Origin of the sequence: Micromonospora sp. L32, from assembly GCF_052068055.1 — a bacterium.
In the GTDB taxonomy this organism is placed as follows: domain Bacteria; phylum Actinomycetota; class Actinomycetes; order Mycobacteriales; family Micromonosporaceae; genus Micromonospora; species Micromonospora purpureochromogenes.
Genome location: NZ_JBQHDD010000013.1, coordinates 1 through 115,343 on the forward strand (window position 1 = coordinate 1; position 115,343 = coordinate 115,343).

Below are 115,343 nucleotides of genomic sequence, written 5' to 3' on the forward strand. Positions count from 1 at the left end.
GGGCCGGCGAAGACGCCACCGGCGAAGGCCAGACCAGCGATACCCAGAACGCTCTTCCGCAGAATGGTGGTGTTCATCAGAGTGGCTCCATTCGGGGGTTGGCGACGTGTCCAAGGGGGGTCGGACACGCGCAAGCACCACGACAAGGCGCTCAAAGATCAGGGGAAAGTCTCGTCCCGGCTGGCTTCGCGAGCGGGGGCTCACGGCGCCGGGTCCATGTGTAACGACCGGCGGCCCACCATCATTCCGGGGGCCCGGCATCCCGGGCGGCCCCATGTATCGGGCCGGGCCAGCGGGGTGCTGCTGCGATCGTCCAGGTGATGTAACGACCCCGGCCCGGCCACCATTCCACCGCCAGGGTGCCCCCGGTCACCGGATGCCTCGTCACTCGCCGACCCAGAACGGACATCCCGGGCGCACCGAGTAACCCCCGAACCGGACATCCCGCGCTGCGTGCCTGCAACCACGTCTCGCCGCGCGGTTTGCGGCGTGTCGCGGTGACGGGGGCGCGGGACAGCCCGACACGCCGCAAACCGTGCCCGAGAGCGCGAGGCCCCGGCCGGCCTTCGACATGACGCAGGGAGAGTGACGCCGGACACATACGAAACGATCCGGTTCCGTATCGAAACTCGCGCCCGTACGCTCAGGCTGGTTACGAGTCTGACTCGTATCGTAATTCACGGTACGGGCACGCCGGGGGGAGAACCGGACACATGGAACCGCACGAGAACACCGGACATCCGAGGCGGTGGGGGATCCTCGGGGTGCTGGTGATCAGCCTGCTCGTCGTCGTCCTCGACAACACCATCCTCAACGTCGCACTGCGCACCCTCGCCGACCCGGTGCACGGCCTCGGCGCCAGCCAGGGCGAGCTGGAGTGGTCGATCAACTCCTACACGCTGGTCTTCGCCGGGCTGCTGTTCACCTTCGGCGTGCTCGGTGACCGCTTCGGCCGCCGCCGCTTCCTGCTGATCGGGCTGGTGCTGTTCGGCCTGGCCTCGCTGCTGTCGGCGTACGCGCAGGATCCCGGCCAGCTGATCGCGGCCCGCGCCCTGATGGGCGTCGGCGGCGCGGCGATCATGCCGGTGACCCTGTCGATCATCTCCAACGTCTTCGACCCGCGTGAGCGGGGCCGGGCGATCGGCATCTGGGCCGGCGCGGTCGGCCTCGCCGTGGCGATCGGCCCGATCCTGGGCGGCGCCCTGCTGGAGCACTACTGGTGGGGCTCGGTCTTCCTGATCAACGTGCCGGTGGTGGCGGCCGGCGTGGTCCTGGTGGCGCTGCTGGTGCCGGAGTCCCGCGACCCCCGGCCGGGCCGGGTGGACCTGCTCGGCGTGCTGCTGTCGGTGGTGGGTCTGGTCGCGCTGACCTACGGCATCATCGACGGCGGCGAGCACGGCTTCGACCGGCCGGTGGTCTGGGCGTCCATCGTCGGCGGCCTGGCGGTGCTGGTCTGGTTCGTCGCCCACGAGCGGCGCAGTGAGCACCCGTCGCTGGACGTCCGGCTGTTCCGGGTGCCACGCTTCGCCGCGCCGGTGGCCATCGTCGGCCTGATCTTCTTCGCCGCGATGGGCGTCATGTTCTTCAGCTCGTTCTACCTCCAGCTGGTCCGTGGCTACAGCCCGCTGCAGACCGGCCTGCTCTTCCTGCCCTTCGCCGGCGCCCAGCTGATCTTCGCGCCGCGCAGCGCCGCCATGGTCCGCCAGTACGGCGGCAAGGCGGTCGCGGTGGTCGGGCTGGTGCTGACCGTGCTGGCGCTCGGCGCGTTCGCCTTCATCGACGCGAGCACGCCGATCTGGGTGGTGCTGGTGTTCTTCTTCCTCCAGGGCGCCGGGATGGCCAACATCATGCCGCCGGCCACCGAGTCGATCATGTCGGCGCTGCCCCGGGAGAAGGCGGGCGTGGGCTCGGCGGTCAGCAACACGGTGCGGCAGGTCGCCGGGGCGCTGGGCGTGGCCGTGCTCGGCTCGGTGCTCTCCGCGGTCTACCGGGAGGACATCGCCTCGGCGGTCGACGGGCTTCCCGCCCCGGCCCGCGAGGCGGCCAACGAGTCCATCTCCGGTGCGTACGCGGCGGCGGGACAGCTCGGGCCGGCGGCGCCGAAGCTGATCGCGGCGGCCAACGACTCGTTCGTCGCGGCCATGCACTGGGCGGCGGCGCTGTCCGCGGTGGTGGCCGCCCTCGGCATCCTCATCGTGCTGCGGTGGATGCCGGGCCGGGCCGCGGGAGCGCCCGCCGCCGCGCAAGTGGTGGGCGAACCGGAGTTGGCCGGAACGGCATAGGTTCGGGGATAATGTCCGACATGACTTCCACCGCTGATGCTCCGCGGTCGCCCGGGCGACCGCGGAGCGTCCGCGCGGACGAGGCCATCATCGAGGCCACCCTCGATCTGCTCGCCGAGGGCAGCACCATCGAGGCGCTGTCGATCGAGGCGATCGCCAGCCGCGCCGGGGTCGGCAAGGCCACCATCTACCGGCGCTGGCCGGGCAAGGACGCGCTGCTGCTCGACGCGCTGCGCCGGCTCAAGGGGGTCCTGCCGCAGCCGGTCGGGCACTCCGTCCGCGACGACCTGGTGCTGATTGTCGGCGCGGTCGGGCACAACATCGACCCGCGCGCCGCGAAGATCATGCCCTGTCTGGTGCCCGAGGTGAACCGCAGCCCGGACCACTTCCAGCTCTACCAGAACATCATCGAGCCGCGCCGGCAGCTGATGCGCGAGGTGCTGCGGCGCGGGATCCGCACCGGCGAGCTCCGCGCCGACCTCGACGTCGAGGTGACGATGGCGCTGCTCACCGGGCCGATGCTGATCCAGCGGATGCTGCGCTGGCATCCCGAACTGGACGACCTGATCCTGCCCCAGAAGGTCGTCGACACGGTGCTGGAGGGCATCCGGGCCCGCTGACCGCTCAGCCGTCGGCGAGCAGCGGGACCAGGTCGGTGAGGGCCGGGAAGCGCGGCCCCCGCTGCTCCGCCCCGATCGTTCGGGCGGCGGCGAACGCCCAGGCCAGCGCCGTGTCCCGGGCTGGCCCGTCGAGCCGCCGGGCCAGGTCGGTCAGCAGCCGGGTCCGGGCCACGGGGTCGCGCAGGCCGGCGGCCGTGGTGAGCGCCGCCTCGGTCGCCTCGGCGGCGTCGGCGGCGGAGAGGTACGCGGCCAGCCCGGCCAGCCCGACCGCCCGGGTGGACGGGTCCCCGATCTCCGACACCGCCCGGTACGCCCGCCGCCGCTGCGCCTCGTCCAGGTGCGGGACCAGTCCGCCCAGCGCCTCGGCCCGGTGCGCGGGCTCATAGCCCAGCGCGAGGCGTAGCGCCTGCTCGCGCCGCTCCGCGTCGACGTACGGGGCGAGGGCGGCGAGGGCGCCCTGCGGGTAGTCGTCCTCCCCGGCCAGCGCCGCCGCCCACAGCCGGGCCAGCTGCGCCGGGGTGGCGTGCGGGCCCAGCGCTCCGAGCGGGTTGAACCAGCCGTACACCGGGCTCGCCACCAGCGCGTCGACCGCCGCGGCCACCGCCGTCGCGCGCAGTTCCGCCGGCAGCGCCGGCACCAGTTCGGCCAGCGCGACGGCGCGGGTCCGGTCGTCCCGGATCGCGTGGGCCGCCGCGACGGCGGCGGGCAACCGGGCCGGCGACAGCAGCGGGAGCAGCCCGCCGAGGGCGGCGGCGGCTCCGTCCGGGTAGGGCGACGACGCCACCGCCGCCAGCGCCGCGTCCATCTGGTCCGGCGTGAGCAGCGGCAGCACCGCCGGCCAGTCGAGCCGGCCGCCCTGGGCCCCGGCGTCGAGCGCGGCGTCGACAGCGGCGCGGCGCCGCTCACCCGCCAGTGCCGTGGCCAGCCCGGTCAGCGCCGTGGCCCGCCACGTCGGGTCACCGACGCCCCGCGCGGCCGCCACGGCCGTCGCGAGCTGCTCGTCGTCCAGGTGGGGCGCCAGCCCGGCCAGCGACCGGGCCAGGCTGGGCTCGTGCTCGTCCCCGAGCGCGGTGGCCAGCACCGCGGCCCGCCGCGCGGGCAGCTGGTGCGCGGGCAGCAGGTGCAGGTGCCACCCCGGACCTTGCTCGGCGGCGGCGATCGCGTAGAGCTCGGCCCGCCCGGTGGCGTCCAGCCAGGGCGCCAGGTCGCCGACGGTGGGCAGGATCAGCGACGGGTGTGCCCGGCGCGCGGCGGCCAACGCGAACGCGGCCGCCCGGGGCCGCCGCTCGTCCGGCAGCCGGGGCAGCAGCGCGGTCACCGTGCAGGCCTGCCGCGACGCCCGGTCCAGGTGGGGCACCGCCGCCAGCGCCCGCTCCGCCTGACCGGCGTCGAGCCGGGCGGCGACGGCGACCAGCAGGTCCGCCTGCCGATCCCGGTCGGGCAGGGCCAGGGCGGCGATGAGGGCGCGCTCGACCTGCGCGTCGGTGAGCCGGTCGGCCACCTCCTCAAGACCGGGTAGACCGGGCAGGTCGAGCACCGTGGCCGCCACGTCGGCGACCGTCGGGGCCCGCCGCGAGGACGGCAGGGAAACCGGGTCCACCGCGCGCAGCACCGCGGCGAGCTCCGCCAGGGCCGCCCGGAACGCCGCGTACTCGTCGCTGCGGTCGTACTCGTCCTGCACGTCCGGGTGGTCGGCCAACCGGCACACCCGGTCGGCGGCCGTGGCGAGCCGCCGGAACGGCTCCTGGTCGGGGTCGGTCACGACGCGATCATGCCCCATGATCATCCGCCGCGCCGCCCCGTCGGGCCCCGCCCCGGATCAGCTCGCGGGCGTGCGCAGCCGGTGCAGGCGCAGCGCCAACTGCACCTCCAGCGCCCGCTCCGGCTTCTGCCAGTCCGCGCCCAGCAGCTGCCCGACCCGCTCCAGGCGCTGCGTCACCGTGTTGACGTGCACGTGCAGCTGCTCGGCCGCGCGGGCCAGGCTGCCGCCCACCCCGAAGTACGCCTCCAGCGTGCGCACCAGCGCGGTGCCGCGCCGCGCGTCGTAGTCCAGCACCGGCCCCACCGTGGCGGTCAGGAACCGGGCGACGTCCCGCTCGCCCTGGTCGCCGACCGTGCCGAGGAGCAGCCCGACGAAGCCCAGTTCGGCGGTGCTCGCCCCCTCGCCGGCCCGGCCCAGCGCGCCCAGCGCGGTGAGGCAGCGGTCCGCCTCGGTGAACGTGGCGGCCAGCGCAGTCGGCCCGCACGCCGGGCCGCTCGCCCCGGCGGTCACCGGGCGGCCGGTCACCCGGGACAGGTCCCGGGCCACCGACCGGGCGCTGCCACCGGCGTCCCGGCCGGGCAGCATCAGCACCACCCGCCCGTCGCGGGCCGCCGCCAGGCCACCGCGGGTCGAGGCGTACGTGGTGGCCCAGGAGAGCACCCGCAACCGGGCCGAGCCGGTCGCGGCGATCGCGTCGTCGCCGACCGCCACCAGCACGTGCGGGGCGTCCAGGTCGATCCCGAGCCGACGGGCCCGGCTGCGCAGCGCGTCGGTGTCCCGCAGCGGCCGGGCGATCAGGTCGTCGAGCAGCTCGCCGCGCACCCGCCCCTCGGCCTCGGCGACCGTACGCCGGAACAGCAGCAGCAGCGCGGTCACCAGCGCGGCCCGCTCCAGGATGCGCTGGTCGGCGTCGACCAGGTCGTCGTCCGGGCGCAGCACCAGCGCGCCCAGGTTCTCCGCGCCGGCGACCACGGCGGCGTACCAGAGCGGGCCCCGGCGCACGCTGCGCCCCTCGGTACGCGACGCGGCCACCGCCTCGACCATGTCCGCCCGGTCCGGCTCCTCGATCTCGCCGACCCGGGCCAGCAGCCGTCCCTCGGCGTCCAGCGCCAGCAGCGCGCCGCCCAGCACCTCGGTGACCGCCGCCGCGACGTCCTCCACCCCACCGCCGCGGAGCACCAGCGCGGTCATCCGGTCGTGGGCGGCGGCGGCCCGCTCCACCGAGCTGCTGTGCGCCCGGATGGTGGTGTTGGCCGCGGACAGTTCCTCCAGCGCCGAGCGGGTCTCGGCGAGCAGCCGCGCGGTGTCGATCGCCACCGCGGCGTGCGCGGCCAGCGACACCAGCAGGGCCACCTCCTCGCGGACGAACGGGCGGGCCGAGCGGTTCGCGGCGTAGAGCACGCCGATCGAGGTCGAGCCGAGCCGCAGCGGCACCCCGAGGATGGCCACCAGCCCCTCCTCGCCCACCCCGGCGTCGATCTCGCCGGTGTGGTGGAAGCGGTCGTCCTCCGGATAGTTCGCCGTGACGTAGGGGGCGCCGGACTGGGCCACCAGGCCGCCGAGGCCGGCGCCCATCGGGAGCCGCAGCCGCTGGAACCGGGCCGAGACCGAGCCGTCGGTGACCCGCATGTAGGTGTCGCCGCGCTCGTCGTCGTTGAGGGTCATGTAGGCGACGTCGGCGCCGAGCAGGTGCCGGGCCCGGTGCACGATGGCCCGCAGCACGTCGTCCAGGTCGCGCAGCCCGGCCAGGTCGCTGACGGTGTCGTACAGGCCGGAGAGTTCGGTCTCCCGGCGGCGGCGGCGTTCCAGCAGCGCGCGGACGCGCAGCGCCACCGTCTTGGCCTGTTCGAGTTCGGCCAGCCGGTCGGCGGGCAGCCCGGCGGCCCGGGCGGCGACCAGCGGGCCCTCGAACTCGACCGCAGCCGCCTCCCGGGCGAGCAGCTCCAGGAACTCGACCGGCGACGACATGACGCTCATTGTGCGCGGTGCCACTAGTTCGCCGTCCAGCCCCCGTCGAGGGCGATGGAGGCGCCGGTGATGAAGGCCGCCGGCGGCGAGCAGAGGTACGCCAGCAGCTCGGCGACCTCATCCGGCTCGATCAGCCGCTTGATCGCGGCCCGGGCCAGCATGATCTTCTCGATCACCTCGTCCTCGCCGATGCCGTGGCTGGCCGCCTGGTCGGCGATCTGGCTCTCCACCAGCGGGGTACGGACGTACGCCGGGTTGATGCAGTTGGCTGTCACGCCGTGCGCCGCGCCCTCCAGGGCCACGACCTTCGACAGCCCCTCCAGGGCGTGCTTGGCCGACACGTACGCCGCCTTGTACGGCGAGGCGCGCAGCCCGTGCACCGAGGAGATGTTGACGATCCGGCCCCAGCCCCGGGCGTACATGTGCGGCAGCGCCCGCCGGATGATCTGGAACGGCGCCTCCACCATCACCCGGTGCAGGTGGGAGAAGCGTTCGGTGGGGAAGTCCTGCACGGGCGCGACGTGCTGGAGCCCGGCGTTGTTGACCACGATGTCGACGTCGGCGTCGAGCCGGTCCACCGCCGCCAGGTCCGACAGGTCGACCCCCTCGGCGCGGGCGCCGGCCTCGGCGGCCACCACCTTGGCCGCCTCGAGGTTGCGGTCCACCACCAGCACCTTCGCGCCGGCCTCCGCCAGGCGCAGCGCGCAGGCCCGCCCGATGCCACTGCCACCACCGGTCACCAGGGCGCTACGACCGGAAAGGTCGACGTGTACGACGTGGGGGACCGCCACGGGTTCTGCCGTCATGGCGCAAGAAGTTACGAGCTGTGTGGCCGGCGGCACATGGGGCGGCGACACATACTCGACCGTCGGTCTGTGTGGGCGCGCCGGCACCGGCCCGGGAACGGGCGACCCGGCCCCGTCGCGTAGCGGAACTGTCGGCGGTGGGTGGCACCCTCGCCTGCGAGTGACAGCATCGAGCCGGCCACCCCTCGGCCGGCTCGGCGGACGGGAGGTGGAGATGGCGGGGCACGTGCCACCGGGCGGCCCCGACGAGGGCCCGACGGACCAGCCGGCCTTCCGGGCGACGCTGATCCGTTGGCCGGGCGCGGGCGGGTGGGTCTTCGCCCCGGTGCCCGACGCCCACGCGCCGGACGCCGCCGGCCCGTTCGGCCGGGTGCCGGTGACCGCCACCGTGGACGGCCGCACCTGGTCGACCAGCGTCTGGCGGGACCGGGCGGCCGGCTGGCTGCTGGCCGTGCCGGCGCGGATCCGCGCCGGCAAGGACGACGGCGACGTCGTCACCGTCGCCGTCGAGGTCGACCACGCCCGGACGTAGCGGCGTGGTCCGGGCCACCGCGACGCGCCGGTACGGCCGGCGTGTCCCCCGGGATGCCGGGCCGGGCCGACCAGTAGGGTGTCGAACACACGTACTGCTGGCGGCTGGGGGAGGAGGCGGCGTGCGCGTGCTCGGCGTCGACCCGGGGCTGACCCGGTGCGGAGTCGGCGTGGTCGAGGGCGTGCCGGGACGGCCCTGCAGCCTGGTCGCCTACTACGTCGTCTACACCGACCCGGCCGACGAACTGGCGCTGCGCCTGCTGCACCTGGACCGGTCGCTGACCGACCTGGTCGCCGAGCACCGGCCGGACGCCGTCGCCGTCGAACGGGTCTTCAGCCAGCACAACGTCCGCACCGTGATGGGCACCGCCCAGGCCAGCGGGATCGCCGTGCTCGCCGGGGCGCGCGCCGGACTGCCGGTGCAGACGTACACCCCGAGCGAGGTGAAGGCGGCCGTGACCGGTTCCGGTCAGGCCGACAAGCGGCAGATGACCACGATGGTCACTCGGCTGCTGCGGCTGCCCGAGCCGCCGAAACCGGCCGACGCGGCCGACGCCCTGGCCCTGGCCATCTGTCACGTGTGGCGCGGCGGCACCCGGTCGAAGCTGGCCGCCGCCGCCGACCGGGCACGACGAGGAGGAGCGCGATGATCGCCAGCGTGCGCGGCACGGTGACCGCGACCGGTCCGGACCACGCGGTGGTGGAGGTGGGCGGGATCGGCCTGGCGGTGCAGTGCGCCCCGGGCACGCTCGCCGACCTGCGCGTCGGCCAGCCGGCCCGACTCGCCACCAGCCTGGTCGTCCGGGAGGACTCGCTCACCCTCTACGGCTTCCCCGACGACGACGCCAAGCAGCTGTTCGAGCTGCTCCAGACGGCCAGCGGGGTGGGTCCGCGGCTGGCCCAGGCGGTGCTCGCCGTGCACACCCCGGACGCGGTCCGCAAGGCCATCGCCAACGCCGACACCGCCGCGCTGACCCGGGTGCCGGGCATTGGCAAGAAGGGTGCCGAACGCCTGGTCCTGGAGCTGCGCGACCGGATCGGCCCGGTGCCGGTCGGCGCCGACGGCGCGGCCGGGGTCACCGGCGGGGCCTGGCCCGAGCAGGTCCGCCAGGCGCTGGTCGGGCTGGGCTGGACGGCGGGGCAGGCCGACCAGGCGGTGGCGGCGGTGGCGGAGAGCGTCGACGGGGACACCCCGCCGGTGCCGGTCCTGCTGAAGCAGGCGATCCGACTGCTGGGCCGCACCCGATGAGCGCGCCCACCGCGCCGGCCCAGCGACCGGAGGTGGCCCGGTGACCGGCGACGGCCTGGTCTCGGCGTACGTCAACGACGCCGAACTGGACGCGGAGGCCAGCGTCCGGCCGAAGCGGCTCGCGGAGTTCATTGCCCAGCACCGGGTCCGCGACCAGCTCGACCTGCTGCTGCAGGGCGCGATGCGGCGCGGCTCCCCGCCGGACCACATCCTCCTGTCGGGGCCGCCTGGCCTCGGGAAGCCCGTGTCGGTCGACGCCCTGGTACTGCTCGAGGACGGTTCGCGGCGGCGGCTGGGGGACATCGCCGTGGGGGACCGCGTCATCACCCGCACCGGGGAAGGCGCGGTGGTGACCGCGGTCCACGAGCAGGGCGAGCTGGATTCGGTCCGGATCCGGACGGCCACCGGGCGCGAGGTGGTCGCCGCGCCGGACCACCCGTTCTGGACGCCGGACGGGTGGGTCAAGGCGGGGGACCTGACGGAGCGGGACTACGTCGCCAACGTCCTGTGTCCGGAGCTCGTCGCAGACGGCACCGAGGACGTCGACGAGTTCAAACTCGCCGGTTACCTCGTCGGGGACGGGTGCACGACCAACCAGGTGACCTTCACCGGTGGCGACGAGGCCGTGCTCGCCGACTTCCGGTCGACGTGTGACCGGCTCGGATACAGCCACGTCACGAGGCCCAACAGCGCCCGGAGTTCGCTCATCAGGATCTCCGGACTCCGACCGTGGCTGGCCGAGCACGGGCTCCTCGACAAGAACGCCTGGCAGAAGCGCGTGCCCGACTTCGTCTTCCGCGGTGACAGCTGGCAGGTCGGGGCTTTCCTGGGCGCGTACTTCGCCTGCGACGGCACGGTCAGCCGGCGCGGGCGCGACCGTTACGACCTCGTTGTCGAGTACTACAGCGTCTCGCGGGGGCTGCTCGCGGACGTGCAGCATCTCCTGCTGCGGTTGGGCATCCAGTCCCGGCTCAAGCTCAAGCGTGGTCGCTATCAGGGCCGGCCCCACGAGTCGTGGCGACTCAGCATCACCAGCCAGGACGACGTGGCGCGGTTCGTGCAGCGGGTCACGGTGATCGGCGAGCGGGGCATGCGGCTCGCCGAGTGGGCGCCACGTCGCGACCGCTTCGAAGAGCGGCTGGCGGCCGACCGGGTGGTCTCGGTCGAGCAGGCGGGCCTGCACGAGTGCCGGTGTCTGACGGTCGACGGCGACCACACCTTCACGGTGAACGACTTCGTCGTGCACAACACGACACTCGCCAATATCGTCGCCGCCGAGCTGGGCGCCGGCATCCGGGTGACCAGCGGCCCGGCCATCGAGCGGTCCGGCGACCTGGCGGCCATCCTGACCAGCCTCGCCGAGGGCGACGTGCTCTTCATCGACGAGATCCACCGGATCGCCAAGCCGGCGGAGGAGCTGCTCTACAGCGCGATGGAGGACTTCCGGGTCGACGTGGTGGTGGGCAAGGGGCCCGGCGCCACCGCGATCCCGCTGGACGTCGAGCCGTTCACCCTGGTCGGCGCGACCACCCGCTCGGGTCTGCTGACCGGGCCGATGCGGGACCGGTTCGGCTTCGTCGCGCACCTGGACTTCTACGCTCCGGCCGACCTGGAGGCGCTGCTGCACCGTTCGGCGCGGATTCTCGGCGTGCCGATCACCGACGACGGGGCGACCGAGATCGCCGGCCGCTCCCGGGGCACCCCCCGGATCGCCAACCGGCTGCTGCGCCGGGTGCGGGACTTCGCCGAGGTCCGGGCCGAGGGCGTGGTCAACCTGGAGACCGCCCGGGCCGCCCTGACCGTGTACGACGTGGACGCCCTCGGCCTGGACCGGCTGGACCGGGCGGTGCTGACCGCGCTGGTGGATTCGTTCCGGGGCGGCCCGGTCGGGCTCTCCACCCTCGCGGTGGCGGTGGGGGAGCAGCCGGACACGGTCGAGGAGGTCTGTGAGCCGTTCCTGGTCCGGGCCGGTCTGCTCGCCCGGACGCCCCGCGGGCGGGTGGCTACCGAGGCGGCCTGGCACCATCTGGGCCGTACGCCGCCAAATGGTACATTTGGTGCTGAGGCCCCTTCCGTGCCCGATCTGTTCTCCGCCGCACCGGATCAGCCGTGATGTGAACGTGATCTGTACCGCATTCGGCGTTCTCAGGTGCAGGGATTAGACTCGCCGCGGTCTGTACAGGACGTGAGAATCCGCCTCCGCTCCGGCACCCCTCGTGCCGGTTCGGAGGCCAATGGGAAGGTCACACACCGTGGTTTACGCAGCAGCGGGCGGGGGAGCCGGCGGTCTCACGCCGATCCTCATGATCGCCCTGCTCTTCGGCGTCATGTACTTCATGATGATCCGCCCGCAGCAGAAGCGGCGGCGCGAAGCCGAGGCCATGCAGTCCGCGCTGGCCCCGGGTGACGAGGTCGTCACCATCGGCGGGCTCTACGGCACGGTCACCGGTGTCAGCGACGACACCGTGCTCCTCGAGGTCGCCCCCGGCGTCCAGACCCGCTACGCCCGGCCGGCCATCGCCCGGGTGGTCAACCAGGCCGAGCGCGTCGAGTCGACCGAGCCGGTCACCGAGGAAGCGGCGGACGCCGTCAAGGAGTGAAACGTCCCGCCCGCCCTCCTGAACGGAGCGGCGGGTGGACCGTGACAACTGAACAGGTGGGTCGACGCCCGACGCCGGCACGCGCCCCCGACCGACGCCCCCGCGTCGGTGGCGGTACGTCGTGCCGATCGCCGGGTGCCGACCCTGCAGAGCACGTCGGCCCGGACCCCCGGCCCGACGTTCGCCGCCCGCACCGGCGGCGCGACCGTTACAGGGAGACAGGACAGCCGTGGCACCACCTCAGGGACAGATGCGCCCCGGGCGGCAGCTTGCCGTACTCGGGTTCATCTTCGTCGTCCTCTATCTTTTGGTGTTCTTCTCGGGCGGCGCCAAGGGCGGCTGGCAGGACCGGCTGGAGCCCCGGCTCGGCCTGGACCTGATCGGCGGCACCCGGCTGACGCTCGAGGCCACCAACAGCATCGACGGCAAGCCCCCGACCTCCGAGAACCTCGAAGAGGCGCGGCAGATCATCGAGAGCCGGGTCAACGCCTACGGCGTGGCCGAGGCCGAGGTGGTCACCGAGGGCAACCGGAACATTGTCATCTCCCTGCCCGGTCAGAACCGCGAGCTGACCGACGTCGGCACCGCGGCGGAGCTGCGCTTCCGCAAGGTGCTCAAGGCCGCGGACGGCAGCGGCGCGGCCACCGCCCCGACGGCGGCCCCGACCCCCGCCCCCTCCGGCACCGCCTCGCCGGCGCCCTCGGGCAGCGCGTCGCCGGCGCCGTCGGGCAGTGCGTCGCCGAAGGTCACCTCCTCGCCGACCGCCGGTGGCCAGGGCGGCGGCGCCCCCGCGCCGAGCGCCAGCGCCACCCCCTCCGCCCCGGCCTCGCCGAGCGCCCCGGCTGCCTCGCCGAGCGCCAGCGCCGCCCCGGTGCCGCAGAGCATCCAGGAGCAGCGCAACGCCGTCGAGAAGAAGGTGGGACCGGCGGCCTGGGCCGCCGCGAGCGCCCTGCAGGCCCCGGCCGACCTCACCGCCGACCCGTCCCTGGCGGAGAAGCTCAAGCCGTTCGGCGCGCTCTCCCCGCGGGAGATCGCGGTGCTGACGCCGCAGATGCAGTTCAACGTCCCGACCATCACCTGCGCCCAGCTGGACAAGCGGCCGGCCGCGTCGATCACGGACGAGAAGCAGCAGGCGGTCGCCTGTGAGGACGGCGCGGCCAAGTACCTGCTCGACGTGGCGAAGGTGGTCGGCACCGACGTCGACGACGCCAACGCCGTGCTCGACGAGGCCAGCGCCTGGGTGGTCAGCCTGAACTTCACCGGCGGCGGCCAGGACAAGTGGACCGAGCTGACCCGCGAGGCGTTCAACAACACCGGTGGCGCCTGCGACCAGACCGCGCTCGGCCAGGACGGCAAGTGCCGGGTGGCGGTCGTGCTGGACAACGAGATCGTCTCCTCGCCCGAGATCCAGGGCGTGCTGACCGGTGACTCGCAGATCACCGGCAACTTCACCAGCACCGAGGCCAACAAGCTGGCCAGCCAGCTCCGTTACGGCGCGCTGCCGGTGACCTTCGAGCCGCAGGAGCAGCAGAACGTCACCGCCACCCTGGGCGACAGCCACCTGCGCGCGGGCCTGCTCGCCGCGGGTATCGGCATGCTGCTGGTCATCGTCTACTCGTTCTTCTACTACCGGCTGCTCGGCTCGGTGATCTTCCTGAGCCTGGTGCTCTCGGCGGCGCTGGTCTTCGGCGCGCTGGTGGTGCTCGGCCGGCAGATCGGCTTCACCCTCACCCTCGCCGGCATCGCCGGCATGATCGTCTCCCTCGGTGTGGCGGCGGACTCCTTCGTCATCTACTTCGAGCGGCTCAAGGACGAGATCCGGGAGGGGCGCAGCCCGCGCAGCGCGGTGCCGCGGGCCTGGATCCGGGCCCGCCGGACGATCATCTCGGCGAACGCGATCACGCTGATGTCCGCCGTGGTGCTCTACGTCGTCTCGGTCGGCACGGTGAAGGGCTTCGCCTTCGCCCTCGGCCTGGCGACGGTGCTGGACCTGATCGTGGTCTTCCTCTTCCGGCACCCGATCATGACGATGTTCGCCCGTACCCGGGCGTTCCTGTCCCCGCGGGTCAGCGGTCTCGGCCGGGCCCTGCCGGCCCGGTCGGCCGAGCAGGACTCGCCCCGCACCCCGCGCGTCAAGGAGGCCTGAGATGGCTAAGAGTGGTCTCGCGAGCCGGCTCTACCGCGGTGAGGCCGGGCTCGACATCGTCGGCCGGCGCAAGCTGTGGTTCGCCGTGGCCGGTGCGCTGGTGCTGATCGCGGTGCTCAGCTTCGCGGTGCGCGGGTTCAGCCTCGGCATCGAGTTCGCCGGCGGCAACTCGTTCCAGGTGCCGGCCAGCGTCGGCACGCTGGAGCAGGCCGAGGAGAAGGTCGGCGCCGCGCTCGCGGCCGAGGGCGGCGACGCCGAGGTGGTGACCGCGCAGAAGGTCGGCAGCACCAGCGGCGAGTACTACGAGCTGCGTACCTCGCAGCTCACCCCGCAGCAGGCCACCGAGGTCAAGGCCGAGATGGCCCGGGAGTTCGGGATCAACGCCGACCAGATCAGCGGCAACCAGGTCAGCGAGGCGTGGGGCGAGCAGGTCACCTCGCGCGCCCTGCTCGGTCTGATCATCTTCGTCGCGGTGGTGGCGATCTACCTGATCCTGCGCTTCGAGTGGCGGATGGCGGTCGCCGCGATCGTCTCGCTGTTCATGAATCTCTTCCTCACCGCCGGCATCTACTCGCTGGTCGGCTTCGAGGTCACCCCGTCGACCATCATCGGCTTCCTCACGATCCTGGGCTTCGCGCTCTACGACGTGGTGGTGGTCTTCGACAAGGTGCAGGAGAACACCCGCGGCATCACCGCGAACAACAACCAGACGTACGGCGAGGCGGCCAACCTGGCGCTCAACCAGAGCCTGATGCGGTCGCTGAACACCTCGGTGGTCGCCCTGCTCCCCGTCGGTGGCCTGCTCTTCATCGGTGCCGGTCTGCTCGGCGCGGGCACCCTGAAGGACCTCGGCCTGGTGCTCTTCGTCGGTATGGCGGTGGCGTTCCTGACCTCGATCCTGCTGGCCACCCCGCTGCTGGTGCTGCTGAAGAACTACGACCCGCGGATCCAGGCGCACAACAAGCGGGTGCTGGCCCGGCGGGGTGCGATCGCCCGGGGCGAGCTGGCCCCGAAGGGCGCGCCCCGCGCGGCCGAGGGCGCCGACGAGTCGATCGACTCCGACGCGGCGGCCCTGGCCGGCACGGCGCCGAAGGTGGGCGCCCGTCCCGCCGGCAAGCGCCCGACCGGCGCCCGGGGCGGCCGTCCCAGCGGGGGCGGCGGCAACCGGCCGGGTGGCGCCAAGCGGCGCTGACCGGGCGGGGACACCCGGTAGGAATCGACCCGACGGCGTCCTTCATGCTGTGCGAGCGGCATGGAGGACGCCGTCGTCGTTGGAGGGAGCACCGTGACGGAGACCCACAGCACCGGGGTACGGGGGGACAGCGGCCCGCAGGTCGCCCGGCTGGTGGCCAGCCGGGTGCTGGACGTGCCGGACTTCCCCAAGCCCGGCGTCATGTTCAAGGACCTGATGCCGCTCTTCGCCGACGGTGCGGTGTTCCGCGAGGTGATCGACGGGATCGTCGAGTACCACGGGCGTGACTCGTTCGACATCGTGGTCGGCATCGAGGCCCGCGGCTTCGTGATCGCCGCCGCCATCGCGTACGCCACCGGGGTGGGCGTGGTGCCGGTGCGCAAGGCCGGCAAGCTGCCCCGTGCCGCGTACGCCGCCTCGTACGCGCTGGAGTACGGCGAGGCGACCCTGGAGGTGCACCAGGACGCCTTCACCGCCGGGCACCGGGTGCTGGTGGTCGACGACGTGCTGGCCACCGGTGGCACCGCCGAGGCCACCCTCGACCTGGTCGAGCGGGCCGGCGGCACGGTGGCCGGTTTCACCGTTCTGCTGGAGCTGGGCTTCCTGGAGGGCCGCAAGAAGCTCGCCGGGCGCCCGGTCCATGCCCTGCTGACCGTTTGACCCCCATGCGGTCGGACGGACGCGGTGCGGACCGTCCGGCGGAGCGGCACCGCACCCACCGTGCGGGTAGCATTGCCCTTTGCTGACCGGGCGGTTCCCCGTCCGGCGGCGAAGGACCAGACCGGCCGGAGCCACGGTCGGTGTTTTCCGGCGAGCGGTGAGGAGGCCGGTGTCCCACGATGTCGTCCCTCCGGTGGAGGGCACGGTGCACCCGACAGGCGACGCTGACGGCTCGGTGACCGACCGGAAGAGCAACCCGCCGGCCCGTGTGACGGGTGCCGTCGACGGCGCCGTTGCCGAGGCCGTCGACGCCGGCGCGCCCGTGGCGCCGCTGCCGACCGTCGGCGAAGCTTCGCCGACCGGAGGTTTCGCCCTCTCCAACGCGCCGACCGGCCGTCGGGTGCGGGCCCGGCTGGCCCGGTTCAACGCGCCCTGGCAGAGTTCGCAGGTCAGCGAGGTGCTGGAGCCGCTGATCTCCACCCACCGGGAGAACCATCCCAAGGCCGACGCGCGGCTGCTGCAGCGCGCCTTCGACACCGCTGCCCGCTGGCACTCCGGTCAGTACCGCAAGTCCGGCGACCCGTACATCACCCACCCGCTGGCCGTGGCCACCATCCTGGGCAACCTGGGCATGGACACCACCACCCTGGTCGCCGCGCTGCTGCACGACACGATCGAGGACACCGAGTACACCCTCGACCAGATGCGCGCGGACTTCGGCCCGGAGGTCACCCTGCTGGTCGACGGGGTGACCAAGCTCGACAAGGTCAAGCTCGGCGACGCGGCCAAGGCGGAGACCATCCGCAAGATGGTCGTGGCGATGGCCAAGGACCCGCGGGTCCTGGTGATCAAGCTGGCCGACCGGCTGCACAACATGCGCACCCTGACCTTCCTGCCCCGCCCCAAGCAGGAGCAGAAGGCCAAGGAGACGCTGGAGATCCTCGCCCCGCTGGCGCACCGCCTCGGTATGAACACGATCAAGTGGGAGCTGGAGGACCTCGCCTTCGGCACGCTGTTCCCGAAGCGGTACGAGGAGATCAACCGCCTGATCGGGGAGCACCAGCCGCAGCGCGAGGCGCTGCTGCGCCAGGTGACCCAGAAGGTGCAGACCGACCTGAAGGCCGCCAAGATCAAGGCGGAGACCACCGGCCGGCCGAAGCACCTCTACTCGATCTACCAGAAGATGATCGTGCGGGGTCGCGACTTCAACGACATCTACGACCTGGTGGGTGTGCGGATCCTGGTCGACACGGTGCGGGACTGCTACGCGGCGCTGGGGGTCATCCACGCCAACTGGCAGCCGGTGCCGGGCCGGTTCAAGGACTACATCGCCATGCCCAAGTTCAACATGTACCAGTCGTTGCACACGACGGTCATCGGGCCCACCGGCAAGCCGGTGGAGATGCAGATCCGCACCTACGCGATGCACCGCACCGCCGAGTTCGGCATCGCCGCGCACTGGAAGTACAAGGAGCACAAGGGCACCCAGATCGTCGGCCCGCCGGCGCACATCGACGAGATGACCTGGCTGCGCCAGCTGCTGGACTGGCAGCGGGAGGCGGCGGACCCGAGCGAGTTCCTCGACGCCCTGCGCTTCGACCTGTCCAGCCAGGAGGTGTACGTCTTCACCCCGAAGGGTGACGTCATCCCGCTGCCGACCGGCTCGACGCCGGTGGACTTCGCGTACGCGGTGCACACCGAGGTCGGGCACAAGTGCATCGGGGCGCGGGTCAACGGCAAGCTGGTGCCGCTGGAGTCGACGCTGTCCAACGGCGACGTGATCGAGATCTTCACCTCGAAGTCCGATACGGCCGGCCCGACGCAGGACTGGCTGGGCTTCGTCAAGAGCCCCCGGGCCCGCACCAAGATCCGCCAGTACTTCAACAAGGAGCGGCGCGAGGAGGCGATCGAGGCCGGCAAGGACGCGATCGTCAAGGCGATGCGCAAGCAGGGCATGCCGTTGCAGCGGATGCTCACCTCGGACGCGCTGATGGCGATCGCCCGGGACCTGCACCTGGCCGACGTCGCCTCGCTCTACGCGGCGGTCGGCGACAGCCAGGTCTCCGCCCAGTCGGTGGTGCAGAAGCTGATGGCCACCTACGGGGGCGAGGAGGGCGCGGCGGAGGACATCGCCGAGACCGCCGTCGCCACCCGGCCGCCGCGCAGCCGGCAGAGCAGCGCGGACCCGGGCGTCGTGGTCCGGGGCGTCAGCGACGTCTGGATCAAGCTGGCCCGCTGCTGCACCCCGGTGCCGCCGGACGCGGTCTTCGGCTTCGTCACCCGCTCCGGCGGGGTGAGCGTGCACCGCGACGACTGCGCCAACGCCGAGGACCTGCGGGCGCAGAGCGAGCGGGTGGTCGAGGTCAGCTGGAAGCTCACCTCCGCCTCGACGTTCCTGGTCGCCATCCAGGTCGAGGCGCTGGACCGGCACAAGCTGCTCGCCGACGTCACCCGGGTGCTCTCCGACGAGCGGGTCAACATCCTCTCCGCCACCGTCACCACCACCCGCGACCGGGTGGCGGTGAGCCGGTTCAGCTTCGAGATGGCCGACCCGAAGCACCTGGGCCACCTGCTGGCCGCGGTGCGCAAGGTCGACGGCGTCTTCGACGCGTACCGGGTCACCTCGGGGGCCTGAGGCAGCAACGACAAGCGCCCGCCGGCTCGGCCGGCGGGCGCTTCGTCGTACGGGTGGGTCAGCCCTGGATGTCGCTCATCGCCAGCTTGGTGATGACGACCTCCTTCTTGGGGTGGCCGCCGCCGGCCTGCTGGGCGAAGGCCTTGTCGTCGCCGGCCGCCGCGACCTGCTTGACCAGGTCCATGCCGCCGGTGACGGTGCCGAGCACCGTGTAGTTCGGGTCGAGCTGCGAGTCGCCGTAGACGATGAAGAACTGGCTGCCGGTGCTGCCCGGCTGGCCCGAGTTGGCCATCGCGATGACGCCGTCCGGGTAGGCGGGGCGCTTGTCGGTCGGCAGGTTCTCCTCGGCCAGGTTGTACGCCGGGCCGCCGGTGCCGTCGGTCTCCCGCCAGCCCTTGCCGGTCGCGCTCGGGTCGCCGCACTGGAGCACCTTGATGCCCTCGGTGACCAGCCGGTGGCACTTGCTGTTGTCGAAGAAGCCCTTGCTGGCCAGGTGGGTGAAGCTGCCCGCGGTGCAGGGCACCGCCGCGCGGTCGATCTTGGCGGTGATCGGGCCCAGGTTGGTGTCGATCGTCATCGTCTGGGTGCCGGTGTTCTTCTGCTGGGCCGGCGGCAGTCCGACGTCCTTGATCTGCGGGGTCCGACCCTCCTTCGGCGCCTCGGTGTACGCGCACTGCGCGAAGCCCGGGGCGCCCGCGGTGTCCTGCTTCGTGTCGTCGTCACCGCCGAGGGTCGTCGCCAGCCAGACGCTGCCGGCGACCACGAGCAGCAGGACCGCAGCGGCCCCGACGATCGCCTGCGTCTGCCGGCGCTTGCGGGCCCTGGCCGCGCGCTCGGCCATCTCCCGCTCGAGCCGGGCCCGCGCCGCCGCGCGCTGCCGCTCTCTCGTGGACGTCACGGTCACTCCTCCTGGACTATGTGGCGCGGTCGCCGCCGCGTACGGGTGGTGTGGTCCGGCTCAGCCGGCGCTGGGGCTGGCCGACGGGGCGCCGGAAGCCGGGCTCGTCGGGGCCGCCGCCGTGCTCGGCTCGCCGACCGTGAGCTTCTGGAGCAGCACGTCGGTCTTCGGCTTGACCTTGGCCCCGGTCCCATTGTCCACGGTCGGCAGGGCGCCGATCTTCTCGATCACGTCGAGCCCGCCGGTGACCCGGCCGATGACCGGGTAGGTCGGCTTGGCCGGGTTGAAGTCCTTGAAGAAGACGAGGAACTGGCTGCCGTTGTTGCCCGGCGGGTTACCGACCATGGCGATCGTGCCCTTCGGATACGCCGGCGGCTGGCCGGGGGCCGGGCTGGCCGAGGGGCTCGCCTCGGGCACGGTGGGGACGTTCTCGTCGTAGAACGAGTACGTCGGGCCGCCCAGGCCGGTGCCGCTGGGGTCGCCGCAGCGCAGCGCCCCCTCGGTGGTGATCTCGTGGCACGTGGTGTTGTCGTAGAACGACCGGGTCGCCAGGTGGGCGATGCTCGCCCCGGCGCACGGCGCGCCGGCGAGGTCGAGCTCGGCCGTGATCGGGCCGCCCTGGTTGGTGTTGATCGTCATCGGCCGGCTGCCCGAGGTGGGCAGGCCGGTGGTGGCCGGGGTGCCGACGTCCTTGAGGTTGGTGTTCGCGGCGGCGTCCTGCGGCGTCCAGAGGCAGACGTCCTGGGCGGCCTGCTGCTTCGGGTCGCGGTCGAAGGCGCCCAGCGCCCAGGCGGAGCCGACCACGATCAGCGCCAGCACGACCGCGACGCCCACGCCGGCCTGGATCTGCCGGCGCCGCCGGGTCGCGGCGGCCCGCCGGGCCAGCTGCCGGTCGAGCTTCTCCCGTGCCAGCTTGCGCTGCCGGTCCCTGCTGGAAGCCACTCGTGCTCCCCTTCCTCTGCCCTGGTCGTCACCGGCGGTCGGGCCGCTCGCGTCCCCGTGAAGCAGGTGCGCCACGCCACACGCCCGCCAGAGTGTACGGGTAGCCGCTGGGAAAGTGGTGTACGAGGTCGGGGCTGGGTTTATCGGAGTGCGTCACTGTGCCGGACGGGGTGTGCGGGACGGGTGGGTCACGGATATCGGTTCGCCGTGGCGGCTAGGCTGCGGAGGGAACGACGTACCGACGGAAGGGGAGCGGACGTGCTCGTGGCCGGCTTTCCCGCGGACGCCTTCGGCACCAACTGCTACGTGGTGGCGACCGCTCCGGGGGAGCAGTGCGTGGTGGTCGACCCCGGCATCGGGGTGCTCGACCGGCTCGACGCCGTGCTCGCCGAACACCGTCTGCACCCGGCCGCGGTGCTGCTCACCCACGGCCACCTCGACCACACCTTCTCGGTGGCGCCGGTCTGCGGCGCGCGTGGCATCCCCGCGTACGTCCACCCGGACGACCGGGAACTGCTCGCCGACCCGGCCAAGGGGCTCTCCGCGGACCTCGCCCAGCTCTTCGGCGGCCGGCTGCCGTACACCGAGCCGGACGACGTGGCTGAGCTGACCGACGGCGCGACGCTGGCGCTGGCCGGGTTGGAGATCACCGTCGACCACGCGCCCGGCCATACCGGCGGGTCGGTGCTGTTCCGGCTGCCCGGCGCCGGCTCGCCCTGGGAGGCCGAGCAGATCTGCCTCTCCGGTGACGTGCTCTTCGCCGGCTCGATCGGCCGCACCGACCTGCCGGGCGGCAGCATGCCCCGGATGCTGACCAGCCTGCGGGAGAAGGTCCTTCCGCTGGCGGACGACACGGTTGTCCTGCCCGGCCACGGCCCCGCGACCACCATCGGCCGCGAGCGCGCGACCAACCCGTACCTCGCCGAGGTGGCGGGGGACGGCGCCGCGCGCCCGGCCGCACCCGCCCGCGGCCTGTAGCCGCGCCCACGACCTCCCCGCGCCGCCGCGCGGGACGCAAGGAGTACGCCATGAGCAAGCCCACGCCCATCTCCGGCTTCCCGGAGTGGACGCCCGGCCAGCGGATGATCGAGCAGTTCGTGCTCGACCGGATCCGCGCCACCTTCGAGCTGTACGGCTTCGCGCCGCTGGAGACCCGCTCGGTCGAGCCGCTGGACCAGTTGCTGCGCAAGGGGGAGACCTCCAAGGAGGTCTACGTGCTGCGCCGGTTGCAGGCCGACACCGACGGCCCCACCGGCGACGACGCGCTCGGCCTGCACTTCGACCTGACCGTGCCGTTCGCCCGGTACGTGCTGGAGAACGCCGGCAAGCTGCAGTTCCCGTTCCGCCGCTACCAGATCCAGAAGGTGTGGCGGGGCGAGCGCCCGCAGGAGGGCCGCTACCGCGAGTTCCTCCAGGCCGACATCGACATCGTCGACCGGGACACCCTGCCCGCGCACCACGAGGCGGAGATGCCGCTGGTCATCGGCGACGCGCTGCGCTCGCTGCCGATCCCGCCGGTGCGCATCCAGGTCAACAACCGCAAGATCTGCGAGGGCTTCTACCGGGGTGTCGGGCTGACCGACCCGGAGGCGGCGCTGCGCGCGGTCGACAAGCTCGACAAGATCGGGCCGGCCCGGGTCGCCGAGCTGCTGGCCGAGACGGCCGGGGCGAGCGAGGCGCAGGCCAAGGCGTGCCTGGCGCTGGCCGAGATCTCCGCGCCGGACGCCTCGTTCGCCGACGCGGTGCGCGCCCTCGGGGTGAGCGACCCGCTGCTCGACGAGGGGATCGAGGAGCTGGTCGCGGTGGTGGAGACCGCCGCCGCGCACTCGCCGGGGCTCTGCGTGGCCGACCTGCGCATCGCCCGCGGCCTCGACTACTACACCGGCACCGTCTACGAGACGCAGATGATCGGCTACGAGCGGTTCGGTTCGATCTGCTCCGGCGGTCGCTACGACAACCTGGCCAGCTCCGGGGCGGTCCGGTTCCCCGGGGTGGGCATCTCGATCGGGGTGACCCGGCTGCTCGGGCTGCTCTTCGGCGCCGACGCGCTCTCGGTCTCCCGGGCCGTGCCGACCTGCGTCCTGGTCGCGGTCACCAGCGAGGACGCGCGGCCGGCCAGCAACCGGGTCGCCGAGGCGCTGCGCTCCCGCGGGGTGCCGACCGAGGTGTCGCCGAGCGCGGCGAAGTTCGGCAAGCAGATCCGGTACGCCGAGCGGCGCGGCATCCCGTACGTCTGGTTCCCGGGCGCGGAGGGGGCGTCGGACGAGGTGAAGGACATCCGGTCCGGCGAGCAGATCCCCGCTGCGGCGGGGGAGTGGACGCCGCCCCGGGAGGACCTCAAACCGCTGGTCAGCTGAGGTACTACTCGCGCGTAGGCTCGCGGGGCCCTACGGTAGCGTAAGTTACGCCACCGTAGGGAGATCCGCATGAGCACCGCCCCGCTGAGTCAGACCGCCCTGCTCCTCGAACTCGAAGCCGTGGTGGAGAAGAACCTCGACCGCCACCTGTCGATCGCCAAGGAGTGGTTCCCGCACGAGTACGTCCCGTGGAGCGAGGGACGCACGTTCGACGGGCCGCTCGGCGGCGAGCCATGGTCGGAGTCGGACTCGACGATTCCCGACGTGGCCCGCACCGCGCTGATCGTCAACCTGCTGACCGAGGACAACCTGCCCTCGTACCACCACGAGATCGCCAGCCTCTTCGGCCGGGACGGGGCGTGGGGCACCTGGGTGCACCGGTGGACCGCCGAGGAGGGTCGGCACGGCACCGCCATCCGGGACTACCTGACGGTGACCCGGGCGGTGGACCCGGTCGCCCTGGAACGGGCCCGGATGACCCACATGTCGGCCGGCTACGAGAACGTGCACGGCGACGAGGTGCTGCACTCGCTGGCGTACGTGTCGTTCCAGGAGCTGGCCACCCGCATCTCGCACCGCAACACCGGCCGGGTCACCGGCGACCCGGCCTGCGAGGCGTTGCTGGCCCGGGTGGCCGCCGACGAGAACCTGCACATGGTCTTCTACCGCAACCTGCTCGGCGCGGCCTTCGAACTGGCCCCGAGCCAGGCGATGCGCGCGGTCGCCGACGTGGTGGCCGACTTCCAGATGCCCGGCGTCGGCATCGAGGGCTTCGCCCGCAAGTCGGTGGCGATCGCCCTGGCCGGCATCTACGACCTGCGCCAGCACCGCGACGACGTGGTGCAGCCGGTGCTGCGCCAGTGGGACGTCTTCAACGTCACCGGCCTGGACGCCGACGGCGAGGCCGCCCGCGACCAGATCGCCGGTCACCTCGACGACCTGGAGCGGGCCGCGTCCCGCTTCGAGGAGAAGCGCGCCGCCCGCGAGGCCCGCCTCGCCACCCGCGCCTGACGCCCCCCGCCCCCCCGGCCCCCCCGCCCCGCCCACGTCACCCGCCTCGCCGTGGCCGCTCTTTCAGAGAAAGCGTGGCCATGGCGGGCAAATAGCCACGCTTTCTCTGAAAGTGCCCGCTCGGCGCGGGTGGTGGGTGGGTGGTCAGGCGGGGGTGTCGAGGGGAAAGAGCAGGCAGCTCGACGTGGCGTGGGCGATGAGGCGGCCCCGGGCGTCGGTCAGGCGGGCCTCGGCCAGGGCGGTGCGCCTGCCCCGTTGCAGGACGGTGCCCTCGCACCGCAGCATGCCGCTGGCGACGGTCACCGGGCGCAGGAACTTCACGTTCAGGTCCAGCGAGGTGTAGCCGACGCCGGCGGGCAGCGTGGTGTGCACTGCGCACGCGGCGGCGGTGTCCAGCAGGGTGGAGATGACCCCGCCGTGCACGGTGCCGAGCGGGTTGTAGTGGAACTCCTGCGGGACCAGCTCGACCGCGACCCGGCCCTCGTCGGCCTCCATCCGGGCCATGTCGATCAGGTGCATGATCGGCGGCGCGGCGAGCTCGCCGGCGATCATCGCGCGGAGCAGCTCCAGGCCGCTGCGGCGGCCCACGTGCGCGGCGCCGGCCACCGGGTCGGACCAGGAGAAGGTACGGCTGCGCGCCGGGTCCTGCGTCTGAGTCATGGACTCAGCCTGGCAGCGCGTTGCTGAGTCTGTCAATCAGACCTAGCCTGGTGGACATGAGACCCGCGGCACTGGACTGGTCGGTGGAGAACTGCACCATCGCCCGGGCGATGGCGATCCTCGGCGAACGGTGGACCCTGGTGGTGCTCCGCGAGGTCTTCAACGGCGTCCGTCGCTTCGACGACATGCGCGTCCGTACCGGCATCCCCCGGCAGGTGCTGACCACCCGGCTGGCCACCCTGGTCGAGCAGGGCGTGCTGCGTCGCGAGCCGTACCGGGAGCCGGGCAGCCGGCTGCGCCACGAGTACCGGCTGACCGAGAAGGGCCTCGACCTGTGGCCGGTGCTGGTGGCGGTGCTCGGCTGGGGGGACCGTTACCTGGCCGACCCGGAGGGCCCCCCGCTCGGCGTCGGGCACCGCGACTGCGGGGCGGAGGTCCGGGTCGAGCTGCACTGCGCCGAGGGGCACGAGGTGGCCGACCCGCGCGATGTGCTGCCCCGGCCGGGCCCGGGCGCCCGCCGCCGCGTCGACTGACCCGGCGCCGGGCGGCGTCCCTTCGGGCCCGCCTCGGGCTCGCGTCGGGCCCGCGTCGGGCGCGCCTCGGCGCGCGGACGGCCGGGCCGCCCGCGCGCCGCGACACCGGTGCTACCAGCCGAAGCCGTTGGCGTACGAGACGCTGGCCAGCACCGCCTGGCCGCTGGTGTTGGGGTGGAAGTAGTCCCAGGTGGAGACCTGGCTCAGCGCGAACGGGTAGTTGAACACCGCGTTGTCGTCGAAGTCGCAGTTCGGGCCGTACGCGGCGCAGGCCTGGGCGAGCTGGGTGTTGAAGTCGACCACCCGCTGCCGGACCCGGGTCCGGCGGTCGACGTCGGCCTGTGCGGTGGAGGTCGGGTTGGCCAGCATCGACTGGCAGATGCCGAAGGCCGACCAGGCGGTCCGGGCGCTGCCGCTGCCCTTGCCGACCTGCCAGAGCCGCTGGATGTCCGGGATGCTGATCAGCAGGACCCTGGCGTTGGGCAGCCCCGCCTTGAGCCGGGCGAGCGCGCTGTCGATGTTGGCCCGGTAGGTGGCCACCGGGGTCATCGTCGACTCAGAGCTGGTGCAGGCGTCGTTGGCGCCGATCAGCATCGTGACGTACCCGACGCCCTGGCTGACCGCGGTGCCGGCCTGGCCGTACATGTCGGCGGACTTGGCGCCGCTGCGGGCGTCGTTGAGGTTGCGGCCCTGGATGTTCGGGTTGACCGCGCGGATACGCAGGTAGTGGCTGTTCACCGTGGAGTTGTCGCCGGTGCTGAACGACCGTGAGGTGCAGTCGACGTACCAGCCGCAGGCGTTGAAGCCGCGGGTGATGGAGTCGCCGAGGCTGGCCATCGCGCTGGGCGGCGGGCCGGGATCGGCGACGGCGGGGGTAGCGGCGAGCAGGACGAGGGCGGTGGCGCCGGCGAGAGCCGCCAGCGCGCGTCGGGCGAGGGTCATGGTGGCCTCCGGATCACGGGTGCCGGCGTGCTGCGGTGGCCAGATCGTATAGACGACTTTCTGTGTCCACAATGTTGCTTCGGCGTTACAACGGGCGGCGGGGTGAATTCGGGCAAAGCCCTGTCTTGCGCACGATCTTAAATATGTGAATACTTCAGTCACTCGGCCGGTTTCCCCAGGTCGGCCGGGTTGTCCCCGGGCGCGTCGACGTGACGCGACCCGTCACCCCCTCCCGGAGGTTGTTACATGCGACCCACGAGGTCATCGCTCCGCCACGTCGCCGCCGTCGCCATGGCCGGCACCCTGGTCACCGGCGCGCTGCTCGGCGCCCCCGCGCAGGCGGCACCCGCCTCGCCCGCCTCCCCCGACGCCGCGGCCGGTCTGGCCGACCGCCTCGGCGACCGCGCCGCCGGCACGTACGCCGACGCCAGCGGCAAGATGGTCGTCGCCGTCACCGACGCCGCCGCCGCCCGTCAGGTCCGCGCGGCCGGCGCCACCCCGAAGCTCGTCACCCGGGGCGCCGCCACCCTGCAGGCCGCCACCGCCGAACTGGAGCGGTCCGCGAAGATCCCGGGCACCGCCTGGTGGACCGACCCCGCCACCAACCAGGTCGTGGTCTCGGTCGACAGCACCGTCACCGGCGCCAAGCTGGACAAGGTCAAGGCGGCCGCCGCCCGCACCGGTGGCGCGGTCCGGATCGAGGCCGAGGCCGGCGTGCTGAGCACCCGGATCTCCGGCGGCAACGCGATCTACGCCGGCGGCGGCGGGCGCTGCTCGCTCGGCTTCAACGTGCGCAACAGCGCCGGCACCCAGTTCTTCATCACCGCCGGTCACTGCACGAACATCTCGGCCAGCTGGTACAGCAACTCTGCGCAGACCACCTACCTGGGCGCGCGGACCGGCACCAGCTTCCCCGGCAACGACTACGGGATCGTGCAGTACAACAGCAGCGTCTCCCGCCCGGGTAACGTCTACCTCTACAACGGCAGCTACCAGGACATCACCGCCGCCGGCAACGCGTTCGTCGGCCAGAGCGTCCGGCGCAGCGGCAGCACCACCGGCCTGCGCAGCGGCTCGGTGACCGCCCTCAACGCCACGGTCAACTACGCCGAGGGCAGCGTCTCCGGCCTGATCCGTACCAACGTGTGCGCCGAGCCGGGCGACAGCGGCGGCTCGCTCTTCGCCGGCAGCACCGCGCTGGGCCTCACCTCCGGCGGCAGCGGCAACTGCTCCTCCGGCGGCACCACCTACTTCCAGCCGGTCCCCGAGGTGCTGAGCCGCTACGGCGTCAGCGTCTACTGATCGACCCCTCGGGAGCGGGCCGCCGGGCGACCGGCGGCCCGCTTCGCGTACCGGCCGCCGGGCTCAGCGCGGTGCGGGTGCGCCACCTGCCGTCCGCCGGGTGAGCGCCAGCACCACCAGCAGCGGGCAGAGCGCCTCCGCTCCGGCGGCCACCCGCTCGGCCAGCCCGATCCGGGCGCCGCCGGTGGTCAGCTCCACCACGAACCAGCCGACCAGGGCCAGCAGCAGTGCTGCGGCGGCCGTACCCCGGCGGGCGGTCAGGGCGGTGGCGCCGGCGGGCGCGCGGCGCCGGTGCGCGGCGAGAGCCGGCCAGAGCGCGAGCGCGCCGAACGCCACCGCCGCGCCGAGGCCGTGCGCGGTGGACGACCCCTGCTGCGCCGGCAGCGGAAAGGTCGCCACGGCGAGGGTGGCGAGCCCGCCGAGGGCGAGCAGCAGCCGGCCGGCGGGACGCAGCGGCCGCAGCCCGGCCGCGGTCAGGCAGTGGCACAACCCCAGCCCCAGCAGGCCGACCGTCATGACCCAGCGATCCGTGGCGTCCCGGGCCGCCAGCGCGCTGATGGTGCCGGCGACCTGGTCGAAGCCGCCGGGCTGGCGCGCCGCCGCCAGGGTCCAGCCGCCGACCAGCAGGACCGGGGCGGCGGCGGAGGAGAGCAGGGCCCAACGGGGTACGACGCGCACCCGGCACACCGTACGCGGGCCGCACCGCGACCGCCGGTGCCGCCGGTGGTGGCAACCGCGCCCGGTGGCATCGGGGGACCGGGCCGCCTGACAGAATGCGGAGGGCAAGAGGTGTACCGCAGATGAGGAGACGCAAGTCGTGATCCGTACCCATGACGCCGGCAGCCTGCGCGCGACGGACGCCGGCACCACGGTGACGCTCGCCGGGTGGGTGGCCCGCCGGCGCGACCACGGCGGTGTCATCTTCGTCGACCTGCGGGACAGCTCCGGCGTGGTCCAGGTGGTGTTCCGCGAGGAGGATGCGCACGCGCTGCGCAACGAGTTCTGCGTCCGGGTCACCGGCGAGGTGACCCGCCGGCCCGAGGGCAACGAGAACCCGGAGCTGCCCACCGGCGAGATCGAGGTGACCGCCGCCGAGCTGGAGGTGCTCTCCGAGGCGGCCCCGCTGCCGCTGCCGGTCGACGACCAGGTCGAGGCCGGCGACGACATCCGGCTCAAGTACCGCTACCTGGACCTGCGGCGCAGCGGCCCGGCGAACGCGATGCGGCTGCGCTCGCGCGCCAACCAGCTCGCCCGGGGTGTGCTGCACGAGCGGGACTTCCTGGAGATCGAGACCCCCACGCTGACCCGGTCCACCCCCGAGGGTGCCCGCGACTTCCTGGTGCCGGTCCGGCTCCAGCCCGGCAGCTGGTACGCGCTGCCGCAGTCGCCGCAGCTGTTCAAGCAGCTGCTGATGGTCGGCGGCATGGAGCGGTACTACCAGATCGCCCGCTGCTACCGCGACGAGGACTTCCGCGCCGACCGGCAGCCGGAGTTCACCCAGCTCGACATCGAGATGTCCTTCGTCACCGAGGACGACGTGATCGACCTCGGCGAGGCGATCGTGTCGGCGCTCTGGAAGGACCTGGCCGGGCACGAGATCTCCCGGCCGATCCCGCGGATCACCTGGCACGACGCGATGGCCCGGTACGGCTCCGACAAGCCGGACCTGCGCTACGGCGTCGAGCTGACCGAGCTGACCGACTACCTGCGCGGCACCGAGTTCCGGGTCTTCGCCGGCGCCATCGACGCCGGCGGGTACGTCGGCGCGGTGGTGATGCCGGGCGGCGCCGCGCAGAGCCGCAAGGAGCTGGACGGCTGGCAGGACTGGGCCAAGGCGCGCGGCGCGCGGGGCCTGGCGTACGTGGTGCTCGACGCCGAGACCGGCGAGGCGCGCGGCCCGGTGGCGAAGAACCTCTCCGCCGAGCACCTGGGCGGGCTCGCCGACGCGGTCGGCGCCAAGCCGGGCGACGCGGTCTTCTTCGCGGCCAGCGCCAACACCCGCGAGGCGCAGGAGCTGCTCGGCGCGGCCCGGATCGAGATCGCCAAGCGGGCCGGCCTGATCGACGAGAGCGCCTGGGCGTTCTGCTGGGTGGTCGACGCGCCGATGTTCGAGCGCACTGACGAGGGCGGCTGGACGGCCGTGCACCACCCGTTCACCTCCCCGAACGCCGACTGGGTGGACCGCTTCGAGGAGGCGCCGGACCGGGCGCTGGCCTACGCGTACGACATCGTCTGCAACGGCAACGAGATCGGTGGCGGCTCGATCCGTATCCACCGGGGCGACGTGCAGAAGCGGGTCTTCGACCTGCTCGGCATCACCCCGGAGGAGGCGCAGGACAAGTTCGGCTTCCTGCTGGAGGCGTTCAAGTACGGCGCCCCGCCGCACGGCGGCATCGCGTTCGGCTGGGACCGGGTCTGCATGCTGCTCGCCGGCGCGGACTCCATCCGCGAGGTCATCGCCTTCCCGAAGACCCGGGGCGGCTTCGACCCGCTGACCGGCGCGCCGACGCCGATCACCGCCCAGCAGCGCACCGAGGCCGGCATCGACGCCAAGCCCAAGGCGCCGACGGGCGTGCACGCCGGCACCGCCGGCCCGGCCGCCCCGGTGGCCGACCCGGTCTGACCCGACCCCCGTCACCGAGAGGTCCGCGCCATGATGGCGTGGACCTCTCGGTCGTTTCGCCGCCGCCGCCAGCGGGCGACGGTCGGCGGGGCCGGGGAGACGGGGGACGCGATGACGCTGCTCGTGGTGGGAGCCGGTGGCTTCCTGGGCGGGGAGATCTGCCGGCGCGCGGTCGCGGCGGGCCGGCCGGTGGTGGGGACCTGGCACGCCAACCCGGTCGCGCTGCCCGGCCTGGCGACCCGGCAGCTCGACGTGACCGACCGGGAGGCGGTGCGCCGGCTGGTGGCGGCGGTCCGGCCGACCGCCGTGGTCGGCACCCCCTACCGGTACGACGACTGGGCGGTCACCGCCGACGGCGCGGCGCACATCGCGTCCGCGGCGGCCGAGGTGGGGGCGCGGCTGGTGCACCTGTCCAGCGACGCGCTGCACGCCGGGCGCCCGACGCCCTACCTGGACGACGACCCGCCCACCCCGATCCACCCGTACGGAGCGGCGAAGGCGGCGGCGGAGACCGCTGTGCGGGCGATCGACCCGAGCGCCGTGCTGGTGCGGACCTCGCTGATCGTGGGGGAGGGGAGCAAGCAGATCCAGCTCTGCCGGGACGCGCTCGCCGGCCGGGCCACCCTCTTCACCGACGAGCTGCGCTGCCCGGTCGACGTCACCGACCTGGCCGACGCCGTCCTCGAACTGGTCGACGGCGATCACGCCGGCCCGCTCAACGTCGCCGGTCCGGAAGCGGTCAGCCGGGCCGGGCTCGGGCTGCTGGTGGCCCGCCGCCTCGGGCTGGACCCGGCCGGGATGAAGACCAGCACGGGCGCGGCCGCCGGGCTGGTCCGCCCCACCGACGTACGGCTGGACAGCTCGCGCGCCGCCGCGCTGCTGCGCACCCGGCTGCGCGGCGTCACCGAACTCCTCGCGGCCTGACCCCGACCCGCTCCCATCCCGCTCACGCACACTTTCTCTGCATAACTATTGTGCAGAGAAAATATGCACAGGTATTGTGCAGTCATGGGGAACGACGAGAACGCCGCGGCACCGCGTGAGGTCCGGCTCGACCACCGGCAGGTCCGGGTGCTGGCGCACCCGCTGCGGATGCGACTGCTCGGCGCGCTGCGCACGAAGGGGCCCGCCACCGCCACGGCGCTGGCCGAGCTGCTCGACACCAACACCGGCGCGACCAGCTACCACCTGCGCCAGCTCGCCGAGGTCGGCCTGGTCGCCGAGGACCCCGACCGGGGCAGCGGGCGGCAGCGCTGGTGGCAGGCCGCGCACGACGTCACCAGCTGGGAGCCGACCGACTTCGACGACGACCCGGACGCCCGGGCGGCCATCCAGTGGATCCACGGCGACCAGGTACGCCTGCTGGTCGAGCGGGCCGAGCAGTGGCTGGCCGTCGAGCACGAGTGGTCGCCGGCCTGGCGGGACGCCTTCGGCATGGGCGACATCTTCATGGTCATCCCGCCGGACCGGATGGAGGCGCTGAAGGCCGAGGTGTGGCAGGTCATGCAGCGGTACCACGACGAGGCGGACCCGGCCGCGCCGGGCGCCGAGCCGGTGCACCTCTTCCTCGCCGGCTACCCGATGCTGGAGGGCCGGCGGTGAGCGTCCTGTCCGTACGCCAGGTCCGGTTCCGCTACCTCACCCTCTACGGCCTGCGCTGGCTGCCCACCGGTCTGATGATCCCGGTGATGATCCTGCTGATGCAGGAGCGCGGCCTGTCGCTGTCCGAGATCGGCCTGGTCTCCATCGCGCAGGGGCTGGTGGTGCTCGCGCTGGAACTGCCCACCGGCGGCCTGGCCGACGCCCTCGGCCGTAAGCCCGTCCTGGTCGCCGCCTGGACGCTGAGCCTGGTCTCGCTCGGGCTCTTCGCGGTGGCCGACTCCTTCGCGCTGTTCTTCCTGGTCTGGGCCTTGCAGGGCGTCTACCGGGCGCTCGACAGCGGCCCCCTGGAGTCCTGGTACGTCGACGCCACCCTCGCCGCCGACCCGAAGGCCGAGTACGAGGCCGGCCTCGGCTTCGCCGGCACCGTCGCCGGCGTGACCATCGCGGCCGGGGCGCTGCTCAGCGGCGGCCTGATCGCCCTCGGCCCGGTCGGGCCGGTCAGCGCCCTCACCGTGCCGGTCCTGGTCGCCATCGCCCTCCAGGCGGTGGCCCTGGCGGCCCTGCTGCTCCTGCTGGTCGAGACCGGCCCGGCCAAGGGCGCCGGCGCGCTGCGCGCCTCCATGGTCGAGGCGCCCCGGATGGTGGGCCAGGCCTTCGGCCTGCTGCGCCGCTCCCGGGTGCTGCTCGCCCTGGTCGCCGTCGAGCTGTTCTGGGGCTTCGGCATGGTGACGTTCGAGTCGCTGCTGCCGGTCCGCCTCGCCGAGGTGGTCGGAAATCCCGAGCGCGCCGCGGCGCTGCTCGGGCCGGCCAGTTCGGCGGCGTGGCTCGCCTCGGCGGCGGGCGCGGCGCTGACCCCGCTGCTGCTGCGCTGGCTGGGCGCCGCGCCGAGCGCCGCGCTGCTGCGGATCGTCCAGGGCGTGACCGTGGTCGGGATGGGGCTGTTCGCCGGCCCGGTCGGCGTGCTGGTCGCCTACCTGGCCTGCTACACCGTGCACGGCGCCTCGAACCCACTGCACACGGGCCTGCTGCACCGGCAGGTCGACGGGCCGTACCGGACCAGCGTGATCTCGCTGAACTCGATGGTCGGGCAGCCCGGCTTCGCCATCGGCGCGGTACTGCTCACCTTCCTCGCCGACACCCGCAGCGTCACCACGGCCATGGTGGTGGGTGGCGTGGTGCTGGCCGTGGCCGCCCCGCTCTACCTGCCGGCCTGGCGTGCCGGGCGCACGGCAGCCGCGACGACGGACTCCGGCCCGGCCGGGTCGATGGCCGAGTCGACGGCCGGGTCGAGCGGGGTCGGTCCCACCGCCGAGCCCGCTGTGGTCGGGCCGACCGCCGATTTCGGCCCGGTGGCCGGCGGTGGGGCACCGGTCCCGGCGGCCGGATCCGGGGGCGGGGAGGCGGCGCCCGTCCGCTGACAGGTCGCCGCGCCAGCCGCGGTCGCGGCGGACCTCCGTCCGAGCCTGATACCTCAGAGGCATCTTGATACCGCTGAGGTATCAGGCCGATCGGGGCGGTCGCCTCCAGCGCGGACCGGGGCGGCCGTCTCCAGTGCCGACCGGAGCGGCGGGCCGCCGGCGCGCCGGTTCAGGCCAGGTGCACCGAGCTGCGGGCGAGGGTGCCGGTGAAGCCGAGCCGCCGGTAGAGCCGGATCGCCCCCACGTTGTCGGTGTAGACGCCGAGCGCCACGTGGTCGTAGCGGGCGGCCAGCGCCCGGGTCATCCCGGCGGTCAGGGCCGCGCCGAGGCCCCGGCCCCGCCGGTCCGGCGCCACGGTCAGCCCGGCCAGGAAGCCGACGTCGCCCCGGCTGCGGTCCGCGCCGCAGGCGACGAGCCGGTCGCCGTCGCGGATGCCGTACCAGTCGACGATGCGCGGGTCGCCGGGGCGCGAGGTGGTGCTGGGGAAGGATGCCTCGATCAGCCCGCTCAGTGCCGGGTGGTCGGCCTCGCCGAGGCGTACCACCCGGTCCTCCTCGGGCTGGCGCGGCGGGGCGGTGGTGGTCCAGAGGAAGTCCCACTCGTCGTGCCGGGCCACGGTCATCCGACCGGCGAGGGCTTCCGGGCTGGTCCGGGGCAGGTGCAGCCACTGCCCGGCACCGACCGCGCCGGTCGCGACGAGGTCGGTGAAGACCTCCACCGCCGGCCCCGGCGCCCCGATCGCGCCGCCCGCCGGGCCCGGCCCGGACGACAGCAGCCAGACCACCGCGCCGTCGCGCCGCCAGCCGCGGGGCTCCGCGCCCCGCCACAGCGCGTGCCGTGCGTACGGGTGGTGGTCGGTGGCGGCGAGGAGGGCCGCGCGGCCCGCCAACTCCTGGTCGGCCATGATCACTCGCCCAGCCTAGACCGCGGCCCGGCGCAGCTCGTTCCACGGTGGAGATTGACGAGCCGACCGATTGGGTACATCCCGCCCCGACCTACTGGGAACCCCCACCGGAGGACAACGATGCTCGCCATTCTCGCCGCGATCGTATTCGGCTTCGCGCTGCTGATCGACCTGCTGGACACCAACTTCGGCGCCCCCGACCTCTTCAATGTGCACACCCTGCTGATGCTGGGCCTGCTGCTGCTCTCCCTCTACCTCGCCGGGGTGGGCCGCGGCCCGGGCGGTGGCGGCGGCGGCCGCTGGTACCGCGGTCGGCGGCCGGGTCGCGGCTGACCGCAACGGATCAGGACGGGCTCGGCCCGCGGCGCGATTCCGGCGCAGCGGACCGAGCCCGGTACTGTCTTCGTGATGGACTCCGACGCCCTCTTCTCCCTCGGTGAACCCGCCGCGGCGCCCAGCGCCCCCGCGGGTCCGAGCGGTGTCGACGGCTTCACGGCGGTCGGGGAGGATTCGCCCCTGCCCGTCCGGATGCGTCCCGCCAGCATCGACGAGCTGGTCGGGCAGGACCACCTGCTCGCGCCCGGTGCGCCGCTGCGCCAGCTGGTCGGCGGCGGGGCCCCGATGTCGGTCATCCTCTGGGGGCCGCCGGGCAGCGGCAAGACCACCATCGCGCACCTGGTGGCCCGGGCCACCGACCGCCGGTTCGTCGCCATGTCGGCGCTCTCCGCCGGGGTCAAGGACGTCCGGGCGGTCATCGAGACCGCCCGCCGGCAGCGCCGCGCCGGCGGACCGCAGACCGTGCTCTTCATCGACGAGGTGCACCGGTTCAGCAAGACCCAGCAGGACTCCCTGCTCGCCGCGGTGGAGGACCGGACGGTCACCCTGCTCGCGGCGACCACGGAGAATCCGTACTTCTCGGTCATCTCCCCGCTGCTGTCGCGCTGCGTGCTGCTCACCCTCCAGCCGCTGGACGACGCGGCCGTGCGCGGCCTGCTGCGCCGCGCGGTCGCCGACCAGCGCGGCCTGGGCGGCGCGCTCACCCTCGACACCGAGGCCGAGGACCACCTGGTACGCCTCGCCGGCGGCGACGTCCGCAAGGCGCTGACCGCGCTGGAGGCCGCAGCGGCCTCGGCGGTGGCCACCGGCACCGACCGGATCGACCTGGCCACCACCGAGCAGGCGGTCGACGTGGCGGCGGTCCGCTACGACCGGGACGGCGACGCCCACTACGACGTGACCAGCGCCCTCATCAAGAGCATGCGCGGCTCGGACGTGGACGCGGCGCTGCACTGGCTGGCCCGGATGCTGGTCGCCGGCGAGGACGCCCGGTTCATCGCCCGCCGGTTGGTGATCTTCGCCAGCGAGGACGTCGGGATGGCCGATCCGACCGCGCTGGGCGTGGCCACCGCCGCCGCCCACGCCGTGGAGTACGTCGGCCTGCCCGAGGCCCAGCTCAACCTGGCCCAGGCGGTGATCCACCTGGCCACCGCCCCGAAGTCGAACTCGGCCACCACCGCCATCGGCGCGGCCATCGCCGACGTGCGCGCCGGCCGGGGCGGCCCGGTGCCGCGCGGACTGCGCGACGCCCACTACGCCGGCGCGCGGGGGCTCGGGCACGGCACGGGATACCGCTACCCGCACGACGACCAGCGCGGAGTGGTCACTCAGCAGTACGCTCCCGACGATCTCGTCGGGACCGACTACTACCGGCCCAGCGGGCACGGTGCGGAGCGGTCGGTGGCCGCCCGGCTGCCGCTGCTGCGCCGGATCGTCCGGGGGCTGTCCGCCCCGGCGCCGCGCCCCGACGAACCGACGCCGGTGGCGGTCAACGGCCGCCACCCGTCGGGTACGGGGCACGCCGGTGGGGCGGATGAAGACGGCGACGCCGTCGTCGGGGAGGGTCAGCAGTGACATCGCGTGGTGGGGAGCGACCGGAGGACGGTCCCGACGAGCGGCGTGACTCCCGCGCCAAGGGACGCCGCTGGGGCCGGGGCCGGGCCGAGGAGCCGCCGCCGGAGCCGGCCGGCGAGGAGTTCGGCTGGATCGACGACCTGCGTAGCGCCAAGCAGCAGCGGGGCGAGCTCGGCCCGGACGGTGAGCCACCCCGCCCGACGCCGCCCGCGCCCGCCGGCGGCCGTGGCCCGGCCACGCCGCCCGCCGGTCCCCGGCCGGGGCCGGTCGTACCCAGCCCGGACGGCCCGCCGCCCGCCCGCGGGCCGCGGGCCGACGCGCCACCGCCCGGCCGTGCCGCCGCGCCGCGCCCTGACGCGCCGCCACCTGGCCGGGCCGCCGGCCCGCGCGCCGACGCGTCTGCCGCACCCGCCGCCCCGCGTCCCGGGCCCGCCGGGCCGCGCCCGGACGGCGGGCCGGTCCGTCCCGGCCCGGTCGTCGGTCCGGGCCCGGACGGCCCCCGCCCGCCGCGCGCCGACGGCCCGCCCGCAGCGCGCGCGGGCGTTCCGCAGGCCACCCCGCCGGTACGCGGCGGCTGGCCCGCCGCTCCCGAACAGCGTCCCCGCCCCGGCGAGGGTGCCTGGCCCGGCCCGGCGGCCACGGCGCGCCCCGGCCAGCGGGGGCCCGAGCGACCCCAGCCGGACGCCGCCGGCGCCCCCGTCTCCGGTGCCGGTGGCGGCGCGGCGGCCCGCGCCCAGGCGCCCCGGGCCGCCGGTGCCGGGCAGTCGCCGTCCGGCTGGCCGGCCCCCGGCCCCGAGGCGTCGGCACCCGCCCCCCGAGCCGCAGGCCCCGCCTCCGGACGCCGCACCGTGCCCCGCGAGGGCGCCCGCCGCCCGGCCGACGCCACCGACCCGGCTCGTCGCGGGCCGGCCTTCCCGCCGGACCCGGCCTACCCGAACCCGGTCAGCGGCGGCCCGCGTCCCGACCAGACGCCGGTGAGCGGTGGGCCCCGTCCCCCGACGCCGGTCAGCGGCCCACCCCGCCCGGACCCGGCGGCCCCCGAGCCGCGTGGCCGGGGTCGCCGCGCCGCGGCGGAGCCGACCGGCGGCGAGGACCCCGGTGCCGCCGCGCGCCGAGGCGGCCGGGGCGCGGCCCCGGAGCGGGCCACCGGTCGACGCCGCGCCGCCGAACCGGACCCGTCCGTGCCGATGACCGGCAACGCCCCACCCGTGCCGCCGACCGCTCCCGTCTCGGGCGCCGGCGCCACCCCGCCCGGCCCTGTGCCCGCCGGACGGGACTCCGACGGCCGACGCCGGCCGCGCGCCGACGAACCCGGCACCGGACGTCGGGCCACCCCGCCCGGCGGTACGCCCCGCGGCGACCGGCCGGAACGGCCGGCGGACTGGCTGCGCCAGGCGGGCCGGACCTCGCACACCGATCCGGCGCTGCCGACCCTCGACCGCTCGACCCCGGCCGGCCGTACCGCCGTGCCCCCGGGCACGCCGGCTCCCGGCCGTCGTGGTGGCCCGGCCCCGGCGGGTCGGGCCCGCCCCGGTGCCGAGCCACCCGCCCCGCCCCGTGAGGGCGTACCCGGTCAGCCGGGTCCGGCGCGGGGAGCGGCCCGGCCGGACGGAGCGCACCCCGGCGGCCCCACCTCCGCCCGGGGTCCGCGTGCCGACGGTCCGCACCCGACGGCGGGTCCGCGTGCCGACGGTCCGCACCCCACCGGGGGTGCCCGGGCCGAGGGCGCCGCACCCGTCCGGGGCCCTCGTGGCGACGGCCCGCAGCCCGGCCGGGGGGCGCGTCCCGCCGGCCCGGAGGCCGCTGCCCGGGGGGCCGCCCCCATCCAGGGCGGGCGCCCCGGCGCGTCCCCGGCCGGCACCGGCGCGGTGTCCGGCCCCCGTCCCGCCGTCCCCGAGCAGCAGCCCGGGGCGCGCCCCGGAGGGCCGGCCCGCGCGGCGGTGCGCCCGGACGGCGCCGGTCCAGGCGTCGCCCGACCGCCGGGCGACGACCCGCGTCGGGGCGGTGCCCAGTCCGAGGGCGGGCCGCGTGCCGGGGCCCCGGGCCAGCCGGCGGTGGCCCGCGCGGCCGCACCGGCCCTGCGCCCCGACGAGCACCCCGACCGGGCCACCGGGCCGCAGCGGCAGCCCGCTCGGCCGGAGCCCGGCGGCACCGGGTCCGCCGCGCCACGCCCGGGCGAGCCGGTGGGCGTCGCCCGCGCGGCGGCGGTGGTGCCGCCGGCCGGGCCGCGACCGGCCACCGAAGCGGTCGGCGGTCCGGGCCGGCCCGACGAGGAGGAGCCCGCCAGCGGGCTGCAGGGCGCCCGCTCCGAGCTGCGCCGGCAGATGCGCGAGCGGCGCCGGCTCCGGCTGGGCATCCTGGTGCTGGTCAGCGTGGTGCTGCTCGGCGCGATCCCGCTCTACTTCGGCATCAGTACGCTCAGCCGCGATCCGGTCTTCGACACCCTCGACGAGCTCGACGTGCCCGGCTGGGCGGCGGCGCAGACGGTCGACAACGTCAGCGGCAGCCGCTGGTGCCTGCAGGACTGCCGGCTGCGGGAACGCACCATGGAGTCGGAGCGCGCGCCGGAGGAGACCGCCGGGGTGTACGAGGCGGCGCTGCGCCGGGACGGCTGGGAGCCCTGGCAGGTCAGCCGCTGCCCGGAGCAGAAGGAGAAGGGCCGGTACACCTGCTGGCGTCGCGACGAGCTCACCCTCGACCTGTGGGTACGCGAACCGACCTGCGCGGCGCCGCCGGCCGCCGGGGCGTCGACGGTCCCGCCGTCCACCGAGGCGTCGCCCGCTGCGGGGACGTGTGCCGGCTCGTTGGTGTCGGTGAAGGTCCGCAACGCGATCGACGACGAACGGACCCGGCCGCAGCCGAGCACGGACCCGTCGCTGACCGGTGAGGATCCCTTCCCGACGTTCACCGAGGATCCGCTCGAGGACCTGACACGCTCACCGTCCTGAGCCGGTTTTCATCACGGACGGTAGGGTCTGGGGCTGGCGTGCCCGCCCGCTCCCGCCGGCCCCTCGTGGGCGCGGAGCGACGGCGGGCCCGGAGACGGTCGCGCGTTCCGGACGTTCGTTCCGGAACTCTGCTTGAGGAGGACATGCGTGGATGGTGGACAGATCGCTGCGCTGATCGCGGCCGGCGCGTTCCTGATGCTGGTGCTCGTCCTGGCGGTGCCGATCCTGCGCCTGCGGCACACCGTGGACGCCACGACCCGGATGATCAACGACATCAACGAGCAGACCACCCCGCTGCTGAGGGACGTGAACACCACGGTGAAGAACGTCAACACCGCCCTCGAGCAGGTGCAGACCTCGCTGGACGGGGTGAACCTCCAGCTCGCCAAGGTCGACACCATGACCAGCCACGCGCAGAACGTCACCGCCAACGTGGCGAACCTGGCGACCGTCGTCTCCGCCGCCGCGGCCAACCCGCTGGTCAAGGTGGCCGCCTTCGGGTACGGCGTACGCCGGGCCGCCTCGGCCCGCCGGCACGCGGAGACCGAGCGTGAGGTGCGCGACACCATCAAGCAGCAGCGCCGTGCCGCGCGGCGCGGCAACCGCTGAGCCGGTGGGCGACGAGCCGGAGGGATGAGAGCATGAGGCGACTGTTCTGGCTGGGCATCGGCCTGGCCGTGGGCGTGGTGGTGGTCCGCAAGGCGACCCGCACCGCGCAGGCGTACACCCCGGCCGGAATCGCGAGCGGGCTGTCCGAATCCGCTGGCAGCCTGGTCGAGTCGCTGCGTAGCTTCGTGGAGGACGTACGGATCGGGATGGCCGAGCGCGAGCAGGAGATCCACGAGGCGTTCGCCCGGGGCGAGGCGTTCGACGACCAGTTCGCCGAGCTGCGGGAGGACCCGCGCATCGGCGACCGAGAAATCTTTCCGGAGGAACACCAGCGATGAAGACGGCGGAGATCAAGCGGCGGTACCTCGCCCACTTCGAGGCGAACGGCCACACCGTGGTGCCGTCCGCTCCGCTGCCCGCCATCAGCGACCCGAACCTGCTGTTCGTCAACGCCGGCATGGTGCAGTTCGTCCCCTACTTCCTCGGGCAGCAGACCCCGTCGTACCGGCGGGCGGTCAGCGTGCAGAAGTGCATCCGCACCCCGGACATCGACGAGGTCGGCAAGACCAGCCGGCACGGCACGTTCTTCCAGATGAACGGCAACTTCTCCTTCGGTGACTACTTCAAGGACGGGGCGATCCCGCTCGCCTGGGAGCTGGTCACCAAGCCGGTCGCCGAGGGCGGCTACGGGCTGGACCCGGAGCGGATCTGGCCGACGGTCTACCTCGACGACGACGAGGCGTTCCAGATCTGGCGCTCGGTGGGTGTGCCGGCCGAACGGATCGTCCGGCGGGGCAAGGCCGACAACTTCTGGTCGATGGGCATTCCCGGCCCCTGCGGCCCCTGCTCGGAGCTGTTCTACGACCGCGGTCCCGAGTACGGCCGCGAGGGCGGCCCGGCGGTCGACGAGGACCGCTACATGGAGTTCTGGAACCTCGTCTTCATGCAGTACGAGCGGGGCCCGGGCACCGGCAAGGAGAACTTCCCGATCCTCGGCGACCTGCCGGCGAAGAACATCGACACCGGCATGGGCCTGGAGCGGATGGCCTCCATCCTCCAGGGCGTCGACAACCTCTACGAGATCGACGAGGTCCGGCCGATCCTCGACCGGGCGGCCGAGCTGACTGGCAAGCGGTACGGCGCCCAGTCCGGGCACGTGGCCAGCGAGTCGCACCCCGACGACGTGCGCCTGCGGGTGGTCGCCGACCACGTGCGGACCGCGCTGATGCTGATCGGCGACGGGGTGACCCCGAGCAACGAGGGTCGCGGCTACGTGCTGCGGCGGATCATGCGCCGGGCGATCCGGGCGGTGCGCCTGCTGGGCTACCAGGACCGGGCGCTGCCCGAGCTGCTGCCGGTGGCCCGGGACTGCATGTCCCCGTCGTACCCGGAGCTGGCGGAAGAGTTCGACCGGATCTCCCAGTACGCGTACGCCGAGGAGGACGCCTTCCTGGCCACGCTGCGCGCCGGCACCACGATCCTGGACACCGCCATCGCCGAGACGAAGTCGGCCGGCAAGCCGGCCCTCTCCGGCGACAAGGCGTTCCAGCTGCACGACACCTACGGGTTCCCGATCGACCTGACCCTGGAGATCGCCGGCGAGCAGGGCCTGCAGGTGGACGCCGAGGGCTTCCGCCGGCTGATGGCCGACCAGCGCAACCGGGCCAAGGCCGACGCGCAGGCCCGCAAGACCGGGCACACCGACGTGTCGGCGTACCGGTCGGTGCTGGACGCGGGCGGGGCGGTCGAGTTCACCGGCTACACCGAGCTGAACCGGGAGTCCCGGGTCCGCGCGGTGCTCGCCGACGGTGCCCAGGTGGGCGCGGCGGTCGAGGGCGACACCATCGAGCTGGTGCTGGACACCACCCCGTTCTACGCCGAGGGCGGTGGCCAGCAGCCGGACCAGGGCCTGATCACCGTGGGTGGCGGCCAGGTCGAGGTCTTCGACGTGCAGCAGCCGGTGCCGGGGCTGATCGTGCACCGGGCCAGGGTGCTGCGCGGCGAGGTGCGCGCCGGGGAGACCGGGTATGCGGAGATCGACGTGAGCCGGCGGCGGGCGATCTCCCGCTCGCACACCGCGACCCACCTGGTGCACCAGACGATGCGCAACTTCCTCGGCGAGTCGGCGACCCAGGCGGGTTCGCTGAACGCGCCGGGCCGGCTGCGGTTCGACTTCAACACCCCGACCGGGGTGGCGCCGAGCGTGCTGCACGACGTGGAGCAGCAGGTCAACGAGGTGCTCCAGGCGGACCTGGAGGTGCACGCCTTCATCACCACGCAGGAGGAGGCGCGCCGGATCGGCGCGATGGCGCTCTTCGGCGAGAAGTACGGCGAGCGGGTCCGGGTCGTCGAGGTCGGCGACTACGCCCGGGAGCTGTGCGGCGGCACCCATGTGGCCCGCTCGGCGCAGCTCGGCCTCGTCAAGATCCTCTCCGAGGCGTCGGTGGGCTCGGGCGTGCGCCGGATCGAGGCGCTGGTCGGCATGGACGCGTTCGGCTTCCTGGCCCGCGAGCACCTGCTGGTCTCCCGGCTGGCGGAGCTGTTCCGGGTGCCCGGCGACCAGGTGGCCGACCGGGTCGAGCAGACCGTGACGCAGCTGCGCGACGCCGAGAAGGAGCTGGACAAGCTCCGGGCCCAGCTGGTGCTGGGCGGCGCCGCGGCGCTCGCCGGGCAGGCGAAGGACGTCCGGGGCGTGGCGTACGTCGGCACCGAGGCGCCGGAGGGCGCGGCCGGCAACGACGTGCGGACCCTGGCCCAGGAGATCCGCGGCAAGATCGATCCGGCCCGGCCGGCGGTGGTGGCCGTGGCGGCCCGCGCCAACGGCAAGGCGTCCCTCGTGGTGGCCGTGAACGCGGCGGCCCGGGGTCGCGGGCTCGCGGCCAACGACCTGGTCAAGGCGGCGTTCTCCGGCCGCGGCGGGGGCAGCCCGGACGTCGCCCAGGGTGGCGGCCTGCCGGCGGCGGAAGCGCCGAACCTGCTGCTCACGGTCGAGAAGGCGATCGCCGAGGCGTGATCACGCACCGTGGAACCCAGGGCGGACCGAACCGGTCCGCCCTGGCCCGTTCCGCCGGGGAAGTGCTCCGCCGTGGGTGAGTTGACCCGGGGCGTCCGGCTCGGCGTGGACGTGGGGCAGGTCCGGGTCGGGGTCGCCCGGTCGGACCCGCACGGCATCCTGGCCACCCCGCTGGTCACCCTCGCCCGGGACCTGACGGCGGCGCCCGACGCGGTGCCCAGCGACATGGCGCAACTGGCGCAGCTGGTCGCCGAGCACGAGGCGGTGGAGGTGGTACTCGGCCTTCCGGTCAACCTCGCCGGTAAGCTCGGTCCGGCGGCGCACCACGTGACGGCGTACGCGGACCGTTTGGCCGATGTAATAGCGCCGGTTCCGGTGACGCTCACCGACGAGAGGATGTCGACCGTCGTCGCGTCTCGTAGGCTGGCGGAGCGAGGCGTCCGGGGAAAGCGCCAACGCGCGGTGGTGGACCAGGCCGCCGCGGTCGAGATCCTGCAGAGCTGGCTGGAAGCGCAGCGGAGGCGGACGGAATGATCGACGATCTGGACCTCGGGTTCGACGAGCCTGAGAGGGGTGAGAAGGGCCGGCACCGACGCGGCTTCGTCGAGCGACGCAAAGGCAGGTCCGGCGGCCGGGGGAAGACCATCTTCGCCCTGCTGATGGCGCTCGTCCTGTTGGGTGGCATCGGCGGCGGCGCCTTCTACGGCTTCGACCGGGTCCAGAACTACTTCGTCACCCCCGACTACGACGGCGCCGGCACCGGCGAGGCGATGGTCGAGGTGAAGCAGGGCGCGCTGATCGCCGAGATCGGCGACACCCTCGTTGCCGCCGACGTGGTGAAGAGCACCAAGGCCTTCATCGAGGCGGCCGAGGCGAACGCGCTCAGCAAGAACATCCAGCCCGGCCTGTACAAGGTGCGCAAGCAGATGAGCGCGGAGAAGGCGCTCGCGATGCTGCTCGACCGGAAGAACAAGGTCACCAACCAGGTGACCATCCCGGAGGGGCGTACCGCCAAGGACACGTACAAGCTGCTCTCCGACAAGACCAAGATCCCGGTCAAGGATTTCGAGGCCGCCGCCAAGGACCCGGAGGCGCTCGGCGTGCCGGACTGGTGGTTCGTCCGCAAGGACGGCAAGAAGGTCACCAAGTCGATCGAGGGCTTCCTCTACCCGGACACCTATGAGATCGCGCCGAAGGCGACCGCCGAGGGCGTGCTCAAGGACATGGTCGACAACTTCCTCAGCGTCACCGGTGAGATGAAGTTCGCCGAGCAGGTGCAGGAGAAGCGGGGCGGGATCAGCCCGTACGAGGCGCTGATCGTCGCCTCGATGGCGCAGGCGGAGGCGGGCAACGCCGACGACCTCGGCAAGATCGCCCGGGTCGCGTACAACCGTGCCTACACGGGCAAGTTTCCGTGCAGCTGCCTGGAGTTCGACGTGTCGGTGAACTACTACTGGCAGCTCACCGGCAAGAAGACCAAGGCGTCGAAGGACATGACCACCGCGGAGATCCGCGACCCGAAGAACCCGTACAGCACCCACGCCCACCCCGGCCTGACCCCGACCCCGATCAACAATCCGGGCAAGCAGGCGTTGCAGGGGGCGATGGACCCGCCGGAGGGCGGCTGGCTCTTCTTCGTCGCCATCGACCACAAGGGGCACTCCGCCTTCGCCTCGACCAACGCCGAGCACGAGCGCAACATCGCGAAGGCGAAGGAGAACGGCGTCCTCTGAGCGGCGAGGTGGTGAGCGGGGGAGTGACGTGACGGTGCACAGAGCCGCGGTGCTCGGCAAGCCGATCGCGCACTCGCTCTCCCCGGTGATCCACAACGCCGGCTACGCCGCCGCCGGGCTCACCGGGTGGTCGTACACCCGGGTGGAGTGCGTGGCCGCGGAGCTGCCGGCCCTGGTCGCCGGCCTCGGCCCGGAGTGGGCCGGGTTGTCGGTGACCATGCCCGGCAAGGAGGCGGCGCTCGCGGTGGCCGACGCCGTCTCGCCGGTCGCCGCCGCCGTCGGCGCCGCCAACACCCTGGTACGCCGTCCCGACGGCTCCTGGTACGCCGACAACACCGACGTCAGCGGCATGGTCGAGGTGCTGACCTCCGCCGGGGTGGCCCCGGGCGGCACGGTGACCGTGCTCGGCGCCGGCGGCACCGCCCGCGCGGCGCTGGCCGCGGCGGCCCGGCTCGGCGCGGCCTCGGTGACCGTGGTGGCCCGCCGGGCGGCGGCGGTCGACGAGCTGCGACCGGTCGCCGGCGCGGTGGGGGTGGCCCTGACCGGCGCCGGCTGGGCGGATGCCGCCGCGCACGCCGGGGCCGACGTGGTCGTCTCCACCGTGCCGAAGGGGGTCGCCGACCCGCTGGCCGGCGAGATCCACTGGCGGCCCTCGACGGTGCTGTTCGATGCCCTCTACGATCCCTGGCCGACCCCGCTGGCCGCGTCGGCGCTCGCCGCCGGCGCCCGGGTGGTCTCCGGGCTGGACCTGCTGCTGGCCCAGGCGGTCGGCCAGTTCGAGCAGTTCACCGGCGTGCCCGCCCCCCGGGCGGCGATGGCCCGGGCGCTGGCCGCGCACCGGACCGGGCTTTCTTAGCTGCCGGTTAATTCGGCGCGGCAACCGGATGTCCGACGGACGACGAGCGGCAGGCGTCGATACGCTGCTGCCGGTAATCGTCGCCCACACGGGGAGTGTCCCTTGAGCCGGCACGGACTCCACCGCGCAGCGTCCCGCCTCGGCGCGCGCCGCAAGGCCGTCGTCCTGGGTGTCCTCGGCGCCGGCATGGTCGCCGGCGTGGTGGCCACGATGATGCCGCTGGTGGCGGCGGAGGTGCCCCCGCTCGTCGTGGCCGCGGCGGCGGACACCACCGCCACCCAGGTCCCGCAGGACGGCGACAACGGCGTCAAGACCACCCTGGCCAGCTGCCCCCGGCTCTGCGACGGCAACCGCACCGGCGAGCGGGACGCGCTGGTCGAGTTCGCGGTGCGCGACCTGCCGGCCGACGCGGTCGACGTCCGCGCCACCCTGCGGGTGTACGCCTGGCAGCCGTTCTCCTCCCGGGTGCACGCCCACCGGGCCTTCGGCTCCGCCGCCGGCACCGGCGCCTGGTCGCTGCGGCCGGAGCTCGGGCCGGCGCTGTCCAGCGTCGAGCGGGTCGGCCAGGGCTTCAACGAGTGGGACGTGTCCGGCTCGGTCGCCGGCAACGGCCGGTTCGTCTTCGCCCTGACCCAGGAGACCTGGAACACCCGGATCTACTGGGCCTCCCGGGAGAACGTCAAGGTGGCCATCCGGCCGCAGCTGGTGCTGCGCTACGGACGCGGCGGCCGGCCCGCGCCGACCCGGACGACCGCGGCATCCAGCCCGATCGCCACCACCGCCGCCCCGACGCCGTCGCCGAGCCGTACCGCGTCGCCCAGCCCGAGCCGGACCGCCCCGACCCCGCCGCCGAGCACCAGCGCGCCCGCCCCGTCGCCGACCGCCCGGCCGGGCGACCAGGTGCCCGGCTGGCGGCTGGTCTGGTCCGACGAGTTCGACGGCGCCGGCGTCGACCGGTCGAAGTGGAACCTCCGCGACGACGAGGGACGCGACATCGACCGGGGCTGCAACGTGGACGACCCGGACAACACCTTCGTCGCCGGCGGCGTGCTGACCCTGCGCGCCCAGCGGGAGACCGCGGTGTGCAGCTCGCAGACCCGCGAGTACACGCAGAGCTACCTGGACACCATCGGTCGGGCGTCGTTCCGGTACGGCCGGTTCGAGGTGCGCGCCCAGTCGCCCAACGGGCCCACCGACTCGAAGGGCCTGTGGCCGGCGTTCTGGCTGCGCCCGGACGACGGCGGCCGGGGCGAGATCGACGTGGTGGAGCTGCCCGGCGGCGGCGCGTTCTACCAGGCCGCCACCTTCGGCATCTTCTACGACTACACCCCGGTCAAGCAGGACCAGCGGTACCCGTTCCCGACCGGCTACCCGGGCGACGGCTTCCACACGTACACCACCGAGTGGGAGCCGGACGCGATCCGCTGGTACGTCGACGGCCGGCTGGTCTGGCAGCGCGACCGGGCGACCACGCCCTGGTTCGACGAGGTCTTCCACAAGCCGTACAACCTGCGGTTGAACTTCCAGGTGGGCGGCTGGCTGGGCGACCCGGACGCGGCGACCCGCTTCCCGGCCGACTTCCGGGTCGACCACGTCCGCGTCTGGCAGCGCTGAGCGCGGCCACCGGCACCACGCCGCCCGGCGGTGCTCCGGCCCGTCGGCCGGTTCGTTGCCCCCGGGCCCTATCGTGTCCGCCAGCGCGGACCGGTGGCAGGTCCGGGCGGACGGGAGACGGCATGGCGGCGCACCGGGCGGACGATCCCCGCGAACGCTCCGACGGCATCGGCTGGGTGACCCGGGCGATCTTCGGTGACCCCCGGCTGTGGCTGGACGTCTCCGCCGCCCCACCCCCGCCGGGTCACCGCGTCGCCGCCCGCTACGCGGTGGTGCCGTCGGTGGCGCGGGCGAAGTTCCTGCTGCCGCTGGCCTCCCGGCGGGTCGGGGCCGCGTCGACGCTGGCGTACAACGCGCTGCGGCCGCGCCGGGTACGGGCCAACCGGCTCGCCGTCGGCGTGCTGGCCGGGCTCGGCGCCACCGGGCTGGCCCGGATGCCGGTGCTGACGGTCGCCGTGCCGGACGGGGTCGAGGAGACCGAGCTGCTGCTGGCCGCGCACCTGGGCCGGCTGGCCGGCAGCCGGCTGCACGCGGCGATCGGCATCCGGCCGCCCGACCCGCACCACAAGCCGACCCTGCAACTCTTCGACGACCGGGGCGCGGCCCGCGGGTACGCGAAGATCGGCTGGAACGACGCGACCCGGGCGATGGTGGCGGCGGAGGCGGTCGCGCTGCGCGAGCTGCCCCGCGACGGCGGCGACTTCCCGGACGTGCCCCGGGTGCTGCGCGAGCTGCGCTGGGGCGACCTGGCGGTGACCCTGGTCGAGCCGATGCCCGCCCGGGTCCGCCGGCTGTCGCACCCGGAGCGTCCCGAGGTGGCCGCGATGCTGGCGGTGGCCCGCCGGGGTGGCCCGGCGGCCGCGCCCCGCCCGCTGCGCGGTTCGCCGTTCCTGGCCGACCTCGGCGCGCGCGCCGAACGGGCCGGCGGTCCGGTCGTCGACGCGGTCGCCGCGCTCGTCGCCCGCGACGGCGACACCACGCTGGAGTTCGGCCACTGGCACGGCGACTGGGTGCCCTGGAACCTCGGCCGCCACGGCGGCCGGTTGGTCGCCTGGGACTGGGAGAACAGCGGAGCGCACCGCCCGGTCGGGTTCGACCTGGCCCACCAGGGGTTCCAGAGCGCGCTGTCGCTGGGCGGCCGGCCGGTGCCGGAGGCGGCCGGCGAGATGGTCGCGGTGCTCCAGCGGCACGGCGAGGCGTTCGGGCTGGACGCGACCCGCCGGCGGCTCGTCGCCGACGCGTACCTCGTCGAGCTGTGGCTGCGTACGGCGGAGCTGGCCGCCGGGGGTGGCGGCTGGAGCGACCGGCTGCACCCCGCGCTGCTGCACGTCCTCGCCGAGCGGCTGTCCGACGGGACCGGCTGATCGGGGCGCGACTGTCGGGGAGGCGACCGGCAAACCCGGGAAAAAGCCGCGTGAGCGATCTGCTCACTACCGCTCATCGGAACCGGTCCTCTAGGGTGTCAACACTCGATCACCATCTGCCGGCGACGGCGTGGTCGATCCTGCCCGGCGTGGGGGCGCCGCCGGGCTCCGTGTGGGGGCGGCCGGCGGTGGGCCGGCGTGGCAGGGGGACGGATGGCAACGGCAGGTGACGTCGGGCGCGGGGCCGCCCGGCGGACGGTGGTCGGCGGGTCTACCGGCCGACGGAACGGCGGCGACCGACGATGACCCTCATCTACGCGCTGGGGCTGTTGGCGGTGCTGGTGCCCGCGGTGCTGACGCCGGTGGCGGCGACCCGCTGGGCGCCGGCGGTCCGTGACGGTCGGGCGGCGCACCGGCTGCGGGTGGCGGTGGCCGGGCTGACCGCCGCGTTCGGCCGGAGCGGGGCCGCGCTGGTCGTGCTGCTCGCCGGCTGCGCCGCGGTGGTGGCGATCTGCTGGCCGCTGGGGGAGGCGCTGGCCCGCCTCGAACCGCACGTCGACCATCCGGTCTTCGACTACGTGCACGCCCGACGGGTCGACACCTGGGCGGAGTTGAACTCCTTCTACACCGCGCTCGGTGACCGGTATCCGTTGAAGTGGGTCACCGGCGTGGCGACGCTGGTCTTCGTCGTCCTGTGGCGGCGCCGCCGGTGGTGGGTTCCGCTGGTCGTACTGCCCCTGCAGTTCATCGTCGAGCAGTACGTCCAGGCCATTCTGGCGACGATGGTCGACCGGGGCCACCCCCCGACCGACCTGGGCACCTACCCGTCGGGCGGGTGCGCGCGGATCATGATGACCTTCGGCACCATCGCCGTGCTGGCGATGTTGACCTGGCGCCTGCCGCGCGGCGTCCGGGTGGCCCTGGTGACCCTGGTGGTGACGCTGGTCAGCCTTGAGGGCTACACGCGCATCTACGCCGAGAAGCACTGGCTGACCGACGTGCTCGGCGGCTGGATCTTCGCCACCCTGCTGTTCGCGGTGACGGCGCTGGCGCTGCTCGTGGCGGAGGGTCGGGTCCGGCCGCCGGCACCGTCCGGCGTGACCACCTCGGCGACCCCCGAACCCGCGATGACCGCCACCTGAGCACGAGCCCCGACGCCGCATCCCTTGCGGCGGCCGGAACGCCCGTCCCACCACTCCTCACCACGGAAGCTGGCACCGACGTGACCACCCTTCTCGTCGCCTCCACCGGTGGACACCTCGCCGAGCTGCACGACCTGGCCCCCCGACTCGGTGTGCAGGACGACTGCGTCTGGGCCACCTTCGACTCGCCGCAGAGCCGGTCGCTGCTCGACGGCCAGGAGGTCATCCACGTCCCGCCGGCCACCACCCGGGACGCGGTGGGCGCGCTGCGTGACCTCCTCGCGGCCCGCCGGGTGTTCGGCGGCGGACGGTTCCGGCAGGTGATCAGCACCGGCGCCAGCGTCGCCATGTCGTTCTTCCTGCCCGCCGTCCGCCACGGCCTGGCCTGCCACTACATCGAGAGCGCCACCCGCACCGAGGGGCCCTCGCTCACCGGACGGATGGTCGCCCGGGTGCCCCGCACCCGGCTCTACACCCAGTACCCGGGCTGGGCCGCCGGCCGGTGGACCTACGGCGGCTCCATCTTCGACGGATACCTCGCCACCCGGCGGGCGACGCCCCGGCCGGTGTCGCGGATCGTGGTCGCCCTCGGCACCCACGACCGGTTCGGGTTCCCCCGGTTGCTGCGTCGCCTGGTCGACGTCCTCCCGCCGGAGGCGGAGGTCCTCTGGCAGGTCGGCTCGACGGTCGTCCCGAGGATGCCCGCCGGCGCCCGCCGCCAGGTGCCGTACGCCGAGATGCAGCAGGCCATGCGGGAGGCGGACGTCGTCGTCACGCACGCCGGGGTCGGCTCGGCGCTGGCCGCGATGCGGGCCGGGCACCGTGCCGTCTACGTGCCCCGCCGCCGCCGGCACGGCGAGCACGTCGACGACCACCAGGTCGCGATGGCCCGCGAACTGGACCGCCGGGGGTTGGTGCTGGCCCGGGAGGCCGACGAGATCACCGTCGACGACCTGGCCGAGGCGGCATCGTGGACGGTCGGCGCGAGCGGCGCGCCGGCACCGTTCCGGTGGACGACGTGACGCCCGGCCCGGTTGGCACGTCCACCGGTCGAGACGCGATCCTCGTCCACGGTGGGCGGTGCCGCCGCGACCCGGACGGCGGGACCGGACCGAGCCGCCGTCGGAGCGGACCGGTCGGTTGATGGTGCGACAAATCGGAACGCAGCAAGCTACGCAGGATCTCACTTCATCATTGGGGGCGCCCGTGCTTCTCAGAACGTCGTCTCGATCGCGCCGGGTGCCGGCGCTGCGGCGGTGGCTCGCCGCGCTCGCCGCGCCGGTGCTGGCCGTCGGCCTGCTGGCGGCGCCCGCCCGGGCGGACGGCCTTCCGCCGGTGCCCATGACCCTCACCTCGGCGAACCCGGCCGACAACATCCCGCACGCGCAGAACGGCGACGTGAAGGCCTTCGCCGAGATCGGCACCACCGTCTACGTCGGTGGCTCGTTCACCTCGATCAAGGCGGCCGGCGACGCGAGCTGGACGGCCCGCAGCTACCTGTTCGCGTACGACCGGGTGAGCGGGGCGCTGAAGGCGGGCTTCGCGCCGGCGCTGGACGGCGCGGTGCACGCGCTGGCGGCCAGCCCGGACGGCAAGCTCATCGTCGGCGGCGCGTTCGGCACGGTCAACGGCGTGGCCCGCAAGAACCTGGTCGAGCTGGACCCGACCACCGGCGCCACCGTCGCCTCCTGGGTCGGCCGCAGCGACGGCGGGCTCGTCCGGCGCACCGTCGTGCTGGGCAACAAGCTCTACATCGCCGGGGCCTTCCACTGGGTCAACGGCACCCAGCACTCGCTGCTGGCCCGGCTGGACGCCACCACCGGCGCCATCGACCCGACCTTCCAGATCGACGCCAGCGTCGCGCGCAGCAGCGCCGAGCTGGTCTGGGGCCTCGCCGTCGCGCCCGACGGCGGGACGCTGGTCGCGGTGGGCAACTTCACCCAGGTCAACGGGCAGGCGCGCAACCAGGTCGTGGTCGTCGAGAACCTGACCGGTACGCCGGCCGTCGCCAACTGGAGCACCCAGCGGTACGTGGCGCAGTGCGGCGCGGGCTTCCCGTTCTATGCCCGCGACGTCGACTTCTCCGACGACGGCAGCTACTTCGTGATCGCCGCGGACGGCGGCCGGGCCGACGGGGCGTACTGCGACACGATTGCCCGGTTCGAGACCGCCACCCGGGGCGCGGCCATCGACGGCACCTGGGTGGACGACACCGGCCACGACTCGGTGACCTCGATCGAGGCGGCCGACAACGTGGTCTACGTCGGCGGTCACTTCCGGTGGCTGAACAACGCCAACGGTGACGACTCCGCGGGCGCGGGCGCCATCAACCGGTACGGCCTGGGGGCGCTCGACCCGAGCAACGGCATGCCGCTGGTGTGGAACCCGACCCGCTCGGGCGCGCCGGCCGGCACCACCGACTGGGGCCCGATCCTGTGGGAGTTGTGGCGCGGCAGCAACGGTCTGCTCGCCGGCTTCGACAACGACGGCCTCGGCAACGAGTACCACGGCCGGATGGGGCTGTTCCCGCTGGCCGGTGGCCGGACGGTCCCGGCGGTCAACGCGCCGTCGGCCGCCTCGGGCTACCTCTACGTCGGCACCGCCAACGGCCAGGCCACCAAGGTGCCGTTCGACGGCACCACGCTGGGCACCCCGGTGGCCAGCAGCCAGCCGAACCTCACCGCGGCGGGCGCGGCGTTCTCCGTCGGCAACAAGCTCTACTGGTCCAAGACCGACGCGACCGCGCCGAACGGCAGCTACCTGGACGTGTCGATCTTCTCGGGCGGCTCGGTGGGCGTGCCCTGGATCAGCAGCGGCTACAACAACTGGTTCAAGGCCGCCACCATGAGCGGGGCGTTCTACCTCGACGGCCGGATGTACTACACCAAGGCCGGCACGAACAGGTTGTTCTACCGCTACCTGGAGCCGGACGGCTACATCGTCGGCTGCACCGAGTTCACGCTGCCCAGCCTGAACCTCGCCTGGGGCAACGTCCGGGGCATGGCCTGGGTGACCGGCAAGATCGTGTACGGCAACGCCGACGGCTCGCTGCGGGCTGTCCCGTTCGACGAGACGGCCGTCGACGGCACCGCCTCGGTCCAGCTCGCGCCCGCCTCGGCCGGCGTGAACTGGTCCAGCCGGACGCTGTTCTTCGCCACCTCCTGACCCGATCCGGGTTCCGGGCGGTCCGCCGGTGTCCCCGTGACACCGGCGGACCGCCCGTACCGCAGGGGGCCGGTCGGCTGTCGACCGCGGGTGAACGGTCGGCGACAATGAGACGACCCACCGGCCCCGGCGCGGTCGTCACCCGGCCGGTGCCGGCCACCCCTTCCTCATCGCGCAAGGACCTGACCTGATGGACGTGACCGACGTCGCTTCCGCCCGGCAACGCCCGGTCGGCCTCGTCGAGCTGGCCCGCATCCCGCTGCGGCGGTGGCGGATCGTGCTCGCCTCCGCGGCGCTGGTGCTGGCGGCCGTGCTGGCCTACCTGTTCGTGCTGCCCGCCACCTACACCGGGACCACGGCCGTGGTGGTCCGGCCGGTGGTGACCGACCCGTTCTCGGTGCCGTCCGGCGGCGCCGACCGCGCGGTGAACATGACGGCCGAGAGCGGGATCGCCACCAGCAACGACGTCATCGACAAGGTCGCCGGCATCACCGGGCGGGACACCAAGGAGGTGGCCGACGCCCTGGAGGTGGAGACCCCGGTCGGTGGGCAGGTGATGCGCTTCAGCTACGCCGGGCACAGCGAGCGCGAGGCGGTGGACGGCGCGAACGGCGCCGCCGAGTCGTACCTGGAACTGCGCAAGGGCATGTACGAGAACCAGCGCGCCGCGGTGCTCAAGTCGTACGACGACACGATCGACCTGGTCACCGCCCAGCGCACGACGACGCAGCGGTCGCTGCCGGCCAACCAGAGCTCCAGCAACCCGTCCCCGCGCACCAGCGCCCTGCTGGACCAGCTGCGGGCGCTCAACGACCAGCTCGCCACCCTCGCCGAGCAGCGGTCCAAGGTGGCCTCCGCCGACCTGAGCCCCGGCTCGGTGACCAGCGCCGCCCGTACCCCGGTGCCCTCCAGCCGGGACGCGGCGCCGCTGCTCCTGGTCGCCGGCCTGCTCGGCGGGCTGCTCCTCGGCGGGCTGGTGGCCTTCGTCCGGGAGTCCCTGGACCGCCGGGTGCGCACCGCCGCCGAGGCCGCCGCGACGATCGGCGCGCCGTTGCTCGGCACGGTGCGGTGCCGCCGGGGCGGCCAGCCGGACGAGTCGGACCTGCGCTACCTCGTGCTGGCCCTGGGTCGCTGGGTCGACGGGCCGCAGCGGACCCCGCTGGTGGTGCTCTCCTCGGCGACCGACGAGGGCCGCGAGCAGGTCACCGCCGGGCTCGCCGCGGTGCTGGCCGCCGCCGGCCACGACGTACGCCTCGGTGTCACGCCGGAGAGCCTGGACCGGATCCGCCCGCTGATGCTGGACGCGCAGCGCCGCAACCCGCCGGTGGAGCCGGCCCGCTCCCGCCCGCTGCCCCGTCCCCGCCCGGTGCCCGCCACCACCCCGGCGATGACGGCCGCCGGGCCGGAGGACACCGCCGTGATCCCGGCGGTCCGCAAGCCCCGACCGTTCCCCACCCCCGCCGAGGCGAAGAACGGCGCGGTGTACCGCTCCACCACCACGCCGGAGGACAAGACGGAGATCATCCCGACCGCCCGGCCGGCTGCCGACGGCGCGGCGACCGACGGGCAGGAGCTGCGGATCGGCACCGGCAAGGTCCGCCTCGTCGACCTGGACGGCACCTCCTCGGAGGGGCTCACCGTGCTGGACGCGCCGCCCGCGCTGCACGACGAGCGCGGGGTCCGGGCCGCGCGGGAGGGCCGGGCGCTGCTGGTCGCGGCCCGGGACCGGACCCGGACGGGTCAGCTGACCCAGCTGGTGGACCGGCTGCGCGCCGTCGGGGTGGAGCCGGTCGGGTTCGTGCTGACGGGAGACGGCCGTGACTGACCGCGACCAGCCGGGCGCCGCGACGGCGTACCCCCCGGTGACCGTGGTGGTGGCCACCCGGGACCGGCCTGGGCTGCTGGAGCGGGCCGTGCGGGCGGTGCTCGACCAGGACTACCCGGGGCCGGTCGAGTGCCTGGTGGTGTACGACCACACCGAGATCCGCCCGCTCGACCTGGCCGTACCGGCCGGGCGCACCCTGCGGTACGTCGCCAACACGCACCGGCGCGGGCTGCCCGGCGGCCGTAACACCGGCGCGGACGAGGCGACCAGCGACCTCATCGCGTTCTGCGACGACGACGACTTCTGGCTGCCGGCCAAGCTCGCCTGGCAGGTGGAGCTGCTGGCGGCCCGCCCCGACGCCGCCGCCGCGAGCTGCGGCATCCGGCTGGAGGGCCCGGGCATCGCCAAGGAGCGGCGCCTGGACCGGGCCGAGGTCGGCCTGCCCGACTTCGTCGAGGACCGGGTGATGGAGGTGCACTCCAGCACCATCCTGGTCCGGCGGTCCACCTGGGACGCGGTCGGCCCGGTCGACGAGGAGCTGCCGGGCGGCTACGGCGAGGACTACGAGTGGCTGCTGCGGGTGGCCGCGCACGGGCCGGTGGTGATCGTGCCGGAGGTGCTGGTGGTGGTGGACTGGCACGGCGGGTCGTTCTTCTTCGGCCGCTGGGCCATGATCGTCGAGGCCACCCGCTACCTGCTGGACAAGCACCCGGAGCTGGCCGGCAGCCGGACCGGCCTGGCCCGGCTGCACGGCCAGATCGCCTTCGCGCTCGCCTCCGGGCGGCGGCGCCGGGAGGCGCTGCGCGAGCTGGGCCGGGTGGTCCGGCTCAACCCCCGCGAGAAGCGGGTGCTGGTGACCGTGCCGGTGGTGCTCGGCCTGCTCTCCGGGGAGCGGGTGCTCCGGCTGGCCCAGCGCCGGGGCCGGGGTGTCTGACCGGCGGCCCGGGGCGACCGCGCCGCCGCTGCCCGTCTGGCCGCTGACGGCCATGTTCGCCCTGATGCCGCTCTGGTGGGCGCTGGGCGCGTTCTACCTCGGCTGGTCGGTCTTCGGGGTGGTGCTGCTCGCCCTGCTGGTCACCCGCGGCCGGGTCGCGCTGCCCCCCGGCAGCGCTGCCTGGCTGGTCTTCCTCACCCTGGTGCTGCTCAGCGCCACCCGGCTGGACCGGGCCACCGCCTACCTCACCTTCGGGCTGCGCTTCGGCTTCCTGGCGACCGCGCTGGTGGTCTGCGTGTACGTGCACACCCTGGTCCGCGACGGCACCCGGTGGGACCGGGTGCTGCGCCCGCTGGGCTGGTACTGGCTGGGCGTGGTGGCGCTGGGTTGGCTGGCCGTGCTGATGCCTACCTTCGCCCTGACCACCCCGGTGGAGATGGCCCTGCCGCAGAGCATCTCGGGGGAGCGGTTCATCCAGGCGCTGACCCACGTACGGGCCAACGAGTTCAACCCGCAGTCGCGCACGCCGATCTACCGCACCGCGGCGCCGTATCCGTACACCAACAACTGGGGTACCGCGTACGCGTTGCTGGTGCCCTGCGTGCTGGCGTACCTGACCTCGGTGCGTACCGGGCGGTTCCGGGTGGCGCTGTGGGTGTCGCTGCCGCTGTCGGTGGTGCCGGCGTTCCTGACGCTCAACCGGGGCATGTTCCTCGGCCTCGGCGCCGGCCTGCTCTACCTGGGCCTGCGCGCCCTGGTCCGGGGCAACGCCCGGCTGATCGTCTCGATCGGCGGGCTGGTGGTGCTGGTCTGGGTGGTCAGCCTGGTCGTGCCGGTGCAGGAGATGATCGACGCCCGGGTCAGCAGCACCGACACCAACGTCGACCGGATGGACCTCTACGTGCGGACCTGGCAGGCGGTGGAGCGCTCGCCGCTGCTCGGGTACGGCGCGCCCAAGAGCGTGGACACCACCCTCGCCGAGGAGCCGCTGGGCACCCAGGGCCTCATCTGGCAGATCCTCTACAGCCACGGCATCCCGGCGCTGGTGGTCTTCCTCGGCTGGCTGGTGCTGGTGGCCCGGCGGCTGGCCGCCGCGGTCTCGCCGGCCGGGCACTGGCTGAGCACCGTCCCGGTGATCGCGCTGGTGGTCATCCCGGTATACGCCTACATCGACCCGAACCTGTCGGTGATCTTCTTCGCGGTCGGGGCCGGGTTGGCGGCGGTCGGCGGGCCGGTCAACCGGGCGCCGACCGGCCCGTCCACCATGGCCCAACCGGTGCCGCTGGCGCCCTGGCGTACCCGGGGGATCGGCCGGGCCACGGTGCCGGCGCCGCCGGTGCCCCCGCCCGCGCCGCCGCCGGCGACCGGGGTGGCCGCCGTCCCGCTGCGCATGCCGCAACCGCCGGCCCCGCCGGCCGTGCCTCCCGCGACCGTCCCGGCCCCGAGCGCCGCGCCGGTCGTGCCGGCGCCGCGATCCGCGCCGGCCACGCCGCCTGCGTCGATCCCGGCCCCGAATGCCACGCCGGTCGTGCCGGCACCGCGATCCGCGACCGCCCCACCTCCGTCGGCCGCCCCGCCGGCAACGACGGCGGCGGAGGTCACGGCCGGCGTGCCCGCGCCCCGGGCCGCGGCCACCCCGCCCCCTGCGCCCGCTGCGCCGGCCCCGACCGTGCCGGCGGCGGCCGAGGCGGCCCGGCCGCCGGCGTCCGAGCCGGACCGGCCGGTCGCGGACGCGCCACGCCAGGGAGGGACGGCATGACCGATCCGGGTACGCGGCCGACCGGCGCGGCCGCCACGGCCGTCGCGGACGCCGGTGGGTCGGCCGGTGAGCGGGAGGTACGCCGCAGCACGCGCAGCGGGATGGTCGGGCTGGCCGGCGCGGCGGTCAACGGCCTGCTGGGCTTCGTGCTGACCGTGGTGATCGTCCGTGGGTTGGGGCCGGCCGGGTCCGGCGCGATGTTCACCGCGATCGGCGTGGTGGCGATCATGGGTGTGCTCTGTTGCGCCGGCGCCGACACCGCGCTGGTCTGGGCCCTGCCCCGGCGCCGGACGGGTCGCGACGGTGACGCCGCCCGGCTGCTGCCCGTAGCCCTGCTTCCCGCGCTGTTGTTCACGGTGGTCGTGGCGATGGCCGGCGTGGCCCTCTCCGGGGCGCTCGCGCCGGTGCTGTTCGACCCGGGCACGCATGCGGGGGCCGGCCTGCTCCGGCTGGCCTTCGCCGGCCTGCCGTTCGTGGTGGCGACCACGGTGCTGCTGGCCGCCGTGCGGGCGGTGCGACCGGTCGCCGCCCTGGTGGCGGTGCAGTACGTCTTCGTGCCGGCGGCCCGCCCGGCCCTGGTTTCGGCGGCGCTGCTCGCCGGCGCGGGGGTGACGGTGGCCTTCGCCGGCTGGCTCGCCCCGATCGCCGTGGCCGTGCTGGTCTGCGCGGCGCTGCTGGCCCGGCCGCTGGGCCTGGGGGCCGGCGCCGCGCTGCGCCCGGTCGGCGCGGACTGGCGGACGCTGTGGGGCTTCGCGCTGCCCCGGGCCGCCTCGGCGACCATCGACGCCAGCAGCATGTGGCTGACGGTGCTGCTCACCGCCGCGCTCGCCGACCAGGCCGAGGCCGGCATCATCGGCGCGGTCGGCCGCTACGCCCTCGCGGGCCTGCTCATCATGCAGGGCCTGCGGGTGGCCGTGGCGCCCCAGCTGTCCCGGCTGCTCGGGCAGGGGCGCACCGGGGAGGCGGCCCTGGTCTACCGGCGGATCACCGCGGTGATCATCGCGCTCTCCTGGCCCGCCTACCTGCTGCTGGCGGTCTTCGCGCCCGGTTTCCTGCGGCTGTTCGGCGCGGAGTTCACCGCCGGCGCCGCCGCCATGGTCGTGCTCGCCGGGGCGATGATGGTCAACTCCGGGACCGGGATCGTGCAGACCCTGCTGCTGATGAGCGGCAGCAGCGGGCGGCACCTGCTGGCCGCCGCCACCGGGCTGCTGCTCAACGTGGCGCTGGCCGTGCTGCTGATCCCGCCGCACGGAGCGCTCGGCGCGGCGGTGGCCTGGACGGTCGGCATCGTGGCGGAGAACGTCATCGCGACGGTGGCCGCCCGCCGGGTGGTCGGCGAGCCGCTGATCACCCGCTCGGTGCTGCGCGCCGCGGCCGCCGCCGGCACCGCCACCGCCGTGCTGGCCACGGCCGGCGCGACCGTCGCCGGCCGGGGCGTGGCCGGGCTGTTCCTCACCCTCGGGGTCGCGGTGCTGCTCGGCGCCGCGCTGCTGCTGCACCCGGGGGTACGCCGACGGGCGCGGGCGACGGCGCCGACCCTGCTCGGCCGTGGGCCGAGCTGACGAGGAGGACGAGATGACGATGCGGGACAGGGTCAAGGCGCTGGTGCCCGCCCCGGTGCGGGCCGGGGTGCGCACCTCGCTGGTCCGCTACGGGGAGCGCACCAGCGACCGGCGTCCGCTGCCGGACTTCCTCATCATCGGCACCAAACGCGGCGGCACCACCTCGCTCTGGCGCTACCTGCTGGAGCATCCGCTGGTGCCCCGGCTCTTCCCGGCCTGGAACACCAAGACCTCGCACTACTTCGAGGACACCTTCGCCCGGGGCGAGACGTGGTACCGCTCGCACTTTCCGACCCAGCGGCAGCGGTGGGCGCTGGAACGCCGGCACGGCGGCCCGACCCGGGTGGGGGAGGCCGCGCCGCTCTACATGTTCCACCCGCAGGCGCCGGGGCGGGTGGCGGACCTGATCCCCGCCGTGAAGCTGATCGTGCTGCTGCGCGACCCGGTGGAGCGGGCGTACTCGCACTGGAAGGAGCGGCGGACCGAGGGAGTGGAGCCGCTGGACTTCGCCGAGGCGCTGGCCCGGGAGGAGGAGCGGACGGCGGGGGAGCGGGAGATGCTGATCGCCGACCCGACGTACGTCAGCACCGCCTACGACTGGTACACCTACCGGGCCCGGGGCCGCTACCTGGAGCACCTGGAGCCGTGGCTCGACCGCTTCGACCGCGGGCAGTTGCTGATCCTGCCCAGCGAGAAGCTGTACCGCGAGCCCGCCGCCACCTACGCCCGGGTGCTGGACTTCCTCGGCCTGCCGGCCCACCAGCTCGACCGGTACGAGGTCTTCAACGACCGGCGCAGCAGCGCGATGGACCGGTCGGTCCGCGACGAGCTGACCCGGTACTACGCGCCGTACAACGAGGCCCTGGCCAGCCGGCTGGGCATGACCTTCGACTGGGGGAGCTGACCGTGGCGAGCGGGACCCGGACCAACGACGACAACCCGACGGCACGCCGCCGGAGTTCCCTGAACGCGCTGCGCTTCCGCCTGGTCGACTCCCCGGACTCGTACGGCGCGAAGCGCCGGGCGAAGCGGGCGCTCTGGCTGTCGGAGACGTTCCCCGACCTCGCCCAGATGTCCGTGCTCGACCTCGGCGGCCGGGTCGACAGCTGGTCGACGGTGCCGGTACGCCCGAAGCACGTGCACGTGGTCAACCTGGAGCCGCTGCCGGCGGAGCTGCCCGACTGGGTGGAGGCCGACCACGCCGACGCCTGCGAGCTGCCCCCGGCCATCCTGAGCCGCCGCTACGACCTGGTGTTCAGCAACAGCGTGCTGGAGCACGTGGGCGGGCACGAGCGGCGCCGCCGGATGGCCGAGGCGATCCGGACGCTCGCTCCCCGGCACTGGGTGCAGACCCCGTACCGGTACTTCCCGGTGGAGCCGCACTGGGTGGCGCCCGGCATGCAGTTCCTGCCGGTGCCGGCCCGGGTGGCGGTGGCCCGCAAGTGGCCGCTGGCCTACACCCCGGGCAAGTCCTGGGACCAGGCCATGAAGCAGGTGCTCACCACCGAGCTGATCGGTCGGGCCGAGATGCGCTACCTCTTCCCCGACTCGACCATCCGGGCCGAGCGGATGCTCGGCCTGACCAAGTCGATCATCGCGGTCCGGACGGTCTGACGGGCCACCGGTGACCCGCCCGGCGGACGTCCGCGTCCGCAGGGCGGGACGCGCCGGGCGGCACGTCGGGGCGGCGACCGACCGTGACAGACTGAGCGCTGTGTTGCGCTGGCTGACTGCAGGTGAATCCCACGGACCCGCCCTCGTCGCGATGCTCGAGGGGGTGCCCGCCGGGATCGAGGTGACCACCCGGGAGATCTCCGACGAGCTGGCCCGGCGCCGGCTCGGCTACGGCCGGGGCGCCCGGATGTCGTTCGAGCGGGACGAGGTCGAGGTCATCGGCGGCCTGCGGCACGGCGTCACCCTGGGCAGCCCGGTCGCCATCCGGGTCGGCAACTCCGAGTGGCCGAAGTGGCAGACCGTGATGGCCGCCGACCCGGTCGACCCCGACGAGCTGGCCCGGCAGGCCCGCAACGCCCCGCTGACCCGCCCCCGGCCCGGCCACGCCGACCTGGCCGGCATGCAGAAGTACGGCCACACCGACGCGCGGCCCATCCTGGAGCGGGCCAGCGCGCGGGAGACCGCCGCGCGGGTGGCCGTCGGCACGGTGGCGAAGGCGCTGGTGAAGCAGGCCCTCGGCATCGAGATCGTCTCGCACGTGGTGGAGCTCGGCCCGGTCGCCGCCAAGCCGGGCCTGCGGCCCCGGCCGGAGGACGCCGAACGGATCGACGCCGACCCGCTGCGCTGCCTGGACCCGGCGGCGAGCGCCCGGATGGTCGCCGAGGTCGACGCCGCGAAGAAGGCCGCCGACACCCTCGGCGGCGTGGTCGAGGTGCTGGCGTACGGGGTGCCGCCGGGCCTGGGCAGCCACGTGCAGTGGGACCGCAAGCTCGACGCCCGGCTGGCCACCGCGCTGATGTCCATCCAGGCCATCAAGGGCGTGGAGATCGGCGACGGCTGGCAGCAGGCCCGCTCCCGCGGCTCCGAGGCGCACGACGAGATCATGCCCACCGCCACCGGCGTCCGCCGGGTCACCGACCGGGCCGGCGGCCTGGAGGGCGGCATCACCACCGGTGAGCCGCTGCGGGTGAAGGCCGCGATGAAGCCGATCTCCTCGCTGAACCGGGCGCTGGCCACGGTCGACGTGACCACCGGCGAGCCGGCCACCGCCATCAACCAGCGCTCCGACGTCTGTGCCGTGCCGGCCGCCGCCGTGGTCGCCGAGGCGATGGTGGCGCTGGTGCTGGCCGAGGCGGCCACCGAGAAGTTCGGCGGCGACTCGGTGGCGGAGATCCGCCGCAACCTCGCCGGGTACCTCGACGCGCTGGTGATCCGGTGACCGGCCGGGCGGCGGCGGGACGGAGCGTGCTCCGGTGACGAAGCCGGTCTGCGTGCTGGTCGGGGCGCCTGGCTCCGGCAAGACCACCGTCGGCGTGGAGCTGGCGGCGCTGCTCGGGGTCGACTTCCGGGACACCGACGCCGACATCGAGCGCCTGGCCGGCAAGCCGATCCCGGAGATCTTCATCGACGAGGGGGAGGCGCACTTCCGTACCCTCGAACGGGCGGCGGTGGCGGCGGCGCTGGCCTCGCACGGCGGGGTGCTCGCCCTCGGCGGCGGCGCGGTCCTCGCCGAGGAGAACCGCGCCGCGCTGGTCGGGCACACCGTGGTGCACCTGTCGGTGGAGCTGCCCGACGCGGTGAAGCGGGTCGGGCTCGGCGCCGGCCGGCCGCTGCTCGCGATCAACCCGCGGGCCACCCTCAAGCACCTGATGGACCAGCGCCGCCCGCTCTACGCCGAGGTGGCGACCGCGACCGTGGTGACCGACGGGCGTACCCCGCCGGAGCTGGCCGCGGAGATCGTCGCCCTGCTCAAGCCCTGACCCGGCCGGCGGTCAGCTCCGGGCGATGGTGTCGAGCAGGTCGGCGAGGGCCTTCGGCTCGCTCAGCATCGGCCAGTGGCCGGTCGGCAGCCCGTGCAGCTCGGCGCCGGTCAGACCGGCGAAGAACGGGTGGCCCTCGGCGATCATCGCGGCGGCCACCTCCACCGGGAAGGTGCACGCCACCAGCGCGGTCGGCACCGGCCGCCCCCCGGTGCGCCGCACCGGGTCGGTCGCCGCGCCCAGCGGGTGCCCGGTGGACCGGCGCCGCAGCAGCGCCAGCGCGCCGTCGTCCAGGCCGGCCAGGTTCTGCGGGTCCTTGGCCGGCTCCCAGGCCGGCGGCGGCAGCAGGTGCCCGTCGCCGATCCGCGCGCGCAGCCGCTCCTGCTCCTCCGGCGGGTTGACGTCGAACTGGGACATGCCGTCGGGCAGCGGCCCGCTCTCCACGTAGACCACCCGGGCGATCCGGTCCGGCATCCGGTCGGCCGCCTGGGTCACCGGCATTCCGCCGCCGGAGTGCCCGACCAGCACCACGTCGCGCAGTTCCTCCGCCTCGATGAGCGCGGTGAGGTCGTTGGTGTGCGTCTCCAGGCCCACCTCCGGGCCGGCCAGGTGGGCCCGGTCGGCCACCCCGGTCAGCGTCACCGCGTACACGTCGTGGCCGCGCCCGCGCAGGTCGGCGGTCACCTCCCGCCACGCCCAGCCGCCCAGCCAGAACCCCGGCACCAGCACGAACGTCGCCATCTCGGATCTCCCTCGTCTCGATGTCCACGGACACCGTAAGCTGGAATCCGGACAGTTTCCGCCCGGTATTGCGAGGTGGCCCGTGTCACATCCCGCCGGTCGGGTGCTCGCGATGCTCGAACTGCTCCAGAGCCACCACCGGCTCACCGGCGTCGAGCTGGCCGACCGGCTGCGGGTCGACGAGCGCACCGTGCGCCGGTACGCCGCCACCCTGGTCGACCTCGGCATCCCGGTCACCGCCGAGCGGGGCCGGTACGGCGGCTACCGGCTGCGCCCCGGCTACAAGCTGCCGCCGTTGATGCTCACCGACGACGAGGCGGTCGCGGTGCTGCTCGGCCTGGTCGCGGCGGAACGGCTGGGGCTGGGCACCGAGGAGCCGGCGACCGCCACCGCCCTGGCCAAGGTCCGGCGGGTGCTGCCGGCTCCCCTCGCGGAGCGGCTCGCCGCCGTCCAGGACCACCTCGGCTTCACGCTGCGCCGCACCGACCCGGCGCTCCGCCCGGCCACCGGCACGCTGCTCACCCTCGGCGCGGCGGCTCGGCAGCGGCGGCGGGTGACGCTGGACTACCGCTCCTGGCGGGGTGACCCGTCGCGGCGGCAGCTTGACCCGTACGGGCTGGTCTTCCACGCCGGCCGCTGGTACGTCACCGGTTACGACCATCTCCGCGACGAGGTACGCACCTTCCGGCTGGACCGGATCGGCGCGGTCAGCACCGGCCCGGAGACCTTCGCCGTGCCGGACGACTTCGACCCGGTGGCGCAGGTGACCCGTTCGTTGGCCGGCGTGCCGTACGCGCACTCGGTCGAGGTGCTGCTGGAGACCGACCTGGTCGCCGCCCGACGCCGCATTCCGCCCAGCGTCGGCGAGCTCGCCGAGGTCGCCGACGGGGTGCTGCTGCGGACCCGCGCCGAGCACCTCGACGGGATGGCGCAGCTGCTCGCCGGGCTCGGCTGGCCGTTCACCGTGCTCCGCCCGGACGCGCTGCGCGACGCCGTCCGCGCCCACGCGACCCGACTCGCCGGCTGGGCTGACCGGCCCGGCGAGGCCCCACCGTCCGACTGACGAACCAGACCCCGGCGAAGCCCGCGCCTGGCCGGGACCGGTAGCACCGGCAGGACCGGCGGCGGCCGGGACCGACGGCGGCCCCGGCCGGGACCGGCGGACGGGGTCCCGGTTCAGGCGGGCGCCGGCGGCGGCTCGGACCGGGCGCGCCGGGCCACCGGCCGCCAGGTGACCAGCAGGGCGAGGGCGAGCAGGATCTCGGCCAGGTCGCCGCCGTAGTACATCAGCGTCGCCGCCGTCCGCAGCTGCGCCACCGGCGCGGCCGCGTCGACCAGGCCGGCGTACATGAGCTGGGCCAGGGTGGCGTGCGCGGCCACCGACAGCCCCAGCACGACCAGCCGCAGCGGCACCCCGGGGCGGTGCGGCCCCGGGTCGGGGCCGGCGATCGCCCAGGTGAAGAGGTACCCGCTGGCCAGGAAGTGCAGCAGCACCAGGTCGTGCAGCCCCGGGTGGGCCAGGGTGGCCCGGTAGAGCGGGGTCAGGTGCAGCAGGTAGAGCCCGCCGGCGGTGAGCAGCAGGCCGGTGACCGGGTGGGCGGCCACCCGCGGGACCGGGTGGCGCAGCACCCGCAGCGCCGCCCGCCCGACGTCGCGGCGCACCGTGCGCAGCGCGAGGGTGCCGGGCGCGCCGAGCACCAGCCCGAGCGGCGCCAGCATCCCGACCAGCAGGTGCCGCCACATGTGCCCGACCAGGTCGTGGCCGGGCAGCACCGCGGCCACCGCGAGCAACGCGGCGCCCGCACCGAAGCTCGCGGTACGCCAGTGGCTCCAGCCACCGCGCCCCGGGTCCCGCTGGCGCAGCGCCGCGGCCAGGTAGACCCAGAAGACCAGCAGCGGTACGAGCAGCAGCGGGCCGACCCCGTCGCCGTGCTGCCCGGTCATCGCCGGTCGGCGCAGGTGTCCAGCGTGCCGGCGCGGCGCTGCACCGCCCAGCCCACGGCGATCAGCGCCGCGCCGAACAGCAGGAAGCCGACGTCCCAGGCCGTCTGGTGGGGGCCGCCGTGCACGTGGTGGATGCCCAGCAGGTGGTGGTCGACGAGCCCCTCGACCAGGTTGAACAGGCCCCAGCCCACCAGCGCCCAGCCCCACAGCGCCGGGGAGCGCCAGAGCCGGCCGCGGGACCGGGTCACCCGGGCGTAGAGCAGGGCCAGCCCGGTGAGGACCGCCACCCAGGTGACCACGTGGAAGATGCCGTCCCAGAGGGTGTTCATCTGCAGGCCGGAAACCGTGTCCACCGGGTACGCCCGGATCCCGACGTTGTCGGTGTCGGTGCTGCTGAGCAGGTGGTGCCACTGGAGCACCTGGTGCAGGACGATGCCGTCGGCGAAACCGCCGAGCCCGACGCCGAGGATGGTGGCGGGCAGCCGGATGTCGGCGCCGTCGATGGTCGTGGTGGCCATGGGGAACCTCCGCCGTCGTGGGTCCGGTCCGCTTCGCCCTACCCCCGGCCCTTACGAGCCGAACGTACCCGGTGGCCGGCAATGTCGCTTGCCACCAGGTGGACGAGCGCCGTCGCGGCGGTGCCGGCTGCACTAGGCTCCCCTGCGATGGACGAGGTGACCCGGATTCCGGTCGGCGGCGAGCGGCCGTACGACGTGCTCGTGGGACGCGACCTGCTCGATCCGCCGCCGCGGCTGCTGCCCGGCGCCGAGCGGGTCGCGCTGCTGTTCGCGCCGCCGCTCAAGGACCTGGCCGACACGCTGGCCGAGCGGCTGCGCGCGGTCGGGGTGACCCCGCTGCCGATCGAGGTGCCCGACGCCGAGGCGGGCAAGCGGATCGAGGTGGCCGCCGACTGCTGGGAGCGGCTCGGCGCGGCCGGGTTCACCCGTACCGATGCGGTGGTCGGGGTGGGCGGGGGCGCGGTGACCGACCTGGCCGGCTTCGTCGCCGCCTGCTGGCTGCGCGGAGTGCGGTGGGTGCCGGTGGCGACCTCCCTGCTCGGCATGGTGGATGCCGCGGTCGGTGGCAAGACCGGCGTGAACACCGCCGCCGGCAAGAACCTGGTCGGCGCGTTCCACCCACCGGCCGGCGTGCTCTGCGACCTGGCGACGCTGGACAGCCTGCCCCCGGCCGACCTGGCCGCCGGGATGGCCGAGGTGGTCAAGTGCGGCTTCATCGCCGACCCGGTGATCCTCGACCTGGTCGAGCGGGACCCGGCCGCCGCCGTCGACCCGACCGGCCCGGTGGCCCGCGAGCTGATCGAGCGGGCGATCCGGGTGAAGGCCGACGTGGTCTCCGGCGACCTGCGCGAGTCCGGGCTGCGCGAGGTGCTCAACTACGGCCACACCCTGGCGCACGCGATCGAGAAGGTGGAGGGCTACCGCTGGCGGCACGGGCACGCCGTAGCGGTGGGCACCGTCTTCGCCGGCGCCCTGGCTCGGCTGGCCGGCCGGCTCGACGCCGCCACCGCCGAACGGCACCGCACGGTGATGGCCGCGCTCGGCCTGCCCACCAGCTACCCGGCCGACGCCTGGCCCGACCTGCTGGCCGCGATGCGGGTGGACAAGAAGGCCCGGGGCAGCACCCTGCGCTTCGTGGTGCTCGACGCCCTGGCCCGGCCGGCGATCCTGGAAGGGCCGGACGACGAGCTGCTGCACGCCGCCTACCGGGAGATCGCCTCGTGAGGGTGTACGTGCTGAACGGGCCGAACCTGGGCCGGCTCGGCACCCGGCAGGTCGACGTGTACGGCGTGACCAGCTACGCCGACCTGGTGACGCTCTGTGTGGACACCGGCCGCGAGTTGGGGCTGGACGTGGTCGTCCGGCAGACCGACGCCGAGCACGAGCTGCTGGGCTGGCTGCACCAGGCGGCCGACGAGCAGGCGGCGGTGGTGCTCAACCCGGCCGCCTGGTCGCACTACTCGATCGCCGTCCGGGACGCCTGCGCGATGCTTCACGGGCCGCTGGTGGAGGTGCACATCTCCAACATCCACGCCCGGGAGGAGTTCCGGCACCACTCCGTGGTCTCCGCCGTGGCGACCGGGGTGATCTGCGGCCTGGGCGTCGACGGCTACCGCCTCGCCCTGCGCCACCTGGCCACCCGCCTCGGCGCGACCGGCTGAACGGTCGCCCGACCGGCCGACCGTCCCCTGCAACCGGCGCCGCCCGCCGCCGTCGCGGCGCCGCTCGCCACCCTCGCGGCCGCACCCACCCTCGCGCCCCGGGCGCCGGGCACCGGGCGCCGGGCCACAGCGTGACCGGCGGCACGATCGCCGGCGACGGCCGGGCACGCCGCGCGTGGCGTGGTGTCTTCGACGATCACCGTCAGTGGTGGGCGAGTCATGCAACGCTCGGTGATGTGCGGCTCCCCGCCGCCGACCTTCCCTGACGCCTTTGCTCTGCTGCCCTCCCGGCGACACCGGACGTGAGCTGCTCAGATGGATCGTGGCGCGACCGGGCCCCTGCTTGGACGCGGACACTCTGGGTGACTGTCGCCTCCGGGGCAGCAGAGCAAAGGAGGGGGTGGGGGTGTCCGGGGGTGGGCCTGCCGGTGACGCACGGTGGTCAGGAGGGCGGCGTCGGTCGGGCTGGGAACGGGCCGGCCGGAGGCGGAGTCGCCGGTTGGACACAACTAGTAGACTTGCCAGGTCTGTCCGCCAATTGATGATCAAGGCAGGAAATGGCATCCACCAACGACCTCAAGAACGGCCTGGTACTCAACCTCGACGGGGAGCTCTGGGCCGTCGTCGAGTTCCAGCACGTCAAGCCCGGTAAGGGTGGGGCGTTCGTCCGCACGACGCTGAAGAACGTGCTGTCCGGCAAGGTCGTCGACAAGACCTTCAACGCGGGCACCAAGGTCGAGACCGCGACCGTCGACAAGCGCACCATGCAGTACCTGTACGCCGACGGCGAGGACTACGTCTTCATGGATCTGGAGACGTTCGACCAGATCACCGTCCCCGGCGGCACCGTCGGCGAGGCGGCCAACTACCTCCTCCCCGAGGCCGAGGCGACCGTCGCCACCCACGAGGGTGTCCCGCTCTACATCGAGCTGCCGACCTCGGTCGTGCTCGAGGTCACCTACACCGAGCCGGGTCTGCAGGGCGACCGGTCGACCGGCGGCAACAAGCCGGCCACCGTCGAGACCGGCGCGACCGTGCCGGTGCCGCTCTTCATCACCACCGGCGAGAAGATCAAGGTCGACACCCGCGACGGCCGTTACCTCGGCCGAGCCTGATGGCCGAGGGTCCCAAACAGCAGATGCCGTCGCGCCGCAAGGCGCGCAAGCGGGCGCTGGACGTGCTCTACGAGGCCGACCTGCGTGACCGGCCCCCGGTCGAGGTGCTGGCCGGCTACGTCGAGCGGATCGAGAAGCCCCGGCCGGAGCACCTGGGCTACGCGGTCGGCCTGGTCGAGGGGGTCGCCGCCCACCTCGACCGGATCGACGAGGTGATCGCCAGCTACGCCGAGGGGTGGACGCTGGAACGGATGCCGGTGGTCGACCGCAACCTCGCCCGCATCGCGGTCTACGAGCTGCTCTACGTCGACGAGATCGACGACGCGGTGGCGATCAGCGAGGCGGTGGAGCTGGCCCGGCAGATGTCGACCGACGACTCGCCGCGCTTCCTCAACGGCATCCTCGGCCGGATCGCCGAGTACGCCACCCGCTGATCCGACGCGCCGGCGCTCCGCCGCCGACCGCACCCGATCACCAGTTCGCAGCAGGGGCCCGTGCCGTCCGGCACGGGCCCCTGCTGCGAACAGTGGATCAGGACGCGAAGAACGCCCGCGGGTCGGCGACCAGCACACCGTGCTCGGTGAGCCGCTCGATCAGGCCCGACGGCGAGGCGTCGTACACGATGGCGAGGGCGCGCAGGTCGTCGGCGCGGATGGAGAGCACCCGGCCGTTGTAGTCGCCACGCTGCTGCTGGATGGCGCGGGCGTACCGGGCGACGTAGGCGAGGTCCTCGGAGGCCTCGTCGTAGAGCCGCTCCAGGTCCAGGACGATCTTGCTGGTGGGCTCGTGCCGCACCCCGCTGCCGTCGGGCAGCAGCTCCGAGACGGGAACGCGGTAGAAGTCGGCCAGCTCCGCCAGGCGGGACACGGTGACGGCCCGGTCGCCGCGCTCGTACGAGCCGACCACCACGGCCTTCCACCGCCCGTTCGACTTCTCCTCCACACCCTGCAGGGACAGGCCCTGCTGCTGGCGGATGGAGCGCAGGCGGGCGCCCAGCGACTTGGCGTATTCAGAGGGCATTCGGACACTCCCAGTGCTGCTTTGGGGTTCTCCCAGCGATCGCTACGGAGCGTGACGGTACGGGGATTGCGACACGCGGTCAAGTGGTCGTGTCCTTACAGTTGGGGAGCGCGGGGGGACTTATCCCCATTTCACCGCCCTGATCCGGGGATCAGTGGGTGCCCGGGGCCGCGCCGGTGACCGCTGGTAACGTGGAACGAAGCCCCGGTCCGGGCCGTCCGCGATCCGACCGGAGTCCCCAGACGTCCTTTAACGACCCGTCCCGTGAGGCGGGGAAGGAGGTCCGCCGTGGCCTGCCCACCGGCTGCCCAGTCGTCGCCGCCGCGACAACCCTCGGTGAAGGTGATCCTCGCCAGTGCCGACGTCCAGCGCGTCGTCGACCGGATCGCCCACCAGATCCTGGAGAAGACCCAGGGCGCCGCCGACACCGTCCTGCTCGGCATACCCACTCGCGGGGCTCCACTCGCAAGGCGCCTCGCCGCCCGGATCAGCACCTTCGAGGACGTCGACGTCCCGGTCGGGGTGCTCGACATCACTCTCTACCGCGACGACCTGCGCCGGCACGCCACCCGCGCGGTCGGCCCGACCCAGCTCCCGCCGGGCGGCATCGACGGCAAGCGGGTCATCCTCGTCGACGACGTGCTCTTCTCCGGCCGCACCGTCCGGGCCGCGCTCGACGCGCTCAACGACGTCGGCCGGCCGGCCAGCGTGCAGCTCGCCGTCCTGGTCGACCGCGGCCACCGCGAGCTGCCGATCCGCGCCGACTACGTCGGCAAGAACATCCCGACCGCGCTCACCGAGAGCGTCAAGGTCACCCTCGCCGAGACCGACGGTGCCGACGAGGTCAAGCTCTTCGGGGGTACCACCTCATGATCCGGCACCTGCTCTCCGGGGCCGACCTGGACGCGGCCACCGCCACCCAGATCCTCGACACCGCCGCCGAGATGGCCACCGTCGCCGGCCGGGAGGTCAAGAAGCTCCCCGCCCTGCGCGGCCGGACCGTGGTGAACCTCTTCTACGAGGACTCCACCCGGACCCGCATCTCCTTCGAGGCGGCCGCCAAGCGGCTCAGCGCCGACGTGATCAACTTCTCGGCCAAGGGCTCCAGCGTGGCCAAGGGGGAGAGCCTGAAGGACACCGCGCTCACCCTCCAGGCGATGGGGGCCGACGCGGTGGTCGTCCGGCACCCCGCCTCGGGCGCGCCGCACCGGCTGGCCAACTGGGTGGACGGGTCGGTGGTCAACGCCGGCGACGGCACCCACGAGCACCCCACCCAGGCGCTGCTCGACGCGTACACGATGCGCTCCCGGCTGGGTCGGCTCGCCGGCCTGCACGTGGCGGTGGTCGGGGACGTGCTGCACTCCCGGGTGGCCCGCTCCAACGTGCTGCTGCTCTCCACCCTCGGCGCCAAGGTCACCCTGGTCGGCCCGCCGACGCTGATCCCGGTGCACATCGGCCAGGCGCTCGCGCCCGGCACCGACGTCTCCTACGACCTGGACGCGGTGCTGCCGCAGTCGGACGTGGTGATGATGCTGCGGGTGCAGCGGGAGCGGATGAACGACTCCTACTTCCCCTCCGCCCGCGAGTACGCCCGCCGCTACGGGCTGGACGGCCCGCGCATGCGCCGGCTGCCCGAGCACGCGATCGTCATGCACCCGGGCCCGATGAACCGGGGCATGGAGATCACGCCCGAGGTTGCCGACTCGCCCCGCTCCACCATCGTCGAACAGGTCGCCAACGGGGTCTCCGTGCGGATGGCCGTCCTCTACCTGCTGCTCGGGGGGAACAACCTGTGAGCTCGTACCTGATCCGCAACGTGAGCGTCGTCGGCGCCGCGCCGACCGACCTGCTGATCCGCGACGGCGTCGTCGCCGAGACCGGCGCCGGGCTGACCGCGCCGGAGGCCACCGTCGTCGACGGCACCGGGCTGGTCGCCCTGCCCGGCCTGGTCGACCTGCACACCCACCTGCGCGAGCCGGGCCGGGAGGACGCCGAGACGGTCGAGTCGGGTTCCCGCGCGGCCGCGCTCGGCGGCTACACCGCTGTCTGCGCGATGGCCAACACCTCCCCGGTCGCCGACACCGCCGGCGTGGTCGAGCAGGTCTGGCGGCTGGGCCGCGAGGCCGGGCTGGTCGACGTGCAGCCGATCGGCGCGGTCACCGTCGGGCTGGCCGGCGAGCGGCTGGCCGAGCTGGGCGCGATGGCCGACTCCGCCGCCCGGGTCCGGATCTTCTCCGACGACGGCTTCTGCGTCGCCGACCCCAAGCTGATGCGCCGGGCCCTCGAGTACGTCAAGGCGTTCGACGGCGTCGTCGCCCAGCACGCCGAGGAGCCCCGGCTCACCGAGGGCGCGCAGATGCACGAGGGTGAGGTCTCGACCCGGCTCGGGCTCACCGGCTGGCCGGCGGTCGCCGAGGAGGCGATCATCGCCCGGGACGTGCTGCTGGCCGAGCACGTCGGCAGCCGGCTGCACGTCTGCCACGTCTCCACCGCCGGCAGCGTCGAGGTGTTGCGCCAGGCCAAGGCGCGCGGGGTGCGGGTGACCGCCGAGGTGACCCCGCACCACCTGCTGCTCACCGACGAGAAGGCGTCCACCTACGACCCGGTCTACAAGGTCAACCCGCCGCTGCGCACGGCCACCGACATCGCCGCGCTGCGGGCCGCGCTGGCCGAGGGCGTCATCGACGTCGTCGCCACCGACCACGCCCCGCACGCGGTGGAGGACAAGGAGTGCGAGTGGGCGTACGCCCGGCCGGGGATGCTCGGCCTGGAGACGGCGCTCTCGATCGCCCTGGACGTGTTCGGGCCGCAGTGGGACCTGATCGCCGAGCGGATGTCGCGTACCCCGGCCCGGATCGCCGGGCTCGACGGGCACGGCATCGACCCGGCGCCCGGCGTGCCGGCCAACCTCACCCTGGTCGACCCGGCCGCCCGTCGGGTGATCGAGCCCGCGGAGCTGGCCAGCCGCAGTCGCAACACCCCGTACGCCCGCATGACGCTGCCGGGTCGCATCGTGGCGACCTTCCTGCGCGGCGAGCCGACGGTCCTGGACGGAAAGGCTGTCAAGTGAGCGCGAGGAATGCAGCGCAGCGGAGTCCCGCAGTCGCGAATGAAAGGCCGGCACAGTAATGGCTAAGCGCAGGCCCGCGATCCTCGTTCTCGAGGACGGGCGCACGTTCCACGGCGAGGCGTACGGCAGCGTCGGGGAGACCTTCGGCGAGGCGGTCTTCAACACCGGCATGACCGGCTACCAGGAGACCCTGACCGACCCCTCGTACCACCGGCAGGTGGTGGTGCAGACCGCGCCGCACATCGGCAACACCGGCGTCAACGCCGAGGACGACGAGTCCGGCCGGATCTGGGTCGCCGGGTACGTGGTGCGCGACCCGGCCCGGATCGGCTCCAACTGGCGCGCCACCGGCGGGCTGGAGGACCGGCTCGCCGCCGAGGGTGTGGTCGGGATCGCCGGCGTGGACACCCGGGCGCTGACCCGGCACCTGCGCGAGCGCGGCGCGATGCGGGTCGGCATCTCCAGCGTCGACGACGACCCGCGCGCCCTGCTGGCCCGGGTCCGCCAGTCGCCGCAGATGGTCGGCGCGGACCTCTCCGCCGAGGTGACCACCGCCGAGCCGTACGTCGTCGAGGCGGTCGGCCCGCACCGGTTCACCGTGGCCGCGCTCGACCTGGGCATCAAGCGCAACGTGCCGCGGCGGCTCGCCGCGCGCGGGGTCACCACCCACGTGCTGCCGGCCGGCTCGACCATCGACGACCTGCTGGCCACCGGCGCGGACGCGGTCTTCCTCTCGCCCGGCCCGGGCGACCCGGCCACCGCCGAGGGGCCGGTGGCGCTCGCCCGGGAGGTGCTGCGCCGCGAGGTGCCGCTGTTCGGCATCTGCTTCGGCAGCCAGATCCTCGGCCGGGCGCTGGGCTTCGGCACCTACAAGCTCGGCTACGGCCACCGCGGCATCAACCAGCCGGTGCTCGACCGGGTCACCGGCAAGGTCGAGGTGACCAGCCACAACCACGGCTTCGCCGTGCAGGTGCCGGGCGCCGGGCAGGGCGCGGTGGTCCCCGACCAGGTGATCGACACCGAGTTCGGGGGCGTCCAGGTGTCCCACGTCTGCCTCAATGACAACGTGGTCGAGGGGCTGCGGGCCAAGGACGTGCCCGCCTTCACCGTCCAGTACCACCCGGAGGCGGCGGCCGGCCCGCACGACGCGGACTACCTGTTCGACCGCTTCGCCGAGCTCATCGAAGGCGGGAAGAATGCCTAAGCGCACCGACCTCAAACACATCCTGGTGATCGGCTCCGGGCCGATCGTCATCGGGCAGGCCTGCGAGTTCGACTACTCCGGCACCCAGGCGTGCCGGGTGCTGCGCAGCGAGGGCATCCGGGTCAGCCTGGTCAACTCCAACCCGGCGACGATCATGACGGACCCCGAGTTCGCCGACGCCACGTACGTCGAGCCGATCACCCCGGAGTTCGTCGAGCTGGTCATCGCCAAGGAGCGCCCGGACGCCCTGCTGCCCACCCTCGGCGGGCAGACCGCGCTGAACACCGCGGTCGCCCTGCACGAGGCCGGCGTGCTGGACAAGTACGGCGTGGAGCTGATCGGCGCCAACATCGACGCGATCAACCGCGGCGAGGACCGGCAGCTGTTCAAGGACATCGTCGCCAAGGCCGGCGTACGCATCGGGCTGGAGGATCCGACCAACCTGGTGCCCCGCTCCCGGGTCTGCCACTCGATGGCCGAGGTCGAGGCCACCGTCGCCGAGCTGGGCCTGCCGGTGGTGATCCGGCCGTCCTTCACCATGGGCGGCCTGGGCTCCGGCATGGCGCACACCGACGAGGACCTGCACCGCATCGCCGGGTCCGGCCTGGCCGCCAGCCCCGTTCACGAGGTGCTGATCGAGGAGAGCGTGCTCGGCTGGAAGGAGTACGAACTCGAACTGATGCGCGACCGCCACGACAACGTGGTGGTGGTCTGCTCGATCGAGAACGTCGACCCGATGGGCGTGCACACCGGCGACAGCGTCACCGTCGCCCCGGCCATGACGCTCACCGACCGGGAGTACCAGCGCCTGCGCGACCTGGGCATCGCGGTGCTGCGCGAGGTCGGGGTGGACACCGGCGGCTGCAACATCCAGTTCGCGGTCAACCCGGCCGACGGCCGGATCGTCGTGATCGAGATGAACCCCCGGGTGTCCCGCTCCTCGGCGCTGGCCTCCAAGGCCACCGGCTTCCCGATCGCCAAGATCGCCGCGAAGCTGGCCATCGGCTACACCCTGGACGAGATCCCCAACGACATCACCCTGAAGACCCCGGCGGCCTTCGAGCCGACGCTGGACTACGTGGTGGTGAAGATCCCCCGGTTCGCGTTCGAGAAGTTCCCCGGCGCCGACCCGGAGCTGACCACCACCATGAAGTCGGTCGGCGAGGCGATGAGCCTCGGCCGGAACTTCACCGAGGCGCTCAACAAGGCGATGCGCTCGATGGAAACGAAGGGCGCGGGCTTCTGGACCCAACCCGATCCGGCGGGCGCGACCAGGGAGAACACCCTCGCCGCGCTGCGGATGCCGCACGACGGCCGGCTCTACACGGTGGAGCGGGCGCTGCGGCTGGGCGCCACCATCGCGGAGGTCGCCGCGGCGTCCGGCGGGATGGACCCCTGGTTCCTGGACCAGATCGCCGGCCTGGTCGAGCTGCGCGCGGAGATCGTGGACGCCCCGGTGCTCGACGCCGAGCTGCTGCGCCGGGCCAAGCGGGCCGGCCTGTCCGACCGGCAGCTGGCCGCGCTGCGCCCGGAGCTGGCCGCCGAGGACGGCGTACGCACCCTGCGGCACCGGCTCGACGTGCGGCCGGTCTACAAGACGGTGGACACCTGCGCGGCCGAGTTCGAGGCGACCACGCCGTACCACTACTCCACCTACGACTCCGAGACCGAGGTCGCGCCCTCGGACCGGCCCAAGGTGCTCATCCTGGGCTCCGGGCCGAACCGGATCGGCCAGGGCATCGAGTTCGACTACTCCTGCGTGCACGCGGTCATGGCCCTGCGCGCGGTCGGCTACGAGACCGTCATGGTCAACTGCAACCCGGAGACGGTCTCCACCGACTACGACACCGCCGACCGGCTCTACTTCGAGCCGCTGACCTTCGAGGACGTGCTGGAGGTCTGGCACGCGGAGGACACCTCCGGCCGGGCGGCCGGCGGCCCGGGCGTGGTCGGCGTGATCGTGCAGCTCGGCGGGCAGACCCCGCTGGGGCTGGCGCAGCGGCTCAAGAACGCCGGCGTGCCGATCGTCGGCACCTCCCCGGAGTCGATCCACCTCGCCGAGGAGCGCGGCGCGTTCGGCGCGGTGCTGGCCCGGGCCGGGCTGCGCGCCCCGGCGCACGGCATGGCCACCTCGTACGACGAGGCGAAGGCGATCGCCGACGAGATCGGCTACCCGGTGCTGGTCCGGCCGTCGTACGTGCTCGGCGGGCGGGGCATGGAGATCGTCTACGACGACGCCACGCTGCGCGACTACATCGGCCGGGCCACCGACATCTCCCCGGACCACCCGGTGCTGGTGGACCGCTTCCTCGACGACGCCATCGAGATCGACGTGGACGCGCTCTGCGACGCCGACGGCGAGGTCTACCTCGGCGGCGTGATGGAGCACATCGAGGAGGCCGGCATCCACTCCGGCGACTCGTCCTGCGCGCTGCCGCCGATCACCCTGGCCAGCTCGCACCTGACCCAGGTGCGCCGCTACACCGAGGCGATCGCCCGGGGGGTGGGCGTCAAGGGCCTGCTCAACGTCCAGTACGCCCTCAAGGACGACATGCTCTACGTGCTGGAGGCCAACCCCCGGGCGTCCCGGACGGTCCCGTTCGTCTCCAAGGCCACGGCGGTGCCGCTGGCCAAGGCGGCGGCCCGGATCGCGCTCGGCGCCACCATCGCCGAGCTGCGCGCCGAGGGGCTGCTGCCGCCGACCGGCGACGGCGGCGTGATGCCGCCGGACGCCCCGATCGCGGTCAAGGAGGCGGTGCTGCCGTTCAAGCGGTTCCGCACCCGGTCCGGCAAGGGCATCGACTCGCTGCTCGGCCCGGAGATGAAGTCCACCGGCGAGGTGATGGGCATCGACACCAACTTCGGGCACGCCTTCGCCAAGAGCCAGTCGGCCGCGTACGGGTCGCTGCCCACCGGCGGCCGGATCTTCGTCTCGGTCGCCAACCGCGACAAGCGCGGCATGATCTTCCCGATCAAGCGGCTGGCGGACCTGGGCTTCGAGATCGTCGCCACCACCGGCACCGCCGAGGTGCTGCGCCGGCACGGCATCGCCTGCGAGCAGATCCGCAAGCACTACGAGTCGGGCGAGGGCGAGGACGCGGTGTCGATGATCCTCGGCGGCGACGTGGCGCTGGTGGTGAACACGCCCCAGGGCTCCGGCGCGAGCGCCCGCTCGGACGGCTACGAGATCCGCAGCGCGGCCGTGACCGCCGACATCCCCTGCATCACCACCGTCCCCGGCGCCGCCGCGGCGGTCATGGGCATCGAGGCCCGCATCCGCGGCGACATGCAGGTCCGCCCCCTCCAGGAGCTCCACGCCGCCCTGCGAGCCGGCGAGTGACCCGCTCCATTCCCGCGTCGATCATGAAGTTGTCGCCCCGACCCGCCGCCGGACCTGGCGACAACTTCATGATCACCGAGCCGGGGGGAGCCGGGGCGTGATTTTCGAGAAGGTGGTGCGGCCTCAGCTGTTCCGGGTGGGGGGCGGGGACGCCGAGGCGGCGCACGAGTGGACGTTGCGGCGGTTGGCGGCGCTCTCCCGGCGGCCGGCGGCGCTCGCGGCGTTGCGGGCCCGGTACCAGGTGCGGGCGCCGCGCACGGTGTTCGGGGTCCAGTTCCCCAACCCGGTGGGGCTGGCCGCGGGGATGGACAAGAACGGCGTGGCCCTGCCGGCCTGGCCGGCGCTGGGCTTCGGCTTCGTCGAGGTCGGCACGGTCACCGCGCACGCCCAGCCGGGCAACCCCCGGCCCCGGCTGTTCCGGCTGCGCGACAGCGAGGCCGTGGTCAACCGGATGGGCTTCAACAACGCCGGCGCCGAGGCCCTGGCGGCCCGGCTGGCGGCGCTGCCCCGCCTGATCGGGGCGCCGCTGGGCATCTCGCTGGGCAAGTCCAAGGTGACCCCGCTGGCCGACGCGGTCGAGGACTACCTGGCCTCGTACCGGGCGCTGCGGGCGCACGGCGACTACTTCGCGGTCAACGTCTCCTCGCCGAACACCCCCGGCCTGCGCTCGTTGCAGGACAAGTCGCACCTGGACGCGCTGCTGGCGGCGCTGGTGGGGGAGAAGCCGGTGCTGGTGAAGATCGCCCCGGACCTGACCGAGCCGGCCATCGCCGAGCTGCTGGAGGTCTGCCTGGCCCGCGGCGCGGCCGGGGTGATCGCCACCAACACCACCCTCGCCCGCGACGGGCTCGCCCCGGCCGACGCCGGCCGGGGCGCGGAGACCGGCGGGCTCTCCGGCCGCCCGCTCGCCACCCGGGCCCGCGAGGTGGTCGCCTTCGTACACCGGGAGACCGGCGGCCGGCTGCCGGTGGTCGGCGTCGGCGGCATCCTCGACCCGGACGACGCCGCCCGGATGTTCGACGCCGGGGCCAGCCTGATCCAGCTCTACACCGGCTTCATCTACCGGGGCCCCGGCCTGGTCCGGGCCGCGGCCCGCGCGTCGGCGGGCGCCACCGCGCCGGTGCCGGCCGGGTGAGACCTCCCGGCCGGGCAACCCTCGACGGTACGAAGGAGAGCGTGTGACGCCCGAGGAGATCCTGGCCGCCGACCGGGCCCACGTCTGGCACCCGTACGCGGCGCTGCCCCCGGCCCACCCGCCGTACGTGGTCCAGAGCGCCCAGGGCGTCCGGCTGCGGCTGGCCGACGGCCGGGAACTGGTCGACGGGATGTCGTCCTGGTGGGCGGCGATCCACGGCTACCGGCACCCGGTGCTCGACGCGGCGGTCACCGACCAGCTCGGCCGGATGAGCCACGTGATGTTCGGCGGGCTCACCCACGAGCCCGCCGTGCGGCTGGCGCGGACGCTGGTCGAGCTGGCCCCGGCCGGGCTGGAACACGTCTTCCTGGCCGACTCCGGCTCGGTCAGCGTCGAGGTCGCCGTCAAGATGTGCCTGCAGTACCAGCGGGCCACCGGCCGGCCGGAACGCCGCCGGCTGGGCACCTGGCGGGGCGGCTACCACGGCGACACGTTCCACCCGATGAGCGTCTGCGACCCGGAGGGCGGCATGCACCACCTCTGGGGCGACGTGCTGCCCCGGCAGGTCTTCGCGCCCGTCCCGCCCGGTGGCTTCGACGACCCGCCCGACCCGGCGTACGTGGCGGCGCTGACCGACGCGGTGGAGCGGCACGCCGACGAGCTGGCCGCGGTCATCGTCGAGCCGGTGGTGCAGGGCGCGGGCGGGATGCGCTTCCACCACCCGGAGTACCTGCGGGTGCTGCGCGAGGTGACCCGGGCGCACGGGGTGCTGCTGGTCTTCGACGAGATCGCCACCGGCTTCGGCCGTACCGGCGCCATGTTCGCCGCCGAGCACGCCGGGGTGAGCCCGGACGTGCTCTGCGTCGGCAAGGCGCTGACCGGCGGGTACCTCACCCTGGCCGCCGCGCTGTGCACCCCGCGGGTCGCCCGGGGCATCTCCGCCGACGGGGTGCTGGCGCACGGTCCCACCTTCATGGGCAACCCGCTGGCCTGCGCGGTCGCCAACGCGTCCCTGGAGCTGCTGCGAGCCGGTGACTGGGCCACCCAGGTCGCCCGGGTGGGTGCGGGCCTGCGGGCCGGCCTGGAGCCGCTGCGCGGCGCGCCCGGCGTGGCCGACGTGCGGGTGCTGGGCGCAATCGGCGTGGTGCAGCTCGACCACGAGGTGGACATCGCGGCGGCGACCGCCGCCGCCGTGGCCCAGGGCGTCTGGCTGCGCCCGTTCCGCGACCTGGTCTACACCATGCCGCCCTACGTGACCGACGACGCGGACCTGGCCCGGATCGCGGCCGGCATCGCGGCGGCGGTGAAGGCCGGCTGAGCCGGCGGGCAGGACGGGGCCGGCTGAGCCGGCGGGCAGGACGGGGCCGGCTGAGCCGGCGGGCAGGACGGGGCCGGCACGGGCCGGCCACCGAGCGCGAGCGTGAGGAGAGGAACGCCGATGGAGAGTTTCGGGACCCGGCTGCACCGCGCCGTCGCCGAGCGGGGGCCGCTCTGTGTGGGGATCGACCCGCATCCCGGGCTGCTGGCCCGCTGGGGGTTGCCGGACGACGTCGACGGGTTGGACCGGTTCGCGCGGACCGTCGTGGGAGCGCTTGCGGACCGGGTCGCGGTGGTCAAGCCCCAGTCGGCCTTTTTCGAGCGGTTCGGTGCCCGAGGTGTCGGAATTCTTGAGTCAACTATCCGACAGTTACGAGATTGTGGCGCGCTCGTTCTGCTGGACGTGAAGCGCGGCGACATCGGCTCGACCGTCGCCGCGTACGCCTCGGCCTACCTCGACCCGTCCGGTCCGCTGCACGTCGACGCGATCACCGCGAGCCCCTACCTGGGGGTCGGATCGCTGGCCCCGATGTTCGAGCTGGCGGCCACCCACGGCGGCGGCGTCTTCGTGCTGGCGCTCACCTCCAACCCGGAGGGCGCCGCGGTCCAGCGCGCCCGGACGGCCGACGGGCGCACCGTCGCGCAGACCGTCATTGACGAGATTTCCCAGCTCAACAGGGGTGCGGAGCCGATCGGCAGCTTCGGGCTGGTGGTCGGCGCGACGATCGGCGACACCGGTCACGACCTGTCCAAGGTGAACGGGCCGCTGCTCGCCCCGGGGCTCGGCGCGCAGGGCGCGACGGCCGCGGACCTGCGGACGGTCTTCGGCTCCAGCCTGTCGTCGGTGCTGCCGTCGTACTCCCGAGAGGTGCTGAACGCCGGCCCGGACGAGGCCGCTCTGCGAGCCGCCGTGGACCGCGTGCTGGCCGACTGTCGGGACGTTCTGGCTGACTGACGGCTCGGTCACTTTTTCCGATCTTGGCGCGCCCACGTTGCCGAAACCGCCCGCGACCGCTAGTTTTCCCCGCGCTGGGAACCACGGACCCCTTTGGTTGCCAGCGACACCACGTTTCACAGAGCGGCGGTGCGCCCCGCCCGTCGCGATAGGGACCTGAGGAGAACTGGTGCCGCTCCCGTCACTGACCCCCGAGCAGCGCGCTGCCGCGCTGGAGAAGGCCGCGGAGATCCGCAAGGCCCGTGCTGAGCTGAAGGAGCAGCTCAAGCAGGGCAAGACCACCCTTGCCGCCGTCCTCGAGCGGGCCGAGTCCGACGACGTCGTCGGCAAGCTGAAGGTTTCGGCCGTCCTGCAGGCGATGCCGGGCATCGGCAAGATCCGGGCTACCCAGATCATGGAGAAGCTCAAGATCGCCGACAGCCGTCGCCTGCGCGGGCTCGGCGAGCAGCAGCGCAAGGCTCTGCTTGGAGAGTTCGCCGCCAACTGAACGCCGCAACGTGTAGAAACAAGCGGTGAGCACGGATGACGAGGCGCGCCCGGCGGCTCGGCTCACTGTCCTGGCGGGGCCCTCGGGCGCCGCGCGGGAGAGTGTCGTCGAGTTGGTCCGGGCGCGTTCTCCGTCCGTGTGGGTGCCGGTGCCGGTGACCACCCGGCCCCGTCGCCCCGACGAGGTCGACGGCGTCGACCGGCGCTTCGTGGACCCGGTCGGCTTCGACCGGATGATCGCCGCGGGCGAGCTGCTGGAGTGGTCGCGGATCGGCGGGCACCGCCGTGGCACGCCCCGCGAGCCGCTGCGGTCCCGGCTGGCCGACGGCCGGCCGGTGCTGCTCCCGCTCGACCTGCCCGGCGCGCTCGCCGTCCGGGAGGCCCTGCCGGACGTCCGGCTGGTCCTGCTGACGCCTCCGGGCCACCGTCCGGACCCGGCGGTCCTCGCGGCCGTCGGACACACCGTGGTCCACGACCTCACCGAGCGGGTCGTGGCCGAACTGGTAGGCTTGCTCGGTTCTTCCTATCTGGCTCCCGCCCAGCCGCGACTGCGCGGTTGAGCGACCAGCCGCGCTCGCGCGGACACTTCAGACGCAGAGGGTATTTCGTGGGATCCATCGCCAACCCCGAGGGCATCACCAACCCGCCGATCGACGAGCTCCTCGAGAAGACCACCTCGAAGTACGCGCTGGTGATCTTCGCCGCCAAGCGTGCCCGCCAGGTCAACGCCTACTACAGCCAGCTCGGTGAGGGCCTGCTGGAGTACGTCGGCCCGCTCGTGGAGACCACCCCGCAGGAGAAGCCGCTCTCGATCGCGATGCGCGAGATCAACGCGGGCCTGCTCACCGCCGAGCCGACCGACCAGCCGTAACACCCGCTCCGCCGATGCCCGCCGAGATCGTCCTCGGGGTCGGCGGCGGCATCGCCGCCTACAAGGCGTGTGAGCTGCTGCGGCTCTTCACCGAGTCGGGCCACCGGGTCCGGGTCGTGCCGACCGCGTCGGCGCTCCGTTTCGTCGGGGCGCCGACCTGGGCGGCGCTCTCCGGCCAGCCGGTCGCCGACGACGTCTGGTCCGACGTGCACGAGGTGCCGCACGTCCGGCTCGGCCAGCGGGCCGACCTGGTGGTGGTCGCGCCGGCGACGGCCGACCTGCTCGCCAAGGCGGCCCACGGCCTCGCCGACGACCTGCTCACCAACACGCTGCTCACCGCGCGCTGCCCGGTGGTGCTCGCCCCGGCGATGCACACCGAGATGTGGGAGCACCCGGCCACCGTCGCCAACGTCGCGACGCTGCGCTCGCGCGGCGTACGGGTGATCGAACCAGCGGTCGGCCGGCTCACCGGCGCCGACACCGGCAAGGGGCGGCTGCCCGACCCGGCCGAGATCTTCGCCGTCGCCCGCCGGGCCCTGGCCCGGGGCCTGGACGCCCCCGCCGACCTGGCCGGCCGGCACGTCGTGGTGACCGCCGGCGGCACCCGCGAACCACTGGACCCGGTCCGCTTCCTCGGCAACCGCTCCTCCGGCAAGCAGGGGTACGCCTTCGCCCGCGCGGCCGTCGCCCGGGGCGCCCGCGTCACCCTGATCGCCGCGAACGTCGCCCTGCCCGACCCGGCCGGGGTCGACCTGGTCCGGGTGGGCACCACAGAAGAACTGCGCAAGGCCACCCTGGAGGCCGCCGCCGACGCCGACGTGGTGGTGATGGCCGCCGCGCCCGCCGACTTCCGGCCGGCGACCTACGCCCCCGGCAAGATCAAGAAGTCGGAGGACGGCAGCGCGCCGACCATCGCGCTGGTCACCAACCCCGACATCGCCGCCGAGCTGGGGCGGCAGCGCCGCCCGGAGCAGCTGCTGGTGGTCTTCGCCGCCGAGACCGGCGACGCCGAGGCCAACGGCCGGGCCAAGCTCGCCCGCAAGCGGGCCGACCTGATCGTCATCAACGAGGTGGGCGTGGACAAGGTCTTCGGGGCCGAGACCAACGCGGCGACCGTGGTGGGCGCGGACGGCAGCGTGACCACCCTTCCGGAACAGTCCAAGGAAGACCTGGCCGACCGGGTCTGGGACCTCGTGGTGACCCGGCTGGCCGCGTTGTCCTGAACGCTGGTCACTTTCGCGTTGGCTGCGGCACCCTGGAACCGGGTGACTAAACTGCCGCGGAGCGACCTTTCCAGAGAGACTCAAGTGCTTAGGAGTGCCGTGACACGTCTTTTCACGTCCGAATCGGTCACGGAGGGCCACCCGGACAAGATCGCCGACCAGATCAGCGACGGCATCCTGGACGCCCTGCTGGCCAAGGACCCGCACAGCCGTGTCGCGGTGGAGACCCTGATCACCACCGGGCAGGTGCACGTCGCGGGCGAGGTGACGACCAAGGCGTACGCCGACATCCCGACGATCGTCCGGGAGACCATCCTCGGGATCGGGTACGACTCGTCGAAGAAGGGCTTCGACGGCGCCTCGTGCGGCGTCAGCGTCTCGATCGGCGGCCAGTCCGCCGACATCGCCCAGGGTGTGGACAACGCCTTCGAGCTGCGTACCGGTGAGTCGGAGAGCGCGCTCGACGCGCAGGGCGCCGGCGACCAGGGCATGATGTTCGGCTTCGCCTGCTCGGAGACCCCCGAGCTGATGCCGCTGCCGATCGCGCTGGCGCACCGGCTGGCCCGCCGGCTGGCCGCCGTGCGCAAGGACGGCACCATCCCCTACCTGCGGCCCGACGGCAAGACCCAGGTCACCATCGAGTACGACGGCCTGCGTCCGGTCCGGCTCAACACCGTGGTCGTGTCCAGCCAGCACGCCGCGGACATCTCGCTGGACTCGCTGCTCACCCCGGACGTGCGCGACCACGTCATCGCCCCCGAGCTGGAGAGCCTCGGTCTGGACACCGAGGGCTACCGGCTGCTGGTCAACCCCACGGGCCGGTTCGAGATCGGTGGCCCGATGGGCGACGCCGGCCTGACCGGCCGCAAGATCATCGTCGACACCTACGGCGGGTACGCCCGGCACGGCGGCGGCGCGTTCTCCGGCAAGGACCCGTCGAAGGTGGACCGGTCGGCCGCGTACGCGATGCGCTGGGTGGCCAAGAACGTGGTGGCCGCCGGCCTCGCCGAGCGCTGCGAGGCGCAGGTCGCCTACGCGATCGGCAAGGCCCACCCGGTCAGCCTGTTCATCGAGACCTTCGGCACCGAGACCGTGCCGGTCGCCTCGATCGAGAAGGCCGTCACCGAGGTCTTCGACCTCCGCCCGGCCGCCATCATCCGGGACCTCAACCTGCTCCGCCCGATCTACCAGCAGACCGCCGCGTACGGCCACTTCGGTCGCGAGCTGCCGGACCTGACCTGGGAGAGCACCGACCGGGCCGCCGACCTCAAGTCGGTAGCGGGAGCCTGACCGGCACCAGGCGCAGCGACCGGCGACCCGCTGAGGGGTCGCCGGTCGCTCGTGTCTGCGTCGACGTGCCACTGCCGCACCTCGACCGCCCGTTCGACTACCTGGTCCCCGCCGAGCTGGACGGCGACGCCGTGCCCGGGGTGCGGGTGAAGGTGCGCTTCGCCGGTCAACTGGTCGACGGCTGGCTGCTGGACCGCGCCGACGACTCCGGGCACACCGGCCGGCTGGCGTACCTGGAGAAGGTGGTCTCCCCGGAGCCGGTGCTGGCGCCGGAGATCGCCCGGCTGGCCCGGGCCGTCGCCGACCGGTACGCCGGCAGCCTCGCCGACGTGCTCCGGCTCGCCGTCCCGCCCCGCCACGCCCGGGTCGAGAAGGACCTGCGCGCGCACGCCGCGACGGTGGACGCGGACACCTCCGACACCGCCTCGACGCCCGACGAGGTCAGCGCGGCCCCGACCACCGACACGCCGCCGACGCACGGGGTCGCCGCCGCGCCGTCCCCGTCCGCCGGGGTCGGTGCCGCGTCGGACGCGTCCGGGCCGACCGGGGTCGCCGCCGCACCCGACCCAACCCGGGCCGGCGCCGCGTCGGACGCGTCCGAGCCGAGCGGCGCACCGGCCCCGCCCGCCGTCGACCCGCGCGGCTGGCGGGACTATCCGGCCGGCCCGGCGTTCCTGCGCGCGCTCGCCGAGGGCCGACCGCCCCGCGCCGTCTGGTCGGCGCTGGCCGGGGAGGACTGGGCCGCCCGCTACGCCGACGCCGTCGCCGCGACCGTGGCCGGGGGGCGGGGCGCCGTCGTCGTGGTGGCCGACGCCCGGGACCTGGACCGGCTGGACGCCGCGCTGACCGGCACGCTCGGCCCGGGCCGGCACGTCTGCCTCTCCGCCGCGCTCGGACCGGCCCGCCGGTACCGGGCCTTCCTCACCGCCCGGCGCGGTACCGCGCCCGTGGTGATCGGCACCCGGGCGGCGATGTTCGCCCCGGTCGACCGGCTCGGCCTGGTGGCGATCTGGGACGACGGCGACGACCTGCACGCCGAGCCCCGGGCCCCGTACCCGCACGCCCGGGACGTGCTGCTCACCCGGGCCCAGCTCGCCGGGGCCGCCGCGCTGGTCGGCGGCTACACCCGGACCGCCGAGGCGCAGTTGCTGGTGGAGACCGGCTGGGCCCGCGAGGTGGTCGCCGACCGGGCGACCCTGCGGGCGCGTACCCCGAGCATCGCGCCGACCGGCGACGACCCGCAGCTGGCCCGCGACCCCGGCGCGGCGACGGCCCGGCTGCCCAGCCTGGCCTGGACCACCGCCCGGGACACCCTGCGCGCGGACGCCCCGGTGCTGGTGCAGGTGCCGCGCCGGGGCTACCTGCCCTCGATCTCCTGCGCGGACTGCCGCACCCCGGCCCGCTGTCCGCACTGCGCCGGCCCGCTGGCGCTGCCCTCCGCCGAGGGCATCCCCGCCTGCCGCTGGTGCGGCCGGGTCACCGCCGCGTACGCCTGCCCGGAGTGCGGCGGTCGGCGGCTGCGCGCGGCGGTCACCGGCGCCCGGCGCACCGCCGAGGAGCTGGGCCGCGCCTTTCCCGGCGTGCCGGTACGCACCTCGGGCCGGGAGGAGGTGCTGGCCAGCGTGCCCGGCGGCGCCGGCCTGGTGATCGCCACCCCGGGCGCGGAGCCGCTGGCCGAGGGGGGCTACGGCGCGGTGCTGCTGCTGGACTCCTGGGCCCTGCTCACCCGGGCCGACCTGCGCGCCGGCGAGGAGACGCTGCGCCGCTGGCTGAGCGCGGCCGCGCTGGCCCGGCCGGCGTCGGTGGGCGGGCGCGTGGTGGTGGTCGCCGACGGCGCGCTGGCGCCGGTGCAGGCCCTGCTGCGCTGGGACCCGGCCTGGTTCGCCGCCCGGGAGCTGGCCGAGCGGCGGGAGCTGGGCTTCCCGCCGGCGACCAAGATGGCCAGCGTGACCGGTCCGGCGGTCGCGGTGGCCGACCTGCTGGCGGAGGCCCGGCTGCCCGACGGGGCGGAGGTGCTCGGCCCGGTCCCGGCCGACGGCGACCGGGAGCGGATGCTGGTGCGGGTGCCCCGGGCCCGGGCCGCCGCCCTCGCCGAGGCGCTGCACACCGCCGCCGGGGTGCGCAGCGCCCGCAAGGCCACCGACCCGGTGCGCCTCCAGGTCGACCCGCTCAGCCTCTTCTGACCGGCCGTGATCCGCGGCACCGGCCGGGCACGACCCGGCCCGGAGCGGGTACCGTCGCACACCTCGTCCGGCAAACCGGTGGCGGCGAAGTGATAACATCGCCCGTCATGCCCGGGCGCACGGATGGCGCGACGATGGCGGAGCGCGTCGATCCGACGCCATATCGATGATGTCAATCAGCCGGTGATCAGGGGTGGACCAGTCGTGACCGTTCGTCAATCGATCGTCTTCAACGGGGACCTCGGCAGCGGCAAGAGCACCGTCTCCGTCGAGATCGCCAAGCGGCTGGGCCTGCGCCGGGTCAGCGTCGGCGACCTCTACCGGCAGATGGCGCAGGAGCGGCAGATGACCGCCCTCCAGCTCAACCTGCACGCCGAGCTGGACCAGGCCGTGGACGGCTACGTCGACCAGCTCCAGCGGGACATCGCCGCCTCCGGCGAGTCGCTGGTCATGGACTCCCGGCTGGCCTGGCACTTCTTCACCGACGCGCTCAAGGTGCACATGATCACCGAGCCGGGCGAGGCGGCTCGCCGGGTGCTGCTGCGTCCCTCCGGCCCGGCCGAGAGCTACACCTCGCTGGAGGAGGCCAAGGCCAAGCTCCGCGAGCGCAGCGAGAGCGAGCGGAACCGGTTCATCCTCCGCTACGGCGTGGACAAGGCCCGGCTGCGCAACTACGACATGGTCTGCGACACCACCCGGGCCTCGGCGCCCGAGGTGATCGAGCACATCGTCGACGCGTACGAGGGCCGGCTCGGCGCCGAGGTGCTGCGCGACGCCCCGCCGCTGCTGCTGCTCGACCCGGCCCGGGTCTACCCGACCGAGGACATCACCACCCTGCGCGGGCTCTGGGACTCGGAGTTCGTCGGCGACGTGGCCGGGGCCGGCGACGAGGCCCTGGAGCCGCTGCGGATCGGCTACACCGGCGAGTACTTCTTCGTCGTCGACGGGCACCGCCGGCTCAGCGCCGCCCTGCAGAACGGCTTCAACCTGGTCCCCGCCCAGCTGGTCGCCGAGGTGGACGAGCCGGTCGTCGGCGGGATGAGCGCGGTGGACTTCTTCGCCGCCCAGGTCCGACCGAGCACCGTCTACGACTGGGAGGCCGCGCACGGCATCCAGCTCCCGCTGCCCGAGCACGCCCTGCTCGGCGGCGCCGCGGTGCTGGCGGGGGAGCCCGGCGCCGGCGCCTGAGCCTCACCACGATCGCCGGCGGGCCGGCCCGCCGCCCGCCGTCGCGACCGCCCGCCGTGGCGGCGGTCGGTCGCGGGGTCGCCGGGCGCCGCCCGGACGCGCATGATGAAGCCTCCGACGCATCGACGCGGGAGGCCGGTCATGGACGCAGCCGAGGCGCTCGCCCTGCTCATGTCGCCGCAGGGGCGCATCGACCCGTACCCCACGTACGAGCGGCTGCGCCGGTACGGGCCGGTGGTCCAGGCCGGGCCGGTGTTCTACGTGGTCACCGGCTACGCCGAGGCCGACGAGATCCTGCGCGACCCGCGGTTCGGGGTGATGGACGACGCGCTGCGCGACCAGTTCCTCCCCGGCTGGCGGGACAGCCCGGCCGTCGCGTCGATCTCCCGGTCGATGCTGCGCACCAACCCGCCCGACCACAGCCGGATGCGGCGACTCGCGGCCGGCGCCTTCACCCCGCGCCGCATCGCCGCCATGCGCGACGTGGTCGAGGCGCAGGCCGACGAGCTGGTCGACGCGATGCTGGAGCGGGCCCGCGACGGTGAGCCCGTCGACTTCCTGGCCGAGTTCGCGTATCCGCTGCCGGTGGGGGTGATCTGCACGCTGCTCGGTGTGCCGGCGGCCGACCGGCCGCTGTTCCGGCGCTGGGCCGCCGACCTGACCGGCGTGCTGGAGCCGGAGATCACCACCCAGGAGCTGGCCGTCGCCGACCGGGGCGCCACCGAGCTGCGCGACTACTTCGCCGCGCTGGTCCGGGCCCGCCGCGCGGCGCCCGCCGACGACCTGACCACCGCCCTGGTCCAGGTGCACGACGCCGACGGCGACCGGCTCTCCGGCGAGGAGCTGCTGGCCAACCTGGTGGTGCTGCTGGTCGCCGGCTTCGAGACCACCACCAACCTGCTCGGCAACGGCCTCGTGGTGCTGCTGGACCACCCGCGCGCGGCCGATGCGCTGCGCGAGCATCCCGACCTCGCCCCCGGGTACGCCGACGAGCTGCTGCGCTACGACTCGCCGGTGCAGCTCACCACCCGGATCAACGAGGCGCCGGTGCGCTGCGGCGGGGTCGAGCTGCCGGCGGGCAGCTGGACGTTGCTGCTGCTGGGCGCGGCCAACCGGGACTCCCGGAGCTACCCCGAGCCGCAACGGTTCGACCCGTGGCGCCCGCAGGTCCACCCGCTGTCGTTCGGGGCCGGCCCGCACTACTGTCTCGGCGCCGGGCTGGCCCGGCTGGAGGCGCAGGTCGCCTTCCCGCTGCTGCTGCGCCGGCTGCCCGGCCTCGCCCTGGCCGGCCGGCCCCGCCACCGGACCCGGCTCACCCTGCGCGGCTACGAGACCCTGCCGGTGATCATCGACACGGAGTCGGCGGCGGCGCATCGCGGTACGCCGGCCGGGGCGACCCCCGGCACTCCGTAGACTGGTACGGCACCCGTCCGTACAGCCGAAGGAGCCACACCGCGTGACCGTCCAGCCCATCCGTCTGTTCGGGGACCCGGTGCTGCGCACGCCGGCCGATCCGGTCGTCGACTTCGACACCGAGCTGCGTAGGCTCATCGCCGACCTCACCGACACGATGCGGGAGCAGAGCGGCGCCGGCCTGGCCGCGCCCCAGCTCGGTGTGGGCCTGCGGGTGTTCACCTTCGACGTGGACGACGTGCTCGGGCACCTGGTCAACCCGGTGCTGGAGTTCCCCGACGAGGAGGAGCAGGACGGCCCGGAGGGCTGCCTGTCCATCCCCGGGCTCTACTTCGACACCAAGCGCCGGCAGAACGTCATCGCCAAGGGCTACAACGGCTACGGCGACCCGATGCAGATCGTCGGCACCGGGCTGATGGCCCGCTGCGTGCAGCACGAGACCGACCACCTCGACGGGGTGCTCTTCGTCGACCGGCTGGACCCGGCCGGGCGCAAGGAGGCCATGAAGGCCATCCGCCAGGCCGAGTGGTACGACCCGGCCGCCCCGCCCACGGTCAAGCTCAATCCGCACGCCTCCGGCAGCCCCTTCGGTCTGGGGCGGTGAGGCGGATGCGCCTGATCTTCGCCGGCACGCCGGCCGTCGCCGTTCCCGCCCTGGACGCTGTCGCCGCCTCCGGGCACGAGCTGCTGGCCGTGGTCACCCGTCCCGACGCCCCGGCCGGGCGCGGTCGCGGCCTGGTCCGCTCGCCGGTCGGCGCGTGGGCCGACGAGCGCGGGATTGAGGTGCTGACCCCGGCGAAGCCCCGCGAGCCGGAGTTCCTCGACCGGCTGCGCGAGCTGGCGCCGGACTGCGTGCCCGTGGTCGCGTACGGCGCGCTGGTGCCGCCGGTGGCCCTGGAGATCCCCCGGCACGGCTGGATCAACCTGCACTTCTCGCTGCTGCCCGCCTGGCGCGGCGCGGCCCCGGTGCAGCAGGCCGTGCTGCACGGCGACGAGCTGACCGGCGCAAGCGTCTTCCAGCTCGAACAGGGCCTGGACACCGGCCCGGTCTACGGCACGCTCACCGACGAGATCCGGCCGACCGACACCTCCGGCGACGTGCTGGAGCGCCTCGCGCAGTCCGGCGCGGGCCTGCTGGTGGCCGTCCTCGACGCGATCGAGGCCGGGACGGCCCGGGCCGAGCCGCAGCCGGCCGACGGGGTGTCCCTGGCCCCGAAGCTGACCGTGGAGGACGCCCGGGTGCGCTGGACCGATCCGGCCTTCGCCGTCGACCGACGGATCCGGGCCTGCACGCCGGCCCCGGGGCCGTGGACGACCTTCCGGGGCGACCGGGTCAAGCTGGGCCCGGTGACCCCGGTCGGCAACGGCCCCGAGTTGAAGCCGGGAGAACTGCTGGTGGAGAAGTCCCGGGTGCTGGCCGGCACCGCGACCGTGCCGGTGCAGCTCGGTGAGGTGCGCGCGGCGGGCAAGAAGGCCATGCCGGCCACCGACTGGGCGCGCGGCGTCCGGGTCGGCGCCGGCGAGGTGCTCGCGTGAGCACCCCCGAGGACCGTTCCGACAGCTCCCGTTCCGACAGTCCCCGCGGCGACCGGTCCGCCGGTCGCGCCGACGGCCCCCGCGGTGACCGGTTCGATCGGTCCGCGCCCCGCCGCTCCGACGCGCCGCGCGGCGACCGCCCGACCGGCGGTTACCGCGGCGACCGCCCGACCGGCGGCGGTTACCGCGGCGACCGCCCCGGTGGTGGCCGTCCCGGCTTCGACCGGCGCGGCGGCCGTCCCGCCCGCCCGGCTGTCGACCTGCCCCGGTACGCCGCCTACCAGGCCGTCGCGGCGGTGCACCGGGACGACGCGTACGCCAATCTGGTGCTCCCGTCGATCCTGCGCGAGGAGGGGCTGGTCGGCCGGGACGCCGCCTTCGCCACCGAGCTGACCTACGGCACGCTGCGCCACACCGGCACCCTGGACGCGATCATCGCCGACGCCGCCGGGCGGGAGGTCGAGCGGATCGACCCGCCGGCCCGCGACGCCCTGCGGCTCGGGGCGTACCAGCTGCTGCACACCCGGGTGCCGGCGCACGCGGCGGTCTCCTCGACCGTCGACCTGGTCCGCTCGGTCGCGCCGGGCGCCGCCGGTTTCGCCAACGCCGTGCTGCGGGAGATCGCCGGCCGGGACGTCGACGCCTGGGTGGCCAAGCTCGCCCCGCCGATGGAGACCGACCCGGTCGGCCACCTGGCGCTGGCGTACAGCCATCCGCAGTGGATCGTGCGGGCCTTCGCCGAGGCGCTCGGCGGGGACCTGGGGGAGACCGCCCGGCTGCTGATCGAGGACAACGAGCGGCCCCCGGTGCACCTGTGCGCCCGGCCCGGCCTGGCCGACCCGGTGGAACTGGCCGACGAGGTGGGCGGCGCGCCCGGCGCCTTCTCGCCGTACGCGGTCTACCTCTCCGGGGGCGCGCCGGGTGACCTGCCGGCGCTGGCGCAGGGGCGCGCGCACGTACAGGACGAGGGCTCGCAGCTGGTGGCGAACGCGCTGGCCGTCGCGCCGCTGGACGGCCCGGACGGGCGCTGGCTCGACCTGTGCGCCGGCCCCGGCGGCAAGTCCGGCCTGCTCGGCGCGCTCGCCGCGCAGCGTGGCGCCCGGCTGACCGCCGTGGAGGTCTCCGAGCACCGCGCCCGGCTGGTCGAGCAGGCCACCCGGGGCCTGCCGGTGAGCGTGCTGCACACCGACGGCCGCACGGTCGGCGCGGACCCGGAGCTGCCCGAGGGGCAATTCGACCGGGTGCTGGTGGACGCCCCGTGCACCGGCCTGGGCTCGCTGCGCCGCCGGCCGGAGTCGCGCTGGCGGCGTCAGCCGTCGGACCTGCCGCCGCTGACCCGGTTGCAGCGCGAACTGCTCACCGCGGCCCTGCGCGCGGCCCGTCCCGGCGGCCTGGTCGCGTACGTCACCTGCTCCCCGCACGTGGTGGAGACGCACGTGACGGTGACCGAGGCGGCCCGGCGCGCCAATGTGCCGGCGGACTTCGTCGACGCCCGTACGCTGCTGCCGGCCGGCATGCCGGGGCTGGGCGACGGCCCGACGGTGCAGCTCTGGCCGCACCGGCACGGCACGGACGCGATGTTCCTGGCGGTGCTGCGCCGCGGCTGAGCGGCGGGCAGCGCAGCGGTACGGGGGCGGGGCGGAGCACGGCAGGGCCGCCCCGCCGCGGGCTCAGCGGACCGGCAGGCCCCGGGTGCCGACGCCCTTGAGCGAGCGGGTCAGGGTGCGGTCGCTGACCCACACGAAGCACTGCACCCCGCGGTTGCCGTCGCGCCACTCCCGCTCCAGCGGGTGGTAGAAGATCGAGCCGGCGCGGAACCGCAGGTTGCCGTCGTTCGGCACCCCGGTGTACTTCGCCAACAGGCCGAGGCATCCCTTGTGGACCCGCCCGCCGCCCTTGGTGACCTGGGCGTAGCTGAGGCCGGTGGCCGGCCAGACGCCGACGAACTCGGCGTGGTGCCGGGCGGTGCAGGAGACCGGCTTCATCGCCTCGACGTCGTCGCCGTCGACCTTCGGTTCGAAGCAGCGCAGCCGCAGGTCGGTGTCGCGGGTCAGGGCGCCCTTCAGGCTGCCGGTGCGGGGGGTGGCCCGCGCCTCGTCGACGCTCTCGACCTCGGTCAGGTCGCAGCGGAACCAGCGGGCCCCACCCGTCCAGGCCGCCGGTGAGGGGAAGACGACGGCGAGGCCGAGCCGGCCGGAGCGCCAGTCGGCGCCCACCGCCCGCCGGACCTCCCGGTCACACTCGGCGCGGGCGGCGAGCATCGCGCCGGTGCCGCCGGCCGGGGGAGTGGCGCGCCGGGCGTCGGCGCCGGTGACGGTGCCCACATGCATCGTCTCGGCCCGGTGCGACCGGCCGCAGTCGACCGGGTGGTAGCCGCTGAGGTAGCCGACGTCCTGCACCTCGGCGTGGCAGACCCCGGCGGCGGGGACGAATCCCTGCGGCGCGGCGAGGGCCGGCCAGTCGTCGGCGAGGTCCGCGTCCACGCCGGCGGGGGCGCCGCACCCGGTCAGCGCCAGCAACGCCGCGCCGCCCACGGCGACCGCCGTCCACCACCGCCGCATCGCACCCGACCTTTCGCCGACCGTGACCGTGGCGCCCGCCGAGCGGGTGTCACGGTGCGGCAGCTTACGGCACCCGGCCTCAGATGGCGGGGAGTCCCTTCGGGCCGGCGCCGCGCATCGAGCGGGTCAGCTTCCGGTCGTCGCTCCACAGGAAACAGCGGATGCCACGGTCGCCCTCCTCCCACTCCCGCTGCGACGGCGGGTAGAAGATCGAGCCGGCCCGGTACGGCAGGTCGGAGTTGTTCGGCACGGCGGCGAAGTTGGCGATCAGTGCCATGCAGCGCCGGTGCACCTCCTGGTTGGCCCGGCCGAACTCCGCCCAGGTCATGTCCCGTTCGAGGTAGACCCCGACGAACTCGGCCCGGTGCGGCTCGGAGCAGAGCACCGGCGCCATGTAGTTGAGGTTGTCGCCGATCAGCTTGGGGTCGAAGCAGCGGTGGGTGAGCGGGTTGTCGCCGATCATCGCGCCGCGCAGGCTGCCGGTCCGGTTGACCGGACGGGTGTTGTCGATGCTGTCGGTCTCGCTCAGGTCGCAGCGGAACCAGCGGGCGCCGCCGTTCCACGCCGGCACGGAGGGCAGCGCGATGTTCATGGTGAGCCGGGCCGAGTGCCAGTCGCCCCCGAGCACCTCGCGGGCCCGCTGGTCGCACTCGGCGCGGGCGGGGCGCAGCGCCGGGGAGCCCGGCTCGGGGCGCGGCCCGGCAGCCGCGTCGCCGGTGAAGGTCCCGACGTGGATCGCCTCGGCCAGGTGGTTGCGGGCGCAGTCCACCGTGTCGTACGTGCCCGCCTGGACCACCGCCGTGATCCGGGGCAGGCAGGCGTCCGTGGCGGGCACGAACATCCGCGGTGCGGGCAGGTCCGGCCAGTCGTCGGCCAGGTCGCCGTCGGGCCGGTGCTGCGGGACGCAGCCGCTCATCGCCATCGTCGCCGCGCCGGCCAGCGCCAGCGCCACGAGCCACCGTCGCATCGTCCGCCCTTTCCGGGAGATGACGGCCGGTCGTTGCGGCCCGCGCGGAGTTGCGGTTCCGCGGGACGTGCAGCACGGCTGACCGTCTCTGATGGAGTGTTGCCGCCTTTCCGTCGGTCGGCCAGTCGCGGCTGGCCGTCCGTCCGGTTTTGCGTTCCGTGGAGCCCAATCTTGCACCAGCGGTCACTCCTGGGTCACAGGGCGTTCCCGTGGGGCCGCGATGCCCGCGGCGGGTGGCCGCATTCGTACACTGACCCCGTGACCGTACCGCCGCCGATCGTCGCGCCCAGCATCCTCGCCGCCGATTTCGCCCGCCTCGCCGACGAGGTCCGTGCCGTGGAGAACGCCGCGGACTGGCTGCACGTCGACGTGATGGACAACCACTTCGTGCCCAACCTGACCATCGGCCTGCCCGTGGTGCAGAGCCTGCGCGCGGTGACCCAGATCCCGTTCGACGTGCACCTCATGATCACCGACCCGCGTCGCTGGGCCCCCGGTTACGCCGACGCCGGCGCGTACAACGTCACCTTCCACGCCGAGGCCTGCGACGACCCGGTCGCGCTGGCCAAGGACCTCCGCTCGGCCGGTGCCAAGGCCGGGCTGGCCATCGACCGGGACACCCCGATCGAGCCGTACCTGGAGCTGCTGCCCAGTTTCGACACCCTGCTGATCATGACGATCAAGGCCGGCTTCGGCGGGCAGCGGTTCATCCCGCAGCTGCTGGAGAAGGTCCGCGCGGCCCGCCGGCACGTCGACACCGGCCACCTGGAGCTGCGCATCGAGGTCGACGGCGGGATCGCCGCCGACACCATCGAGCAGGCCGCGGCGGCCGGCGCGGACGCCTTCGTCGCCGGCACCGCCGTCTACGGGGCGGCCGACCCGGCCGAGGCGGTGCGCCGCCTGCGGGGGCTCGCGGAGCGCGCGGTTCCCGGAGCCTGACGTGGACCCGGCCGGCGACCGACCCGACGTCATCCTGGTCGTCGACGACGACGAGGACATCGCCCGCTTCGTCGAGTTCAACCTGCGGCTGCACGGCTTCGAGGTGCTCCACGCCGGCGACGGCCAGGAAGCGCTCGAGATGATCGAGCGGCACCGGCCCGACCTGGCCGTGGTGGACCTGATGATGCCCCGGATCGACGGGTTGGAGCTGACCCGCCGGCTGCGCGCCGACCCGATGACCTCCGCCCTGCCGGTGATCATGTTGACCGCCAAGGGGATGACCGTGGACAAGGTGCACGGCCTCAGCGCCGGCGCCGACGACTACCTGGTCAAGCCCTTCGACACCGCCGAGCTGGTGGCCCGGGTCAGCTCCACGCTGCGCCGCAACAAGGAGTTCCGGGAGGTCTCCCCGCTGACCGGGCTGCCCGGCAACAGCCGGATCCGCCGGGAGATCAGCGACCGGGTCCGCAGCGGCGTCGACTACGCCGTCGGCTACATCGACATCGACCGGTTCAAGAGCGTCAACGACCGGTACGGCTTCGTCCGCGGCGACGAGTTCATCTCCGCGCTGGCCCGCAGCCTGCACCGGGCGGTGGTCTCGATCGGGCTGCCGCCGGCCTTCCTCGGCCACGTCGGCGGCGACGACTTCGTCGTCGTCTGCACCCCGGAACAGGTCCGGCCGTTGACCTTCCGCGCGGTGGAGGACTTCGAGAAGGCCGCCGACAAGCTCTACGACCCGGCCGACGCCGAGCGCGGCTACGTCGAGCTGAAGGACCGCCGGGGCAACGTCCGCAGGGCGCACCTGGTCACCCTCTCCATCGGGGTCTCCCTCTCCGACGCCCGGAAGCGCTTCACCGACCCGCTCGCCGCGATCGCGGTCGCCTCGGAGATGAAAACCGTCGCCAAGAGCCAGCCCGGTTCGTACGTGGCGGTGGACCGGCGGCGCGCCGACGGGGTGTGAGGTAGCCCGCGTGCAGTGGCGTACCGGCCGGGGGAACGTGTAAGACTTCCCATGTACCCACCACGCGCTGGCGGGGCTCGGTGAAATTCCGAACCGGCGGTGATCCACGGTCCGACCGTGGTAAGCCCGCGACCCGGACGGCTCAGGCCGCCCGGTGGACCTGGTGAGAATCCGGGGCCGACGGTTGGGAGCGGGGAACGTTCCGCACCCAGAAAGTCCGGATGGGAGACAGCGCGCGGGACGGGGCGGGCCTGCGTGGATCGTTGCATCCAGCCATCGCGTGGGCTCCCCGGGGGCGGCCGTGCCGTTCCCGGATCCGCCGCCGCCTGCCCGCGGCTCCTCCCGTACCGCCCGCGCGCGGCCCGGCGAGTGAGAGGGCAGAGGCATGGCCGGCGTCTCCGTCGACGACGCGATGCGGCGCGCCGTCACGCTGGCGGCCCGTGGCCTCGGCACCACCAGCCCCAACCCGGTCGTCGGCTGCGTCCTGCTCGATCCGGACGGCACGGTCGTCGGGGAGGGATTCCACGCGTACGCGGGCGGACCGCACGCCGAGATCGTCGCGCTCGCCCAGGCCGGTGAGCGCGCCCGCGGCGGCACCGCGGTGGTCACCCTCGAACCCTGCGACCACGTCGGCCGCACCGGCCCCTGCAGCCTCGCGCTGGTCCAGGCCGGCGTGGCCCGGGTGGTGATCGCCGTGCCCGACCCCAACCCGGTCGCCACCGGCGGCGCCGCCACCCTGCGGGCCGCCGGCATCCAGGTCGAGTTCGGGGTACGCGCGCAGGAGGCCGAGACCGGCAACATCGCCTGGCTGACCTCGATGCGCCGCGGCTGGCCGTACGTCATCTGGAAGTTCGCCGCGACGCTCGACGGCCGGTCGGCGGCGGCCGACGGCACCAGCATGTGGATCACCTCCGAGGCGGCCCGCATCGACGTGCACGCGCTGCGCGGCACGGTCGACGCGGTGCTCGCCGGGGTGGGCACCGTGCTCGCCGACGACCCCCGGCTCACCGCCCGCAACCTGCGCGACGGCACCCTGGCCATCCGGCAGCCGCTGCGGGTGGTGGTGGACAGCTCCGGGCGTACCCCGGCCGGGGCCCGGGTCCACGACGGCGCCGCCCGGACGTGGGTCGCCACCGCGGCGGAGGTCGGGGCCGGCCCGGACGGCCGGGTCGACCTGCCGGCGCTGCTGGCGGAGCTGCACCACCGCGGCGTGCGGGCCGCGCTGCTGGAGGGCGGCCCCCGGCTGGCCGGCGCGTTCCTCGCCGCCGGCCTGGTCGACAAGGTCGTCGGGTACGTCGCACCGAAGCTGCTCGGCGCGGGCCGGACCGCGCTGGTCGACGCCGGCGTGACGACCATCGCCGATGCCATCGACCTGGAGATCACCGACGTTACGCAGATCGGTCCCGACCTGCGGATCACCGCGCTGCCCCGGAAGAGGGAGGCCTGAGATGTTCACCGGCATCGTCGAGGAGTTGGGCGAGGTCGTCCGCGTCACGGACACCGGGGGTGACTCCGCGCTGGTCGCCGTCCGCGGCCCGCTGGTCACCTCCGACGCCCGGCACGGCGACTCCATCGCGGTCAACGGCGTCTGTCTCACGGTCGTCGACGTCGAGGAGGGCGTCTTCACCGCCGACGTGATGGGGGAGACGCTGCGCCGCTCCGCGCTCGGCGCGCTGCGGGTGGGTGACCCGGTGAACCTGGAGCGGGCCGCCGCGCTGAACAGCCGGCTCGGCGGGCACATCGTGCAGGGCCACGTCGACGGGGTGGGCGAGATCGTCGCCCGGGAGCCCGCCGCGCAGTGGGAGACGGTCCGCTTCCGGCTCCCCGCCGACCTCGCCCGGTACGTGGTGGAGAAGGGCTCGATCACCATCGACGGCGTCTCGCTGACCGTGGCCGCCGTCGGCGACGACTGGTTCGCCGTCGGGCTGATCCCCACCACGCTGAAGCTGACCACGCTCGGCGGCAAGGGCGTCGGCGACCCGGTCAACCTGGAGGTCGACGTGCTGGCCAAGTACGTCGAGCGCCTGCTCGGCGACCGCCTCGCCGGCGGCGGCCTGCCCGGCGGGCCCGCGGGGGGTGGGCGCTGATGGGCCCGCTCGGCTGGCTGCTCGAGGCCCAGCTCGAGATCGCCGGCTCGCCGGTGCTGGTCCGCGAGATCGTCGGCAACGTCTTCGGGCTGGCCTCCGCGCTGCTCGGGCTGCGCCGACTGGTCTGGGCCTGGCCGGTCGGCATGATCGGCAACGCGCTGCTGTTCACCGTGTTCCTCGGCGGCGTCTTCGTCACCCCGCAGGCGCACGACCTCTACGGCCAGGCCGGCCGGCAGGTCTTCTTCTTCTCGGTGAGCGTCTACGGCTGGTGGCGCTGGTCGCGCAACCGCCGGCAGGGCGACGACCAGCCGGCGGTCAGCCCGCGCTGGGCCACCGGCCGCGAGCGGCTCGGCCTGCTGCTGGCCGCCGCCGTCGGCACCGCCGCCGGGTACCCGGTGCTCGCCGCGCTCGGCTCCTGGGGCCCGCTGCCGGACGCCTGGATCCTGACCGGCAGCCTGCTCGCCACGTACGGCATGGCCCGCGGCTGGGTCGAGTTCTGGCTGATCTGGATCGCCGTCGACGCGGTCGGCGTGCCGCTGCTGCTGCGCGGCGGCTTCTACCCGTCGGCGGCCATGTACCTGTTCTACGGCGCGTTCTGCGTCTGGGGTCTCGCCGCCTGGTGGCGGACCTCGCGGGCCGCCCGGTCGGCCGCCCCGTCGATTCCGTCCACCTACTCGGAGGCAGTCGCATGAGCACCTTCGCCAGCATCGAGCAGGCGGTGGCGGACATCGCCGCCGGCCGGCCGGTCGTCGTGGTCGACGACGAGTCCCGGGAGAACGAGGGGGACCTGATCTTCGCCGCCGAACTGGCCACGCCGGAGCTGGTTGCGTTCATGGTCCGCTGGACGTCCGGCTACATCTGCGTGTCGCTGACCGAGTCGGAGTGCGACCGGCTGGACCTGCCGCCGATGCACCACACCAACCAGGACCGGCGCGGCACCGCCTACACGGTGACCGTGGACGCCCGGGAGGGGATCGGCACCGGCATCTCGGCCGCCGACCGGTCGCACACCATCCGGCTGCTGGCCGACCCGGGCACCGACCCGACCGACCTGTCCCGCCCCGGGCACGTGGTGCCGCTGCGCGCCCGCGAGGGCGGGGTGCTGCGCCGCCCCGGGCACACCGAGGCGGCCGTCGACCTGACCCGGCTGGCCGGGCTGCGTCCCGCCGGCGTGCTCTGCGAGCTGGTCAACGACGACGGCACCATGATGCGGGTGCCCGACCTGGAGAAGTTCTGCGCCGAGCACGCCCTGACCCTGGTGACCATCGCCGACCTGGTGGCCTACCGGCGGCGGCACGAGAAGCAGGTGGAGCAGGTCGCCGACGCCCGGATGCCCACCCCGTACGGGGTGTTCCGGGCGCTGGGCTACCGCGCCGAGCACGACCCGGCCGAGCACGTCGCCCTGGTCTACGGGGAGCTCGGTGACGGGCAGGACGTGCTGGTGCGGGTGCACTCGGAGTGCCTGACCGGGGACGTCTTCGGCTCGCTGCGCTGCGACTGCGGCCCGCAGCTCCAGGCGTCCCTGGCCCGGGTCGCCCGGGAGGGGCGGGGCGTGGTGCTCTACGTGCGCGGGCACGAGGGGCGCGGCATCGGGCTACTGCACAAGCTCCAGGCGTACCAGCTCCAGGACCTGGGCCGGGACACCGTGGACGCCAACCTCGACCTGGGGCTGCCCGCCGACGCCCGCGACTACGGCACCGGCGCGCAGATCCTCTACGACCTGGGTGTGCGCTCGATGCGGCTGCTGACCAACAACCCGGCCAAGCGGGCCGGGCTGGAGGGGTACGGCCTGACCATCACCGGCCGCGAGGGGCTGCCGATCCGGCCGCACCCGGAGAACGTGCGGTACCTGCGGACCAAGCGGGACCGGATGGGGCACCTGCTGGACGAACTGGACGAGGTGACCGAGGCCCCGATGGGCCGCCCGGTCCCCGGCGACGAGATCGGAGCGTAGACATGGCGGGATTCGGCGAGCCCGGGGTGACCACGGTGGACGCCGCCGGGCTGACCGTGGGCGTGGTGGCCGCGCGCTGGCACGCCGACCTGACCGACCACATGCTCGACCGGGCGGTGGCGGCGGCCGAGGCGTGCGGCGCCCGGTCGGTGGTCGCCCGGGTGGCCGGCTCGGTGGAGCTGCCGGTGGTGGCCCAGGCCCTGGCCCGGCGCTGCGACGTGGTGGTCGCCCTCGGCGTGGTGGTCCGGGGTGCCACCGCACACTTCGACTACGTCTGCCGGTCGGTGACCGACGGCCTGACCCGCGTCGCGCTGGACGAGGGGAAGCCGGTGGCGCACGGGGTGCTCACCGTGGAGACGATCGAGCAGGCCCGCGACCGGGCCGGGCTGCCCGGCTCGGCGGAGGACAAGGGGTGGGCGGCCACCGTGGCGGCCCTCGACGCCGCGCTGGCCATCCGGGACGTGGCCGCGGCCAACGGCCACCGGCTCGGCTTCGGCCGCTGACCCCGCCCGTCGTCGATCGGCTCGTCCTGCGGCGTGTCGCGGTGTCCCTGATCGGGGACACCGCGACACGCCGCAAACGGGGGTGGAGGTCGACCGTCCGGGTGGGAAGGGCGACGCGGCCGGACCCGGTGCGCGAGGTGTCGCCCGATGACTGGAAGAATCGGATCCCGTGAAGACGTTCGAGGAGTTGTTCGCCGAGCTGCAGGCCAAGGCCGCGGCCGGCACCCCGGGCTCGGGCACGGTCGCCGCCCTGGAGAAGGGCGTGCACTTCATCGGCAAGAAGGTCGTCGAGGAGGCGGCCGAGTCGTGGATGGCCGCCGAGCACGAGGGGCCGGAGCGGACCGCCGAGGAGATCTCCCAACTGCTCTACCAGGTCCAGGTGCTGATGCTCGCCAGCGGTCTCGAGCTCAAGGACGTCTACCGACATCTGTGAGTGCGCCCCGTCGTTGATCACATCTGATCGAAGGAGCACTCCGTCATGCTGCGTGTCGCCGTACCCAACAAGGGCGCCCTGGCCGAGAAGGCCGCCGAGATGCTGCGCGAGGCGGGCTACCGCCAGCGCACCGACCCCAAGGACCTCGTCAGTCGGGACGAGCCCAACGACATCGAGTTCTTCTACCTGCGTCCCAAGGACATCGCCACCTACGTCGGCTCCGGTGACCTCGACATCGGGATCACCGGCCGCGACCTGCTGATCGACTCCGGCGCGCCGGCCGAGGAGGTGATGGACCTGGCCTTCGCCCGGGCCACCTTCCGCTTCGCCGCCCGCCCGGAGGACGTCCACTCCGTGCAGGAGCTGGGCGGGCACCGGATCGCCACCGCGTACCCGGGGCTGGTCGATCGGTACCTCGGCGAGCTGGGGGTCAAGGCCGACGTGATCCGGCTGGACGGGGCGGTGGAGAACGCCATCCGGCTCGGCGTCGCCGACGTGGTCGCCGACGTGGTGGAGACCGGGGCCACCCTGCGCCAGGCCGGCCTGGTGGTCTTCGGCGACCCGTTGCTGCGCTCCTCGGCGGTGCTGGTCCGCCGCACCGGCGCCCCGACCCACCCGCAGGCCGAGCAGTTGCTGCGCCGCCTGCACGGCGTGCTGGTCGCCCGCCGCTACGTCATGCTCGCCTACGACGTGCCGGCCGGCCTGCTGGACCGGGCCAGCTCGCTGACCCCGGGCATCGAGTCGCCGACGGTGTCGCCGCTGCACCGGGAGGGCTGGGTCGCCGTGCAGGCGATGGTGCTCCGCGACGACGTGCACCGGATCATGGACGAGCTGTACGACCTCGGCGCCCGCGCCATCCTGGTCACCAACATCCACGCCTGTCGGCTGTGAGGTCACTGCCGCCGACGGCCGCGCTGGCCCTGGTGGTGCTCGGCGGGGTGGCGTCGGCCGCGCAGGGGGCGGCGAATGCCGAGCTGGGCGAGCGGGTGGGCAGTCCCGTGCTCGGGGCGGTGGTCAACAACGCCGGTGGCACGCTGCTGGTGCTGGTCGGATTGCTGGTCCTGCCGTCGATGCGGACCGGGCTCGCCGTGCTGCGCCGGTCCCGGCTGCCCTGGTGGTGCTACCTGGGTGGGCTCGGCGGGGCGGCGATCATCGTGATCGGCACGTACGTCGTGCCGGTGCTCGGGGTGGCCGTCTTCACCATCGCCCAGGTCGCCGGGGGCAGTCTCGGTGGCCTGGCGGTGGACCGGGCCGGGCTCGCCCCGGTGGGTCGGCTCGCGCTCACCCCGTCCCGGGTGGCCGGCGCCCTGCTCGGCACGGCGGCGGTGGGGCTCGCCCAGCTGGGCCAGCCCCTGGGCGAGCTGGCCGTCGGCCTGGTCCTGCTCGCCGTGGTGGGCGGGCTGGCGGTCGCCCTGCAGTCCGCGCTCAACGGCCGGGTGGCCGCGGCGGGCACCGCCGCGGCCAGCACCGCGATGAACTTCGCCGTCAGCACGCCGGCCGTGCTGGCCGTCGCGGCGCTCGCCGGCGCGTTCACCGTGGCCCGGCCCGACTGGCCACCGGCCTGGTACCTGTACACCGGCGGACTGCTCGGGGTCGGCATCGTGGCCAGCCTGCTGGTCGGCGTGCGGGCGCTGGGCGTGCTGCGGACCGGTCTGGCGTTGGTCGCCGGCCAGCTCGGCGGGGGACTGCTGCTGGACCTGCTGCTGCCCGGTGGGCCGGGGCTGCGCTGGCCCGTCCTGGCCGGCGCGGTGCTCACGCTGGTCGCCTCGGTGGTCCCTGGCCAGCAGCGGCGTCCGACCGCCCGGACGGCCTCGGCGTCCGCCGTCAGCCGGTCGGTGCCGGCGATGCGGTCGACCCCGGAGGATCCGGCGGGACGGCAGCGAGGCTCCACGTACGCCGACCGGCCCGCTCCGCCGGCCGGCTGACACCGCCTGCGCGGTCGGGCGACGAGGGCACCGGCCGTGTGGCGGCGGACCACCGCCCGGGACCGGGTGGCAGACTGGTGGGGTGAGCGATACCGAGCTGATCCGCCTCAAGCCCCGTCGCATCCGGGTGGTCTGCTGGGCCTCGGCCGCCGCCGTCCTGGTGGTCTTCAGCCTGGTGGCGACCTCGCTCACCGGCCGGACCGGCGATGGCTACGGCACCTTCCAGCGCGGCGACCAGCTCGCCATGGTCGGCCTGGGCGTCTTCGGCGCGCTGGCCATCCTGCTCTTCACCCGCCCCCGGATCGAGGCGGACGCCCGGGGCGTGCGGGTGCGCAACGTGATCGGCTCGTACGAGCTGCCCTGGGAGGTCGTCCGCAGGGTGCGTTTCGACCGGGGCGCCCCCTGGGCCAGCCTGGAGCTGCACGACGACGACCTGGTCCCGATGGTCGCCCTCCAGGCGGCCGACGAGGAGCTCGCGGTCGAGGGCGTCCGCGCGCTGCGCCGGCTGCACCAGGCCCACCTGGCCGCGTCGGCGGCCGGCCAGACGATTCGCTGAGCCCCCGGTCACACCCGCGCTGACCTGCGAGCCCGGTTTGGGGATGCCTGGGGCGAGGGTGTAGTGTTGCCGAGTCGACCAGACTGCCCCCGTTCCGACGTGCGGGCGGTCTTGAAGCGGAGCGCCTGCTCCCACCCGAGTCGCCCCTGACGGTGGCCGGGTCCGGTCCCCGGTTCCGGGCACGTCCCGGTCCCGGATGCGCGATCATGTGATCGTGCCGACCGGTCGAGCGGGCCCTGGCATGCGCCAGGGCCTTCTGCTTTCCGGCGGCCCCCACCCGGGGGCCCACGGGGTCGCCACACGCAGGACACTCGACTCGAGGAGGCCCCATCAGCGTCGAACCACGCGTGAACGAGCAGATCCGGGCACGTGAGGTCCGACTGGTCGGCCCTGAGGGTGAGCAGGTGGGCATCGTCCCGCTGGAGCGCGCCCTGCAGCTGGCCGCGGACGTCGACCTGGACCTGGTCGAGGTTGCGCCGATGGCGCGCCCGCCGGTGTGCAAGCTCATGGACTTCGGCAAGTTCAAGTACGAGAGCGCACTGAAGGCGCGCGAAGCGCGGCGTAACCAGCAGCAGACCGTCATCAAGGAGATGAAGCTCCGGCCGAAGATCGACCCGCACGACTACGAGACCAAGAAGGGTCACGTGGTGCGGTTCCTCAAGGCGGGCGACAAGGTCAAGGTGACGATCATGTTCCGCGGTCGCGAGCAGAGCCGCCCGGAGCTGGGTTACCGGCTCCTGCGCCGGCTCGAATCCGAGATCACGGACCTGGGCTACGTCGAGGCCGCTCCGAAGCAGGACGGCCGAAACATGATCATGGTTCTCGCTCCGCACCGGGCCGTCAAGGCCTCCGCGGTCGCCGCCACGGCGTCCCGTGGCGGGCCCCGGGACCGGGCGGAGGAGTCCGCCCCGGAAGCCGGTGAGGCCGCGGCGACCGGCGAGACCGCAGCAGCCGGCGAGACCGGCGCCGTCGCCGAAAACACCGGCGAGTAACAGGGGAGAGACGTTCCACATGCCGAAGATGAAGAGCCACACGGGTATGGGCAAGCGGGTCAAGGTGACCGGCAAGGGCAAGATCGTTGCCCAGCAGGCCGGCCTTCGCCACAACCTGGAGAAGAAGCCCTCCCGCCAGACCCGGCGGCTGACCGGCACGGTCGAGCTGGCCAAGGCCGACGTCAAGCGAATCAAGAAGCTGCTCGGCCGCTGACGCGCGCCACCTGAACCGAAAGAGGAGTTGAGATGGCACGCGTCAAGCGGGCTGTGAACGCCCAGAAGAAGCGTCGTACCCTGCTGGAGACCGCGAGTGGTTACCGCGGTCAGCGCTCCCGGCTGTACCGCAAGGCCAAGGAGCAGGTGCTGCACTCGATGCAGTACGCCTACCGGGACCGTCGTGACCGCAAGGGCGACTTCCGGCAGCTCTGGATCCAGCGCATCAACGCTGGTGCCCGGGCCAACGGCATGACCTACAACCGGCTGATCCAGGGCCTGCGCCTGGCCGGCATCGAGGTCGACCGCAAGATCCTGGCCGACCTGGCCGTCAACGACGCCGCGGCGTTCGCCGGGATCGTCGAGCTGGCCCGCGCCGCCGTGGCGGCCGAGGGCACCGGTGGCGCCGCGGCCCAGGCCGCCTGATCCACCCGCAGCAGATCGAGGCGTCTCCCATGCAGTCACCATCGCGCGGGAGGCGCCTCGACGCTGTCTCCGGCCCGTTCACGCCGCGTACCCCCAGGGTCGCCGCCGCCCGCCGGCTGCACCGCCGCCGGGACCGCGAGGCCACCGGCCGGTTCCTGGCCGAGGGCCCGCAGGCGGTCCGCGAGGCCCTCGCGCGCGCCGGAACGGTCACCGAGCTGTTCGGTACGCCAGCCGCCCTCGACCGGTACGCCGACCTCGCGGCGGCCGCCGCCCGGGCCGACGTAGCAGTCTCCGAGGTGACCGACGAGGCCCTGGCGGCGCTCGCCGAGACCGTCGCCCCGCAGGGCCTGGTCGCCGTCTGCCGGCACCTCGACGTGCCGCTGGAGCAGGCGCTGGGCGCCGGCCCGCGCCTGGTCGCGGTGCTCGCCGAGATCCGCGACCCGGGCAACGCCGGCACCGTGCTGCGCACCGCCGACGCGGCCGGCGCGGGCGCGGTGATCTTCGCCGGCGACGCCGTCGACCCGTACAACGGCAAGTGCGTGCGGGCCTCCGCCGGCAGCCTCTTCCACGTCGACGTGGTCCGCGCCCCCGACCCCCTCGACGTGGTCGCCGCGCTGCGGGCCGCCGGGCTCACCGTGCTCGCCACCACCGGGTACGGCGACAGCGACCTCGACGACCTCATCGACTACGGACGGCTCGCCGCCCCCACCGCCTGGCTCTTCGGCTCCGAGGCGCACGGGCTGCCCGAGGAGCTGACCGCCGCCGCCGACGCCCGGGTCCGGGTGCCGCTGCACGGCCGCGCCGAGAGCCTGAACCTGGCTGCGGCCGCCGCCGTCTGCCTGTACGCTTCAGCCAGAGCACTGCGCTGACCTCGTCACGCGCGCTACTGAGCACAGGGGAGTCGTCCGCATGGTGAACGCGTCACGGCGTTCGTTTAGCCAGCCCGCCGGTGTCGGCGGGCGGCGGGCTGCGACCCTTCCTCCCGCGTAACTCCCACCGGCGGGCTGCGGCACAGCCGCGCGTCCGTAGACTCGCCTAGCCGCCCGTGAGGGCCGGCGCCGCCGTGAGGGAGTGCCCGTACGCCATGAGCTACCGCAACGATCCGTACGACCCGAAGCAGGTCGCCCTGCTGGACCCGGCCGCCCTGGCCGAGGCCGTCGCCGTCGCCGAGAAGGCGTTCGCCACCGCCGCCGACCCGGACGCGCTGACCGCGCTGCGCCCCGCGCACCTCGGGGACCGGGCCCCGGTCTCGCTGGCGCGCCGGGAGATCGGCGCGCTGCCGCCGGCCGCGAAGTCCGACGCGGGCAAGCGGGTCAACGAGGCCCGCCGGGCGATCGAGAGCGCCTACGCCGCCCGCCAGGAGGTCCTGGAGCGCGAGCAGGCCGCCCGGGTGCTGGTCGAGGAGCGGGTCGACGTGACCCTGCCGTACGACCGGCACCCCCGGGGCGCCCGCCACCCGTTGAGCACCCTGATGGAGCAGATCAGCGACCTGTTCGTCGGGATGGGCTACGAGGTGGCCGAGGGCCCCGAGGTCGAGCTGGAGTGGACCAACTTCGACGCGCTGAACATCCCCGCCGACCACCCGGCGCGTGGGCTGATGGACACCTTCCACATCGCACCGCCGGTGGGCACGGACACGTCCGGTCTTGTGCTGCGCACGCACACCTCGCCGGTGCAGGCGCGCACCATGCTCACCCGTAAGCCGCCGATCTACGTGATCGTGCCCGGCCGGGTCTACCGCACCGACGAGCTGGACGCCACCCACGCGCCGGTCTTCCACCAGGTCGAGGGCCTGGTGGTGGACAAGGGCATCACCATGGCGCACCTGCGCGGCACGCTCGACCACTTCGCCCGGGCGATGTTCGGCGAGGGCGCGAAGACCCGCTTCCGGCCGCACTACTTCCCGTTCACCGAGCCGTCGGCCGAGTTCGACGTCTGGTTCCCGGAGCACCGGGACGGGCCGCGCTGGGTGGAGTGGGGCGGCTGCGGCATGGTCAACCCGCGGGTGCTGCGCGCCTGCGGCATCGACCCGGAGGTCTACTCCGGATTCGCGTTCGGCATGGGCATCGACCGCACCGTGATGTTCCGGCACGGGGTCAGCGACATGCGGGACATGGCCGAGGGCGACGTGCGGTTCACCCGCGCGTTCGGGGTCGGGGCGTAGGCGATGCGGGTACGAGTCACGGGAACGGTGGTCTGAAGTCATGCGAGTTTCTGTCAGTTGGCTGCGGGAGTACGTCGACCTCCCCGCCGACCTGCCCACCGGCGACCTGGAGCAGGCCCTGGTCGACCTCGGCATCGAGGTCGACTCCGTGGTGGACCTGCGGGAGACCGTCACCGGTCCGCTGGTGGTCGGCGAGGTCCTGGAGATCGAGGAGCTGACCGGCTTCAAGAAGCCGATCCGGTTCTGCCGGGTTGACGTCGGCGCCGCCAACGGCACCGGCGAGCCGCAGGAGATCGTCTGCGGGGCGCGCAACTTCGCCCAGGGCGACCGGGTGGTGGTGATCCTCCCCGGTGGGGTGCTGCCGGGCGACTTCGTCATCGGCGCGCGCAAGACCTACGGGCGCAACTCCGCCGGCATGATCTGCTCGGCGAAGGAGCTGGGCCTGGGTGACGACCACTCCGGCATCATCGTGCTGCCCCCGGACACCCCGGCCAAGCCGGGCGACGACGCGCGCCCGGTCGTGGGGCTCGACGACGTCGTGGTCGAGCTGGACATCACTCCCGACCGGGGGTACGCGCTGAGCGTGCGCGGCCTGGCCCGCGAGCTGGGGCACGCCCTCGGCGTGCCGTTCCGCGACCCGGGTCTGATGCCCGCGCCCGGCGGCACCGCCGAGCCGGCGTACCCGGTCGAGGTGCGCGACACGGTCGGCTGCGACCGGTTCGCCGCGCGGATGGTGCGGGGCATCGACCCGACCGCCGAGACGCCCGGCTGGATGTCGCGACGGCTCACCGTGGCCGGCGTCCGCAGCATCTCGCTGCCGGTCGACATCACCAACTACGTGATGCTCGAACTCGGCCAGCCGATGCACGCCTTCGACGCCGACCGGATCAGCGGCCCGCTGGTGGTCCGCCGCGCCGAGGCGGGGGAGAAGCTGACCACCCTGGACGGGGTGGCCCGCACCCTGACCGCTGAGGACATGGTCATCTGCGACGACACGGGGCCGATCTCGCTCGCCGCGGTGATGGGCGGCGAGACCAGCGAGGTCATCGGCGGCACCACCGACGTGCTCTTCGAGGCCGCCCACTGGGATCCGGTGATGGTCGGGCGCACCGCCCGCCGGCACCGGCTGTTCAGCGAGGCGGCGAAGCGCTGGGAGCGGGGCGTCGACCCGGCCCTGCCGCTGGTCGCCCTGGAGCGGGCGGTGCGGCTGCTCACCGAGCACGCCGGTGGCACCGTCGGCGAGCAGATCCTGGACATCGACCACGTCCGGCCGGTGCGGCCGGTCATCCTCCCGGCCGACCTGCCGTCCCGGCGGGTCGGGGTGGCGTACTCCCCGGAGCGGGTGGTCGCCCTGCTGGAGCAGGTCGGCTGCACCGTCGTCCGGGGCGCCGACCGGCTGGCCGAGGACCCGGGCGAGGTCGGCGTGGCGGCCGGCGCCGGTGACGTGCTCACCGTGACCCCGCCGACCTGGCGACCCGACCTCACCGACCCGGCCGACCTGGTCGAGGAGGTGGTCCGCCTCGACGGGTACGACCGCGTGCCGTCCGTGCTGCCCACCGCGCCCGCCGGGCGTGGCCTCACCTGGCAGCAGCGCCGCCGCCGGGCGGTGGCCCGCGCGCTGGCCGAGCGCGGCCACGTCGAGGTGCTGGCCCACCCGTTCACCGCGCCGGAGCTCGCCGACCAGCTCGGCCTGCTCGCCGACGACCCGCGCCGGGCGGCGGTCCGGCTGGCCAACCCGCTCTCCGAGGAGGAGCCGGTGCTGCGGACCACGCTGCTCGGCCCGCTGCTCGGCATCCTCAAGCGCAACCTGGGCCGGGGCCAGCGGGACCTGTCCATCTACGAGATCGGGACGGTCTTCCACCCGCGCCCCGGCGCCGGCACCCCGCCGGCGATGGGCGTGGACCGGCGGCCCACCGAGGCCGAGTTCGCCGCCGCCGACGCGGTGGTGCCGTACCAGCCGCGGCACGTCGCGGTCGTGCTGGCCGGCGACGTCGACCCGGCCGGCTGGTGGGGGCCGGGTCGGGCGGCCAGCTGGGCGGACGCGGTCGAGGCCGGCCGGGTGGTGCTCGCCGCCGCCGACATCCCCGCGGACCGGATCGAGGTGCGGGCCGTCGAGTACGCGCCCTGGCACCCGGGACGCTGCGCGGAGCTGCTGGTCGACGGGGCGATCGTCGGTCACGCCGGCGAGCTGCACCCGGCCGTGGTGGCGGCACTGGAGCTGCCCCGCCGCACCAGCGCCATGGAGCTGGACCTGGACGCGTTGCCGGCCCCGCCGGTCGCGCCCGCGCCGACCGTGTCCGGCTTCCCGCCGGCGCTGATCGACGTGGCGCTGGTGCTGGACGAGTCGGTGCCCGCGGCCCAGGTGGAGCGGGCGCTGGTCGAGGGCGCCGGCGAGCTGCTGGAGAGCGTCCGGCTCTTCGACGTGTACGCCTCGGAGCAGCTCGGCGCGGGACGCCGGTCGCTGGCGTACAAGCTCACCTTCCGGGCTCCGGACCGGACGCTGACCGTGGAGGAGGCGGTGGCCGCCCGCGACGCGGCCGTCGCCGTCGCGGCGCAGCGGTTCGGCGCCACGCTGCGCGGCGCCTGACCGGCGAGCGAGGGCCCCTTCCGCGACGGTGGGAGGGGCCTCGTCGTGTCTGTCGCCGGCCGGTGTCGGCAGTGCGGGGTCACGGCCTCCGCCGCGTTCCGGCGAGGGTGACCGGTCCCCTACGTACGGTGAGGCATCGGCCGAAAGGCCACCGCCGACGGCATGTTCGGCTACCCAATGGTCACATGGAAGCGGTTAACCTGCTTGGATTCCGACTCACCACCTCGATCACACCCCCACCACCCCCACCGGGAGCTGACCCCATGTCCGAGGATCCGGGCCCCGCGCCGCTCTCCGTCGACGTCTGCATCGTCGGGGGTTGCGGCCGGGTCGGCTTGCCGCTGGGCATCGCGTTCGCCGCCCGCGGCCTCTCCGTCGTGCTGTACGACATCAACGCCGACGCGGTCGCCACGGTGAACGCGGGCACCCTGCCCTTCGCCGAGCCGGGCGCGGCCGACGTGCTGGCCGAGGCGGTCTCCGCCGGCCGGCTGCGGGCCACCACCGACCCGGTCGCCGTGGGCGCCTCCGAGCACCTGGTGGTGGTCGTCGGCACGCCCGTCGACGAGCACCTCAACCCGGACCTGGGCGCGGTGCCCCGCGCGCTGGAGCGCTGCGCCGAGCACCTGCGCGACGGCCAGTTGGTGGTGCTGCGCAGCACCGTCTATCCCGGCGTGACGGCGCTGACCGAGAAGCTGCTCGCCGGCAAGGGCGTCAAGGCCGACGTGGCGTTCTGCCCGGAGCGGATCGCCGAGGGCCGGGCGATGACCGAGCTGTTCACGCTGCCGCAGATCGTCGCGGCCCGTACGCCCGTCGCCCTGGCCCGGGCGGAGAAGCTGTTCCGGCACCTCACCGAGCAGATCGTCCCGCTCGAGCCGGAGGAGGCGGAGCTGGCGAAGCTGTTCACCAACACCTGGCGGTACATCAAGTTCGCCACCGCCAACCAGTTCTGGATGATGGCCAACGACTTCGGGCTGGACTTCGCCCGGATCCGGCACGCGGTCGCCCACGACTACCCACGCGCGGCGGACCTGCCGATGCCGGGCTTCGCCGCCGGGCCGTGCCTGTTCAAGGACACCATGCAGCTGGCCGCGTTCAACCGGAACAACTTCGTGCTGGGCCACTCCGCGATGCTGATCAACGAGGGGCTGCCGCTCTACCTGGTGTCTCGGCTGGAGGACCGGTTCGACCTGTCCGAGCTGACCGTGGGCATCCTCGGGATGGCCTTCAAGGGCGGCTCGGACGACCCGCGGGAGAGCCTGGCGTACAAGCTGCGCAAGATCCTGGCGCTCAAGACCCGGGAGACCATCTGCACCGACCCGTACGTCGCCGACGAGCGCCTGGTCGACCTGGACGAGGTGCTGCGCCGGGCCGATCTGCTGGTCATCGCCGCCCCGCACGAGCAGTACGCCCGGCTGGACACCGACAAGCCGGTGATCGACATGTGGGGCCTGACCGGGACGGGGGTGCGGGTGTGAGGCCCCGGGTGTCGGTGATCGTGCCGGTCTACAACGAGGGCGAGGCCATCCTGCGCTGCCTCGAACGGATGCTGCGCGAGATGCTGCTCCCGGCCGAGGTGCTGATCGTGCACGACATGCCGGAGGACACCACCGTCCCGTACGTCGAGCAGATCGCCCGCACCGACCCGCGGGTGCGCGCGGTGCTCAACACGTACGGGCGCGGGCCGGCCAACGCCATCCGGTTCGGCATCGACGCGGCGCTCGCCCCGGTCGTCGTGGTCACCATGGCCGACGGCTGTGACGATCCGCGCCAGATCGACGAGCTGGCCCGGCTGGTGGACCGGGGCGTGGTGGTCGCCGCCGCCTCCCGCTACATGCCCGGCGGGCAGCAGGTCGGCGGGCCCCGGCTGAAGCGGATGATGTCCCGCTGGGCGGGGCGCAGCCTCTACACGCTGGCCCGGGTGGGCACCCGGGACGCCACCAACAGCTTCAAGGCGTACGACACGGCGTTCGTCCGGGAGGTCGGCATCGAGTCGCGCACCGGCTTCGAGATCGGGCTGGAACTGACCGCGAAGGCCACCCGGCTGCGCCTGCCGGTCGCCGAGATCCCCACCATCTGGCTGGACCGGCCGCTGGGGGAGTCCCACTTCGACCTGGGTCGGTTCCTCCCCGGCTACCTGCGGTGGTACTTCTTCGCCTACGGTCGACGGCTGAGCCGGGAGAAGCTGACCGACCGCACGGACCCGGCCGTGCCCGCCCCGCGCGGCGAGCGGGACAGCACCGAGTACGAGAAGACCGCATAGGAGCGCACGTGGCGAAGGTCCTGGTAACTGGTTCGGCCGGCTTCATCGGCGGTTACCTCGTCGAGGAGTTGCTGGGCCGGGGCCACGAGGTGGTCGGCATCGACAACTTCTCCAAGTACGGCCCGGTCACCCACAGCTACGACACCCATCCCCGGTTCCGGTTCGTGGAGGGCGACGCCCGCGACGTCGACCTGCTCACCGAGCTGCTGGACGGCTGCGACCACCTGGTCGCCGGGGCGGCGATGATCGGCGGCATCTCCTACTTCCACGCCTACGCCTACGACCTGCTCGCCACCAACGAGCGGATCATGGCGGCCACCTGCGACGCGGCCATCCGCGCCCACCGCGACGGCAGCCTGGCGAAGGTCACCTACCTCTCCTCCTCGATGGTCTACGAGTCCACCGAGCACTGGCCCAGCACGGAGGGCGACGAGCGGCGCATCCCGCCGCCGCTGTCCTCGTACGGCTTCCAGAAGCTGGCCGTGGAGTACTACGCCCGGGCCGCCTGGGAGCAGTACCAGCTGCCGTACACCATCGTCCGGCCGTTCAACTGCGTCGGCGTGGGGGAGGGGCGGGCGCTGGGCCAGGCCGAGGTGCTCTCCGGCAACGTCAAGCTCGCCATGTCGCACGTCGTGCCGGACCTGGTGCAGAAGATCGTCAAGGGGCAGGATCCGCTGCACATCCTCGGCGAGGGCCACCAGGTGCGGCACTACACCTACGGCGGGGACCTGGCCCGGGGCATCGCCACCGCGGTGGAGCACCCGGCGGCCCGCAACGAGGACTTCAACCTCTCCACCGCCGAGTCGACCAGCGTGCTGGAGCTGGCCGAGCTGATCTGGCGCAAGATCAAGGGCCCGGACGTGCCGTTCCGGTACGTCTCCGACGAGCCCTACCAGTACGACGTGCAGAAGCGGGTGCCGGACGTGGCCAAGGCCCGCGAGGTCCTCGACTTCACCGCCACCACCTCGCTGGACGAGATGCTCGACGAGGTCGTGCCGTGGGTGACCCGGGCGGTCGATGAGGGCCGCCTGTAGTTTCGGCCCGTTGTCGTCCCGCCCGGCCCGGTTCGCCTCCCGCGACCCGGGCCGGGCCTTTTGCTGCCCGGTGACCGGAGTCACGATCACATGCCCATGCAGTGGGACGTATGAACTTGCAGTGAAGGGGTCCGGGCCGTTAGCCTTCTCTGCATAGTCATGCGGAGGTGAGTATGGGCATTCGAGTCGCGGTCGCCGGGGCGAGCGGATACGCCGGGGGTGAGCTGCTGCGCCTGGTCGCCGGGCACCCCGAGCTCGACCTCGTCGCCGCCACCGCCCATTCCCGGGCCGGTCAGCCCGTCAGCGCCGTACACCCGCAGCTCGCCGGCCTCGACCTGACGCTCACGGCGACCGACCCGGCGGCCCTGGCCGACGCGGACCTGGTCTTCCTGGCCCTGCCGCACGGCGAGTCGGCGGCCCTCGCCGCCGCCCTGCCGGCGACGGTCAAGGTGGTCGACCTCGGCGCCGACCACCGGCTGCACGACGCCGACGCCTGGGCCCGTTACTACGGCGGCCGGCACGCCGGCGCCTGGACCTACGGGCTGCCCGAGCTGCCCGGCCAGCGGGCGGCGATCGCCGCCGCCACCCGGGTGGCCAGCACCGGCTGCTACGCCGTGGCCACCACCCTCGCCCTGGCCCCGCTGATCGCCGCCGGCGCGGTCTTCCCCGCGGACGTGGTGGTGGTCGCCGCCTCCGGCACCTCCGGCGCCGGCCGGGCCGCCAAGGCCCACCTGCTCGGCAGCGAGGTGATGGGCGACCTGTCGCCCTACAAGGTCGGCGCCCACCAGCACGTACCGGAGATCAAGCAGGCCACCGGCGCGACCAGCCTCTCCTTCACCCCGGTGCTCGCGCCCATGCCGCGCGGCATCCTCGCCACCGTCACCGCGGTGCCGACCGGCGACGCCGACCCGCGCGACGTGCTGGCCCGGGCGTACGCGGACGCGCCGTTCGTGCACGTCCTGCCCGAGGGCGCCTGGCCGCACACCGCCGCCACAGCCGGCGCGAACTCCTGCCACCTCCAGGCGGGCGTCGACGTCGACTCCGGCCGGGTGATCGTGGTCAGCGCGATCGACAACCTCGGCAAGGGCGCCGCCGGCCAGGCCGTGCAGTGCGCCAACCTCATGCTCGGCCTGCCCGAGACCACCGGCCTTTCCGTCTTCGGAGTCGCGCCATGACAGTCACCACCCCCCGGGGATTCCGGGCGGCCGGGGTCGCCGCCGGGCTCAAGACCAGCGGCGCCGCCGACCTCGCCCTCGTCGTCAACGACGGCCCTGACGCCGGGATCGCCGGCGTCTTCACCGCCAACCGGGTCAAGGCCGCGCCGGTGCTCTGGACCCAGCAGGTCGTCCGGGGCGGCGTGGTCCGCGCCGTGGTGCTCAACTCCGGCGGCGCCAACGCCTGCACCGGCCCGGCCGGTTTCCAGGACACCCACGCCACCGCCGAGCACACCGCCGCCGCGCTGACCTCGGTCAGCCCCCGGCTGATGCTCGGCGCCGGCGAGGTCGCGGTCTGCTCCACCGGCCTGATCGGCGAGCGGCTGCCGATGCAGAAGCTGCTGCCCGGCGTGCGCAGCGCCATCCGGGGGCTCGGCCGCGACGGCGGCACGGCGGCCGCCGAGGCGATCATGACCACCGACACCCGGCCGAAGACCACCGTCGCCAAGGGCAGCGGCTGGACCGTCGGCGGCATGGCCAAGGGCGCCGGGATGCTCGCCCCGGCCATGGCGACCATGCTCTGCGTGCTCACCACCGACGCGGTCGCCGGGCCGGAGGCGCTCGACGCCGCGCTGCGGGCCGCCACCCGGGTCACCTTCGACCGGATCGACTCCGACGGTTGCATGTCGACCAACGACACCGTGCTGCTGCTCTCCAGCGGCGCCTCCGGCGTCGAGCCCACCGACGCCGAGCTGACCGCCGCGGTCACCGCCGCCTGCCACGACCTGGCCCAGCAGCTCATCGCCGACGCCGAGGGCGCGACCAAGCAGATCGCGATCGAGGTGGTCGGCGCCGCCACCGAGGCCGACGCGGTCGAGGTGGGCCGGTCGGTGGCCCGGAACAACCTGGTCAAGACCGCGCTGTTCGGCAACGACCCGAACTGGGGGCGGATCCTCGCCGCGGTGGGCACCACCGCCGCCGCCTTCGAGCCGGACGGCGTCGACGTCGCGGTCAACGGGATCTGGGTGTGCCGCTCCGGCGCCGCCGCCGAGGACCGCGCCAAGGTCGACCTGTCCGGCCGGGACGTCACCATCCGGATCGACCTGCACGCCGGGTCCTCGGCCGCGACGATCTGGACCAACGACCTGTCGCACGCGTACGTGCACGAGAACTCGGCGTACTCGTCATGAGCCTCTCCGCCGACCTCACCCGGGCCCAGGTCAAGGCCGAGACGCTGATCGAGGCCCTGCCCTGGCTGGCCCGCTTCTCCGGGGCCACCGTCGTGGTCAAGTACGGCGGCAACGCCATGGTCGAACCGGCGCTCCAGCGCGCCTTCGCCGCCGACATGGTCTTCCTCCGGTACGCCGGCCTCAAGCCGGTCGTCGTGCACGGCGGCGGCCCGCAGATCTCCACCATGCTCGGGCGGCTCGGCATCGCCAGCGAGTTCCGGGGCGGCCTGCGGGTCACCACCCCCGAGGCGATGGACGTCGTCCGGATGGTGCTGGTCGGGCAGGTCGGCCGGGAACTGGTCGGGCTGATCAACGCGCACGGCCCGTTCGCCGTCGGCCTCTCCGGCGAGGACGCCGGGCTGTTCACCGCCGTCCGCCGGACCGCGTACGTCGACGGGCAGCCGGTGGACGTCGGGCAGGTCGGCGACGTGGAGTCGGTCGACGTCTCGGCGGTGACCGACCTGATCGCGGCCGGCCGGATCCCGGTCATCTCGACCGTCGCGCCGGACGTCGACGGGGTGCTGCACAACCTGAACGCCGACACGGCCGCCGCCGCGCTCGCCGTCGCCCTCGACGCCCGCAAGCTGGTCGTGCTCACCGACGTGGCCGGCCTGTACGCCGACTGGCCGGACACCACCAGCCTGGTCAGCGAGATCACCGACGACGAGTTGGCGAA

104 protein-coding genes, 1 pseudogene and 1 riboswitch (1 of these 106 running past the window's edge) are annotated in these 115,343 nt (G+C 74.1%); of the genes and pseudogenes, 90 read left to right on the plus strand and 15 right to left on the minus strand.

What is annotated here, in order from left to right:
• Window positions 1–713 precede the first annotated feature (713 nt).
• Window positions 714–2,282, plus strand: a complete 1,569-nt coding sequence (locus tag ACTMTB_RS27745; protein ID WP_441149140.1) for an MFS transporter — start codon at window positions 714–716, stop codon at window positions 2,280–2,282.
• A gap of 11 nt (window positions 2,283–2,293) precedes the next feature.
• A complete protein-coding gene (locus ACTMTB_RS27750) occupies window positions 2,294–2,902 on the plus strand; it encodes a TetR/AcrR family transcriptional regulator (protein WP_441149141.1) in 609 nt (202 codons plus the stop codon).
• A 4-nt stretch (window positions 2,903–2,906) separates the two neighbouring features.
• Here the strand turns inward: ACTMTB_RS27750 and ACTMTB_RS27755 are convergent, their stop codons facing one another.
• From ACTMTB_RS27755 to ACTMTB_RS27765, 3 genes are read right to left on the minus strand one after another with little or no spacing between them, the layout of a single operon-like run.
• Entirely contained in the window at window positions 2,907–4,664 is a 1,758-nt protein-coding gene (locus ACTMTB_RS27755; protein WP_441149142.1) for a hypothetical protein, read from the minus strand.
• 57 nt (window positions 4,665–4,721) lie between these two features.
• Window positions 4,722–6,641, minus strand: coding sequence for a helix-turn-helix domain-containing protein (locus ACTMTB_RS27760; protein ID WP_441149143.1), 1,920 nt, complete (start codon window positions 6,639–6,641; stop codon window positions 4,722–4,724).
• Window positions 6,642–6,655: 14 nt separating this feature from the next.
• Window positions 6,656–7,438: a 3-hydroxybutyrate dehydrogenase gene (locus tag ACTMTB_RS27765; RefSeq protein ID WP_441149144.1), complete on the minus strand. Its 783-nt coding sequence runs from the start codon at window positions 7,436–7,438 to the stop codon at window positions 6,656–6,658.
• A gap of 160 nt (window positions 7,439–7,598) precedes the next feature.
• Between ACTMTB_RS27765 and ACTMTB_RS27770 the strand changes: the two genes are divergently transcribed.
• From ACTMTB_RS27770 to ACTMTB_RS27815, 10 genes and pseudogenes are all read left to right on the plus strand, one after another.
• Entirely contained in the window at window positions 7,599–7,970 is a 372-nt protein-coding gene (locus ACTMTB_RS27770; RefSeq protein ID WP_441149145.1) for a DUF1905 domain-containing protein, read from the plus strand.
• A gap of 121 nt (window positions 7,971–8,091) precedes the next feature.
• Window positions 8,092–8,619, plus strand: coding sequence for a crossover junction endodeoxyribonuclease RuvC (gene ruvC / locus ACTMTB_RS27775; RefSeq protein WP_441149146.1), 528 nt, complete (start codon window positions 8,092–8,094; stop codon window positions 8,617–8,619).
• The gene (gene ruvA / locus ACTMTB_RS27780) at window positions 8,616–9,218 is read left to right on the plus strand and encodes a Holliday junction branch migration protein RuvA (protein WP_210777247.1); all 603 of its coding nucleotides are present in this window, start codon (window positions 8,616–8,618) and stop codon (window positions 9,216–9,218) included. Before ruvC ends, ruvA begins: the two co-directional genes overlap by 4 nt.
• Window positions 9,219–9,258: 40 nt before the next feature.
• Window positions 9,259–9,459, plus strand: a pseudogene (locus tag ACTMTB_RS27785) (Holliday junction branch migration DNA helicase RuvB); the annotation flags it as partial.
• 108 nt (window positions 9,460–9,567) lie between these two features.
• Window positions 9,568–11,331 (plus strand): Holliday junction branch migration DNA helicase RuvB, encoded by a 1,764-nt coding sequence (ruvB, locus tag ACTMTB_RS27790; RefSeq protein ID WP_441149236.1) that lies wholly within the window; start codon window positions 9,568–9,570, stop codon window positions 11,329–11,331.
• 139 nt (window positions 11,332–11,470) lie between these two features.
• Window positions 11,471–11,818, plus strand: a complete 348-nt coding sequence (gene yajC, locus ACTMTB_RS27795) for a preprotein translocase subunit YajC (protein ID WP_441149147.1) — start codon at window positions 11,471–11,473, stop codon at window positions 11,816–11,818.
• 229 nt (window positions 11,819–12,047) lie between these two features.
• Window positions 12,048–13,964: a protein translocase subunit SecD gene (gene secD, locus ACTMTB_RS27800; RefSeq protein ID WP_441149148.1), complete on the plus strand. Its 1,917-nt coding sequence runs from the start codon at window positions 12,048–12,050 to the stop codon at window positions 13,962–13,964.
• A 1-nt stretch (window position 13,965) separates the two neighbouring features.
• Entirely contained in the window at window positions 13,966–15,156 is a 1,191-nt protein-coding gene (secF, locus tag ACTMTB_RS27805) for a protein translocase subunit SecF (RefSeq protein WP_441149149.1), read from the plus strand.
• 93 nt (window positions 15,157–15,249) lie between these two features.
• Entirely contained in the window at window positions 15,250–15,816 is a 567-nt protein-coding gene (locus ACTMTB_RS27810; protein ID WP_179804286.1) for an adenine phosphoribosyltransferase, read from the plus strand.
• 193 nt (window positions 15,817–16,009) lie between these two features.
• A complete protein-coding gene (locus ACTMTB_RS27815) occupies window positions 16,010–18,451 on the plus strand; it encodes a RelA/SpoT family protein (protein ID WP_441149237.1) in 2,442 nt (813 codons plus the stop codon).
• Window positions 18,452–18,509: 58 nt separating this feature from the next.
• On the opposite strand, the gene ACTMTB_RS27820 is transcribed toward ACTMTB_RS27815, so the two are convergent.
• A complete protein-coding gene (locus tag ACTMTB_RS27820) occupies window positions 18,510–19,349 on the minus strand; it encodes a peptidylprolyl isomerase (protein ID WP_441149150.1) in 840 nt (279 codons plus the stop codon).
• A 60-nt stretch (window positions 19,350–19,409) separates the two neighbouring features.
• Window positions 19,410–20,291, minus strand: a complete 882-nt coding sequence (locus ACTMTB_RS27825) for a peptidylprolyl isomerase (protein ID WP_441149151.1) — start codon at window positions 20,289–20,291, stop codon at window positions 19,410–19,412.
• Between the two features lie 258 nt (window positions 20,292–20,549).
• On the opposite strand from ACTMTB_RS27825, the gene ACTMTB_RS27830 reads away from it, so the two are divergent.
• The 3 genes from ACTMTB_RS27830 to ACTMTB_RS27840 all read left to right on the plus strand — a co-directional run bounded on the left by ACTMTB_RS27830 (window position 20,550) and on the right by ACTMTB_RS27840 (window position 23,659).
• Entirely contained in the window at window positions 20,550–21,269 is a 720-nt protein-coding gene (locus ACTMTB_RS27830) for an MBL fold metallo-hydrolase (RefSeq protein ID WP_280837137.1), read from the plus strand.
• Window positions 21,270–21,319: 50 nt separating this feature from the next.
• The gene (gene hisS, locus ACTMTB_RS27835; protein WP_441149152.1) at window positions 21,320–22,648 is read left to right on the plus strand and encodes a histidine--tRNA ligase; all 1,329 of its coding nucleotides are present in this window, start codon (window positions 21,320–21,322) and stop codon (window positions 22,646–22,648) included.
• A gap of 69 nt (window positions 22,649–22,717) precedes the next feature.
• Window positions 22,718–23,659 (plus strand): acyl-ACP desaturase, encoded by a 942-nt coding sequence (locus ACTMTB_RS27840; RefSeq protein WP_088962766.1) that lies wholly within the window; start codon window positions 22,718–22,720, stop codon window positions 23,657–23,659.
• Between the two features lie 144 nt (window positions 23,660–23,803).
• On the opposite strand, the gene ACTMTB_RS27845 is transcribed toward ACTMTB_RS27840, so the two are convergent.
• Window positions 23,804–24,319 (minus strand): PaaI family thioesterase, encoded by a 516-nt coding sequence (locus ACTMTB_RS27845; RefSeq protein WP_441149153.1) that lies wholly within the window; start codon window positions 24,317–24,319, stop codon window positions 23,804–23,806.
• Window positions 24,320–24,375: 56 nt separating this feature from the next.
• On the opposite strand from ACTMTB_RS27845, the gene ACTMTB_RS27850 reads away from it, so the two are divergent.
• Window positions 24,376–24,852 (plus strand): winged helix-turn-helix transcriptional regulator, encoded by a 477-nt coding sequence (locus tag ACTMTB_RS27850; RefSeq protein ID WP_441149154.1) that lies wholly within the window; start codon window positions 24,376–24,378, stop codon window positions 24,850–24,852.
• Between the two features lie 111 nt (window positions 24,853–24,963).
• Here ACTMTB_RS27850 and ACTMTB_RS27855 read toward each other — a convergent pair whose 3' ends face one another.
• Window positions 24,964–25,794, minus strand: a complete 831-nt coding sequence (locus tag ACTMTB_RS27855) for an SGNH/GDSL hydrolase family protein (RefSeq protein ID WP_441149155.1) — start codon at window positions 25,792–25,794, stop codon at window positions 24,964–24,966.
• 246 nt (window positions 25,795–26,040) lie between these two features.
• On the opposite strand from ACTMTB_RS27855, the gene ACTMTB_RS27860 reads away from it, so the two are divergent.
• Window positions 26,041–27,096, plus strand: coding sequence for a S1 family peptidase (locus ACTMTB_RS27860; RefSeq protein ID WP_441149156.1), 1,056 nt, complete (start codon window positions 26,041–26,043; stop codon window positions 27,094–27,096).
• 63 nt (window positions 27,097–27,159) lie between these two features.
• Here ACTMTB_RS27860 and ACTMTB_RS27865 read toward each other — a convergent pair whose 3' ends face one another.
• Entirely contained in the window at window positions 27,160–27,774 is a 615-nt protein-coding gene (locus ACTMTB_RS27865) for a DUF998 domain-containing protein (protein WP_441149157.1), read from the minus strand.
• A gap of 139 nt (window positions 27,775–27,913) precedes the next feature.
• On the opposite strand from ACTMTB_RS27865, the gene aspS reads away from it, so the two are divergent.
• The 4 genes from aspS (at window position 27,914) to ACTMTB_RS27885 (ending at window position 32,739) form a co-directional block, all read left to right on the plus strand.
• Window positions 27,914–29,719 carry an aspartate--tRNA ligase gene (gene aspS / locus ACTMTB_RS27870; RefSeq protein WP_441149158.1) on the plus strand — a complete coding sequence of 602 codons (1,806 nt, stop codon included), beginning with the start codon at window positions 27,914–27,916 and terminating at the stop codon, window positions 29,717–29,719.
• Between the two features lie 111 nt (window positions 29,720–29,830).
• The gene (locus ACTMTB_RS27875) at window positions 29,831–30,643 is read left to right on the plus strand and encodes an SDR family oxidoreductase (RefSeq protein WP_441149159.1); all 813 of its coding nucleotides are present in this window, start codon (window positions 29,831–29,833) and stop codon (window positions 30,641–30,643) included.
• 84 nt (window positions 30,644–30,727) lie between these two features.
• On the plus strand, window positions 30,728–31,321 hold the full coding sequence (locus ACTMTB_RS27880; protein WP_441149160.1) for an ArsR/SmtB family transcription factor: 594 nt from the start codon (window positions 30,728–30,730) through the stop codon (window positions 31,319–31,321).
• The gene (locus ACTMTB_RS27885; protein WP_441149161.1) at window positions 31,318–32,739 is read left to right on the plus strand and encodes an MFS transporter; all 1,422 of its coding nucleotides are present in this window, start codon (window positions 31,318–31,320) and stop codon (window positions 32,737–32,739) included. The genes ACTMTB_RS27880 and ACTMTB_RS27885 overlap by 4 nt, the downstream gene beginning before the upstream one ends.
• A gap of 169 nt (window positions 32,740–32,908) precedes the next feature.
• Here ACTMTB_RS27885 and ACTMTB_RS27890 read toward each other — a convergent pair whose 3' ends face one another.
• On the minus strand, window positions 32,909–33,643 hold the full coding sequence (locus ACTMTB_RS27890; protein ID WP_441149238.1) for a GNAT family N-acetyltransferase: 735 nt from the start codon (window positions 33,641–33,643) through the stop codon (window positions 32,909–32,911).
• Between the two features lie 120 nt (window positions 33,644–33,763).
• On the opposite strand from ACTMTB_RS27890, the gene ACTMTB_RS27895 reads away from it, so the two are divergent.
• From ACTMTB_RS27895 to ACTMTB_RS28000, 22 genes are all read left to right on the plus strand, one after another.
• Window positions 33,764–33,976 carry a hypothetical protein gene (locus ACTMTB_RS27895; RefSeq protein WP_088962756.1) on the plus strand — a complete coding sequence of 71 codons (213 nt, stop codon included), beginning with the start codon at window positions 33,764–33,766 and terminating at the stop codon, window positions 33,974–33,976.
• A gap of 75 nt (window positions 33,977–34,051) precedes the next feature.
• Complete coding sequence (locus tag ACTMTB_RS27900) at window positions 34,052–35,554, plus strand: replication-associated recombination protein A (protein WP_441149162.1); 1,503 nt, start codon at window positions 34,052–34,054, stop codon at window positions 35,552–35,554.
• 2,324 nt (window positions 35,555–37,878) lie between these two features.
• Complete coding sequence (locus tag ACTMTB_RS27905) at window positions 37,879–38,502, plus strand: hypothetical protein (protein WP_441149239.1); 624 nt, start codon at window positions 37,879–37,881, stop codon at window positions 38,500–38,502.
• Window positions 38,503–38,649: 147 nt separating this feature from the next.
• Window positions 38,650–39,111, plus strand: coding sequence for a DUF948 domain-containing protein (locus ACTMTB_RS27910; RefSeq protein WP_441149163.1), 462 nt, complete (start codon window positions 38,650–38,652; stop codon window positions 39,109–39,111).
• A 32-nt stretch (window positions 39,112–39,143) separates the two neighbouring features.
• The gene (locus ACTMTB_RS27915; protein ID WP_441149164.1) at window positions 39,144–39,449 is read left to right on the plus strand and encodes a hypothetical protein; all 306 of its coding nucleotides are present in this window, start codon (window positions 39,144–39,146) and stop codon (window positions 39,447–39,449) included.
• Entirely contained in the window at window positions 39,446–42,124 is a 2,679-nt protein-coding gene (gene alaS / locus ACTMTB_RS27920; RefSeq protein WP_441149165.1) for an alanine--tRNA ligase, read from the plus strand. The genes ACTMTB_RS27915 and alaS overlap by 4 nt, the downstream gene beginning before the upstream one ends.
• A 72-nt stretch (window positions 42,125–42,196) precedes the next feature.
• Window positions 42,197–42,658 (plus strand): Holliday junction resolvase RuvX, encoded by a 462-nt coding sequence (ruvX, locus tag ACTMTB_RS27925; RefSeq protein WP_441149166.1) that lies wholly within the window; start codon window positions 42,197–42,199, stop codon window positions 42,656–42,658.
• Window positions 42,655–43,857 carry an endolytic transglycosylase MltG gene (mltG, locus tag ACTMTB_RS27930; RefSeq protein WP_441149167.1) on the plus strand — a complete coding sequence of 401 codons (1,203 nt, stop codon included), beginning with the start codon at window positions 42,655–42,657 and terminating at the stop codon, window positions 43,855–43,857. The genes ruvX and mltG overlap by 4 nt, the downstream gene beginning before the upstream one ends.
• A gap of 28 nt (window positions 43,858–43,885) precedes the next feature.
• A complete protein-coding gene (locus tag ACTMTB_RS27935) occupies window positions 43,886–44,713 on the plus strand; it encodes a shikimate dehydrogenase (protein ID WP_441149168.1) in 828 nt (275 codons plus the stop codon).
• A gap of 102 nt (window positions 44,714–44,815) precedes the next feature.
• Complete coding sequence (locus tag ACTMTB_RS27940) at window positions 44,816–46,327, plus strand: family 16 glycosylhydrolase (RefSeq protein WP_441149169.1); 1,512 nt, start codon at window positions 44,816–44,818, stop codon at window positions 46,325–46,327.
• 122 nt (window positions 46,328–46,449) lie between these two features.
• Window positions 46,450–47,691: a hypothetical protein gene (locus tag ACTMTB_RS27945; protein WP_441149170.1), complete on the plus strand. Its 1,242-nt coding sequence runs from the start codon at window positions 46,450–46,452 to the stop codon at window positions 47,689–47,691.
• Window positions 47,692–47,993: 302 nt separating this feature from the next.
• Complete coding sequence (locus ACTMTB_RS27950; RefSeq protein WP_441149171.1) at window positions 47,994–48,833, plus strand: phosphatase PAP2 family protein; 840 nt, start codon at window positions 47,994–47,996, stop codon at window positions 48,831–48,833.
• A gap of 80 nt (window positions 48,834–48,913) precedes the next feature.
• Window positions 48,914–49,855 (plus strand): glycosyltransferase, encoded by a 942-nt coding sequence (locus ACTMTB_RS27955; protein ID WP_441149172.1) that lies wholly within the window; start codon window positions 48,914–48,916, stop codon window positions 49,853–49,855.
• 121 nt (window positions 49,856–49,976) lie between these two features.
• Window positions 49,977–51,998, plus strand: a complete 2,022-nt coding sequence (locus ACTMTB_RS27960) for a hypothetical protein (RefSeq protein WP_441149173.1) — start codon at window positions 49,977–49,979, stop codon at window positions 51,996–51,998.
• Window positions 51,999–52,188: 190 nt separating this feature from the next.
• Window positions 52,189–53,823, plus strand: coding sequence for a Wzz/FepE/Etk N-terminal domain-containing protein (locus tag ACTMTB_RS27965; protein WP_441149174.1), 1,635 nt, complete (start codon window positions 52,189–52,191; stop codon window positions 53,821–53,823).
• The gene (locus ACTMTB_RS27970; protein WP_441149175.1) at window positions 53,816–54,757 is read left to right on the plus strand and encodes a glycosyltransferase family 2 protein; all 942 of its coding nucleotides are present in this window, start codon (window positions 53,816–53,818) and stop codon (window positions 54,755–54,757) included. The genes ACTMTB_RS27965 and ACTMTB_RS27970 overlap by 8 nt, the downstream gene beginning before the upstream one ends.
• Window positions 54,750–56,516 carry an O-antigen ligase family protein gene (locus tag ACTMTB_RS27975; protein ID WP_441149176.1) on the plus strand — a complete coding sequence of 589 codons (1,767 nt, stop codon included), beginning with the start codon at window positions 54,750–54,752 and terminating at the stop codon, window positions 56,514–56,516. The genes ACTMTB_RS27970 and ACTMTB_RS27975 overlap by 8 nt, the downstream gene beginning before the upstream one ends.
• A complete protein-coding gene (locus ACTMTB_RS27980) occupies window positions 56,513–58,078 on the plus strand; it encodes a lipopolysaccharide biosynthesis protein (RefSeq protein ID WP_441149177.1) in 1,566 nt (521 codons plus the stop codon). Before ACTMTB_RS27975 ends, ACTMTB_RS27980 begins: the two co-directional genes overlap by 4 nt.
• Before the next feature lie 19 nt (window positions 58,079–58,097).
• Window positions 58,098–58,982 (plus strand): sulfotransferase domain-containing protein, encoded by an 885-nt coding sequence (locus ACTMTB_RS27985; RefSeq protein WP_441149240.1) that lies wholly within the window; start codon window positions 58,098–58,100, stop codon window positions 58,980–58,982.
• Between the two features lie 167 nt (window positions 58,983–59,149).
• Window positions 59,150–59,692: a class I SAM-dependent methyltransferase gene (locus tag ACTMTB_RS27990; RefSeq protein WP_441149241.1), complete on the plus strand. Its 543-nt coding sequence runs from the start codon at window positions 59,150–59,152 to the stop codon at window positions 59,690–59,692.
• A 100-nt stretch (window positions 59,693–59,792) separates the two neighbouring features.
• Complete coding sequence (aroC, locus tag ACTMTB_RS27995) at window positions 59,793–60,971, plus strand: chorismate synthase (protein ID WP_441149178.1); 1,179 nt, start codon at window positions 59,793–59,795, stop codon at window positions 60,969–60,971.
• 34 nt (window positions 60,972–61,005) lie between these two features.
• Window positions 61,006–61,512, plus strand: a complete 507-nt coding sequence (locus ACTMTB_RS28000; RefSeq protein ID WP_441149179.1) for a shikimate kinase — start codon at window positions 61,006–61,008, stop codon at window positions 61,510–61,512.
• A 12-nt stretch (window positions 61,513–61,524) separates the two neighbouring features.
• On the opposite strand, the gene ACTMTB_RS28005 is transcribed toward ACTMTB_RS28000, so the two are convergent.
• Complete coding sequence (locus ACTMTB_RS28005) at window positions 61,525–62,253, minus strand: alpha/beta fold hydrolase (RefSeq protein ID WP_441149180.1); 729 nt, start codon at window positions 62,251–62,253, stop codon at window positions 61,525–61,527.
• A gap of 82 nt (window positions 62,254–62,335) precedes the next feature.
• On the opposite strand from ACTMTB_RS28005, the gene ACTMTB_RS28010 reads away from it, so the two are divergent.
• Entirely contained in the window at window positions 62,336–63,316 is a 981-nt protein-coding gene (locus ACTMTB_RS28010) for a helix-turn-helix transcriptional regulator (protein WP_441149181.1), read from the plus strand.
• A 113-nt stretch (window positions 63,317–63,429) separates the two neighbouring features.
• On the opposite strand, the gene ACTMTB_RS28015 is transcribed toward ACTMTB_RS28010, so the two are convergent.
• Window positions 63,430–64,197: a cytochrome c oxidase assembly protein gene (locus tag ACTMTB_RS28015; RefSeq protein WP_441149182.1), complete on the minus strand. Its 768-nt coding sequence runs from the start codon at window positions 64,195–64,197 to the stop codon at window positions 63,430–63,432.
• Window positions 64,194–64,715, minus strand: coding sequence for a DUF2243 domain-containing protein (locus ACTMTB_RS28020; RefSeq protein WP_441149183.1), 522 nt, complete (start codon window positions 64,713–64,715; stop codon window positions 64,194–64,196). The genes ACTMTB_RS28015 and ACTMTB_RS28020 overlap by 4 nt, the downstream gene beginning before the upstream one ends.
• Before the next feature lie 147 nt (window positions 64,716–64,862).
• On the opposite strand from ACTMTB_RS28020, the gene aroB reads away from it, so the two are divergent.
• The 4 genes from aroB (at window position 64,863) to nusB (ending at window position 67,925) form a co-directional block, all read left to right on the plus strand.
• Complete coding sequence (gene aroB / locus ACTMTB_RS28025; protein WP_441149184.1) at window positions 64,863–65,939, plus strand: 3-dehydroquinate synthase; 1,077 nt, start codon at window positions 64,863–64,865, stop codon at window positions 65,937–65,939.
• Window positions 65,936–66,376, plus strand: a complete 441-nt coding sequence (gene aroQ, locus ACTMTB_RS28030; RefSeq protein WP_441149185.1) for a type II 3-dehydroquinate dehydratase — start codon at window positions 65,936–65,938, stop codon at window positions 66,374–66,376. Before aroB ends, aroQ begins: the two co-directional genes overlap by 4 nt.
• A 557-nt stretch (window positions 66,377–66,933) precedes the next feature.
• Window positions 66,934–67,491, plus strand: a complete 558-nt coding sequence (efp, locus tag ACTMTB_RS28035) for an elongation factor P (protein WP_088962732.1) — start codon at window positions 66,934–66,936, stop codon at window positions 67,489–67,491.
• A 23-nt stretch (window positions 67,492–67,514) separates the two neighbouring features.
• Window positions 67,515–67,925 (plus strand): transcription antitermination factor NusB, encoded by a 411-nt coding sequence (gene nusB / locus ACTMTB_RS28040; protein WP_172894702.1) that lies wholly within the window; start codon window positions 67,515–67,517, stop codon window positions 67,923–67,925.
• Between the two features lie 97 nt (window positions 67,926–68,022).
• On the opposite strand, the gene bldD is transcribed toward nusB, so the two are convergent.
• A complete protein-coding gene (bldD, locus tag ACTMTB_RS28045; RefSeq protein ID WP_013285505.1) occupies window positions 68,023–68,511 on the minus strand; it encodes a transcriptional regulator BldD in 489 nt (162 codons plus the stop codon).
• A gap of 288 nt (window positions 68,512–68,799) precedes the next feature.
• Here bldD and pyrR point away from each other — a divergent pair, with 288 nt between their 5' ends.
• The 19 genes from pyrR (at window position 68,800) to ACTMTB_RS28140 (ending at window position 91,329) form a co-directional block, all read left to right on the plus strand.
• On the plus strand, window positions 68,800–69,384 hold the full coding sequence (pyrR, locus tag ACTMTB_RS28050) for a bifunctional pyr operon transcriptional regulator/uracil phosphoribosyltransferase PyrR (protein WP_280837108.1): 585 nt from the start codon (window positions 68,800–68,802) through the stop codon (window positions 69,382–69,384).
• A complete protein-coding gene (locus ACTMTB_RS28055; RefSeq protein ID WP_154938070.1) occupies window positions 69,381–70,307 on the plus strand; it encodes an aspartate carbamoyltransferase catalytic subunit in 927 nt (308 codons plus the stop codon). The genes pyrR and ACTMTB_RS28055 overlap by 4 nt, the downstream gene beginning before the upstream one ends.
• Window positions 70,304–71,581 (plus strand): dihydroorotase, encoded by a 1,278-nt coding sequence (locus ACTMTB_RS28060; RefSeq protein WP_441149186.1) that lies wholly within the window; start codon window positions 70,304–70,306, stop codon window positions 71,579–71,581. The genes ACTMTB_RS28055 and ACTMTB_RS28060 overlap by 4 nt, the downstream gene beginning before the upstream one ends.
• A gap of 58 nt (window positions 71,582–71,639) precedes the next feature.
• Entirely contained in the window at window positions 71,640–72,785 is a 1,146-nt protein-coding gene (carA, locus tag ACTMTB_RS28065; protein ID WP_441149187.1) for a glutamine-hydrolyzing carbamoyl-phosphate synthase small subunit, read from the plus strand.
• Window positions 72,778–76,125: a carbamoyl-phosphate synthase large subunit gene (gene carB, locus ACTMTB_RS28070; protein WP_441149188.1), complete on the plus strand. Its 3,348-nt coding sequence runs from the start codon at window positions 72,778–72,780 to the stop codon at window positions 76,123–76,125. Before carA ends, carB begins: the two co-directional genes overlap by 8 nt.
• A gap of 97 nt (window positions 76,126–76,222) precedes the next feature.
• Window positions 76,223–77,260 (plus strand): quinone-dependent dihydroorotate dehydrogenase, encoded by a 1,038-nt coding sequence (locus tag ACTMTB_RS28075; RefSeq protein WP_441149189.1) that lies wholly within the window; start codon window positions 76,223–76,225, stop codon window positions 77,258–77,260.
• A gap of 43 nt (window positions 77,261–77,303) precedes the next feature.
• A complete protein-coding gene (locus tag ACTMTB_RS28080) occupies window positions 77,304–78,578 on the plus strand; it encodes an adenosylmethionine--8-amino-7-oxononanoate transaminase (RefSeq protein ID WP_441149190.1) in 1,275 nt (424 codons plus the stop codon).
• A 120-nt stretch (window positions 78,579–78,698) separates the two neighbouring features.
• Entirely contained in the window at window positions 78,699–79,532 is an 834-nt protein-coding gene (gene pyrF / locus ACTMTB_RS28085) for an orotidine-5'-phosphate decarboxylase (protein WP_357920364.1), read from the plus strand.
• Window positions 79,533–79,701: 169 nt separating this feature from the next.
• Window positions 79,702–80,019: an integration host factor, actinobacterial type gene (gene mihF, locus ACTMTB_RS28090; protein WP_088962722.1), complete on the plus strand. Its 318-nt coding sequence runs from the start codon at window positions 79,702–79,704 to the stop codon at window positions 80,017–80,019.
• Between the two features lie 25 nt (window positions 80,020–80,044).
• Window positions 80,045–80,578: a guanylate kinase gene (locus ACTMTB_RS28095; protein WP_441149191.1), complete on the plus strand. Its 534-nt coding sequence runs from the start codon at window positions 80,045–80,047 to the stop codon at window positions 80,576–80,578.
• 47 nt (window positions 80,579–80,625) lie between these two features.
• On the plus strand, window positions 80,626–80,889 hold the full coding sequence (rpoZ, locus tag ACTMTB_RS28100; protein WP_007075826.1) for a DNA-directed RNA polymerase subunit omega: 264 nt from the start codon (window positions 80,626–80,628) through the stop codon (window positions 80,887–80,889).
• 14 nt (window positions 80,890–80,903) lie between these two features.
• Window positions 80,904–82,112, plus strand: a complete 1,209-nt coding sequence (coaBC, locus tag ACTMTB_RS28105; RefSeq protein ID WP_441149192.1) for a bifunctional phosphopantothenoylcysteine decarboxylase/phosphopantothenate--cysteine ligase CoaBC — start codon at window positions 80,904–80,906, stop codon at window positions 82,110–82,112.
• Between the two features lie 99 nt (window positions 82,113–82,211).
• Window positions 82,212–83,402, plus strand: a complete 1,191-nt coding sequence (gene metK, locus ACTMTB_RS28110; RefSeq protein WP_179804331.1) for a methionine adenosyltransferase — start codon at window positions 82,212–82,214, stop codon at window positions 83,400–83,402.
• 65 nt (window positions 83,403–83,467) lie between these two features.
• Window positions 83,468–85,585: a primosome assembly protein PriA gene (locus tag ACTMTB_RS28115; protein WP_441149193.1), complete on the plus strand. Its 2,118-nt coding sequence runs from the start codon at window positions 83,468–83,470 to the stop codon at window positions 85,583–85,585.
• 204 nt (window positions 85,586–85,789) lie between these two features.
• On the plus strand, window positions 85,790–86,773 hold the full coding sequence (locus tag ACTMTB_RS28120; protein WP_441149194.1) for an AAA family ATPase: 984 nt from the start codon (window positions 85,790–85,792) through the stop codon (window positions 86,771–86,773).
• A 141-nt stretch (window positions 86,774–86,914) separates the two neighbouring features.
• Window positions 86,915–88,186: a cytochrome P450 gene (locus tag ACTMTB_RS28125; protein WP_441149195.1), complete on the plus strand. Its 1,272-nt coding sequence runs from the start codon at window positions 86,915–86,917 to the stop codon at window positions 88,184–88,186.
• A gap of 43 nt (window positions 88,187–88,229) precedes the next feature.
• Window positions 88,230–88,790: a peptide deformylase gene (def, locus tag ACTMTB_RS28130; protein WP_441149196.1), complete on the plus strand. Its 561-nt coding sequence runs from the start codon at window positions 88,230–88,232 to the stop codon at window positions 88,788–88,790.
• Between the two features lie 5 nt (window positions 88,791–88,795).
• A complete protein-coding gene (fmt, locus tag ACTMTB_RS28135; RefSeq protein WP_441149197.1) occupies window positions 88,796–89,722 on the plus strand; it encodes a methionyl-tRNA formyltransferase in 927 nt (308 codons plus the stop codon).
• Complete coding sequence (locus tag ACTMTB_RS28140) at window positions 89,719–91,329, plus strand: RsmB/NOP family class I SAM-dependent RNA methyltransferase (protein ID WP_441149198.1); 1,611 nt, start codon at window positions 89,719–89,721, stop codon at window positions 91,327–91,329. The genes fmt and ACTMTB_RS28140 overlap by 4 nt, the downstream gene beginning before the upstream one ends.
• Before the next feature lie 63 nt (window positions 91,330–91,392).
• On the opposite strand, the gene ACTMTB_RS28145 is transcribed toward ACTMTB_RS28140, so the two are convergent.
• On the minus strand, window positions 91,393–92,283 hold the full coding sequence (locus ACTMTB_RS28145) for a septum formation family protein (protein WP_441149199.1): 891 nt from the start codon (window positions 92,281–92,283) through the stop codon (window positions 91,393–91,395).
• Window positions 92,284–92,362: 79 nt separating this feature from the next.
• A complete protein-coding gene (locus tag ACTMTB_RS28150; protein WP_441149200.1) occupies window positions 92,363–93,250 on the minus strand; it encodes a septum formation family protein in 888 nt (295 codons plus the stop codon).
• Window positions 93,251–93,508: 258 nt separating this feature from the next.
• On the opposite strand from ACTMTB_RS28150, the gene rpe reads away from it, so the two are divergent.
• The 23 genes from rpe to argB form a co-directional block, all read left to right on the plus strand.
• On the plus strand, window positions 93,509–94,189 hold the full coding sequence (rpe, locus tag ACTMTB_RS28155; protein WP_436682863.1) for a ribulose-phosphate 3-epimerase: 681 nt from the start codon (window positions 93,509–93,511) through the stop codon (window positions 94,187–94,189).
• A gap of 1 nt (window position 94,190) precedes the next feature.
• Window positions 94,191–95,150 (plus strand): response regulator, encoded by a 960-nt coding sequence (locus tag ACTMTB_RS28160; protein ID WP_357920337.1) that lies wholly within the window; start codon window positions 94,191–94,193, stop codon window positions 95,148–95,150.
• Between the two features lie 62 nt (window positions 95,151–95,212).
• Window positions 95,213–95,387, plus strand: a riboswitch (FMN riboswitch).
• Between the two features lie 148 nt (window positions 95,388–95,535).
• Window positions 95,536–96,597 (plus strand): bifunctional diaminohydroxyphosphoribosylaminopyrimidine deaminase/5-amino-6-(5-phosphoribosylamino)uracil reductase RibD, encoded by a 1,062-nt coding sequence (gene ribD / locus ACTMTB_RS28165; protein ID WP_441149201.1) that lies wholly within the window; start codon window positions 95,536–95,538, stop codon window positions 96,595–96,597.
• A gap of 1 nt (window position 96,598) precedes the next feature.
• Window positions 96,599–97,237, plus strand: a complete 639-nt coding sequence (locus ACTMTB_RS28170) for a riboflavin synthase (protein ID WP_334573467.1) — start codon at window positions 96,599–96,601, stop codon at window positions 97,235–97,237.
• Complete coding sequence (gene pnuC / locus ACTMTB_RS28175) at window positions 97,237–97,929, plus strand: nicotinamide riboside transporter PnuC (RefSeq protein ID WP_441149202.1); 693 nt, start codon at window positions 97,237–97,239, stop codon at window positions 97,927–97,929. The genes ACTMTB_RS28170 and pnuC overlap by 1 nt, the downstream gene beginning before the upstream one ends.
• Window positions 97,926–99,191: a bifunctional 3,4-dihydroxy-2-butanone-4-phosphate synthase/GTP cyclohydrolase II gene (locus ACTMTB_RS28180; protein ID WP_441149203.1), complete on the plus strand. Its 1,266-nt coding sequence runs from the start codon at window positions 97,926–97,928 to the stop codon at window positions 99,189–99,191. The genes pnuC and ACTMTB_RS28180 overlap by 4 nt, the downstream gene beginning before the upstream one ends.
• Before the next feature lie 2 nt (window positions 99,192–99,193).
• On the plus strand, window positions 99,194–99,694 hold the full coding sequence (gene ribH, locus ACTMTB_RS28185) for a 6,7-dimethyl-8-ribityllumazine synthase (RefSeq protein ID WP_334573470.1): 501 nt from the start codon (window positions 99,194–99,196) through the stop codon (window positions 99,692–99,694).
• 169 nt (window positions 99,695–99,863) lie between these two features.
• Window positions 99,864–100,127 carry a phosphoribosyl-ATP diphosphatase gene (locus ACTMTB_RS28190; protein WP_013732805.1) on the plus strand — a complete coding sequence of 88 codons (264 nt, stop codon included), beginning with the start codon at window positions 99,864–99,866 and terminating at the stop codon, window positions 100,125–100,127.
• 45 nt (window positions 100,128–100,172) lie between these two features.
• A complete protein-coding gene (gene hisG / locus ACTMTB_RS28195; protein WP_441149204.1) occupies window positions 100,173–101,018 on the plus strand; it encodes an ATP phosphoribosyltransferase in 846 nt (281 codons plus the stop codon).
• Window positions 101,015–102,052 (plus strand): DMT family transporter, encoded by a 1,038-nt coding sequence (locus ACTMTB_RS28200; protein ID WP_441149205.1) that lies wholly within the window; start codon window positions 101,015–101,017, stop codon window positions 102,050–102,052. The genes hisG and ACTMTB_RS28200 overlap by 4 nt, the downstream gene beginning before the upstream one ends.
• Window positions 102,053–102,134: 82 nt before the next feature.
• Complete coding sequence (locus ACTMTB_RS28205) at window positions 102,135–102,608, plus strand: PH domain-containing protein (RefSeq protein ID WP_441149206.1); 474 nt, start codon at window positions 102,135–102,137, stop codon at window positions 102,606–102,608.
• A 347-nt stretch (window positions 102,609–102,955) separates the two neighbouring features.
• Window positions 102,956–103,600, plus strand: coding sequence for a translation initiation factor IF-3 (gene infC / locus ACTMTB_RS28210; protein WP_441149207.1), 645 nt, complete (start codon window positions 102,956–102,958; stop codon window positions 103,598–103,600).
• Between the two features lie 19 nt (window positions 103,601–103,619).
• On the plus strand, window positions 103,620–103,814 hold the full coding sequence (rpmI, locus tag ACTMTB_RS28215) for a 50S ribosomal protein L35 (protein WP_280837083.1): 195 nt from the start codon (window positions 103,620–103,622) through the stop codon (window positions 103,812–103,814).
• A gap of 32 nt (window positions 103,815–103,846) precedes the next feature.
• Window positions 103,847–104,239, plus strand: coding sequence for a 50S ribosomal protein L20 (gene rplT, locus ACTMTB_RS28220; protein ID WP_441149208.1), 393 nt, complete (start codon window positions 103,847–103,849; stop codon window positions 104,237–104,239).
• Between the two features lie 29 nt (window positions 104,240–104,268).
• Complete coding sequence (locus tag ACTMTB_RS28225; RefSeq protein ID WP_441149209.1) at window positions 104,269–105,108, plus strand: TrmH family RNA methyltransferase; 840 nt, start codon at window positions 104,269–104,271, stop codon at window positions 105,106–105,108.
• A 215-nt stretch (window positions 105,109–105,323) separates the two neighbouring features.
• Window positions 105,324–106,403 carry a phenylalanine--tRNA ligase subunit alpha gene (gene pheS, locus ACTMTB_RS28230; RefSeq protein ID WP_441149210.1) on the plus strand — a complete coding sequence of 360 codons (1,080 nt, stop codon included), beginning with the start codon at window positions 105,324–105,326 and terminating at the stop codon, window positions 106,401–106,403.
• 40 nt (window positions 106,404–106,443) lie between these two features.
• On the plus strand, window positions 106,444–108,990 hold the full coding sequence (gene pheT, locus ACTMTB_RS28235) for a phenylalanine--tRNA ligase subunit beta (protein WP_441149211.1): 2,547 nt from the start codon (window positions 106,444–106,446) through the stop codon (window positions 108,988–108,990).
• A 263-nt stretch (window positions 108,991–109,253) separates the two neighbouring features.
• Complete coding sequence (locus ACTMTB_RS28240) at window positions 109,254–110,465, plus strand: nucleotide sugar dehydrogenase (RefSeq protein WP_441149212.1); 1,212 nt, start codon at window positions 109,254–109,256, stop codon at window positions 110,463–110,465.
• The gene (locus ACTMTB_RS28245) at window positions 110,462–111,250 is read left to right on the plus strand and encodes a glycosyltransferase family 2 protein (protein WP_441149213.1); all 789 of its coding nucleotides are present in this window, start codon (window positions 110,462–110,464) and stop codon (window positions 111,248–111,250) included. Before ACTMTB_RS28240 ends, ACTMTB_RS28245 begins: the two co-directional genes overlap by 4 nt.
• 8 nt (window positions 111,251–111,258) lie before the next feature.
• Window positions 111,259–112,284 (plus strand): NAD-dependent epimerase/dehydratase family protein, encoded by a 1,026-nt coding sequence (locus ACTMTB_RS28250; protein WP_441149214.1) that lies wholly within the window; start codon window positions 111,259–111,261, stop codon window positions 112,282–112,284.
• Between the two features lie 173 nt (window positions 112,285–112,457).
• Window positions 112,458–113,459 (plus strand): N-acetyl-gamma-glutamyl-phosphate reductase, encoded by a 1,002-nt coding sequence (gene argC, locus ACTMTB_RS28255; RefSeq protein WP_441149215.1) that lies wholly within the window; start codon window positions 112,458–112,460, stop codon window positions 113,457–113,459.
• A complete protein-coding gene (argJ, locus tag ACTMTB_RS28260) occupies window positions 113,456–114,628 on the plus strand; it encodes a bifunctional glutamate N-acetyltransferase/amino-acid acetyltransferase ArgJ (RefSeq protein WP_441149216.1) in 1,173 nt (390 codons plus the stop codon). The genes argC and argJ overlap by 4 nt, the downstream gene beginning before the upstream one ends.
• A protein-coding gene (gene argB, locus ACTMTB_RS28265) for an acetylglutamate kinase (RefSeq protein ID WP_441149217.1) crosses the window boundary here: on the plus strand, window positions 114,625–115,343 show its 5' portion. Its footprint extends 169 nt past the window's final position; only the first 719 of its 888 coding nucleotides appear in the window; the start codon lies at window positions 114,625–114,627; the stop codon falls past the right edge of the window. The genes argJ and argB overlap by 4 nt, the downstream gene beginning before the upstream one ends.

Bases quoted from the DNA above. Each gene is read 5' to 3' on its own strand.
- ACTMTB_RS27880 (WP_441149160.1), top strand. From the start codon at position 30,728: ATGGGGAACGACGAGAACGCCGCGGCACCGCGTGAGGTCCGGCTCGAC.
- ribH (WP_334573470.1), top strand. From the start codon at position 99,194: ATGGCGGGATTCGGCGAGCCCGGGGTGACCACGGTGGACGCCGCCGGG.
- pyrF (WP_357920364.1), top strand. From the start codon at position 78,699: ATGGAGAGTTTCGGGACCCGGCTGCACCGCGCCGTCGCCGAGCGGGGG.
- pheT (WP_441149211.1), top strand. From the start codon at position 106,444: ATGCGAGTTTCTGTCAGTTGGCTGCGGGAGTACGTCGACCTCCCCGCC.
- ACTMTB_RS27860 (WP_441149156.1), top strand. From the start codon at position 26,041: ATGCGACCCACGAGGTCATCGCTCCGCCACGTCGCCGCCGTCGCCATG.
- argC (WP_441149215.1), top strand. From the start codon at position 112,458: ATGGGCATTCGAGTCGCGGTCGCCGGGGCGAGCGGATACGCCGGGGGT.
- ACTMTB_RS28055 (WP_154938070.1), top strand. From the start codon at position 69,381: ATGATCCGGCACCTGCTCTCCGGGGCCGACCTGGACGCGGCCACCGCC.
- carB (WP_441149188.1), top strand. From the start codon at position 72,778: ATGCCTAAGCGCACCGACCTCAAACACATCCTGGTGATCGGCTCCGGG.
- aroB (WP_441149184.1), top strand. From the start codon at position 64,863: ATGGACGAGGTGACCCGGATTCCGGTCGGCGGCGAGCGGCCGTACGAC.
- ACTMTB_RS27895 (WP_088962756.1), top strand. From the start codon at position 33,764: ATGCTCGCCATTCTCGCCGCGATCGTATTCGGCTTCGCGCTGCTGATC.
- ACTMTB_RS28170 (WP_334573467.1), top strand. From the start codon at position 96,599: ATGTTCACCGGCATCGTCGAGGAGTTGGGCGAGGTCGTCCGCGTCACG.
- ACTMTB_RS27905 (WP_441149239.1), top strand. From the start codon at position 37,879: ATGCGCGAGCGGCGCCGGCTCCGGCTGGGCATCCTGGTGCTGGTCAGC.
- nusB (WP_172894702.1), top strand. From the start codon at position 67,515: ATGCCGTCGCGCCGCAAGGCGCGCAAGCGGGCGCTGGACGTGCTCTAC.
- ribD (WP_441149201.1), top strand. From the start codon at position 95,536: ATGGCCGGCGTCTCCGTCGACGACGCGATGCGGCGCGCCGTCACGCTG.
- ACTMTB_RS27750 (WP_441149141.1), top strand. From the start codon at position 2,294: ATGTCCGACATGACTTCCACCGCTGATGCTCCGCGGTCGCCCGGGCGA.
- alaS (WP_441149165.1), top strand. From the start codon at position 39,446: ATGAAGACGGCGGAGATCAAGCGGCGGTACCTCGCCCACTTCGAGGCG.
- ACTMTB_RS27965 (WP_441149174.1), top strand. From the start codon at position 52,189: ATGGACGTGACCGACGTCGCTTCCGCCCGGCAACGCCCGGTCGGCCTC.
- ACTMTB_RS28180 (WP_441149203.1), top strand. From the start codon at position 97,926: ATGAGCACCTTCGCCAGCATCGAGCAGGCGGTGGCGGACATCGCCGCC.
- pheS (WP_441149210.1), top strand. From the start codon at position 105,324: ATGAGCTACCGCAACGATCCGTACGACCCGAAGCAGGTCGCCCTGCTG.
- ACTMTB_RS28145 (WP_441149199.1), bottom strand. From the start codon at position 92,283: ATGCGGCGGTGGTGGACGGCGGTCGCCGTGGGCGGCGCGGCGTTGCTG.
- ACTMTB_RS27900 (WP_441149162.1), top strand. From the start codon at position 34,052: ATGGACTCCGACGCCCTCTTCTCCCTCGGTGAACCCGCCGCGGCGCCC.
- ACTMTB_RS27765 (WP_441149144.1), bottom strand. From the start codon at position 7,438: ATGACGGCAGAACCCGTGGCGGTCCCCCACGTCGTACACGTCGACCTT.
- ACTMTB_RS27845 (WP_441149153.1), bottom strand. From the start codon at position 24,319: ATGACTCAGACGCAGGACCCGGCGCGCAGCCGTACCTTCTCCTGGTCC.
- mltG (WP_441149167.1), top strand. From the start codon at position 42,655: ATGATCGACGATCTGGACCTCGGGTTCGACGAGCCTGAGAGGGGTGAG.
- ACTMTB_RS27760 (WP_441149143.1), bottom strand. From the start codon at position 6,641: ATGAGCGTCATGTCGTCGCCGGTCGAGTTCCTGGAGCTGCTCGCCCGG.
- hisS (WP_441149152.1), top strand. From the start codon at position 21,320: ATGAGCAAGCCCACGCCCATCTCCGGCTTCCCGGAGTGGACGCCCGGC.
- carA (WP_441149187.1), top strand. From the start codon at position 71,640: ATGGCTAAGCGCAGGCCCGCGATCCTCGTTCTCGAGGACGGGCGCACG.
- ACTMTB_RS27850 (WP_441149154.1), top strand. From the start codon at position 24,376: ATGAGACCCGCGGCACTGGACTGGTCGGTGGAGAACTGCACCATCGCC.
- ACTMTB_RS28150 (WP_441149200.1), bottom strand. From the start codon at position 93,250: ATGCGACGGTGGCTCGTGGCGCTGGCGCTGGCCGGCGCGGCGACGATG.
- secF (WP_441149149.1), top strand. From the start codon at position 13,966: ATGGCTAAGAGTGGTCTCGCGAGCCGGCTCTACCGCGGTGAGGCCGGG.
- coaBC (WP_441149192.1), top strand. From the start codon at position 80,904: ATGCCCGCCGAGATCGTCCTCGGGGTCGGCGGCGGCATCGCCGCCTAC.
- fmt (WP_441149197.1), top strand. From the start codon at position 88,796: ATGCGCCTGATCTTCGCCGGCACGCCGGCCGTCGCCGTTCCCGCCCTG.
- ACTMTB_RS27915 (WP_441149164.1), top strand. From the start codon at position 39,144: ATGAGGCGACTGTTCTGGCTGGGCATCGGCCTGGCCGTGGGCGTGGTG.
- ACTMTB_RS28125 (WP_441149195.1), top strand. From the start codon at position 86,915: ATGGACGCAGCCGAGGCGCTCGCCCTGCTCATGTCGCCGCAGGGGCGC.
- ruvA (WP_210777247.1), top strand. From the start codon at position 8,616: ATGATCGCCAGCGTGCGCGGCACGGTGACCGCGACCGGTCCGGACCAC.
- ACTMTB_RS27945 (WP_441149170.1), top strand. From the start codon at position 46,450: ATGGCGGCGCACCGGGCGGACGATCCCCGCGAACGCTCCGACGGCATC.
- hisG (WP_441149204.1), top strand. From the start codon at position 100,173: ATGCTGCGTGTCGCCGTACCCAACAAGGGCGCCCTGGCCGAGAAGGCC.
- ACTMTB_RS27990 (WP_441149241.1), top strand. From the start codon at position 59,150: ATGTCCGTGCTCGACCTCGGCGGCCGGGTCGACAGCTGGTCGACGGTG.
- bldD (WP_013285505.1), bottom strand. From the start codon at position 68,511: ATGCCCTCTGAATACGCCAAGTCGCTGGGCGCCCGCCTGCGCTCCATC.
- ACTMTB_RS27745 (WP_441149140.1), top strand. From the start codon at position 714: ATGGAACCGCACGAGAACACCGGACATCCGAGGCGGTGGGGGATCCTC.
- ACTMTB_RS28020 (WP_441149183.1), bottom strand. From the start codon at position 64,715: ATGGCCACCACGACCATCGACGGCGCCGACATCCGGCTGCCCGCCACC.
- ACTMTB_RS27855 (WP_441149155.1), bottom strand. From the start codon at position 25,794: ATGACCCTCGCCCGACGCGCGCTGGCGGCTCTCGCCGGCGCCACCGCC.
- rpmI (WP_280837083.1), top strand. From the start codon at position 103,620: ATGCCGAAGATGAAGAGCCACACGGGTATGGGCAAGCGGGTCAAGGTG.
- rplT (WP_441149208.1), top strand. From the start codon at position 103,847: ATGGCACGCGTCAAGCGGGCTGTGAACGCCCAGAAGAAGCGTCGTACC.
- ACTMTB_RS28015 (WP_441149182.1), bottom strand. From the start codon at position 64,197: ATGACCGGGCAGCACGGCGACGGGGTCGGCCCGCTGCTGCTCGTACCG.
- pnuC (WP_441149202.1), top strand. From the start codon at position 97,237: ATGGGCCCGCTCGGCTGGCTGCTCGAGGCCCAGCTCGAGATCGCCGGC.
- ACTMTB_RS27950 (WP_441149171.1), top strand. From the start codon at position 47,994: ATGACCCTCATCTACGCGCTGGGGCTGTTGGCGGTGCTGGTGCCCGCG.
- ACTMTB_RS28005 (WP_441149180.1), bottom strand. From the start codon at position 62,253: ATGGCGACGTTCGTGCTGGTGCCGGGGTTCTGGCTGGGCGGCTGGGCG.
- argJ (WP_441149216.1), top strand. From the start codon at position 113,456: ATGACAGTCACCACCCCCCGGGGATTCCGGGCGGCCGGGGTCGCCGCC.
- ACTMTB_RS27890 (WP_441149238.1), bottom strand. From the start codon at position 33,643: ATGGCCGACCAGGAGTTGGCGGGCCGCGCGGCCCTCCTCGCCGCCACC.
- efp (WP_088962732.1), top strand. From the start codon at position 66,934: ATGGCATCCACCAACGACCTCAAGAACGGCCTGGTACTCAACCTCGAC.
- ACTMTB_RS27985 (WP_441149240.1), top strand. From the start codon at position 58,098: ATGCGGGACAGGGTCAAGGCGCTGGTGCCCGCCCCGGTGCGGGCCGGG.
- ACTMTB_RS27980 (WP_441149177.1), top strand. From the start codon at position 56,513: ATGACCGATCCGGGTACGCGGCCGACCGGCGCGGCCGCCACGGCCGTC.
- ACTMTB_RS27875 (WP_441149159.1), top strand. From the start codon at position 29,831: ATGACGCTGCTCGTGGTGGGAGCCGGTGGCTTCCTGGGCGGGGAGATC.
- ACTMTB_RS27960 (WP_441149173.1), top strand. From the start codon at position 49,977: ATGGTGCGACAAATCGGAACGCAGCAAGCTACGCAGGATCTCACTTCA.
- ACTMTB_RS28240 (WP_441149212.1), top strand. From the start codon at position 109,254: ATGTCCGAGGATCCGGGCCCCGCGCCGCTCTCCGTCGACGTCTGCATC.
- ACTMTB_RS27840 (WP_088962766.1), top strand. From the start codon at position 22,718: ATGAGCACCGCCCCGCTGAGTCAGACCGCCCTGCTCCTCGAACTCGAA.
- ACTMTB_RS28225 (WP_441149209.1), top strand. From the start codon at position 104,269: ATGCAGTCACCATCGCGCGGGAGGCGCCTCGACGCTGTCTCCGGCCCG.